Annotated in this window: 126 protein-coding genes, 10 tRNA genes, 3 rRNA genes, 4 pseudogenes and 2 riboswitches (1 of these 145 only partly in view); of the genes and pseudogenes, 126 read left to right on the top strand and 17 right to left on the bottom strand. The window is 35.8% G+C overall.

Annotated elements, in window-relative coordinates; translation table 11 throughout:
- Both ACVPPR_RS08365 and ACVPPR_RS08360 read left to right on the top strand, forming a co-directional pair.
- On the top strand, window positions 1–685 hold the 3' portion of the coding sequence (locus tag ACVPPR_RS08365) for a PTS system mannose/fructose/sorbose family transporter subunit IID (protein ID WP_462304133.1). Its footprint begins 233 nt before the window's first position; the window shows 685 of its 918 coding nt (coding positions 234–918); its start codon lies off the left edge, out of view; it ends in the stop codon at window positions 683–685.
- Window positions 686–793: 108 nt separating this feature from the next.
- Window positions 794–1,180 carry a DUF956 family protein gene (locus tag ACVPPR_RS08360; protein WP_462304132.1) on the top strand — a complete coding sequence of 129 codons (387 nt, stop codon included), beginning with the start codon at window positions 794–796 and terminating at the stop codon, window positions 1,178–1,180.
- A gap of 31 nt (window positions 1,181–1,211) precedes the next feature.
- On the opposite strand, the gene ACVPPR_RS08355 is transcribed toward ACVPPR_RS08360, so the two are convergent.
- On the bottom strand, window positions 1,212–1,739 hold the full coding sequence (locus ACVPPR_RS08355) for a hypothetical protein (protein ID WP_462304131.1): 528 nt from the start codon (window positions 1,737–1,739) through the stop codon (window positions 1,212–1,214).
- A 207-nt stretch (window positions 1,740–1,946) separates the two neighbouring features.
- Here ACVPPR_RS08355 and ACVPPR_RS08350 point away from each other — a divergent pair, with 207 nt between their 5' ends.
- The 3 genes from ACVPPR_RS08350 to ACVPPR_RS08340 all read left to right on the top strand — a co-directional run bounded on the left by ACVPPR_RS08350 (window position 1,947) and on the right by ACVPPR_RS08340 (window position 3,474).
- Window positions 1,947–2,639 (top strand): VIT1/CCC1 transporter family protein, encoded by a 693-nt coding sequence (locus ACVPPR_RS08350; RefSeq protein ID WP_462297189.1) that lies wholly within the window; start codon window positions 1,947–1,949, stop codon window positions 2,637–2,639.
- 54 nt (window positions 2,640–2,693) lie between these two features.
- The gene (locus ACVPPR_RS08345) at window positions 2,694–3,107 is read left to right on the top strand and encodes a helix-turn-helix domain-containing protein (protein ID WP_462297188.1); all 414 of its coding nucleotides are present in this window, start codon (window positions 2,694–2,696) and stop codon (window positions 3,105–3,107) included.
- Window positions 3,108–3,273: 166 nt separating this feature from the next.
- A complete protein-coding gene (locus tag ACVPPR_RS08340) occupies window positions 3,274–3,474 on the top strand; it encodes a cold-shock protein (RefSeq protein WP_112251328.1) in 201 nt (66 codons plus the stop codon).
- Between the two features lie 87 nt (window positions 3,475–3,561).
- Here the strand turns inward: ACVPPR_RS08340 and ACVPPR_RS08335 are convergent, their stop codons facing one another.
- From ACVPPR_RS08335 to ACVPPR_RS08325, 3 genes are read right to left on the bottom strand one after another with little or no spacing between them, the layout of a single operon-like run.
- Window positions 3,562–4,644 (bottom strand): LCP family glycopolymer transferase, encoded by a 1,083-nt coding sequence (locus tag ACVPPR_RS08335; RefSeq protein ID WP_462297186.1) that lies wholly within the window; start codon window positions 4,642–4,644, stop codon window positions 3,562–3,564.
- A gap of 21 nt (window positions 4,645–4,665) precedes the next feature.
- Entirely contained in the window at window positions 4,666–5,037 is a 372-nt protein-coding gene (locus ACVPPR_RS08330; RefSeq protein ID WP_462297184.1) for a DUF1634 domain-containing protein, read from the bottom strand.
- 1 nt (window position 5,038) lies between these two features.
- On the bottom strand, window positions 5,039–5,881 hold the full coding sequence (locus tag ACVPPR_RS08325) for a sulfite exporter TauE/SafE family protein (RefSeq protein WP_462297182.1): 843 nt from the start codon (window positions 5,879–5,881) through the stop codon (window positions 5,039–5,041).
- 187 nt (window positions 5,882–6,068) lie between these two features.
- Here ACVPPR_RS08325 and ACVPPR_RS08320 point away from each other — a divergent pair, with 187 nt between their 5' ends.
- From ACVPPR_RS08320 to ACVPPR_RS08195, 26 genes are all read left to right on the top strand, one after another.
- Window positions 6,069–6,701 carry a phosphatase PAP2 family protein gene (locus ACVPPR_RS08320; RefSeq protein WP_462297181.1) on the top strand — a complete coding sequence of 211 codons (633 nt, stop codon included), beginning with the start codon at window positions 6,069–6,071 and terminating at the stop codon, window positions 6,699–6,701.
- Between the two features lie 20 nt (window positions 6,702–6,721).
- Window positions 6,722–7,243: a GNAT family N-acetyltransferase gene (locus ACVPPR_RS08315; protein WP_462297179.1), complete on the top strand. Its 522-nt coding sequence runs from the start codon at window positions 6,722–6,724 to the stop codon at window positions 7,241–7,243.
- Between the two features lie 81 nt (window positions 7,244–7,324).
- Window positions 7,325–7,858: an Rrf2 family transcriptional regulator gene (locus ACVPPR_RS08310; protein ID WP_462297177.1), complete on the top strand. Its 534-nt coding sequence runs from the start codon at window positions 7,325–7,327 to the stop codon at window positions 7,856–7,858.
- Between the two features lie 137 nt (window positions 7,859–7,995).
- Entirely contained in the window at window positions 7,996–9,675 is a 1,680-nt protein-coding gene (alsS, locus tag ACVPPR_RS08305; RefSeq protein ID WP_462297176.1) for an acetolactate synthase AlsS, read from the top strand.
- A 26-nt stretch (window positions 9,676–9,701) separates the two neighbouring features.
- The gene (gene budA / locus ACVPPR_RS08300) at window positions 9,702–10,415 is read left to right on the top strand and encodes an acetolactate decarboxylase (RefSeq protein WP_462297174.1); all 714 of its coding nucleotides are present in this window, start codon (window positions 9,702–9,704) and stop codon (window positions 10,413–10,415) included.
- A gap of 43 nt (window positions 10,416–10,458) precedes the next feature.
- A riboswitch (Lysine riboswitch) is annotated at window positions 10,459–10,643 on the top strand.
- A 124-nt stretch (window positions 10,644–10,767) separates the two neighbouring features.
- The gene (locus ACVPPR_RS08295) at window positions 10,768–12,198 is read left to right on the top strand and encodes an amino acid permease (protein WP_462297172.1); all 1,431 of its coding nucleotides are present in this window, start codon (window positions 10,768–10,770) and stop codon (window positions 12,196–12,198) included.
- An 8-nt stretch (window positions 12,199–12,206) separates the two neighbouring features.
- Window positions 12,207–12,947, top strand: a complete 741-nt coding sequence (locus ACVPPR_RS08290; protein WP_462304130.1) for a M15 family metallopeptidase — start codon at window positions 12,207–12,209, stop codon at window positions 12,945–12,947.
- A gap of 277 nt (window positions 12,948–13,224) precedes the next feature.
- Window positions 13,225–14,493: a serine--tRNA ligase gene (serS, locus tag ACVPPR_RS08285; protein WP_462304129.1), complete on the top strand. Its 1,269-nt coding sequence runs from the start codon at window positions 13,225–13,227 to the stop codon at window positions 14,491–14,493.
- Window positions 14,494–15,000: 507 nt separating this feature from the next.
- Window positions 15,001–16,561, top strand: a 16S ribosomal RNA gene (locus tag ACVPPR_RS08280).
- A 78-nt stretch (window positions 16,562–16,639) separates the two neighbouring features.
- A tRNA-Ile gene (locus ACVPPR_RS08275) sits at window positions 16,640–16,714 on the top strand.
- A gap of 27 nt (window positions 16,715–16,741) precedes the next feature.
- Window positions 16,742–16,814 (top strand) — tRNA-Ala (locus tag ACVPPR_RS08270).
- 141 nt (window positions 16,815–16,955) lie between these two features.
- Window positions 16,956–19,875: ribosomal RNA gene (locus ACVPPR_RS08265) — 23S ribosomal RNA — on the top strand.
- Window positions 19,876–19,960: 85 nt separating this feature from the next.
- Window positions 19,961–20,076: ribosomal RNA gene (gene rrf, locus ACVPPR_RS08260) — 5S ribosomal RNA — on the top strand.
- The 16S, 23S and 5S rRNA genes sit together here with 10 tRNA genes alongside, the layout of an rRNA operon.
- A gap of 14 nt (window positions 20,077–20,090) precedes the next feature.
- Window positions 20,091–20,163 (top strand) — tRNA-Val (locus tag ACVPPR_RS08255).
- A 3-nt stretch (window positions 20,164–20,166) separates the two neighbouring features.
- Window positions 20,167–20,239, top strand: a tRNA-Lys gene (locus tag ACVPPR_RS08250).
- 19 nt (window positions 20,240–20,258) lie between these two features.
- Window positions 20,259–20,340 (top strand) — tRNA-Leu (locus ACVPPR_RS08245).
- A 14-nt stretch (window positions 20,341–20,354) separates the two neighbouring features.
- Window positions 20,355–20,430: transfer RNA gene (locus ACVPPR_RS08240), tRNA-Thr, on the top strand.
- Between the two features lie 15 nt (window positions 20,431–20,445).
- A tRNA-Gly gene (locus ACVPPR_RS08235) sits at window positions 20,446–20,517 on the top strand.
- An 11-nt stretch (window positions 20,518–20,528) separates the two neighbouring features.
- Window positions 20,529–20,617: transfer RNA gene (locus ACVPPR_RS08230), tRNA-Leu, on the top strand.
- A gap of 14 nt (window positions 20,618–20,631) precedes the next feature.
- Window positions 20,632–20,705 (top strand) — tRNA-Arg (locus tag ACVPPR_RS08225).
- A 6-nt stretch (window positions 20,706–20,711) separates the two neighbouring features.
- Window positions 20,712–20,785 (top strand) — tRNA-Pro (locus tag ACVPPR_RS08220).
- A 134-nt stretch (window positions 20,786–20,919) separates the two neighbouring features.
- Entirely contained in the window at window positions 20,920–21,387 is a 468-nt protein-coding gene (locus tag ACVPPR_RS08215; protein WP_462298829.1) for a CtsR family transcriptional regulator, read from the top strand.
- Between the two features lie 14 nt (window positions 21,388–21,401).
- On the top strand, window positions 21,402–23,882 hold the full coding sequence (locus ACVPPR_RS08210) for an ATP-dependent Clp protease ATP-binding subunit (RefSeq protein ID WP_462304128.1): 2,481 nt from the start codon (window positions 21,402–21,404) through the stop codon (window positions 23,880–23,882).
- Window positions 23,883–24,274: 392 nt separating this feature from the next.
- Window positions 24,275–27,865, top strand: coding sequence for a DNA-directed RNA polymerase subunit beta (gene rpoB, locus ACVPPR_RS08205; RefSeq protein WP_462298827.1), 3,591 nt, complete (start codon window positions 24,275–24,277; stop codon window positions 27,863–27,865).
- A gap of 97 nt (window positions 27,866–27,962) precedes the next feature.
- The gene (rpoC, locus tag ACVPPR_RS08200; RefSeq protein ID WP_462298826.1) at window positions 27,963–31,616 is read left to right on the top strand and encodes a DNA-directed RNA polymerase subunit beta'; all 3,654 of its coding nucleotides are present in this window, start codon (window positions 27,963–27,965) and stop codon (window positions 31,614–31,616) included.
- A gap of 143 nt (window positions 31,617–31,759) precedes the next feature.
- Window positions 31,760–31,857: riboswitch (purine riboswitch) on the top strand.
- 65 nt (window positions 31,858–31,922) lie between these two features.
- Window positions 31,923–33,248 (top strand): nucleobase:cation symporter-2 family protein, encoded by a 1,326-nt coding sequence (locus tag ACVPPR_RS08195; RefSeq protein WP_462304127.1) that lies wholly within the window; start codon window positions 31,923–31,925, stop codon window positions 33,246–33,248.
- A gap of 34 nt (window positions 33,249–33,282) precedes the next feature.
- Here ACVPPR_RS08195 and ACVPPR_RS08190 read toward each other — a convergent pair whose 3' ends face one another.
- On the bottom strand, window positions 33,283–33,975 hold the full coding sequence (locus tag ACVPPR_RS08190; RefSeq protein WP_462304126.1) for a prepilin peptidase: 693 nt from the start codon (window positions 33,973–33,975) through the stop codon (window positions 33,283–33,285).
- A gap of 253 nt (window positions 33,976–34,228) precedes the next feature.
- Between ACVPPR_RS08190 and rpsL the strand changes: the two genes are divergently transcribed.
- The 46 genes from rpsL (at window position 34,229) to deoC (ending at window position 63,527) form a co-directional block, all read left to right on the top strand.
- Window positions 34,229–34,639, top strand: a complete 411-nt coding sequence (rpsL, locus tag ACVPPR_RS08185; protein WP_057974646.1) for a 30S ribosomal protein S12 — start codon at window positions 34,229–34,231, stop codon at window positions 34,637–34,639.
- Between the two features lie 46 nt (window positions 34,640–34,685).
- Window positions 34,686–35,156: a 30S ribosomal protein S7 gene (gene rpsG / locus ACVPPR_RS08180; protein ID WP_057974645.1), complete on the top strand. Its 471-nt coding sequence runs from the start codon at window positions 34,686–34,688 to the stop codon at window positions 35,154–35,156.
- A gap of 93 nt (window positions 35,157–35,249) precedes the next feature.
- Complete coding sequence (gene fusA, locus ACVPPR_RS08175; RefSeq protein ID WP_462298823.1) at window positions 35,250–37,343, top strand: elongation factor G; 2,094 nt, start codon at window positions 35,250–35,252, stop codon at window positions 37,341–37,343.
- Between the two features lie 345 nt (window positions 37,344–37,688).
- Window positions 37,689–37,997 carry a 30S ribosomal protein S10 gene (gene rpsJ / locus ACVPPR_RS08170; RefSeq protein ID WP_057974643.1) on the top strand — a complete coding sequence of 103 codons (309 nt, stop codon included), beginning with the start codon at window positions 37,689–37,691 and terminating at the stop codon, window positions 37,995–37,997.
- 45 nt (window positions 37,998–38,042) lie between these two features.
- Entirely contained in the window at window positions 38,043–38,675 is a 633-nt protein-coding gene (gene rplC, locus ACVPPR_RS08165; RefSeq protein WP_462298822.1) for a 50S ribosomal protein L3, read from the top strand.
- 20 nt (window positions 38,676–38,695) lie between these two features.
- A complete protein-coding gene (gene rplD / locus ACVPPR_RS08160) occupies window positions 38,696–39,319 on the top strand; it encodes a 50S ribosomal protein L4 (RefSeq protein WP_462298821.1) in 624 nt (207 codons plus the stop codon).
- Window positions 39,319–39,603, top strand: a complete 285-nt coding sequence (rplW, locus tag ACVPPR_RS08155; protein ID WP_462298820.1) for a 50S ribosomal protein L23 — start codon at window positions 39,319–39,321, stop codon at window positions 39,601–39,603. Before rplD ends, rplW begins: the two co-directional genes overlap by 1 nt.
- Before the next feature lie 31 nt (window positions 39,604–39,634).
- Window positions 39,635–40,468: a 50S ribosomal protein L2 gene (rplB, locus tag ACVPPR_RS08150; protein ID WP_462298819.1), complete on the top strand. Its 834-nt coding sequence runs from the start codon at window positions 39,635–39,637 to the stop codon at window positions 40,466–40,468.
- 42 nt (window positions 40,469–40,510) lie between these two features.
- Window positions 40,511–40,792 (top strand): 30S ribosomal protein S19, encoded by a 282-nt coding sequence (rpsS, locus tag ACVPPR_RS08145; protein ID WP_462298818.1) that lies wholly within the window; start codon window positions 40,511–40,513, stop codon window positions 40,790–40,792.
- 14 nt (window positions 40,793–40,806) lie between these two features.
- Window positions 40,807–41,160 (top strand): 50S ribosomal protein L22, encoded by a 354-nt coding sequence (gene rplV / locus ACVPPR_RS08140; protein WP_462304125.1) that lies wholly within the window; start codon window positions 40,807–40,809, stop codon window positions 41,158–41,160.
- Window positions 41,161–41,173: 13 nt separating this feature from the next.
- A complete protein-coding gene (gene rpsC, locus ACVPPR_RS08135; RefSeq protein ID WP_057974636.1) occupies window positions 41,174–41,830 on the top strand; it encodes a 30S ribosomal protein S3 in 657 nt (218 codons plus the stop codon).
- A gap of 3 nt (window positions 41,831–41,833) precedes the next feature.
- Window positions 41,834–42,268, top strand: coding sequence for a 50S ribosomal protein L16 (gene rplP / locus ACVPPR_RS08130; RefSeq protein WP_462298816.1), 435 nt, complete (start codon window positions 41,834–41,836; stop codon window positions 42,266–42,268).
- Entirely contained in the window at window positions 42,258–42,452 is a 195-nt protein-coding gene (gene rpmC, locus ACVPPR_RS08125; protein ID WP_057974634.1) for a 50S ribosomal protein L29, read from the top strand. Before rplP ends, rpmC begins: the two co-directional genes overlap by 11 nt.
- Window positions 42,453–42,477: 25 nt before the next feature.
- Entirely contained in the window at window positions 42,478–42,744 is a 267-nt protein-coding gene (gene rpsQ, locus ACVPPR_RS08120; protein WP_057974633.1) for a 30S ribosomal protein S17, read from the top strand.
- Window positions 42,745–42,796: 52 nt separating this feature from the next.
- On the top strand, window positions 42,797–43,165 hold the full coding sequence (gene rplN / locus ACVPPR_RS08115) for a 50S ribosomal protein L14 (RefSeq protein WP_057974632.1): 369 nt from the start codon (window positions 42,797–42,799) through the stop codon (window positions 43,163–43,165).
- Window positions 43,166–43,197: 32 nt separating this feature from the next.
- A complete protein-coding gene (gene rplX, locus ACVPPR_RS08110; protein ID WP_462298815.1) occupies window positions 43,198–43,506 on the top strand; it encodes a 50S ribosomal protein L24 in 309 nt (102 codons plus the stop codon).
- 27 nt (window positions 43,507–43,533) lie between these two features.
- A complete protein-coding gene (rplE, locus tag ACVPPR_RS08105; protein ID WP_462298814.1) occupies window positions 43,534–44,076 on the top strand; it encodes a 50S ribosomal protein L5 in 543 nt (180 codons plus the stop codon).
- 18 nt (window positions 44,077–44,094) lie between these two features.
- Entirely contained in the window at window positions 44,095–44,280 is a 186-nt protein-coding gene (locus tag ACVPPR_RS08100) for a type Z 30S ribosomal protein S14 (protein WP_057974629.1), read from the top strand.
- A gap of 33 nt (window positions 44,281–44,313) precedes the next feature.
- Window positions 44,314–44,712, top strand: a complete 399-nt coding sequence (gene rpsH, locus ACVPPR_RS08095) for a 30S ribosomal protein S8 (RefSeq protein ID WP_057974628.1) — start codon at window positions 44,314–44,316, stop codon at window positions 44,710–44,712.
- Window positions 44,713–44,742: 30 nt separating this feature from the next.
- Window positions 44,743–45,279, top strand: coding sequence for a 50S ribosomal protein L6 (gene rplF, locus ACVPPR_RS08090; RefSeq protein WP_462298813.1), 537 nt, complete (start codon window positions 44,743–44,745; stop codon window positions 45,277–45,279).
- 53 nt (window positions 45,280–45,332) lie between these two features.
- Window positions 45,333–45,689: a 50S ribosomal protein L18 gene (gene rplR / locus ACVPPR_RS08085; protein ID WP_462298812.1), complete on the top strand. Its 357-nt coding sequence runs from the start codon at window positions 45,333–45,335 to the stop codon at window positions 45,687–45,689.
- Between the two features lie 19 nt (window positions 45,690–45,708).
- Window positions 45,709–46,209, top strand: coding sequence for a 30S ribosomal protein S5 (gene rpsE, locus ACVPPR_RS08080; protein WP_462298811.1), 501 nt, complete (start codon window positions 45,709–45,711; stop codon window positions 46,207–46,209).
- Between the two features lie 12 nt (window positions 46,210–46,221).
- A complete protein-coding gene (gene rpmD, locus ACVPPR_RS08075; protein ID WP_057974624.1) occupies window positions 46,222–46,404 on the top strand; it encodes a 50S ribosomal protein L30 in 183 nt (60 codons plus the stop codon).
- Window positions 46,405–46,449: 45 nt separating this feature from the next.
- Window positions 46,450–46,884 (top strand): 50S ribosomal protein L15, encoded by a 435-nt coding sequence (rplO, locus tag ACVPPR_RS08070; protein WP_462298810.1) that lies wholly within the window; start codon window positions 46,450–46,452, stop codon window positions 46,882–46,884.
- Window positions 46,884–48,179, top strand: a complete 1,296-nt coding sequence (secY, locus tag ACVPPR_RS08065; protein WP_462298809.1) for a preprotein translocase subunit SecY — start codon at window positions 46,884–46,886, stop codon at window positions 48,177–48,179. The genes rplO and secY overlap by 1 nt, the downstream gene beginning before the upstream one ends.
- Before the next feature lie 76 nt (window positions 48,180–48,255).
- Complete coding sequence (locus ACVPPR_RS08060) at window positions 48,256–48,918, top strand: adenylate kinase (protein WP_462298808.1); 663 nt, start codon at window positions 48,256–48,258, stop codon at window positions 48,916–48,918.
- 196 nt (window positions 48,919–49,114) lie between these two features.
- A complete protein-coding gene (gene infA, locus ACVPPR_RS08055; RefSeq protein WP_057974621.1) occupies window positions 49,115–49,333 on the top strand; it encodes a translation initiation factor IF-1 in 219 nt (72 codons plus the stop codon).
- 35 nt (window positions 49,334–49,368) lie between these two features.
- A complete protein-coding gene (gene rpmJ / locus ACVPPR_RS08050) occupies window positions 49,369–49,485 on the top strand; it encodes a 50S ribosomal protein L36 (RefSeq protein ID WP_057756760.1) in 117 nt (38 codons plus the stop codon).
- 24 nt (window positions 49,486–49,509) lie between these two features.
- Window positions 49,510–49,875 carry a 30S ribosomal protein S13 gene (gene rpsM / locus ACVPPR_RS08045; protein ID WP_057974620.1) on the top strand — a complete coding sequence of 122 codons (366 nt, stop codon included), beginning with the start codon at window positions 49,510–49,512 and terminating at the stop codon, window positions 49,873–49,875.
- 28 nt (window positions 49,876–49,903) lie between these two features.
- Window positions 49,904–50,293: a 30S ribosomal protein S11 gene (rpsK, locus tag ACVPPR_RS08040; RefSeq protein ID WP_057974619.1), complete on the top strand. Its 390-nt coding sequence runs from the start codon at window positions 49,904–49,906 to the stop codon at window positions 50,291–50,293.
- 85 nt (window positions 50,294–50,378) lie between these two features.
- Entirely contained in the window at window positions 50,379–51,317 is a 939-nt protein-coding gene (locus tag ACVPPR_RS08035; RefSeq protein WP_462298807.1) for a DNA-directed RNA polymerase subunit alpha, read from the top strand.
- Window positions 51,318–51,344: 27 nt separating this feature from the next.
- Window positions 51,345–51,725 (top strand): 50S ribosomal protein L17, encoded by a 381-nt coding sequence (rplQ, locus tag ACVPPR_RS08030; protein WP_057974617.1) that lies wholly within the window; start codon window positions 51,345–51,347, stop codon window positions 51,723–51,725.
- 257 nt (window positions 51,726–51,982) lie between these two features.
- Window positions 51,983–52,474 carry a GNAT family N-acetyltransferase gene (locus tag ACVPPR_RS08025; RefSeq protein WP_462304124.1) on the top strand — a complete coding sequence of 164 codons (492 nt, stop codon included), beginning with the start codon at window positions 51,983–51,985 and terminating at the stop codon, window positions 52,472–52,474.
- Window positions 52,475–52,586: 112 nt separating this feature from the next.
- Complete coding sequence (locus tag ACVPPR_RS08020) at window positions 52,587–53,432, top strand: energy-coupling factor ABC transporter ATP-binding protein (protein WP_462304123.1); 846 nt, start codon at window positions 52,587–52,589, stop codon at window positions 53,430–53,432.
- Window positions 53,408–54,289, top strand: coding sequence for an energy-coupling factor ABC transporter ATP-binding protein (locus tag ACVPPR_RS08015; RefSeq protein ID WP_462304122.1), 882 nt, complete (start codon window positions 53,408–53,410; stop codon window positions 54,287–54,289). The genes ACVPPR_RS08020 and ACVPPR_RS08015 overlap by 25 nt, the downstream gene beginning before the upstream one ends.
- Window positions 54,273–55,076 carry an energy-coupling factor transporter transmembrane component T family protein gene (locus tag ACVPPR_RS08010; protein WP_462304121.1) on the top strand — a complete coding sequence of 268 codons (804 nt, stop codon included), beginning with the start codon at window positions 54,273–54,275 and terminating at the stop codon, window positions 55,074–55,076. Before ACVPPR_RS08015 ends, ACVPPR_RS08010 begins: the two co-directional genes overlap by 17 nt.
- A gap of 12 nt (window positions 55,077–55,088) precedes the next feature.
- Complete coding sequence (gene truA / locus ACVPPR_RS08005; protein ID WP_462298802.1) at window positions 55,089–55,853, top strand: tRNA pseudouridine(38-40) synthase TruA; 765 nt, start codon at window positions 55,089–55,091, stop codon at window positions 55,851–55,853.
- Window positions 55,854–56,055: 202 nt separating this feature from the next.
- Complete coding sequence (gene rplM, locus ACVPPR_RS08000; protein WP_462298844.1) at window positions 56,056–56,499, top strand: 50S ribosomal protein L13; 444 nt, start codon at window positions 56,056–56,058, stop codon at window positions 56,497–56,499.
- 13 nt (window positions 56,500–56,512) lie between these two features.
- Entirely contained in the window at window positions 56,513–56,905 is a 393-nt protein-coding gene (gene rpsI / locus ACVPPR_RS07995; RefSeq protein WP_462298801.1) for a 30S ribosomal protein S9, read from the top strand.
- Window positions 56,906–57,201: 296 nt separating this feature from the next.
- Window positions 57,202–59,301 (top strand): BglG family transcription antiterminator, encoded by a 2,100-nt coding sequence (locus ACVPPR_RS07990; RefSeq protein ID WP_462304120.1) that lies wholly within the window; start codon window positions 57,202–57,204, stop codon window positions 59,299–59,301.
- Between the two features lie 2 nt (window positions 59,302–59,303).
- Window positions 59,304–59,606, top strand: coding sequence for a PTS sugar transporter subunit IIB (locus ACVPPR_RS07985; protein ID WP_462304119.1), 303 nt, complete (start codon window positions 59,304–59,306; stop codon window positions 59,604–59,606).
- 31 nt (window positions 59,607–59,637) lie between these two features.
- Window positions 59,638–60,921 carry a PTS sugar transporter subunit IIC gene (locus tag ACVPPR_RS07980; protein WP_462304118.1) on the top strand — a complete coding sequence of 428 codons (1,284 nt, stop codon included), beginning with the start codon at window positions 59,638–59,640 and terminating at the stop codon, window positions 60,919–60,921.
- Between the two features lie 24 nt (window positions 60,922–60,945).
- Entirely contained in the window at window positions 60,946–61,338 is a 393-nt protein-coding gene (locus ACVPPR_RS07975; RefSeq protein WP_462304117.1) for a hypothetical protein, read from the top strand.
- A 25-nt stretch (window positions 61,339–61,363) separates the two neighbouring features.
- Window positions 61,364–62,230: a class II fructose-bisphosphate aldolase gene (locus ACVPPR_RS07970; protein ID WP_462304116.1), complete on the top strand. Its 867-nt coding sequence runs from the start codon at window positions 61,364–61,366 to the stop codon at window positions 62,228–62,230.
- 12 nt (window positions 62,231–62,242) lie between these two features.
- Window positions 62,243–62,857 (top strand): P-loop nucleotide/nucleoside kinase family protein, encoded by a 615-nt coding sequence (locus ACVPPR_RS07965; RefSeq protein WP_462304115.1) that lies wholly within the window; start codon window positions 62,243–62,245, stop codon window positions 62,855–62,857.
- Between the two features lie 22 nt (window positions 62,858–62,879).
- Window positions 62,880–63,527: a deoxyribose-phosphate aldolase gene (gene deoC, locus ACVPPR_RS07960; RefSeq protein WP_462304114.1), complete on the top strand. Its 648-nt coding sequence runs from the start codon at window positions 62,880–62,882 to the stop codon at window positions 63,525–63,527.
- 213 nt (window positions 63,528–63,740) lie between these two features.
- Here the strand turns inward: deoC and ACVPPR_RS07955 are convergent, their stop codons facing one another.
- Window positions 63,741–64,052 (bottom strand): helix-turn-helix domain-containing protein, encoded by a 312-nt coding sequence (locus ACVPPR_RS07955; protein WP_462304113.1) that lies wholly within the window; start codon window positions 64,050–64,052, stop codon window positions 63,741–63,743.
- 256 nt (window positions 64,053–64,308) lie between these two features.
- Between ACVPPR_RS07955 and ACVPPR_RS07950 the strand changes: the two genes are divergently transcribed.
- The 17 genes from ACVPPR_RS07950 to ACVPPR_RS07870 all read left to right on the top strand — a co-directional run bounded on the left by ACVPPR_RS07950 (window position 64,309) and on the right by ACVPPR_RS07870 (window position 84,010).
- Window positions 64,309–64,851: a hypothetical protein gene (locus ACVPPR_RS07950; RefSeq protein ID WP_462304112.1), complete on the top strand. Its 543-nt coding sequence runs from the start codon at window positions 64,309–64,311 to the stop codon at window positions 64,849–64,851.
- 52 nt (window positions 64,852–64,903) lie between these two features.
- On the top strand, window positions 64,904–65,239 hold the full coding sequence (locus ACVPPR_RS07945; protein ID WP_462304111.1) for a hypothetical protein: 336 nt from the start codon (window positions 64,904–64,906) through the stop codon (window positions 65,237–65,239).
- 97 nt (window positions 65,240–65,336) lie between these two features.
- Window positions 65,337–66,830: a DUF6287 domain-containing protein gene (locus ACVPPR_RS07940; RefSeq protein ID WP_462304110.1), complete on the top strand. Its 1,494-nt coding sequence runs from the start codon at window positions 65,337–65,339 to the stop codon at window positions 66,828–66,830.
- A 135-nt stretch (window positions 66,831–66,965) separates the two neighbouring features.
- A complete protein-coding gene (locus ACVPPR_RS07935) occupies window positions 66,966–68,843 on the top strand; it encodes a glycoside hydrolase family 2 TIM barrel-domain containing protein (protein ID WP_462304109.1) in 1,878 nt (625 codons plus the stop codon).
- Window positions 68,827–69,783 (top strand): beta-galactosidase small subunit, encoded by a 957-nt coding sequence (locus tag ACVPPR_RS07930; protein ID WP_462304108.1) that lies wholly within the window; start codon window positions 68,827–68,829, stop codon window positions 69,781–69,783. The genes ACVPPR_RS07935 and ACVPPR_RS07930 overlap by 17 nt, the downstream gene beginning before the upstream one ends.
- Window positions 69,784–69,902: 119 nt before the next feature.
- Entirely contained in the window at window positions 69,903–71,639 is a 1,737-nt protein-coding gene (locus tag ACVPPR_RS07925) for a DUF2075 domain-containing protein (protein ID WP_462304107.1), read from the top strand.
- 302 nt (window positions 71,640–71,941) lie between these two features.
- Window positions 71,942–73,462, top strand: coding sequence for a ribosomal protection-like ABC-F family protein (gene abc-f / locus ACVPPR_RS07920; protein ID WP_462304106.1), 1,521 nt, complete (start codon window positions 71,942–71,944; stop codon window positions 73,460–73,462).
- A gap of 134 nt (window positions 73,463–73,596) precedes the next feature.
- A complete protein-coding gene (locus ACVPPR_RS07915; RefSeq protein ID WP_462304105.1) occupies window positions 73,597–74,583 on the top strand; it encodes a LacI family DNA-binding transcriptional regulator in 987 nt (328 codons plus the stop codon).
- A 217-nt stretch (window positions 74,584–74,800) separates the two neighbouring features.
- A complete protein-coding gene (locus ACVPPR_RS07910) occupies window positions 74,801–76,030 on the top strand; it encodes an extracellular solute-binding protein (protein WP_462304104.1) in 1,230 nt (409 codons plus the stop codon).
- 26 nt (window positions 76,031–76,056) lie between these two features.
- Window positions 76,057–77,406, top strand: coding sequence for a carbohydrate ABC transporter permease (locus ACVPPR_RS07905; RefSeq protein ID WP_462304103.1), 1,350 nt, complete (start codon window positions 76,057–76,059; stop codon window positions 77,404–77,406).
- 2 nt (window positions 77,407–77,408) lie between these two features.
- Window positions 77,409–78,239: a sugar ABC transporter permease gene (locus ACVPPR_RS07900; protein ID WP_462304102.1), complete on the top strand. Its 831-nt coding sequence runs from the start codon at window positions 77,409–77,411 to the stop codon at window positions 78,237–78,239.
- 30 nt (window positions 78,240–78,269) lie between these two features.
- Window positions 78,270–79,958, top strand: a complete 1,689-nt coding sequence (locus ACVPPR_RS07895; RefSeq protein WP_462304101.1) for an alpha-glucosidase — start codon at window positions 78,270–78,272, stop codon at window positions 79,956–79,958.
- Between the two features lie 17 nt (window positions 79,959–79,975).
- Window positions 79,976–81,079: an ABC transporter ATP-binding protein gene (locus ACVPPR_RS07890; RefSeq protein ID WP_462304100.1), complete on the top strand. Its 1,104-nt coding sequence runs from the start codon at window positions 79,976–79,978 to the stop codon at window positions 81,077–81,079.
- Between the two features lie 31 nt (window positions 81,080–81,110).
- A complete protein-coding gene (gene gtfA, locus ACVPPR_RS07885; protein WP_462304099.1) occupies window positions 81,111–82,553 on the top strand; it encodes a sucrose phosphorylase in 1,443 nt (480 codons plus the stop codon).
- A 279-nt stretch (window positions 82,554–82,832) separates the two neighbouring features.
- Window positions 82,833–82,976: a hypothetical protein gene (locus tag ACVPPR_RS07880; RefSeq protein ID WP_057974603.1), complete on the top strand. Its 144-nt coding sequence runs from the start codon at window positions 82,833–82,835 to the stop codon at window positions 82,974–82,976.
- Window positions 82,977–83,048: 72 nt separating this feature from the next.
- Complete coding sequence (locus tag ACVPPR_RS07875) at window positions 83,049–83,678, top strand: endonuclease III domain-containing protein (protein WP_462304098.1); 630 nt, start codon at window positions 83,049–83,051, stop codon at window positions 83,676–83,678.
- A gap of 62 nt (window positions 83,679–83,740) precedes the next feature.
- A complete protein-coding gene (locus ACVPPR_RS07870; RefSeq protein ID WP_462304097.1) occupies window positions 83,741–84,010 on the top strand; it encodes a hypothetical protein in 270 nt (89 codons plus the stop codon).
- A 530-nt stretch (window positions 84,011–84,540) separates the two neighbouring features.
- Here the strand turns inward: ACVPPR_RS07870 and ACVPPR_RS07865 are convergent.
- Complete coding sequence (locus tag ACVPPR_RS07865) at window positions 84,541–85,515, bottom strand: 1-phosphofructokinase family hexose kinase (protein ID WP_462304096.1); 975 nt, start codon at window positions 85,513–85,515, stop codon at window positions 84,541–84,543.
- Window positions 85,516–85,530: 15 nt separating this feature from the next.
- Window positions 85,531–86,295: a DeoR/GlpR family DNA-binding transcription regulator gene (locus tag ACVPPR_RS07860; RefSeq protein ID WP_462304095.1), complete on the bottom strand. Its 765-nt coding sequence runs from the start codon at window positions 86,293–86,295 to the stop codon at window positions 85,531–85,533.
- A 217-nt stretch (window positions 86,296–86,512) separates the two neighbouring features.
- On the opposite strand from ACVPPR_RS07860, the gene ACVPPR_RS07855 reads away from it, so the two are divergent.
- From ACVPPR_RS07855 to ACVPPR_RS07770, 18 genes and pseudogenes are all read left to right on the top strand, one after another.
- A complete protein-coding gene (locus ACVPPR_RS07855) occupies window positions 86,513–86,986 on the top strand; it encodes a PTS sugar transporter subunit IIA (protein ID WP_462304094.1) in 474 nt (157 codons plus the stop codon).
- A 24-nt stretch (window positions 86,987–87,010) separates the two neighbouring features.
- A complete protein-coding gene (locus ACVPPR_RS07850; RefSeq protein ID WP_462304093.1) occupies window positions 87,011–87,322 on the top strand; it encodes a PTS sugar transporter subunit IIB in 312 nt (103 codons plus the stop codon).
- Between the two features lie 17 nt (window positions 87,323–87,339).
- Window positions 87,340–88,692: a PTS galactitol transporter subunit IIC gene (locus ACVPPR_RS07845; protein ID WP_462304092.1), complete on the top strand. Its 1,353-nt coding sequence runs from the start codon at window positions 87,340–87,342 to the stop codon at window positions 88,690–88,692.
- 15 nt (window positions 88,693–88,707) lie between these two features.
- Window positions 88,708–88,896, top strand: a complete 189-nt coding sequence (locus ACVPPR_RS07840; protein ID WP_462304091.1) for a hypothetical protein — start codon at window positions 88,708–88,710, stop codon at window positions 88,894–88,896.
- Between the two features lie 43 nt (window positions 88,897–88,939).
- Window positions 88,940–89,767 carry a class II aldolase/adducin family protein gene (locus tag ACVPPR_RS07835; protein ID WP_462304090.1) on the top strand — a complete coding sequence of 276 codons (828 nt, stop codon included), beginning with the start codon at window positions 88,940–88,942 and terminating at the stop codon, window positions 89,765–89,767.
- A 149-nt stretch (window positions 89,768–89,916) separates the two neighbouring features.
- Complete coding sequence (locus ACVPPR_RS07830) at window positions 89,917–90,132, top strand: helix-turn-helix transcriptional regulator (RefSeq protein ID WP_462304089.1); 216 nt, start codon at window positions 89,917–89,919, stop codon at window positions 90,130–90,132.
- A gap of 1 nt (window position 90,133) precedes the next feature.
- On the top strand, window positions 90,134–90,571 hold the full coding sequence (locus ACVPPR_RS07825; protein ID WP_462304088.1) for a hypothetical protein: 438 nt from the start codon (window positions 90,134–90,136) through the stop codon (window positions 90,569–90,571).
- A 31-nt stretch (window positions 90,572–90,602) separates the two neighbouring features.
- Window positions 90,603–91,307 carry a hypothetical protein gene (locus ACVPPR_RS07820; RefSeq protein ID WP_462298785.1) on the top strand — a complete coding sequence of 235 codons (705 nt, stop codon included), beginning with the start codon at window positions 90,603–90,605 and terminating at the stop codon, window positions 91,305–91,307.
- Window positions 91,308–91,441: 134 nt separating this feature from the next.
- Entirely contained in the window at window positions 91,442–93,193 is a 1,752-nt protein-coding gene (gene recQ, locus ACVPPR_RS07815; protein WP_462304087.1) for a DNA helicase RecQ, read from the top strand.
- 20 nt (window positions 93,194–93,213) lie between these two features.
- Window positions 93,214–93,675, top strand: coding sequence for an ASCH domain-containing protein (locus ACVPPR_RS07810; RefSeq protein WP_462298783.1), 462 nt, complete (start codon window positions 93,214–93,216; stop codon window positions 93,673–93,675).
- 5 nt (window positions 93,676–93,680) lie between these two features.
- Complete coding sequence (locus ACVPPR_RS07805) at window positions 93,681–94,061, top strand: VOC family protein (protein ID WP_462304086.1); 381 nt, start codon at window positions 93,681–93,683, stop codon at window positions 94,059–94,061.
- Window positions 94,062–94,178: 117 nt separating this feature from the next.
- The gene (locus tag ACVPPR_RS07800; protein ID WP_462304085.1) at window positions 94,179–95,138 is read left to right on the top strand and encodes a Gfo/Idh/MocA family protein; all 960 of its coding nucleotides are present in this window, start codon (window positions 94,179–94,181) and stop codon (window positions 95,136–95,138) included.
- Window positions 95,139–95,160: 22 nt separating this feature from the next.
- Entirely contained in the window at window positions 95,161–95,367 is a 207-nt protein-coding gene (locus ACVPPR_RS07795) for a hypothetical protein (RefSeq protein WP_462304084.1), read from the top strand.
- An 83-nt stretch (window positions 95,368–95,450) separates the two neighbouring features.
- A pseudogene (locus ACVPPR_RS07790) lies at window positions 95,451–96,392 on the top strand (glycoside hydrolase domain-containing protein); the annotation flags it as partial.
- A 25-nt stretch (window positions 96,393–96,417) separates the two neighbouring features.
- On the top strand, window positions 96,418–96,732 hold the full coding sequence (locus ACVPPR_RS07785) for a hypothetical protein (protein ID WP_462304083.1): 315 nt from the start codon (window positions 96,418–96,420) through the stop codon (window positions 96,730–96,732).
- A gap of 53 nt (window positions 96,733–96,785) precedes the next feature.
- Window positions 96,786–97,190, top strand: coding sequence for a hypothetical protein (locus ACVPPR_RS07780; RefSeq protein WP_462304082.1), 405 nt, complete (start codon window positions 96,786–96,788; stop codon window positions 97,188–97,190).
- Between the two features lie 25 nt (window positions 97,191–97,215).
- Window positions 97,216–97,689, top strand: a complete 474-nt coding sequence (locus tag ACVPPR_RS07775; protein ID WP_462304819.1) for a DUF805 domain-containing protein — start codon at window positions 97,216–97,218, stop codon at window positions 97,687–97,689.
- Between the two features lie 244 nt (window positions 97,690–97,933).
- Window positions 97,934–98,215 carry a helix-turn-helix domain-containing protein gene (locus ACVPPR_RS07770; protein WP_462304081.1) on the top strand — a complete coding sequence of 94 codons (282 nt, stop codon included), beginning with the start codon at window positions 97,934–97,936 and terminating at the stop codon, window positions 98,213–98,215.
- Window positions 98,216–98,320: 105 nt separating this feature from the next.
- Here the strand turns inward: ACVPPR_RS07770 and ACVPPR_RS07765 are convergent, their stop codons facing one another.
- From ACVPPR_RS07765 to ACVPPR_RS07745, 5 genes are all read right to left on the bottom strand, one after another.
- Entirely contained in the window at window positions 98,321–98,533 is a 213-nt protein-coding gene (locus ACVPPR_RS07765; protein ID WP_462304818.1) for a transposase, read from the bottom strand.
- Window positions 98,534–98,570: 37 nt separating this feature from the next.
- Window positions 98,571–99,044 carry a transposase gene (locus ACVPPR_RS07760; protein ID WP_462304080.1) on the bottom strand — a complete coding sequence of 158 codons (474 nt, stop codon included), beginning with the start codon at window positions 99,042–99,044 and terminating at the stop codon, window positions 98,571–98,573.
- Window positions 98,959–99,591 carry a transposase family protein gene (locus tag ACVPPR_RS07755; RefSeq protein ID WP_462304079.1) on the bottom strand — a complete coding sequence of 211 codons (633 nt, stop codon included), beginning with the start codon at window positions 99,589–99,591 and terminating at the stop codon, window positions 98,959–98,961. Before ACVPPR_RS07755 ends, ACVPPR_RS07760 begins: the two co-directional genes overlap by 86 nt.
- Window positions 99,592–99,739: 148 nt before the next feature.
- Window positions 99,740–100,351, bottom strand: a complete 612-nt coding sequence (locus tag ACVPPR_RS07750) for a recombinase family protein (RefSeq protein WP_462304078.1) — start codon at window positions 100,349–100,351, stop codon at window positions 99,740–99,742.
- A gap of 425 nt (window positions 100,352–100,776) precedes the next feature.
- Window positions 100,777–101,352, bottom strand: coding sequence for a hypothetical protein (locus tag ACVPPR_RS07745; protein WP_462304077.1), 576 nt, complete (start codon window positions 101,350–101,352; stop codon window positions 100,777–100,779).
- A 322-nt stretch (window positions 101,353–101,674) separates the two neighbouring features.
- On the opposite strand from ACVPPR_RS07745, the gene ACVPPR_RS07740 reads away from it, so the two are divergent.
- Window positions 101,675–102,916, top strand: a complete 1,242-nt coding sequence (locus tag ACVPPR_RS07740; RefSeq protein ID WP_462304076.1) for an ISL3 family transposase — start codon at window positions 101,675–101,677, stop codon at window positions 102,914–102,916.
- An 85-nt stretch (window positions 102,917–103,001) separates the two neighbouring features.
- Here ACVPPR_RS07740 and ACVPPR_RS07735 read toward each other — a convergent pair whose 3' ends face one another.
- The 3 genes from ACVPPR_RS07735 to ACVPPR_RS07725 form a co-directional block, all read right to left on the bottom strand.
- The gene (locus tag ACVPPR_RS07735; RefSeq protein ID WP_462304075.1) at window positions 103,002–103,739 is read right to left on the bottom strand and encodes a LytR/AlgR family response regulator transcription factor; all 738 of its coding nucleotides are present in this window, start codon (window positions 103,737–103,739) and stop codon (window positions 103,002–103,004) included.
- Between the two features lie 3 nt (window positions 103,740–103,742).
- A complete protein-coding gene (locus ACVPPR_RS07730; protein ID WP_462304074.1) occupies window positions 103,743–104,981 on the bottom strand; it encodes a sensor histidine kinase in 1,239 nt (412 codons plus the stop codon).
- A 146-nt stretch (window positions 104,982–105,127) separates the two neighbouring features.
- Window positions 105,128–106,087, bottom strand: coding sequence for a ThiF family adenylyltransferase (locus ACVPPR_RS07725; RefSeq protein WP_462304073.1), 960 nt, complete (start codon window positions 106,085–106,087; stop codon window positions 105,128–105,130).
- Window positions 106,088–106,352: 265 nt separating this feature from the next.
- On the opposite strand from ACVPPR_RS07725, the gene ACVPPR_RS07720 reads away from it, so the two are divergent.
- The 9 genes and pseudogenes from ACVPPR_RS07720 (at window position 106,353) to ACVPPR_RS07680 (ending at window position 110,690) form a co-directional block, all read left to right on the top strand.
- Complete coding sequence (locus ACVPPR_RS07720) at window positions 106,353–106,928, top strand: recombinase family protein (RefSeq protein ID WP_462304072.1); 576 nt, start codon at window positions 106,353–106,355, stop codon at window positions 106,926–106,928.
- A gap of 240 nt (window positions 106,929–107,168) precedes the next feature.
- Window positions 107,169–107,432, top strand: a complete 264-nt coding sequence (locus ACVPPR_RS07715) for a hypothetical protein (RefSeq protein ID WP_462304071.1) — start codon at window positions 107,169–107,171, stop codon at window positions 107,430–107,432.
- Window positions 107,429–107,590 carry a hypothetical protein gene (locus ACVPPR_RS07710; protein ID WP_462304070.1) on the top strand — a complete coding sequence of 54 codons (162 nt, stop codon included), beginning with the start codon at window positions 107,429–107,431 and terminating at the stop codon, window positions 107,588–107,590. The genes ACVPPR_RS07715 and ACVPPR_RS07710 overlap by 4 nt, the downstream gene beginning before the upstream one ends.
- 61 nt (window positions 107,591–107,651) lie before the next feature.
- Window positions 107,652–108,497, top strand: a complete 846-nt coding sequence (locus ACVPPR_RS07705; RefSeq protein WP_462304069.1) for a nucleotidyl transferase AbiEii/AbiGii toxin family protein — start codon at window positions 107,652–107,654, stop codon at window positions 108,495–108,497.
- 176 nt (window positions 108,498–108,673) lie between these two features.
- Window positions 108,674–109,282 carry a hypothetical protein gene (locus ACVPPR_RS07700; RefSeq protein WP_462304068.1) on the top strand — a complete coding sequence of 203 codons (609 nt, stop codon included), beginning with the start codon at window positions 108,674–108,676 and terminating at the stop codon, window positions 109,280–109,282.
- An 81-nt stretch (window positions 109,283–109,363) separates the two neighbouring features.
- A pseudogene (locus ACVPPR_RS07695) lies at window positions 109,364–109,450 on the top strand (putative holin-like toxin); the annotation flags it as partial.
- 65 nt (window positions 109,451–109,515) lie between these two features.
- Window positions 109,516–109,621, top strand: a pseudogene (locus ACVPPR_RS07690) (IS5/IS1182 family transposase); the annotation flags it as partial.
- 3 nt (window positions 109,622–109,624) lie between these two features.
- Window positions 109,625–109,795, top strand: a pseudogene (locus ACVPPR_RS07685) (transposase); the annotation flags it as partial.
- A 151-nt stretch (window positions 109,796–109,946) separates the two neighbouring features.
- Window positions 109,947–110,690, top strand: a complete 744-nt coding sequence (locus tag ACVPPR_RS07680) for a DUF1003 domain-containing protein (RefSeq protein WP_462304067.1) — start codon at window positions 109,947–109,949, stop codon at window positions 110,688–110,690.
- A 611-nt stretch (window positions 110,691–111,301) separates the two neighbouring features.
- On the opposite strand, the gene ACVPPR_RS07675 is transcribed toward ACVPPR_RS07680, so the two are convergent.
- Window positions 111,302–111,535 (bottom strand): hypothetical protein, encoded by a 234-nt coding sequence (locus ACVPPR_RS07675; protein WP_462304066.1) that lies wholly within the window; start codon window positions 111,533–111,535, stop codon window positions 111,302–111,304.
- Window positions 111,536–111,807: 272 nt separating this feature from the next.
- On the opposite strand from ACVPPR_RS07675, the gene ACVPPR_RS07670 reads away from it, so the two are divergent.
- The 4 genes from ACVPPR_RS07670 to ACVPPR_RS07655 all read left to right on the top strand — a co-directional run bounded on the left by ACVPPR_RS07670 (window position 111,808) and on the right by ACVPPR_RS07655 (window position 115,237).
- Complete coding sequence (locus tag ACVPPR_RS07670; protein WP_462304065.1) at window positions 111,808–112,386, top strand: sugar O-acetyltransferase; 579 nt, start codon at window positions 111,808–111,810, stop codon at window positions 112,384–112,386.
- 219 nt (window positions 112,387–112,605) lie between these two features.
- Complete coding sequence (locus ACVPPR_RS07665) at window positions 112,606–114,180, top strand: BCCT family transporter (RefSeq protein WP_462304064.1); 1,575 nt, start codon at window positions 112,606–112,608, stop codon at window positions 114,178–114,180.
- Window positions 114,181–114,335: 155 nt separating this feature from the next.
- A complete protein-coding gene (locus tag ACVPPR_RS07660; RefSeq protein WP_462304063.1) occupies window positions 114,336–114,641 on the top strand; it encodes a rhodanese-like domain-containing protein in 306 nt (101 codons plus the stop codon).
- Window positions 114,642–114,811: 170 nt separating this feature from the next.
- The gene (locus ACVPPR_RS07655; RefSeq protein ID WP_462298759.1) at window positions 114,812–115,237 is read left to right on the top strand and encodes a MarR family winged helix-turn-helix transcriptional regulator; all 426 of its coding nucleotides are present in this window, start codon (window positions 114,812–114,814) and stop codon (window positions 115,235–115,237) included.
- Window positions 115,238–115,343: the final 106 nt, after the last annotated feature.

Below are 115,343 nucleotides of genomic sequence, written 5' to 3'. Positions count from 1 at the left end.
TACCTTAGCACTTGAAGAAGATCGTGCTAACGGTGCTGACATTGATGACGTTGCAGTTCAAGGTGTTAAAATTGGTATGATGGGTCCTTTAGCCGGTGTCGGCGATCCCGTTTTCTGGTTTACTGTTCGTCCAATGTTAGGTGCTTTAGGCGCTTCATTAGCTATTGGTGGTAATGTTCTTGGACCAATTATTTTCTTCGTTGCATGGAACCTTATCCGTATGGGATTCATGTGGTATACACAAGAATTTGGTTACAAAGCTGGTTCTAAAATTACAGAAGATCTTTCAGGTGGTTTATTAAAAGATATCACTAAAGGTGCTTCGATTTTAGGGATGTTTGTTCTTGCGGCCTTGGTTCAACGATGGGTTTCAATTACGTTCACACCAGTGGTTTCGACAGTTAAATTAGCCAAAGGTGCTTTCATTGACTGGGCTAATTTACCAAAAGGATCTGCAGGTATTCAAGAAGCCTTAACACAATATAACTTGGGTAAAGGTTTATCATTAACACCAGATAAAGTAACAACCTTACAACAAAATTTGGATCAATTAATTCCAGGTTTAGCTGGGTTATTACTTACATTCTTATGTATGTGGTTATTGAAGAAGAAAGTTTCACCAATCATTATCATTTTAGGTTTATTCGTATTTGGTATTGGTGCTCATGTTCTTCACATTCTATAAAATTAAAACTGAACTCGGGAAAATATCCCGAGTTTTTTTAATTGGTTTAATCAATTAAATCACGGTATAATTAACCAACGTCAAAACAGAAAATGGAGTCGATACGATATGGTTCAATCAATTAATACAAAAGTAGACTTAACAATAGATGCGACTGCTTTCACAGGATTAGCGGACTATGGGAAAATTATGATTGGCGATAAAGGGTTTGAATTTTACAATCAAAGTGATACCCGTAAGTATATCCAAATTCCTTGGGATGAGGTTGAACAAGTTATCGCATCTGTGATGTTTAAAGGACATTGGATTCCACGTTATGCTATTAAAACAAAAAAAAGTGGGACATTTACATTTGCCTCTAAAAAGCCTAAAACTGTGTTGCGGGCCATTCGTAACTATGTTGACCCGGCTAATATGGTTCAAGCACTTGGAATGAGTGATATTCTAAAGCGCTCAGCTAAGTCAATTTTTAGTAAAAAAGGTAAAAATAAGTAAATTAAAAGCATTCTCAGCTGAGAATGCTTTTTTAGTAGATTAAAATGTTCAAACGGAATTCTTCAAATCCATTTTCAATTTCAAGTTCATTATCTTCAAATGTGAGCTTTTTATAAGGGCCACCTGTTAAATAAGTGGCCAGCTTATAATCGGCTAGTTCTGCTATAATGTTATGCACTTGTAAGGTATCTTCTTTTGGTAGGTAGCCAAGCTTACGCATAACTGCTTGATCGTCCTCAAAATAAAGAGCAATACGACTGTTTTCGCTTAATGAGACAATATCTTCTTTTAAAGATAGGTTATCAAATGACAAATCAACAGGGTATTTCCAGACCTCAAGTTCTTCGTAATCAATAAGGAGTAGCAACTGAATGTTCTTTTCTAAATCTTCATCACGCCAGCCCTTATTAATATTTTCATTTTTAGTTATATTCTGCAGTGCAATTTTGAAATTTTGACTGTAATGCGCTAATCCTTCAATTTCAGCATCAAGGTACCAAGGATGATTACTTTTGATTTCAAAATAGGGACTAATTGGATACTTTTTTGAGTCAGACATCTGATTCACCTCTTTCGAACAACTGTTTTAATTATAGCCTATAATGGGTTGAAATGCAGTTTCTTTCGATTTCTAGTGTTAAAAGGGAAAGGTTGCGCCCAATTTAAGATAAGGCAATCAGGTTCTTTGATAGAATAACTAAAACTAACTGATAATCGTTCTCAATTGGCATATACTTAATTTATTGGAAATGGAGTGGATAAATTGATGGATAGTCGCGCAGTCAAAGTCGGAATGGCTTTATCAACTAAATTAAATATTTTAAGAGCGGGCGTTTTAGGTGCCAATGATGGCATTATCTCAGTTGCGGGGGTTATTCTGGGGATGGCAGGTGCCAGTCAAGGAAAATACTATCTTGTTTTAGCGGGATTAGCAGGCATGTTTGCAGGTGCTTTTTCAATGGCCGGTGGTGAATACGTTTCGGTCTCTGCACAAAGAGATACACAAAAATCAGTGATTGAATTAGCTGCCAAAAAATTGAAAGAAAATCGTGAACTTGAGGTTGAACGTTTAATTGATATTTATCAAGCTAAGGGTCTATCACGAGTGGTTGCAACAGACGCGGTTAATGAATTAATGGCTCAAAATGAATTAGAAAATTATTGCAAAGAAGTTAACAACATTGATGTTGGCGAGTATTTAAATCCACGACATGCGGCAATGTCATCAATGGTCTCATTTGTGGTTGGCTCATTAGTACCGTTACTCCTGATTACCTTATTGCCCACGAGATTTATGATTCCAATGACCGTTATAGGCGTTGCTTTAGCCTTGCTTTTAACGGGTGCAACGAGTGGCATATTAGGGCATAACAATATTCGACATGCAATGTTAAGAAACGTCGTTGTAGGGTTAATTACGATGGTTGTGACCTATTATGTGGGTGGTTTATTTGGGTAAAAGCCGACATTTTTTTTGAAAAAGAGGTATGCTTAACTAAAAGAGGTGTTGTTTATGTTTCCGGAAAGGCTGAAAGCATTGCGCAGAGGTAGTGGATTAACATTGACGCAATTAGCTGTTGGGTTGAATCAATCGCAAAAATCGACGCAGAATTTGAATTCTGGCCCACAAATTGGGAGTTGGGAGCGTGGTATTAATACGCCTTCATATTTGGAAGTTAGAAAATTAGCTGATTTTTTTCACGTTTCAATTGATTTTTTAGTAGGTCAAACGAGTAATGAAATGGTTGATCTTGAAGATTTATTCGCACGGACGGCAACACTCTCATATCGCGATAAAGTTTTGTCAGGAAATGACCGTTACGAAGTCATGCAACTGATACAGGGCTATTTAATGGGCAAATATCAACCACGTCATTTGAAAGAAAATGATGATTTAGCCTTACCACTTGAAGATGAAAATAATTAAGGATAAGTGGTGTTTTTGAATTTATTTTTGTAATTGGACGTGATATAATTTAGGTGGCTTCTCGAATCAAATGAAGTTGGTGAGTGTCTTCGGAAACGATACCAACTGGGACGATTCGAGAGTCATAAATAAAACGTGTCAAATAGGCACAAGGAGGATTTTATTCATGGAACAAGGTACAGTAAAGTGGTTTAACGCAGATAAAGGTTTTGGTTTTATTACTCGCGAAGATGGTAGCGATGTATTCGTACATTTCTCAGCAATCCAAGGCGACGGTTTTAAAACATTAGACGAAGGTCAAAAAGTAACTTTTGACGTTGAAGATAGTGACCGTGGACCCCAAGCAGTAAACGTAAACAAAGACTAATTTAAAAAAATGAACTGTTTACCGTTTTGGTGAGTTGTTTTTTATATGAAAAAGGGTCGTCAATTAATTGACGACCCTTTTTTTGTATTAGTTACGAGTTGTGTTGATTTTTTGATCTTTTAATAATGTATTTCCAGTTTCTGCATGGACTAAATCAAGTGAAGCTCGTAATTTATCAGTGATGCGTTGTTTTTCAGTTTCATTGGCGACTTCAAAAGATTCGCCGTTAATCATTGTGCCAGTCCCTTGTAAATGATCAGATTTAGAATGATGTGTGGCTTTGCGATAATTTGTACCCAAAACAGCGAGATCATTGAATGTTAAATCTGTTTTCATTTGAGATGACATTGTGTCTAGGAACTTTTCGCTTAATAAGTTTTGGAGCTTGGTACTCTTTAAGGCAACAGCCATGATAATTTGACGTTGACGCGTTTGACGACCGTAATCCCCTAAAGGATCTTCGTGACGCATACGGGCATAGGCAAGGGCTTGTTTACCATTGACGTGAGTTTTAACGCCTTTTTTGAAACTTGCCTTATCATAGGTAAAAGTCAATGGGGACTTCACATCCACACCATCCACAGCATCAACCAATGATTCTAAACCACCCATGTTGATTGTTGCGTAGAAATCAATTGGTACGTTCAAGAACTTTTCAACAGTTTTAACGGAAGTTGCGATACCGCCGTAAGCATAAGCTGAATTTAATTTGCTTGGAAAGTTTGATTCATAACCTGAGACAGCAACTTCAGCATCTCGTGGTAAACTCACTAAAGTCATGGAACTTGTTTTAGGATTAAGTGTAGCGACAATTAAGGTATCCGTTCTACCACCGCTATTAGAACGTCCCACGGCACCATCATCGGAACCTAAAAGTAAGATTGAAATAGGGCGGCCTTTTTTTAAGACGTCTGAAACGTTTCTAGCTTTAGTAATTTGGGCTGATGTGTAAACTTTGTCAGCTGCATTTTTAGCATTTGCGTATTTTTTGTAGGCATAAATACCACCGAAAATGACAAGAATCAAAATAATGAGCCAAATTAAACGGCGACGACGAGGATTTTTATGATTGCTTTTTCTTTCACGTTTTGGCAATGGCGCTTGATCATTTGCGCGTAGATGTGGTTGTTCAGTTTGAGACCTTTGGTATTCTTCTCGACGACTTGACATGAAAATGTTCCCCTTTATTAATTAGTGTTCGCCAATGAAAAAGCTAGCGATTAAAATAACTAAAACAATAACAGTAATCCTAACGTATAAATAATCTTTTTCTTTATAGAATGCATAAATTGAAATGACAACTCGGAGAATTGGCGTCAATATTAAACAAAATAGGCCAAGCATCATAATTGCGTAAGGTTTCAAAGCGCCAATTCCTGAAAAAATGGCAGAAAAAGAAGTTGGAAAAGTATTGCCGGGATAGCCAGTTGAACCGGTAACTAATGATAAGATAAGTCCGATAATCATGATAGTTGCGGAAACGAAGACCCCGATTCTTAATATCTGACCAATCATTAATTCAATTTTAGCCATTTCAGCTGATGTGGTATTGTGTTCAGTCATATTAGATAGACACCCCGAATCCTTTTAGAATCATTTGAGCACTGACATAGATTAGAACAGGTACGAAAATTAAACGAATTATTTTTGCGGGTAAATATTGCATGACACGTGAGCCAATTGATGAGCCAACCAAAATACCCAGGGCTAATGGAACCGCGATATCCGGTCTGATTGAGCCGTTGAAGAAGTAGACAGTAGCACTGGCAGCAGCGGTAACACCCATCATTAAGTTACTTGTGGAACTTGAGGGTTTTAATGGCATTTTCATTGCAGTATCCATTGCCATAACTTTGAAAATACCAGAGCCAATTCCTAATAAGCCACTAGCAACACCGGCGCCAAGCATAATTGCCATACCGCCTGGTACATTTTCGACTTGATAATCAACTTGCTTTTTAAGCTGCTTATCATAGTAAGAACTGTTCAATTTGAATTTTGTTGATAAACGATCTGGTTCAGCTGATTTTAAAACTTCTTCACCAACAAAAATCTTTTTGATCATATTGTAAACGGAAAGCAGTAAGAAAGCGCCAAATAAGATGAAAAGTACTGAGGTGTTAAAGACACCTGATAACATGGCGCCACCAACGGCACCAATTGTTGTTGCGATTTCTAAAAACATGGCAACTCGTAGATTTAAAACGTCATCTTTTAAAAAAGCAATTGTGGCACCTGAACTTGTTGCAATAACAGCAATAATACTGGCACCAATTGCGTATTTAATATCTAAACCCATCATTAAAGTTAAAACGGGAGTGACAATGATTCCGCCGCCTAACCCTAAGATGGATCCTAATGCCCCAGCGACAAGACCAGCGACAAGCATGAGTAGTAGCGTATTCATTATTTATTTCCAACCCTTTTCTTAATTTATAAAGATGTCTTATTTTACCACAAACTTATTTAAAAGTGAGTGTCCGGTTGATTTCTGAATAAATATTTAAACTTTGTCATTTTCGACTTTAATTGAATTAGGAAATATGATAAATTGTGAGAATGAAATAGACGGTCATTAAGGAGTTGGCATAGAGATGATTAATCAGAAAAAGAAGCTTATTTGGCTAGCGATTGGATGTGGTGGCCTATTCCTTATACTGACCTGGTTAGTGCTGAACCAAAGTGCTGTCCTTCATTATATTGATAATAGTGTGGTAGCAGTGGTCAGATTTCAACCAACAGTGCAGTTACAGAAAATCATGTGGGCAATCAGTTGGCTAAGCAGTCCGACGCTGATTTTTATGTATTCGGTCATTTTAATTGTTACTTTAGGTGGGCTACGTGGCTTTTTACCTGCTATTTGGGCTGGGATGACAATGTTAAGTGGCGCTTTGCTGGTTAAATTAATTAAAAATAGTGTCCAGAGACCGCGGCCAATGGGGCATGGGTCCATCGGTGGATTCAGTTTTCCGAGCGGACACACATTTGGTGTGGCGCTATTTTGTTTAACGGTCACGAGTATTATGGCATTAGAATTTAAATCCAGTCGACATAGGTTACTTAATTGTTTATTAGTGTTATGGGTCATCATGATTGCCATTTCAAGAATCTATCTGCGAGCACATTTCCCAACAGATACTGTGGGATCAGTTCTTTTAGCAACAACTTGGATTGTGATTGCACGGAGTATTTATCCTTTTCTAAATCATCTAAAGAAATCTGAATAATTTAAATCGAGGCTAAAAAAATGAATCAATATGAAACGAACCGATTAATTGTACGTCCATTACGTGATTCGGATGTCGATGATATCTATGAATATACTCAGTTGGCTCATGTGGGGCAACTGGCTGGTTTTGTACCAGTGAGCTCACTAGTTGAAGCGAGTCTCTTTATTGCAACGTTGCAAAAACAAGGGATTTTTGCAATAGAACTTAAGGATACGCAAAAAGTGGTCGGCAATATTGGCTTGTATGAAGTGATTGATGAGAATCAAGAATCAAGTCTGACAGTAAAAGAAATCGGTTATGCCTTGAATCCTGCTTTCCAAAATCAAGGACTAATGACGGAAGCCGTTCAAGGATTATTGTTAGTTGCTCGTGAGCTACCTTTGAAACGCGTGATTGGTGTTACGACTGCCGAAAACGAGGCTTCTATCAAAGTTTTAAAACGGTCACAATTTCAATTTATTGAAAAAAGAGAAGTGCCATTTCTGTTTAGCCCAACTAAGTTAATTAGCGAAATGGTATATGCAATTGATTTAAAATAAAGGAGTACCAATTATTAGCGACATATGGTATCCTTAATGCGTTGTAACATAACTATTTGAAAATCAATTGAGGTGGCTAATATGCAATTAACAAAAGGATTTGAACAAGCAGCTTGCATTATTTCTTTGTTAGCGACACAGAACAGGGGCGTTCCAATTTCGTCGGAAGTAATTAATGTCCGACTTGGTGGTTCACAAACATATCTACGCAAAATTATGCGTAAGTTAGTTGTTGCAGGCCTTGTAAAATCTGTTTCGGGTAATAATGGTGGGTTTACATTAGCAAGGGATGCGAAAGACATCAATTTGTTAGAAATTGTGGTGGCTACTGAAGGTAAGATTGAAACCTATCCGAACTTTGGGTTCATCGGTCGCGTGTTCCGTGAATTTAAACCAGATACAGAAAAAGCAACCGTTGTGATTAATAATGTTTTTGCCGAAGCAGACAAACGCTGGTCTAATTATTTAGAATCACAAACAGTCTATCAACTTATTTCCGCAACGTTTGGCGAAACTGAAATTCCGTTGATTAATTGGAATGAAGAAGATATCGGTGGCCAACGTAAATTAATTATTCAAAAAATTGTCGCAAATGTGACAGGAAATCATAAATAATTGGGTCGTTATTAACCGTAATGGGTGAGATAACGCCTTTTTTTGTATAAACTTACAATTTGTAAGTTAAAAATATAGTTATTTTTTTATGAAAATGCTATCATGAACAGTAGTCAAACAAATTCGGAGGGAACATAATGTCAGATAAAAAATATTACGGCGCAGACGCCATTGTAGATAGTTTAATTAACCATGATGTGAAATATGTATTTGGAATTCCTGGTGCAAAGATTGATCGTGTTTTTGAAAAATTAGAACACCCAACAAATCCTAAATCACCCCAATTAATTATTACGCGTCATGAACAAAATGCCGCTTTTATGGCTGCTGGTGTTGGTCGTATTACAGGTAAACCGGGGGTTGTTTTAACAACTTCTGGTCCTGGTGCAAGTAATTTGGCAACTGGGGTTGTGACTGCTACAGCAGAAGGCGATCCTGTTCTTGCTATTTCTGGCCAAGTTAAACGATCAGATTTAACGAGATTAACGCATCAAAGCATGAATAATACAGCTTTATTTGAACCTATTACAAAATATAGTGCAGAAGTGCAAGAACCTGAGAATATTTCAGAAGTGATTGCTAATGCCTATCAAGAAGCAGAAGCAGCCAAACAAGGTGCAAGTTTCGTTAGTGTGCCACAAGATGTAACAGATTCAGAAGTGAAGACAAAAGTCATTCAACCAATGATGGCTCCTAAATTAGGACCAGCTAGTCCAGTTGAAAGTACGTTATTGGCGCAAGAAATTAAAACTGCAAAATTACCTGTGTTACTTGTGGGTATGCGCGCTTCATCACCTGAAGTGACGCAGGCTATTCGCAACTTAGTTGAAGCAACACACTTACCTGTTGTCGAAACATTCCAAGCTGCTGGTGTGATTTCACGAGAATTAGTTGGTGATTTCTTTGGCCGTGTGGGCTTATTCAGAAACCAACCTGGTGATCAATTACTAAAGAAAAGTGACTTAGTGATTACGATTGGTTATGATCCCATTGAATATGAACCACGTAACTGGAATGCTGAAAGTACAGCCAATATTGTCGTTGTCGATGATATGCGTTCAGAAATCGATCATAATTTCCAACCTAAAAAAGAGTTAGTCGGCGATATTGCACAAACACTTGAATTTTTATTGCCTTACATGAAAGGGTATCAAATGGCTACTGAATCACGTGACTATTTGGATGAATTGCAAGAAAAATTACAAGCCAGAGATGAAGCACCTGTCGTGACAAACGAAACGTTGGTCAATCATCCACTCAGCATTATTCAAGAATTACAAAAACGTGTTTCAGATGAAATGACCGTGACTGTTGATGTGGGAAGTTTCTATATTTGGATTGCACGCCATTTCAGAAGTTATGAACCTCGTCATTTACTATTTAGTAATGGTATGCAAACGTTAGGTGTCGCATTACCTTGGGCGATTTCTGCAGCATTAGTTCGACCAAATACACAAATTGTGTCTATTTCTGGGGATGGTGGTTTCTTATTCTCAGCGCAGGACTTGGAAACAGCCGTTCGATTGAATTTGAATATTGTCCACATTATCTGGAATGATGGCCACTATGACATGGTTAAATTTCAAGAAGAAATGAAATATGGTAAATCTGCTGGGGTTAACTTTGGTCCGGTTGATTTTGTAAAATATGCTGAAAGTTTTGGTGCAAAGGGTCTGCGTGTTGAAAAAGCGCAAGACTTAGCTAAGACGTTAGATGAAGCATTTGCAACTGATGGTCCAGTGATTGTTGATGTACCAGTTGATTACAAAGATAACAAAGAATTAGGCCAATCAATTTTAATGGATCAATTATACTAGAATAATTGCGAAAGGAGTTTAGCCAAATGCAAGATAAAAATACAGTTTATCAACACGGTACTTTAGCAGCATTAATTGAAGGATTGTATGAAGGAACGCTGCCGGTTAAAACGTTATTGAAACATGGCAATTATGGTATCGGAACGGTTGGTGATTTGGACGGTGAAATGATTGTGATAGATGGGAAAGCATTTCAAATCACATCAGAAGGTCAGATCAATCAACTTACTGATGACGTTCTCGTGCCGTTTGCGACAGTACATTTTAATCAGCCAGAGGTGGCTATTCAATTTGAAAATGTGGCAGGTAACGTCTTAGAAGAACAATTGCTAGAATTATATCCTTATCAAAACTTATTTTTTAGCATTGTCATTAAAGGAACGTTTAGCAAAATGCATACGCGTTCGGTAGCTAAGCAAAGTAAACCCTACCCAGAATTGACTACTGTAACAGACAAACAAGCAGAATTTAGTGAAGAAAAAATTAACGGCACAATTGTTGGTTATTTCACGCCTAGTTTGTTCCAAGGAATTGGTGCAGCAGGGTTCCATCTTCATTTTTTATCTGATAAAAAAGAGATGGGTGGACATATTTTGGATTATCATTTGGAAAATGGAACAGTTGAGTTGCAACCATTTAGTTCAATTGAACAACACCTACCAATTGAAAATGAAGATTTCTTAAAGAATGAAATGAATGTTAAAAAATTACAGGACGCAATTAATTTAGCTGAAAACTAGATTTGACTTGCAAAGTTTCAGTGAATTGATTATAGTAGGACTTATCGAAAGAAGAGGATGCAGTTCTCATCATTATGTTTAATGAAGCAATTAAGTGCTGAAGAATTAAACAGAAAGGGTGAACTGCCGAAGCAGAAGCTAACTTAACTTTAGCAACCGCTGGGCTTTGGCTTAACAGGTCAGGGACTGTCGTGGTCACTAAAAAGGCTACGGGGCGCTTATAACGATTTGACTGAGTCTATTAATCTGAGTCTTTTTGTATAACGCGTAATAGTGTTGTGCAAAAAGGCTCTTTTCTTTTCTCAATTTTAAAAATCACGAGTGCTCCTCTATAATATAGGGGGGATTTCAAATGGCAGAACAAGAAGGTATGCACCGAGAACTAAAAACAAGGCATTTATCAATGATTGCCTTAGGTGGAAGTATTGGAACAGGATTATTTGTTGCGAGTGGCTCAGCAATTTCAAAGGCAGGTCCAGGTGGTGCGTTGCTAGCTTATGTTGGAATTGGCATTATGGTCTATTTCTTAATGACTAGCTTAGGTGAAATGGCAACCTATTTACCAGTATCAGGTTCATTTGCCGTTTATTCAACACGCTTTGTTGATCCTGCAATGGGATTTGCAATGGGTTGGAATTATTGGTTTAACTGGGCCATTACATTGGCCGTCGATATTAGTACAGCCGCATTGGTTATGCAATTTTGGCTACCAAATGTTCCGGGCTGGATTTTTAGTACGATTTCGTTAGTCATTATTTTCGCAATTAATGCGCTGTCTGTTAAATCATTTGGTGAAACGGAATATTGGTTATCTATTATCAAAGTGGTAACAGTGATTGTTTTCCTAATTGTCGGTGTTTTAACGATATTTGGTATTTTAGGTGGACACGCAACTGGACTTGAAAATTTCACAATGAAAAAAGCGCCATTCGTTGGTGGTATTCCAATGATTTTGAGTGTGTTCGTTGTTGCTGGATTTTCTTTCCAAGGAACTGAGTTAATCGGAATCACAGCTGGTGAGTCAGAAACGCCTGAAAAAAGTATTCCAAAGGCAATTAAACAGGTCTTTTGGCGAATTCTTTTATTCTATATTTTTGCTATTTTTATCATTGCAGCGATTATTCCTTATACGAGTCCAGATTTATTAGGGTCAAGTGCTTCAGATATTTCAATTAGTCCGTTTACATTAGTGTTCCAAAGAGCCGGGTTGGCTTCGGCAGCAAGTGTGATGAATGCAGTTATCTTAACATCAGTGCTTTCAGCTGCCAATTCAGGGATGTATGCATCAACTCGGATGCTACATTCGCTTGCGCAACAAGGTTATGCACCAAAAAAATTCAAGAAAACAAATAGTCGTGGAATTCCAATGGCAGCATTGTTGGGAACAACATTTATTGGGTTACTCACATTTTTGGCAAGCATTTTTGGATCAAGAGTCTACGTGTTCTTGCTGAGTGCCAGTGGGTTAACTGGGTTTATTGCTTGGTTAGGAATCGCAATTTCACATTATAGATTTAGAAAAGCATTCAAGGCGCAAGGACATGACGTGTCGGAATTGAAATACTCTGCAAAATGGTTCCCGGTCGGTCCAATTCTAGCATTTGTACTTTGTATTTTGGTTATTCTTGGACAAGATATTCAGTCGTTCAAGAATTTTGACTGGGAAGCTATTTCAGTCAGTTACATGAGTATTCCATTGTTCGTTATTTTGTACACATATTATAAAATACGTTATAAAACCAAATTAATTCCGTTGAAAGATGTTAATTTATCAAAGAAATGAGGCACATTTTGACTAAGAAAAAATGGATGATGACAGCATTGGCTATGTGTGTGTTGTTATTAGGTGCGTGTGGTAAGAAAGAAAATTCGGCACCCAGTCATCAAGAAGTGAAAGTTACCAAAAAGAGTTACAAAAGCGACTTACCTAAAAATGTGAAAGCTAGTGATTGGAATTTAGTCTTGGTTAATTCTGATCATAAATTAACAAAAGAGCTGGGATTTACACAGGTAATAGACGGTAATGTTGTTGTAAATAAAAAAATAGAGAATGCATTGAATGAATTTGCGGCGGCAGCTAGTGCAGCTGGTTATAAGGCATCCTTAGTTTCTGGATACAGGTCAATCAGTTATCAAAAAGAAGTCTATTCAGATTCAATTAAAAGTTATGAAAAAGCAGGGAAATCGGTTACTGAAGCTAAAAAATTAACAAAAGAGTATGTAGCAGCACCGGGATCAAGTGAACATCATACCGGTTTGGCAGTCGATATAATGTCATCAAATTGGTATGCCAAACATGGTGATTTAGATAATAGCAGCGCAAAAGATAAAGGCCAAAAATGGTTAATAAATCATGCGGTAGACTATGGTTTTATTTTGAGATTCCCAAAAGATAAAGAAAAATCAACAAAAATTGATTATGAAACATGGCATTTCCGTTATGTAGGAAAAGCGAATGCCAAGTATATGGTTAAGCATAATCTCTCATTGGAAGAGTACGTCGCTTTGCTTAATGAAAAGGGTAAGAATTAAACTTGCAATTCAATGAAGCAACGATTATTATTAAGATAATAAATAAACACGGAAAACGTTATAAGTAGGCACTTAAGAGACGTAATGGTGGTGAGAATTACGAAGCTGAAAATCCGGCGTGAACAAGTGGGTGGGTAATGCCACACGGGAGACCGTTATCAATTTGAGTGTGACAAATGTTTATTTGTCGAACTTGGGTGGTACCGCGAAAATAAGCCTTTCGTCCCAATTAGTGGATGAGTGGGCTTTTTTTATACAAAAAAAGGAGGAATAGAACATGTTAGATATTAAAATGATTCGTCAAAATGTCGATGAAGTGAAGGAACAATTAGGTAATCGTGGGGTAAAACCGGAGTTTATTGATGAAATGGTTGGAAAAGATCGTAAACGTAGAGATATCATTGTTCAAACAGAAACATTGAAGAAACAAAGAAATGATGTGTCACAAGCCATTGCACAATTAAAACGTAATAAAGAAAATGCCGATACTCAAATTGAAGAAATGAAAAAAGTTGGGGATGCCATTAAAGCATTTGATGACCAATTAAAAACTTTAGATGAAGCTGTTACAGATATGGCATCACGCTTGCCTAATATGCCAAACAAAACGATTCCAGTTGGACCTGATGAAGAATCAAACGTTGAATTGAGAAAAGTCGGAACGCCAAGAACTTTTGATTTCGAACCAAAAGCACATTGGGAAATCGGTGAAAACTTAGATATTTTAGATTTTGAACGTGGCGCTAAAGTATCAGGTAGCCGTTTCTTATACTACAAAGGTTGGGGGGCTCGTTTAGAGCGTGCATTATATAATTTTATGCTTGATGAGCATGCTATTGACGGGTATACAGAAATTATTCCGCCTTACCTTGTGAATGATGAGTCAATGTATGGAACAGGACAATTCCCTAAATTTAAGGAAGATGTTTTCCAGATTACAAATGAAAATCTAACATTGATCCCAACGGCAGAAGTACCGCTCACTAATTACTATAGAGATGAAGTTATTCCAGCAGAAAAATTACCAGTTTATTTCACGGCTCTTTCACCATCATTTAGATCTGAAGCAGGAAGTGCTGGGAGAGATACACGTGGACTAATTAGATTGCACCAATTTAACAAAGTTGAAATGGTAAAATATACTAAACCAGAAGACTCATATGCGGAACTAGAAAAAATGACAAGTGATGCAGGACGAATCATGGAAAAATTAGGCTTACCCTATCATGTGATTACTTTATCAACTGGAGACATGGGATTTTCAGCAGCAATGACACATGATTTAGAAGTTTGGTTACCTGCACAAAATATGTACCGTGAAATTTCAAGTTGTTCTAATACTGAGGCATTCCAAGCACGCAGAGCACACATTCAATATAGGGATGATAATGGAAAACTACAGTTTGTTCATACATTGAATGGATCAGGGCTAGCAGTTGGTCGTACATTGGCAGCAGTTCTTGAAAATTATCAGAATGAAGATGGATCAGTTACAGTTCCGGAAGTTCTTCGACCATATATGGGTGGATTAGCTATTATTAAATAAGATTTTATCAAAACTGTTGTTGAAGAATTATATGAAGGTGTTGTCATTTTATGGCAATGCTTTTTTAGTGTTCTAAATTTTCAAAATGATGTATATTACTAGTTGATAATGTTTTATTAAGACATAATAATGTAAGTAACAACAGATATTTATAATGCATTAATGATGAGACAGATACTTTTTGTATAATTAAAACTAAGTAAATTTAATTATTTTAATTTATATGCAATGAAGTATTGACACGGTGTATACCAGATGGTATATTAATAAAGCTGATTGATACGGCGAGATGAAATGAATATTTATTCAAAATAAATCTTGACAAATCATGACGTGGTTGATATGATATAAAAGTTGTCAAAAGCAACCAAGTAGATCTTTGAAAACTGAACAAATTTTCGACAAATCAAATGTGTAGGGTCTCTTAACTAAGAGTTAAGAGCAAACATTTGCGAAGTCAATTCGCTAGTTTTAAAAAGCAACAAAACAATAAGAGCAATCAAATTTTTATATGAGAGTTTGATCCTGGCTCAGGATGAACGCTGGCGGCGTGCCTAATACATGCAAGTCGAACGCAATATCTTCACCGAGTGCTTGCACTCACCGAAGGTATTGAGTGGCGAACGGGTGAGTAACACGTGGGTAACCTGCCCAAAAGAGGGGGATAACACTTGGAAACAGGTGCTAATACCGCATAATTTGTTAAACCGCATGGTTTGATAATGAAAGACGGCGTAAGCTGTCACTTTTGGATGGACCCGCGGCGTATTAGCTAGTTGGTGAGGTAAAGGCCCACCAAGGCAATGATACGTAGCCGACCTGAGAGGGTGATCGGCCACATTGGGACTGAGACACGGCCCAAACTCCTACGGGAGGCAGCAGTAGGGAATCTTCCACAATGGACGAAAGTCTGATGGAGCAACGCCGCGTGAGTGAAGAAGGTTTTCGGATCGTAAAGCTCTGTTGTTAGAGAAGAATGTAGGTAAGAGTAACTGTTTACCTAGTGACGGTATCTAACCAGAAAGCCACGGCTAACTACGTGCCAGCAGCCGCGGTAATACGTAGGTGGCAAGCGTTATCCGGATTTATTGGGCGTAAAGCGAACGCAGGCGGTTTTTTAAGTCTGATGTGAAAGCCTTCGGCTCAACCGAAGAAATGCATTGGAAACTGGATAACTTGAGTGCAGAAGAGGAGAGTGGAACACCATGTGTAGCGGTGAAATGCGTAGATATATGGTAGAACACCAGTGGCGAAAGCGGCTCTCTGGTCTGTAACTGACGCTGAGGTTCGAAAGCATGGGTAGCAAACAGGATTAGATACCCTGGTAGTCCATGCCGTAAACGATGAGTGCTAAGTGTTGGAGGGTTTCCGCCCTTCAGTGCTGCAGCTAACGCATTAAGCACTCCGCCTGGGGAGTACGACCGCAAGGTTGAAACTCAAAGGAATTGACGGGGGCCCGCACAAGCGGTGGAGCATGTGGTTTAATTCGAAGCAACGCGAAGAACCTTACCAGGTCTTGACATCTTCTGACAAACCTAGAGATAGGCCGTTCCCTTCGGGGACAGAATGACAGGTGGTGCATGGTTGTCGTCAGCTCGTGTCGTGAGATGTTGGGTTAAGTCCCGCAACGAGCGCAACCCTTATTATTAGTTGCCAGCATTAAGTTGGGCACTCTAATGAGACTGCCGGTGACAAACCGGAGGAAGGTGGGGATGACGTCAAATCATCATGCCCCTTATGACCTGGGCTACACACGTGCTACAATGGACGGTACAACGAGTTGCGAGACCGCGAGGTTAAGCTAATCTCTTAAAGCCGTTCTCAGTTCGGATTGTAGGCTGCAACTCGCCTACATGAAGTTGGAATCGCTAGTAATCGCGGATCAGAATGCCGCGGTGAATACGTTCCCGGGCCTTGTACACACCGCCCGTCACACCATGAGAGTTTGTAACACCCAAAGCCGGTGAGGTAACCTTTTAGGAGCCAGCCGTCTAAGGTGGGACAGATGATTAGGGTGAAGTCGTAACAAGGTAGCCGTAGGAGAACCTGCGGCTGGATCACCTCCTTTCTAAGGAATATTACGGAAACCTACACACTTGTCGAAAATTTGTTTAGTTTTGAGAGATTCACTCTCAAAAGCGTTTACGGGCCTATAGCTCAGCTGGTTTAGAGCGCACGCCTGATAAGCGTGAGGTCGATGGTTCGAGTCCATTTAGGCCCATTTACCAATTAATAAAATACCCATTATGGGGCCTTAGCTCAGCTGGGAGAGCGCCTGCCTTGCACGCAGGAGGTCATCGGTTCGATCCCGTTAGGCTCCATTGACAATTTTAATTGTCGAATTTGTTCTTTGAAAACTAGATAATATTTATTAAATTTTTAAGCAATAAGCCGAGAAACACCGCGTTTTATTAGTTAAGAACGTAGTTCTTAACAAAACCACTTTGCTTTATGTAAAGTTAGGTTAAGTTATCAAGGGCGCATGGTGAATGCCTTGGCACTAGGAGCCGATGAAGGACGGGACTAACACCGATATGCTTCGGGGAGCTGTAAGTAAGCTTTGATCCGGAGATTTCCGAATGGGGGAACCCAGCAGTTTTAATCGACTGTTACTATTAACTGAATACATAGGTTATATAGAGGTAAACGCAGGGAACTGAAACATCTAATTACCTGCAGGAATAGAAAGAAAAATCGATTCCCTAAGTAGCGGCGAGCGAACAGGGAAGAGCCCAAACCAAGAAGCTTGCTTCTTGGGGTTGTAGGACTGCTCATTTGAGTTACCAAAGATTTTTATAGCAGAAGAGTCTGGGAAGACTCGCCGTAGAGGGTGATAGCCCCGTACGCTAAATGAAAATCTCTCAGAGCAGTATCCTGAGTACGGCGGAACACGAGAAATTCCGTCGGAATCCGGGAGGACCATCTCCCAAGGCTAAATACTCCCTAGTGACCGATAGTGAACCAGTACCGTGAGGGAAAGGTGAAAAGCACCCCGGAAGGGGAGTGAAATAGTTCCTGAAACCATGTGCCTACAAATAGTTAGAGCCCGTTAATGGGTGATAGCGTGCCTTTTGTAGAATGAACCGGCGAGTTACGTTTGCTTGCGAGGTTAAGTTGATAAGACGGAGCCGTAGCGAAAGCGAGTCTGAATAGGGCGCCATAGTAAGTAGACGTAGACCCGAAACCAAGTGACCTACCCATGTCCAGGTTGAAGGTGCGGTAAAACGCACTGGAGGACCGAACTCATGTATGTTGAAAAATGCTGAGATGAGGTGTGGGTAGCGGAGAAATTCCAAACGAACTTGGAGATAGCTGGTTCTCTCCGAAATAGCTTTAGGGCTAGCCTCGGAATTAAGAATCATGGAGGTAGAGCCACTGTTTGGACTAGGGGCCCATCTAGGGTTACTGAATTCAGATAAACTCCGAATGCCATTGATTTATATCCGGGAGTCAGACTGCGAGTGATAAGATCCGTAGTCGAAAGGGAAACAGCCCAGACCACCAATTAAGGTCCCAAAATACATGTTAAGTGGAAAAGGATGTGGAATTGCATAGACAACTAGGATGTTGGCTCAGAAGCAGCCACCATTTAAAGAGTGCGTAATAGCTCACTAGTCGAGTGATTCTGCGCCGAAAATGTACCGGGGCTAAACATGTTACCGAAATTGTGGATGGAACCCATTAGGGTTCCGTGGTAGGAGAGCGTTCTAAGGGCAACGAAGCTAGACCGTAAGGACTAGTGGAGCGCTTAGAAGTGAGAATGCCGGTATGAGTAGCGAAAGACAGGTGAGAATCCTGTCCACCGAATGACTAAGGTTTCCTGGGGAAGGCTCGTCCTCCCAGGGTTAGTCGGGACCTAAGTCGAGGCCGAGAGGCGTAGACGATGGATAACAGGTTGAGATTCCTGTACTAGTTATATTTGTTTGAACGATGGAGGGACGCAGCAGGCTAAGAAAGCGCACTGATGGATATGTGCGTCCAAGCAACAAGTTTGAAGTTGAGTTAAATGCTTAACTTTAAGGACAAGTTGTGATGGGGAGCGAAATTAAGTAGCGAAGTAACTGATGTCACACTGCCAAGAAAAGCTTCTAGTTAGAATATAACTACCCGTACCGCAAACCGACACAGGTAGTCGAGGAGAGTATCCTAAGGTGTGCGAGAGAACTCTCGTTAAGGAACTCGGCAAAATGACCCCGTAACTTCGGGAGAAGGGGTGCTGACCGAAAGGTCAGCCGCAGTGAATAGGCCCAAACGACTGTTTATCAAAAACACAGGTTTCTGCAAAATCGTAAGATGACGTATAGGGGCTGACGCCTGCCCGGTGCTGGAAGGTTAAGAGGATGAGTTAGCTTCGGCGAAGCCCAGAATTGAAGCCCCAGTAAACGGCGGCCGTAACTATAACGGTCCTAAGGTAGCGAAATTCCTTGTCGGGTAAGTTCCGACCCGCACGAAAGGCGTAACGATTTGGGCACTGTCTCAACGAGAGACTCGGTGAAATTATAATACCCGTGAAGATGCGGGTTACCCGCGACAGGACGGAAAGACCCCATGGAGCTTTACTGTAGCTTGATATTGAGTGTTTGTATAACTTGTACAGGATAGGTAGGAGCCGTAGAGACCGGAACGCTAGTTTCGGAGGAGGCATTGGTGGGATACTACCCTCGTTGTATGAACACTCTAACCCTCGCCACTAATCGTGGTGGGAGACAGTGTCAGGTGGGCAGTTTGACTGGGGCGGTCGCCTCCTAAAAGGTAACGGAGGCGCCCAAAGGTTCCCTCAGAATGGTTGGAAATCATTCGCAGAGTGTAAAGGCACAAGGGAGCTTGACTGCGAGACTTACAGGTCGAGCAGGGACGAAAGTCGGGCTTAGTGATCCGGTGGTTCCGTATGGAAGGGCCATCGCTCAACGGATAAAAGCTACCCTGGGGATAACAGGCTTATCTCCCCCAAGAGTCCACATCGACGGGGAGGTTTGGCACCTCGATGTCGGCTCATCGCATCCTGGGGCTGTAGTCGGTCCCAAGGGTTGGGCTGTTCGCCCATTAAAGCGGTACGCGAGCTGGGTTCAGAACGTCGTGAGACAGTTCGGTCCCTATCCGTCGCGGGCGTAGGAAATTTGAGAGGAGCTGTCCTTAGTACGAGAGGACCGGGATGGACATACCTCTGGTGTACCAGTTGTTCTGCCAAGGGCATCGCTGGGTAGCTATGTATGGATGAGATAAACGCTGAAAGCATCTAAGTGTGAAGCTCACCTCGAGATTAGATTTCCCATTCCTTTATGGAAGTAAGACCCCTGAAAGATTATCAGGTAGATAGGTTGGAAGTGGAAGTACAGTGATGTATGGAGCGGACCAATACTAATCGGTCGAGGACTTAACCACAAAGTGATGTGTATCGGTGTACGGCTTAAAAATCAATGATAAATATTAGCTAGTTTTGAGAGAATAAGTTTTCTCAAAAAAAGAGTGTGGTGGCGATAGCAAGAAGGATACACCTGTTCCCATGTCGAACACAGAAGTTAAGCTTCTTAGCGCCAAGAGTAGTTGGGGGTCGCCCCCTGCGAGGGTAGGACGTTGCCATGCTTTTTTTATTATTTGGAGGTTTAGCTCAGTTGGGAGAGCGTCTGCCTTACAAGCAGAGGGTCACAGGTTCAAGCCCTGTAACCTCCATTTGAGCCGTTAGCTCAGTTGGTAGAGCATCTGACTTTTAATCAGAGGGTCGACAGTTCGAGCCTGTCACGGCTCATTTTCAATTCCACATTTTTGCGGGTGTGGCGGAATTGGCAGACGCACTAGATTTAGGATCTAGCGTCGTAAGACGTGGGGGTTCAAGTCCCTTCACCCGCATCATTTTCAATTATGCCGACTTAGCTCAGTTGGTAGAGCACCTGATTTGTAATCAGGGGGTCGGGCGTTCGAATCGTCTAGTCGGCACCATTTTTTAATTTTTTTGCGGAAGTAGCTCAGTGGTAGAGCATCACCTTGCCAAGGTGGGGGTCGCGGGTTCGAATCCCGTCTTCCGCTTTTCAATAAATGCCGGGGTGGCGGAACTGGCAGACGCACAGGACTTAAAATCCTGCGGTGAGTGATCACCGTACCGGTTCGATTCCGGTCCTCGGCACCATTTATTGTTTTAATGCACCCATAGCGCAACTGGATAGAGTGTCTGACTACGAATCAGAAGGTTGTAGGTTCGACTCCTACTGGGTGCATATTTTCGGGAAATGGCTCAGCTTGGTAGAGCACCTGGTTTGGGACCAGGGGGTCGCAGGTTCGAATCCTGTTTTCCCGACTAATTTAAAAAAGGAATTTAAACGTAATGTTTAAATTCCTTTTTTTGTTGACCCAAGGCAAATGACTTTCATTTTTGATTTATATTTCGTATAATTAAAGTCAACATTAGTCAAACTATTTGAGGTGATGAATATGCGGGGTCAGAACATTTCTGATGTGATTGAAAAGTATTTTAAAAAAATCCTTTCGGAAGAAAAAGAAATAGTTATTAAGCGTTCCGAAGTGGCTGAATTATTTAATTGTGTGCCATCACAAATAAATTATGTTATAAATACTCGATTTACTATTCAAAATGGGTATGTGGTTGAAAGTAAACGTGGTGGCGGTGGATATATTCGGATAGAAAAAGTAAATCTTTTTGCAGATCAAGAATTTATTCAAACACTAGAAAATTTAATTGGCACGAATGTATCTCAGCAAGAAGGATATGATATTATCCAAAGTTTATATGATGAAAAAACGCTAACAAAAAAGGAATCTAATTTAATCTTGGCTACAATAAAAAAAGATGTTTTTCTTGGAATAGATACAAAATTGGAAAATATGATGCGGGCTAAGATGCTAATTAATTTAATTAATCGCTTACGATATGAAGAGTAGAAAGAGGTAATAATATGGACAATTTATTTACTCCGAGTGCAAAAGAAGTTCTTATTCGAGCACAGGAATCGGCTAAGCACTATCGTCAGCAGGCGGTTGGTACTGAACATTTACTTTTAGCTTTATCTGAAGTACAAAATGGTGTTGCAGATAAAGTGTTGAAACAATTCAATATTGATCCAGAAGATATAATGGAAGAAATTGAAAGATTTACTGGCTATGGATCATTGAGATTAACAAAAAATGATACCTATTTACCCTATTCACCAAAGGCAAAAATGATTTTATCAATTGCTAACGATGAAGCAAAAAATTTAAATGCAAATAAGGTGGGGACGGAACATCTTTTATTGGCATTAACAAGTAATAATGAAATATTATCTTCAAGAATAATGAGTAGTTTGAGTGCTGATATTAAACAAGTACGCAAGCTTATCTTCCGTCAGCTTGGTGTTAGTGAAGTTCAAATAAGGCAAAAAAATCGTGGAAATAAAGAAAATGTCGTACAAGGAACGCCTACTTTAGATGAATTAGCACGTGATTTAACGAAAATGGCGCGTGATAAGCAAATTGATCCTGTGATTGGTCGAGATTCTGAAGTTAAAAGATTGACTCAGGTATTAAGTCGTCGAACTAAAAATAATCCAGTGTTGATTGGTGAACCAGGTGTTGGTAAAACAGCGATTGCTGAGGGGTTTGCCCAACGATTAATTGACGGAAATGTTCCTGAAGATATGGTTGGTAAACGATTAATGATGCTTGATATGGGATCTTTAGTTGCTGGGACAAAATATCGTGGTGAATTTGAAGATCGTTTGAAGAAGATATTAAAAGAAATTTACACAACTAAAGATGTTATTTTATTCATTGATGAACTACATACACTAATTGGTGCTGGTGGTGCTGAAGGTGCGATAGATGCATCTAATATTTTGAAACCAGCATTAGCTCGTGGTGAAGTTCAAGTAATCGGTGCAACTACATTAGATGAATATCAAAAATATATTGAATCTGATGCTGCTTTGGAACGTCGATTTGCGACGATAACAATCAAAGAACCAACTGAAGAGCAAACTGTTGCTATTTTAAAAGGACTTCGACCTAAGTATGAGGCCCATCATCATGTGCAAATTACTGATGGCGCGATTGAAGCAGCTGTTGAACTAGGGAATAGATATATTACAGATCGTTTCCTACCTGATAAAGCAATTGATTTAATGGATGAAGCAGCAGCACAAGTTCGGATTGAACGTCCAAATACGAAGTCAAAATTAAGTAAAAAGCAAGATCAACTTGATGAGTTACGTCATCAAAAAGATGAAGCTGTAAGTCAACAAGATTTTGAATTAGCAGCGGGTATTCGTACAAAAGAAATGCGTGTTAAAAAACAAGTTGAAGACTTGGAAGCTGAAAAAGCTGCTGCTGTTGAATCTAAGACAGAACATTATGATTTAAAAGTAACGAGTGAAGAGGTGGCAAACATTGTTTCTGATTGGACAGGTGTTCCACTTCAACAATTGAATAAGAGCGAAAGTGAACGCTTGATGCATCTTGAAGATGTCTTGCACGAACGTGTCATTGGACAAAATGAAGCTGTTAGTTCAATTTCAAAGGCTATTCGTCGTGCTAGAAGTGGCTTGAAGAATCCAGCCAGACCAATTGGCTCGTTTATGTTCCTTGGACCAACTGGTGTTGGTAAAACTGAATTGGCTAAGGCACTCGCTGAAGCAATGTTTGGTTCTGAAGAGGCAATGATTCGAGTAGATATGTCGGAATACATGGAAAAATACAGTACAAGTCGTTTGATTGGTTCACCACCAGGTTATGTTGGTTATGATGAAGGCGGACAATTAACTGAAAAAGTTCGTCAAACACCTTATTCTGTTGTCCTTTTGGATGAAGTTGAAAAAGCACATCCTGATGTTTTTAATATTTTACTTCAAGTTTTAGATGATGGGTATTTGACGGATTCTAAAGGACGCCGTATTGATTTCAGGAATACAATCATTATTATGACATCTAACTTAGGTGCAACTGCTATTCGCGATGAAAAATTTGTTGGCTTTGGTGTTAAAACTGAGCAAGACGAATATAAAGCAATGTCTGGGAAAATTCGAGCGGCTTTGAAAAAATCATTCCGTCCTGAATTTTTGAACCGAATTGATGAATCAATTATATTCCATTCATTAACTAAAGATGAATTGCATGAAATTGTGAAATTAATGACTAAAGAAGTTCTTGATCGTTTGAAAGATCAGGGAATTAAGGTTAAAATTTCATCTGCAGCTATTGATGTTATTGCTAAAGCTGGTTTTGATCCAGAGTATGGTGCTCGACCAATTCGTCGTGCGCTACAAACGGAAGTTGAGGATCGATTAAGTGAAGCACTTCTTTCTGGTCAAATAAAAGATAATGATAATGTCACGATTGGTGCAACAAAAGGTGTTATTAAAGTGACAATTAAAGAACCAAAAGTTAAAGCAGCAGTAAAATAGATTTAAAAGTGTGACTATATAATGTAGTCACACTTTTTTTAAGCATTAAAATATGAAAATTTGATTATTCAACCTATAATTGAAGTATTGGATAAAGAACTTACATTGTAGTTGTTATCAAATTTAGTAAGCATGAACTATTGACTTCTAAGCCAATAGCGTATATGCTAATTAAATGTATAATACTGTGAATTTTTATAGCTGATTACGATCTATTGTCCGTAAGAAGCCTTATAGAGAGACAAAAATGGTTATTGTTTAAAAAATAAATAAACTATTTTTGTTTTTTCTTTTGCCAAAAAAACCGATTTTTTCGTCTAGTATGCATTTTGTAATCAAAATGTAATATAAAATCATCGGACTTTGGCAGGTTTACAGAATAAATTTGAGAGGTGACTAATTTGGCTGGACATTTAGTAAACTACGGTAAACACAGTACACGTAGAAGCTACGCACGTATCAAAGAAGTTTTAGATTTACCTAATTTAATCGAAATCCAAAGTGATTCTTACCAATGGTTCTTGGATGAAGGTCTTCGTGAAATGTTTGAAGATATCATGCCAATTGACGATTTTGCTGGTAATTTGTCATTAGAATTTGTTGATTACCAATTATTAGAACCTAAATACACTGTAGATGAAGCACGCGCACATGACGCAAATTATTCAGCGCCATTACATGTCACATTACGTTTAACTAACCATGAAACTGGCGAAATTAAATCACAAGATGTTTTCTTTGGTGATTTCCCATTAATGACAGAGCAAGGCACATTTATTATTAATGGTGCCGAACGAGTTATCGTTTCTCAATTAGTTCGTTCACCAGGTGTTTATTACAATGGTTCATTAGACAAAAATGGTCGTGAAACATACGGCACAACTGTTATTCCTAACCGTGGTGCATGGTTAGAATATGAATCAGATGCTAAAAACATTTCATACGTACGTATTGATCGTACACGTAAAATTCCATTAACTGAATTGGTTCGTGCCTTAGGATTTGGTTCTGATGATGAAATTATTGAAATGTTGGGTAATAATGATAGCTTAATGCTAACACTTGAAAAAGATGTTCATAAAAATACGGATGATTCACGTGTTGAAGAATCTTTAAAAGATGTTTATGAACGTCTACGTCCCGGCGAACCTAAAACTGCTGATAGTTCACGTAGTTTATTGACGGCACGTTTCTTTGATCCAAAACGTTACGACTTGGCTCCAGTTGGTCGTTACAAGATCAACAAGAAACTAAGCTTAAAAACACGTTTATTGAACCAAACATTAGCTGAAACATTGGCTGATCCAGATACTGGTGAAGTCCTTGCACAAAAAGACACTGTCATTGATAAACAAGTTATGGAAACGTTAGCCCCTTATCTTGACCGTTCAGATTTCAAGACGGTTACTTATCATCCAGCAGAAGATGGTGTTGTTACTGAACCAATGGTCCTTCAAATTGTTAAAGTTTACTCTCAAGTAGACCCAGAACGCGAAATGCCAATGATTGGTAACGGTAATATTGACTTACAATACAAGCATATTGTACCCGCTGATATTATTGCTTCAATGAACTACTTCTTTAACTTGAAAGAAAACATCGGTTCTGTGGATGATATTGATCATTTAGGTAACCGTCGTATTCGTTCAGTTGGTGAATTATTACAAAACCAATTTAGAATTGGGTTATCACGTATGGAACGTGTTGTACGTGAACGTATGTCAATTCAAGATACAACAACTGTTACACCACAACAATTAATTAATATTCGTCCTGTTGTGGCTTCAATTAAAGAATTCTTTGGTTCATCTCAATTGTCACAATTCATGGATCAAACCAATCCACTTGGTGAATTGACGCATAAACGTCGTCTTTCTGCCTTAGGACCTGGTGGTTTGACTCGTGATCGTGCCGGATATGAAGTTCGTGATGTTCATTACACGCATTACGGTCGTATGTGTCCAATTGAAACGCCTGAAGGCCCTAATATTGGGTTAATTAATAGTTTATCAAGCTACGCACGTGTTAACCGTTATGGTTTCATTGAAACACCATACCGTCGTGTGAGTTGGGAATCACATCAAGTAACTGATAAAATTGATTACTTGACTGCTGATGAAGAAGATAACTATGTTATTGCACAGGCTAATTCACCATTAAATGAAGATGATTCATTTGTGAATAATCTTGTTATGGCTCGTAATCGTTCAGAAAATGTCGAGATTAATATCGATAAAGTCGATTACATGGATGTTTCACCTAAACAAGTTGTGGCCGTTGCTACAGCATGTATTCCTTTCTTGGAAAATGATGATTCTAACCGTGCCTTAATGGGTGCTAACATGCAACGTCAAGCTGTTCCTTTAGTTAATCCCCATTCACCACTTGTTGGTACAGGGATTGAATATAAAGCAGCTCATGATTCTGGTGTGGCTTTAATCAATAAAAATGAAGGTACTGTTGAATACGTTGATGCACGTGAAATTCGTGTTCGTCGTGAAGATGGCGCTTTAGATAAATACAAATTAATGAAATTCCGTCGTTCAAATGGTGGTAAAAACTACAACCAACGTCCAATTGTTCGTGTGAATGATCATGTTGATGCTGATGAAATTTTAGCTGATGGTCCTTCAATGGAAAATGGGGAATTAGCTTTAGGTCAAAACCCATTAGTTGCCTTTATGACTTGGAATGGTTATAACTTTGAAGATGCTGTTATCATTAACGAACGTCTTGTTCGTGATGATGTGTATACATCAATTCATATTGAAGAATTCGAATCAGAAGCGCGTGATACAAAATTAGGACCTGAAGAAATTACTCGTGAAATTCCTAATGTTGGTGAAGATTCATTAAAAGATCTTGATGAATTTGGTATCGTTCGTATTGGTGCTGAAGTTAACGATGGTGATATCTTAGTTGGTAAAGTAACGCCTAAAGGGGTTACTGAATTATCTGCTGAAGAACGTTTATTACATGCTATCTTTGGAGAAAAGGCTCGTGAAGTACGTGATACTTCATTGAAAGTTCCTCATGGTGGTGGTGGTATTGTTCAAGATGTTAAAATCTTTACGCGTGAAGCAGGGGATGAATTAAGTCCTGGTGTTAACATGATGGTTCGTATTTACATCGCACAAAAACGTAAGTTACGTGTTGGTGATAAGATGGCTGGACGTCATGGTAACAAAGGGGTTGTGTCAATCGTTGTTCCTTCTGAAGATATGCCTTACATGCCAGATGGTACACCAGTTGATATTCTCTTGAATCCCATGGGTGTTCCTTCTCGTATGAACATTGGCCAAGTTTTAGATCTTCATTTAGGTATGGCTGCTCGTAAATTAGGTATTCATGTTGCAACACCTGTTTTTGATGGTGCTCGTGATTCAGATATCTGGGATGTCTTTAAAGAAGCTGGAATTTCAGAAGATGGTAAGACAATCTTATACGATGGACGTACTGGTGATGCATTTGATAAACGTGTTTCTGTAGGGGTTATGTACTACATGAAACTTGCCCACATGGTTGATGATAAAATTCATGCTCGTTCAATCGGACCATACTCATTAGTAACGCAACAACCATTAGGTGGTAAAGCACAATTTGGTGGACAACGTTTTGGTGAAATGGAAGTTTGGGCACTTGAAGCTTATGGTGCTGCTTATACGTTACAAGAAATTTTAACGTACAAATCTGATGATGTTGTGGGTCGTGTGAAAACATACGAAGCAATTGTCAAAGGTGAACCAATTCCTAAACCAGGTGTTCCTGAATCATTCCGTGTTCTTGTTAAAGAATTACAGTCATTAGGATTAGATATGAAAGTACTTGATGCTAAGAAGGCTGAAATTGAATTACGCGATATGGATGATGACGATGATGATATCGTTAATGTGGATGCGTTAAGCAAATTAGCTAATGAACAAAAAGAGAAAAAAGCTAAAGAAGAAGCCAGCAAAATGGCTGCTGAAATGAATAAAGAATAATTTTGGCTTAGTTACTGAACTTGAATTTGTGTTGATGAAGCTAATTTTCAATTTGAAAAAGGTCAACACACTATAAAACTAAAGGGAGGTCGGTCCTTTGATCGATGTCAATAAATTTGATAGCATGCAAATTGGCTTAGCGTCTTCTGATAAGATTAGAAGCTGGTCATATGGTGAAGTTAAAAAGCCTGAAACAATCAATTACCGTACATTAAAACCTGAAAAAGACGGACTATTCGATGAACGTATTTTCGGACCAACAAAAGATTGGGAATGTGCCTGTGGTAAATACAAACGTATTCGCTATAAAGGTATCGTTTGTGATCGTTGTGGGGTTGAAGTTACGCGTTCTAAAGTACGTCGCGAACGTATGGGACATATCGAATTAGCTGCACCAGTTACACATATCTGGTACTTTAAAGGAATCCCAAGTCGTATGGGTCTTGTCTTAGACATGAGTCCTCGTGCTTTGGAAGAAGTTATTTACTTTGCTTCTTATGTTGTTACTGAACCAGGTAACACACCTCTTGAAAAGAAACAGTTATTAACAGAACGTGAATATCGTGAAAAACGTGAAGAATACGGAACTGAATTCGAAGCTGGAATGGGTGCTGATGCTATTCGTCATTTATTACGCGATGTTGATCTTGCTGGCGAATCTGAAGCATTAAAAGAAGAATTGAAAGATGCTACTGGTCAAAAGAGAACACGTGCCGTTCGTCGTTTGGATATTTTGGAAGCATTCCTACTTTCTGAAAATGAACCTTCATGGATGGTTATGGATGCTGTTCCTATTATTCCACCTGATTTACGTCCAATGGTTCAATTAGAAGGTGGCCGTTTTGCCACTTCTGATTTGAATGATTTGTACAGACGGGTTATTAACCGAAATAACCGACTAAAACGTTTATTAGATTTGAATGCGCCTGGTATCATTGTTCAAAATGAAAAACGTATGTTACAAGAAGCTGTTGATGCATTGATTGATAATGGTCGTCGTGGCCGTCCAGTTACTGGGCCAGGTAACCGACCATTGAAATCTCTTTCACATATGTTGAAAGGTAAACAAGGACGTTTCCGTCAGAATTTACTTGGAAAACGTGTTGATTATTCAGGCCGTTCAGTTATTGCTGTTGGACCAACGTTACAAATGAATCAATGTGGTATTCCTCGTGAGATGGCTTTGGAATTATTCAAACCATTTATGATGAAAGAACTTGTTAAACGCGAAATGGCATCAAATATTAAAAATGCTAAACGTAAACTTGATCGTCGCGATGAAGATATCTGGGATGTTTTAGAAGAAGTTATTGTTGAACACCCAGTTTTACTTAACCGTGCACCAACACTTCATCGTCTTGGTATTCAAGCTTTCGAACCCATTTTAGTTGATGGTAAAGCAATTCGTCTTCATCCTTTGGCTTGTGAAGCTTACAATGCCGATTTTGATGGCGATCAAATGGCTATCCATGTACCTTTATCTGATGAAGCACAAGCAGAAGCACGTTTGCTTATGTTAGCTGCTCATCATATCTTGGCACCTAAAGATGGTAAACCAGTTGTAACACCTTCTCAAGATATGGTTTTAGGTAACTACTACCTTACTATGGAAGAAGCTGGACGCGAAGGCGAAGGCATGATCTTTAAAGATGCTAACGAAGCTGTAATGGCTTACCGTAATGGCTATGTTCATTTACACACTCGTATTGGATTACAAACAGCAACATTAGCTGCTGAAGGTAAACCATTTACTGATTGGCAAAAAGAACGCATTATGGTAACAACTGTTGGTAAAGCAATCTTTAATGAAATCTTACCTAAAGAATTTGCCTACATTAATGAACCTAAGACTGATAACTTAATTAATAAAACAGCTGATAAATATTTCGTTGAACCTGGCGAAAATGTTGGTGATGTTATTAAAGCGCAAGAAATTATTTTACCTTTCAAAAAAGGGTTCTTGAGTGATATCATTTCTGAAGTTTACAAACGATTTAAAGTAACTGAAACTTCTAAGATGTTAGATCGTCTTAAAAACTTAGGTTACGATCAATCAACTCATGCTGGTATTACAGTTGGTATTTCTGATGTAACTGATTTGAAGGAAAAACCTGCAATTATTGAAGAAGCACATAAACAAGTTGCTTTGGTTGCAAAACAATTCCGTCGCGGTTTGATTACAGAAGATGAACGCTATGAACGCGTTATCGCCATCTGGACACAAGCAAAAGATGATATTCAACAAAAACTAATGGAAACATTGGGCACACAAAATCCTATTCAAATGATGAGTGATTCTGGCGCCCGTGGTAATATCTCTAACTTTACTCAATTAGCTGGTATGCGTGGTTTGATGGCAGCTCCTAATGGTAAAACAATGGAATTACCTATTATTTCTAACTTCCGTGAAGGTTTGTCTGTGTTGGAAATGTTTATTTCAACTCATGGGGCTCGTAAAGGGATGACTGATACGGCCTTGAAGACTGCCGATTCTGGATACTTGACTCGTCGACTTGTTGATGTTGCGCAAGATGTTATTATTCGTGAAAAAGATTGTTTCACTGATCGTGGCTTAGATGTATCAGCTATCAAAGAAGGAAATGAAATGATCGAACCATTGTATGACCGTATTTTAGGTCGTTACGCAATGAAGACCGTTAAAAATCCTGAAACTGGTGATGTGATCGTCACTGCAAACGAAATGATTGAAGAAAGCAAAGCGCAAGCAATTATCGCTGCTGGAATCGAACAAGTAACTATCCGCTCAGCATTTACATGTAACACAAAGCATGGGGTTTGTGAACATTGTTATGGTCGTAATATGGCTACTGGGGATCAAGTTGAAGTTGGTGAAGCAGTTGGTACTGTTGCTGCTCAATCAATCGGTGAACCCGGAACTCAATTAACAATGCGTACTTTCCATACTGGTGGGGTTGCCGGAGATGATATTACACAAGGATTACCTCGTGTTCAAGAAATCTTCGAAGCACGTAATCCTAAAGGTCGTGCTGAAATTACAGAAGTAACTGGTGTGATTGAAGCTATTGAAGAAAATCCTGCTGAACGTACTAAAGAAGTTACGGTTAAGGGTGAAACTGATACACGAACATATAGTTTACCTTATACTGCTGTTCTTAAAGTTGCCGAAGGCGATAAAATTCATCGTGGAGAAGCACTAACAGTTGGGTCAATTGATCCTAAACAATTAATTCAAGTTCGTGATGTTCTTTCAACGGAGAACTACATTCTTCGTGAAGTTCAAAAAGTATACCGTATGCAAGGGGTAGAAATCTCTGATAAGCATGTGGAGGTTATGTCCCGTCAAATGTTACGTAAGGTTCGCGTTATGGATCCCGGTGACACAGACGTCTTGCCAGGTACTTTATTGGATATCATGGATCTTAAAGAAGATAACTACAAGACATTGATTAAGGGTGGCATTCCAGCTACATCACGTCCTGTCTTGCTTGGTATCACTAAAGCATCTCTTGAAACAAACAGTTTCTTATCAGCTGCATCATTCCAAGAAACAACTCGTGTTCTTACGGATGCTGCTATTCGCGGTAAGAATGATCCATTAATTGGTTTGAAAGAAAATGTTATTATTGGTAAGATTATTCCTGCCGGTACTGGTATGCCAGATTACCGTCAAATCAAACCAAAAGAAACAGGTTCAATTTCAGCTAATGTTTATTCAATCTCAGATATTGAGAAACGAATGAAAGAAGAAGAAGCTGGCGTGAACGACTAGCGTTAAAGCTAAAAAAGAACAATTCTTATTAATTTAAGAATTGTTCTTTTTTTTGCGTTTTATAAACGAACAATAAACGCTTCCATTCAAATGATGTACGTAAACTATTGTATGGATAAATGGACTGTGTTAATATTGTCATACAATAAAAAATACCAATCACCTATATAATGTCATGATATGGATGCTAGTTTCTACCCGGAGCCGTAAATTCCGGACTATATGTGAACTAAATCGAGCACGTATTGGGCATGAAATCCATAGAAAATCTGACTTATTAGTGTGAAGGATAATGTGGAGGATCGAATGAAAAATAGCACGGAATTAGAAAATAGTAGTTTGGACGAATCTAACTTATCGAATTTTAAAGCAGCAATTTTAGGGTTACAGCATTTATTAGCCATGTATTCAGGCGACATTTTAGTGCCATTATTAGTTGGGGCTGCACTTGGTTTTAGTACAAAACAAATTACTTATTTAGTTTCGATGGATATTTTCATGTGTGGGATTGCAACATTGTTACAATTGAAACGCACACGTTTCACAGGGATTGGCTTACCCGTAGTACTTGGATGTGCGATTGAATATGTCGCACCACTGAGTGCTGTGGGTAAACATTTTGGCTTGGGAACGATGTATGGGGCGATTATTGCTGCCGGAATTTTTATTTTCCTAATTGCTGGATTTTTTGCAAATATTAGAAAGTTTTTCCCGCCAGTAGTTACAGGATCGTTAATTACATTGATTGGATTAACGTTAATCCCAGTTGCTTTTACTAATATGGGTGGTGGGGATGCAGCTGCCAAATCGTTTGGTAGCATTCCTAATCTGATAGTTGCGGGTGTTACGATTGCCGTCATCTTGATCTTAAATATTTGGGGACGTGGTTTCATTCAACAAGTTGGTATCTTAATTGGTATTTTAGTTGGTGTGATAGTTGCTTCTTTTATGGGTAAAGTAACGTTAGATCCAGTGAGTCAAGCAAATTGGTTCCAATTACCACATATCTTTATGTTTGCTGCACCAAAATTTGAATGGTCATCAATTGTGACGATGATTTTAGCGGCTTTGACAACAATGATTGAATCAACAGGTGTATTCTTTGCTTTAGGAGATATTATTGGTCAACCTATTAAAAAAGATGATTTGAAAAAAGGGTATCGTGCTGAAGGCATTGCTGCTATTTTAGGCGGTATTTTCAATACGTTCCCATACTCAACTTTTTCACAAAATGTGGGTATCGTTCAATTATCAGGTATTAAAACAAAAAAACCGGTTTATTTCTCAGCATTCTTTTTAATCGTTTTAGGACTTTTACCTAAAATAGGTGCAGCCGCCACTGTTATTCCTGCTTCTGTTTTGGGTGGTGCTATGTTGGTAATGTTTGGTATGGTTGGTGCGCAAGGCATTAAAATGTTGCGTGAAGTTGAGGGCAGTAACAGCAATTTATTGATTATTGGTATTTCAGTCAGCTTGGGTCTTGGTGTCACGGTGCAACCTGCATTACTTCAAGCGTTACCATTAACAGTTCAAACTATTTTGGGTAACGGACTTGTTGTAGGTAGTTTATCAGCGGTTATCTTAAATATTTTATTTAATTATGGTCATTTAAATGATGCCATTGAGGACTAATTGAAAAGGCTGAGCAAATTTGCTCAGCCTTTTTTTATATGAGGAAAGATAGGATAATGGTGAGATAGGTACCTAGTGTTAGATGTGGGACAAAGGCGAAAGCTTGATGGCGAGTTTGCTTTGCACAAAGGAAATAAATGAGTGAACTGATGCAAGCACTAAGCGTAACGATTAGACAAAACTGAACACCCAATGTTAGTTGAATAACGAGTAGTAAAATAAAATCACCAAGTCCAAGCTTTTGTTGAAAACATAAAATAAATAGAAATAGACTGAAAAATAAAATAGTGATTAAGGCATCTGGAAAACCGAGTAATAGATAATGCCAAGTGATAAGTAAAATGCCGCCACCAATAGTTAAACGACTAGAAATAAGACGGTTGGTGAAGTCCATAACTGATAAAAAGGTTAAATAAAACAAAAAAGTGACAATTAGTAAAAAATTTGGTAAAGGTAGTTGAATAAAAGTGACAGGGAGCATAAATGCTAAGCTGCATTCGAAAATAAATGAGTAAGCCGGGAATCGGCCCTTGCAGAATCGACAACATCCGTGTAATCTGAGATAAGTGTAGATGGGGATAAGGTCACGCCAAAGAATCTCGGCACCACAATAATCGCACATTGACCTTTGACCTAACTGACTTTGATTCAATGCACAACGTGTTGCAATACAGGTGATGAATGAACCTAAGCAAGCGCCTAATAGAAATAGGTAACTAATTAACATAATTAAAATCCTCCTATATTAAAAAGTACGCTTTTTAGCATAAATACCATTGACGAAAATTAAATACCATGCTATTCTATGTAAGGTGCTTTTTGTGAGCAGTTAATTCATCTACATAGTTGAGATTCTGTCTAACAGTAGCGCATTATAAGCCAGACGTCTAGGACGTTATTTTTTATTATTAAAAAATGAACCACCTGGATGTGTGGACTTAAAAACAATTAACCTATAATAAGGAAGGAGGAAACTTTAGATGCCAACAATTAATCAATTAGTTCGTAAAGGTCGTAATTCTAAAGGTTCAAAATCTGGTGCACCCGCATTAAACTTCGGGTATAACAGTTACAAAAAAGTTCAAACAGATAATCCTGCACCACAAAAACGTGGGGTTGCTACTCGTGTCGGAACAATGACACCTAAGAAACCTAACTCTGCTTTACGTAAATATGCACGTGTGCGTTTATCTAACTTGCTTGAAGTTACAGCATACATTCCTGGTATTGGACATAACTTACAAGAACATAGTGTTGTTCTTATTCGTGGTGGCCGTGTAAAAGATTTACCTGGGGTACGTTACCATGTTATCCGTGGTGCTCTTGATACAGCCGGTGTTGCTGATCGTAAACAAAGTCGTTCAAAATACGGCGCAAAGAGACCTAAGTAATAATAAGTTATTCTAATAAAAAATAGAATCTAAGGAGGTTATTTAGATGCCAAGAAAAGGCCCAGCTCCAAAACGAGAAGTATTGCCTGATCCAATTTACAATTCTAAATTAGTAACACGTTTAATCAACCGTTTAATGTTAGATGGTCGTCGTGGTACTGCATCAAAGATCTTGTATGATGCATTCGAAATGATTAAAGAACAAACAGGAAACGAACCTAATGAAGTTTTTGATGAAGCTATGAAAAACATCATGCCTGTACTTGAAGTTAAAGCTCGCCGTGTCGGTGGTTCTAACTACCAAGTGCCAATTGAAGTTCGCCCTGATCGTCGTTCAACTTTAGGTTTACGTTGGTTAGTAAGTTACGCACGTTTACGTGGGGAACATACTATGCCAGAACGTTTAGCTAAAGAAATCATGGATGCAGCTAACAATACTGGTGCATCAGTTAAGAAACGTGAAGATACACATAAAATGGCTGACGCTAATAAAGCATTCGCACATTACCGCTGGTAATTTTATAAAAGGATGGCTATTATATGATTTTGATAATCGATATAGTAGTCATTTTTTTGAATATATTTTAGAATCGGAAGGAGATCCTACAAAATGGCAAACAAACGCGAATTTCCACTAGAAAAAACGCGTAATATTGGGATTGTTGCTCATATTGATGCTGGTAAGACAACAACTACTGAACGTATTTTGTACTACACTGGTAAAATCCATAAAATTGGTGAAACTCATGAAGGAGCTTCACAAATGGATTGGATGGAACAAGAACAAGAACGTGGTATTACAATCACATCAGCTGCTACAACAGCTGAATGGAAAGGTCATCGTATTAACATCATCGATACTCCAGGACATGTGGATTTCACTATTGAAGTTGAACGTTCACTTCGTGTCTTAGATGGAGCCGTTGTTGTTTTAGATGGTCAATCTGGTGTTGAACCACAAACTGAAAATGTTTGGCGTCAAGCAACAACATATTCAGTTCCTCGTATCGTATTCATCAATAAGATGGATAAAATGGGTGCTAACTTTGATTATTCAGTAGGTACAATCAAAGATCGTCTTCAAGTAAATGCTGTTCCTATCCAAATGCCAATTGGCGCTGAAGATGATTTTGAAGGTGTTATTGATTTAATCGAAATGAAAGCCGATTTATATGATAACGATGATTTAGGAGCTACATGGGAAAGTATTGATGTTCCTGAAGAATATTTAGAAGAAGCTACAAAACGTCGTGAAGCTTTAGTTGAATCTGTTGCTGATGTTGATGAAAAGCTTATGGAAAAATATCTTGATGGGGTTGAAATTACTAAAGATGAAATCAAAGCTGCTATTCGTAAAGCAACATTGAACCTTGAAATGTACCCAGTTCTTGCTGGCTCAGCATTTAAAAACAAGGGTGTTCAAATGATGTTGGATGCTGTTAATGATTTCTTACCATCTCCTTTAGATGTTAAACCTTATAATGCAACAGATCCTAAAACAGATGAAGAAGTTGAAATTACAGCTGGCGATGATAAAGATTTTGCTGCTTTGGCCTTTAAAATTGCAACAGATCCATTCGTTGGTCGTTTAACATTCTTCCGTGTTTACTCAGGTACATTACAAGCTGGTTCTTATGTTTTGAATTCTACTAAAGACACGCGTGAACGTGTTGGTCGTATTCTTCAAATGCATTCAAATCACCGTAATGAAATTCCTGAAGTATTCTCAGGTGATATTGCTGCTGCTATTGGTTTGAAAAATACAACAACTGGTGATTCATTAACGGATGAAAAACACCCATTAATTCTTGAATCAATGGAATTCCCTGAACCAGTTATCCAAGTATCTATCGAACCAAAAACAAAAGCTGATCAAGATAAGATGGATATCGGTTTGCAAAAACTTGCTGAAGAAGATCCTTCATTCAAGGCAGAAACTAACCCTGAAACTGGTGAAACTTTAATCGCTGGTATGGGTGAATTGCATTTGGATATCATCGTTGATCGTATGAGACGTGAATTTAACGTTGAAGCTACTGTTGGTGAACCACAAGTTGCCTACCGTGAAACATTTACAAAAACTGTTTCTGCACAAGGTAAATTTGTTCGTCAATCTGGTGGTAAAGGTCAATATGGTGATGTTACTGTTGAATTCTCACCTAATGTAGAAGGTGGCGGTTTTGCATTCGAAGACGCTATCGTCGGTGGGGTTGTTCCTCGTGAATATATCCCTTCAGTTGAACAAGGTTTGAGAGAAGCTATGCAAAATGGTGTTCTTGCAGGTTACCCACTTATCGATGTTAAAGCTAAATTGTATGATGGATCATACCATGATGTCGATTCTAACGAATCAGCATTTAAGGTAGCTGCCTCAATGTCATTGAGAAATGCTGCTAAGAGTGCTGGTGCTGTCATCCTTGAACCAATGATGAAAGTTGAAGTTGTTGCTCCAGAAGATTACTTAGGTGATGTTATGGGACACGTAACTGCTCGTCGTGGACGTGTTGAAGGTATGGAAGCTCGCGGAAATGCACAAGTTGTTAATGCAATGGTTCCTCTTTCAGGAATGTTTGGTTACGCAACTACTTTACGTTCTTCTACACAAGGTCGTGGTACATTCACAATGACATTTGATCATTATGAAGCTGTACCAAAAGCAATCCAAGAAGAAATTATGAAGAAAAATGGAACATCTGCTGATTAGTCAGTTGTTTTAAACTTTTTAAAAGAAGTTATCGTTTAACGGTAACTTCTTTTTTTGTGTTAAAATAACAGTTGAAAATAAAAAGAGTTTTAAAAAAAGTAAATTATGATTAAACAATGAGAAAGTTTGAAAAAAAGCAAGAAAGCACTTGCCATAGGGCTTTATCTTTAGTAATATAGATAAGTACCCAAAAACAGATGGCGTAGTTCGCCCTGTGACAGGGTTTCATAGAATGAGCTAAGATGTGCAAGATTGCGACACGCCCGGCAGCTTTGCCACGCAAGGCGTGCCGGTCACTTGCACGGAGCTAGTCTTATTTTTAAAATAGACGAAGGAGGGAACAAAATGGCAAAACAAAAAATTCGTATTCGCCTAAAAGCTTACGAACACCGTATTTTAGATCAATCTGCTGACAAGATTGTTGAAACTGCAAAAAGAACAGGGGCAACAATTTCTGGACCAATTCCATTGCCAACAGAACGTACATTATACACAGTTTTACGTTCACCACATAAGCATAAAGATTCACGTGAACAATTCGAAATGCTTACACATAAACGTTTGATTGATATCGTTAACCCAACACCTAAGACAGTTGATTCATTGATGAAACTTGACTTACCTAGTGGCGTTGATATTGAAATCAAGTTATAAAACCGAGCTACAAAAATAAATTATAAACATATTGGAGGTGTACTTATGACTACAAAAGGAATCTTAGGAAAAAAAGTAGGTATGACACAAGTTTTTACTGATAATGGTGAATTGGTACCAGTTACAGTTATTGAATCTACACCAAACGTTGTTTTACAATTGAAAACAATTGAAAACGATGGTTATGAAGCAATTCAATTAGGCTACCAAGACATGCGTGAAGTATTAACAAACAAACCTGCTAAAGGTCATGCAGCAAAAGCAAATACTACTCCTAAGCGCTTCGTTCGTGAAATTAACGATGTCGTGCTTAGTGAATATAAAGTAGGCGACGAAATCAAGGTTGATACTTTCTCAGCTGGAGACGTCGTTAACGTCACAGGTACGTCTAAGGGACATGGTTTCCAAGGAAATATCAAACGTTGGGGACAATCACGAGGTCCTATGACTCATGGTTCACGTTACCATCGTCGTCCTGGTTCAATGGGTGCCGTTATTAACCGTGTATTTAAAGGTAAGAGATTACCTGGTCGCATGGGTGGCAAGCGCGTAACTGTCCAAAACTTGGAAATTATTCGTGTTGACGTTGATAGCAATGTTATCTTGATTAAAGGTAACGTGCCAGGCGCAAACAAATCAGTAGTAACAATTAAAAACGTCATTAAAGACGCTAAATAACAGGAAGGAGGAATTTCAAAATGCCAACAGTCGCATTATTAAAACAAGATGGTACTAAAAATGGTGAAGTTGAATTAAACGATGCTATTTTTGGAATCGAACCTAACGACAATGTCATTTTTGACGCCGTAATCATGCAACGTGCATCTTTACGTCAAGGAACTCATTCAGTTAAAAACAAAAGTGCAGTTTCAGGTGGTGGTAGAAAACCATGGCGCCAAAAAGGAACAGGTCGTGCTCGTCAAGGATCTATCCGTAGCCCACAATGGCGTGGTGGTGGTGTCGTATTTGGCCCTACTCCTCGTTCATATAGTTACAAATTACCTAAAAAAGTTCGTCGTTTAGCTCTTAAATCAGTACTTTCACAAAAAGTATTAGATGGTAGCGTGGTTATGGTCGATGCACTTAGCTTCGAACAACCAAAAACAAAAACTTTTAAAGAAGTTTTAAGTAACTTAGATATTAATAAAAAAGTATTAATAGTTCTTGAACCTGGCAATGATTTCGTTGCTTTAGCAGCTCGTAACTTACCAAACGTTACAGTAGTAGAAGCTAAAGGTGTTAACGTTCTTGACGTTATCAACAACGACAAATTAGTCATGACTCAAGCAGCTCTTTCTCAAGTAGAGGAGGCTCTTTCATAATGGAATCAAGAAATGTTATCTTACGCCCAGTCATCACCGAAGCAGCAATGGACAGAATGGCTGATAAGGTTTACACATTTGATGTTGATACTCGTGCAACTAAAATTGAAGTTAAAAAAGCTATCGAAGATATTTTTAGCGTCAAAGTTGTTAAAGTAAATATCATGAATGTTAAAGGTAAGTTGAAACGTCAAGGTCGCTATGCTGGTTATACTAAAAAACGTCGTAAAGCAATCGTTACTTTAACTGCCGATTCAAAAGAAATTCAATTATTCGAAGAATAATCTAAATTTTTGTAAATAGGAGGAAAACAACGTGGGAATTAAAAAATTCAAACCAACCACTAACGGCCGTCGTAATATGACTGGTTCTGATTTTTCAGAAATTACTAAATCAACTCCTGAAAAATCATTACTAGAATCAAAAAGCAGAACTGCTGGCCGTAACAACTATGGTCGCATTACTGTTCGTCACCGTGGTGGTGGTCATAAACGTCAATACCGTTTGGTCGATTTCAAACGTGTTAAAGACAATGTAACAGCAACTGTTAAAGCAATTGAATATGATCCAAACCGTTCAGCTAATATTGCATTAATTCAATATACTGATGGTATCAAATCATACATTATTGCTCCTAAAGGATTAGAAGTTGGCATGATGGTTCAATCTGGTAAAGAAGCAGATATCAAGGTTGGTAACGCATTAGCTCTTCAAGATATCCCAGTTGGTACAATTATCCATAATGTCGAATTGAAACCAGGTAAGGGTGGACAACTTGCTCGTTCAGCCGGTGCTTCAGCACAATTACTTGGTAAAGAAGGCAAATACGTTCTTGTTCGTTTGACATCAGGCGAAGTTCGCATGATCTTATCAACATGTCGCGCATCTATCGGTGCTGTTGGTAACGAACAACATGAATTAATCAAAATTGGTAAAGCTGGTCGTGCTCGTTGGGCTGGTAAACGTCCTACAGTTCGTGGATCAGTTATGAATCCTAACGATCATCCTCATGGTGGTGGTGAAGGTAAAGCACCAATTGGTCGTCCATCACCTATGTCTCCTTGGGGTCAAAAGACGATGGGTTACAAAACACGTTCAAAGAAAAACCAATCAGACAAATTTATCGTACGTGGACGCAACAAGAAATAATTTGCTTGTTGCTTAAGCTATATTCCGGAAGGAGGATTCACATTGAGTCGTAGTCTAAAAAAGGGACCATTCGTCGATGAACATTTGATGAAAAAGGTCGAAGCACAAACTGATCAAGAAAAGAAAACAGTTATCAAGACATGGTCACGTCGTTCAACAATCTTCCCTAACTTTATTGGTCTAACTATCGCTGTATATGATGGACGCAAACACGTTCCAGTTTTTATGCAAGAAGATATGGTTGGTCATAAGTTGGGTGAATTTGTTCCAACACGTACTTTCCGTGGTCACGGATCTGACGATAAGAAAACTGCAGTTAAATAAAGGAGGTTATACACATGGCTGAACAAGTAACATCAGCAAAAGCAACCGCCAAAACTGTTCGTATTCCAGCGCGTAAAGCTCGCTTGGTAATCGATCTTATCAGAGGTAAAAGTGTTGCTGAAGCTATCGGTATCTTGAGATTTACTCCAAGAGCCGGAAGCCCAATTATTGAAAAAGTATTACTTTCTGCTGTAGCTAATGCAGAAAATAATTTTGATTTAGATGGTGAAAACTTGGTTATTACTGATATCTTTGCTAACGAAGGACCAACGTTAAAACGTTTCCGTCCCCGTGCTAAGGGATCAGCATCACCAATCAACAAACGTACGAGTCACATTACAGTAGTTGTATCTGAAGCTACAAAATAAGGAGGGATAACGCGTGGGTCAAAAAATAAATCCAACGGGATTACGTGTAGGTATCATTCGTGATTGGGATTCAAAATGGTATGCAGAAAAAGATTTTGCAAACTACCTTCATGAAGATTTACACATCCGTAAATACATTCAAGAAAAATTAACCGACGCTTCTGTCTCTATCGTTGAAATCGAACGCGCTGCAAAACGTGTTAACGTTTCAATCCATACTGCTAAACCCGGTATGGTTATCGGTAAAGGTGGAGCTGAAGTTGAAAAACTTCGTAAAGAATTAAATGATTTAACAGGTAAACGTGTGCATATCAACATTGTTGAAATCAAACGTCCTGATTTAGATGCTCAATTAGTCGGCGAAAACGTTGCGGAACAATTAGAAAACCGTGTCGCATTCCGTCGTGCTGTTAAACAAGCTATGCAACGTACAATGCGCTCTGGTGCTAAAGGTATCAAAGTTCAAGTTGCTGGTCGTCTTAACGGAGCAGATATGTCTCGTGTCGAAAGTTACTCAGATGGTACCGTTCCATTACATACCTTAAGAGCAGACATTGACTATGCTTGGGTTGAAGCAATGACCACTTATGGTAAATTAGGCGTTAAAGTCTGGATCTACCGTGGTGAAATCTTACCAGCTAAGAAAAACGCTGTGAAAGGAGGGAAATAACCTATGTTAGTACCTAAACGTACAAAATTCCGTCGTGAATTCCGTGGTAAAATGCGTGGGGAAGCTAAAGGTGGCAAAGAAGTCGCTTTTGGAGATTACGGTTTGCAGGCTCTTGAATCATCATGGATCACTAACCGTCAAATCGAAGCTGCCCGTGTCGCAATTAACCGTCATATGAAACGTGGTGGGAAAGTATGGATTAAAATTTTCCCTCATAAATCATATACTGCAAAAGCAATTGGTGTTCGAATGGGTTCTGGTAAAGGTGCTCCTGAAGGATGGGTAGCTCCAGTTAAACGTGGAAAGATCATGTTTGAAGTTGCCGGTGTTACTGAAGAAGTTGCTCGCGAAGCTTTACGCTTAGCATCAAACAAACTTCCAGTGAGAACTAAAATTGTAAAACGTGAGGAAGTAGGTGGCGAATCACATGAAGGCTAAGGAAATTAATGAATTAACCACTGCTGAAATGATTACCAAAGAACAAGAATTTAAAGATGAATTGTTTAACTTACGCTTCCAATTAGCTACCGGTCAATTAGAAAATACCGCACGCTTAAGTGAAGTTCGTAAAACAATTGCTCGTATCAAAACGGCATTACGCCAACAAGAATTAAACAAGTAGATTACGAAAGGGAGGCCATTTACGCATGAGTGAAACTCGTAACCAACGTAAAGTCTATCAAGGACGTGTTGTATCCGACAAAATGGATAAAACGATTAGTGTTCTTATCGAAACATACAAGACACACAAAACCTACGGTAAACGTGTGACTTATTCTAAAAAATTCTATGCACATGATGAAAACAACGAAGCAAAAATCGGCGATATTGTTCAAATTATGGAAACTCGTCCATTGTCAGCAACTAAGAGATTCCGTTTATTAGATATCGTTGAAAAAGCAGTTATTGCTTAAGCATAATTGCCATTCGTATTTCTAATTTGCTATTGAAAGGAGGACACTTACTGTGATACAAACAGAAAGTCGTTTAAAAATTGCCGACAATTCAGGCGCAAAGGAAATCTTAACTATTAAAGTTTTAGGTGGATCAAAGCGTAGAACTGCTAATATCGGTGACGTTATTGTTGCTACTGTTAAACATGCAACACCAGGTGGTGTTGTCAAAAAAGGTGAAGTTGTTAAAGCTGTAATCGTACGTACAAAATCAGGTGCTCATCGCGCTGACGGTTCATACATCAAATTTGATGAAAATGCTGCCGTTATCATCCAAGATGACAAAAGCCCTAAAGGTACACGTATCTTTGGACCTGTTGCACGTGAATTACGTGATAACAATTTCATGAAGATTGTTTCTTTAGCACCCGAAGTATTATAAGAAATCCATCGGAAAACAAGGAGGTGCGCTAAATGTTCGTCAAAACTGGTGATAAAGTTCAATTAATTGCAGGTAAAGATAAAGGTAAACAAGGTACTGTTACTAAAGTTTTCCTTAAACAAGACCGTGTGATTGTTGAAGGTATCAATATTGTAAAAAAACATCAAAAACCTAGCAACTCGAATCCACAAGGTGGCATCGTGGATATGGCAGCACCAATTCACGTTTCAAACGTGATGCTTGTCGACCCTTCTACAAACGAACCAACTCGTGTTGGCTTTAAAGTTGTAGATGGCAAGAAAGTTAGAGTTTCTAAAAAATCAGGTGAAACTGTTAAGTAGACCTATTGAAAGGAGGACACTTTCTTCATGACTAACCGTTTAAAAGAAAAGTTCACTAATGAAATTACACCATCTATGATGGAAAAATTTAACTACACATCAATTATGCAAACACCTCAAGTTGATAAAATTGTTATCAACATGGGTGTAGGTGATGCTGTTACAAATGCTAAGAATTTAGATAAAGCAGTTGAAGAATTAGCTTTGATCGCTGGTCAAAAACCTTTGGTTACAAAAGCTAAAAAATCAATCGCTGGCTTCCGTTTACGTGAAGGTATGCCAATCGGTGCTAAAGTTACTTTACGTGGCGAACGCATGTACGATTTCTTAGACAAATTAGTATCAGTTTCATTACCTCGTGTGCGTGATTTCCGTGGTGTTAGCAATAAAGCCTTTGATGGCCGTGGTAACTATACTTTAGGTGTTCGCGAACAATTAATTTTCCCAGAAATCGATTTCGATGATGTGGATAAAGTTCGTGGAATGGATATCGTTATTGTTACAACTGCTAATACTGATGAGGAATCAAAAGAATTACTCACACAATTAGGTATGCCGTTTTCTAAATAATAAGGAGGTTACAAAGCTTTGGCTAAAAAATCATTAATTGCAAAGAACAAACGTCCAGCAAAATTCTCTACACAAGCTTATACACGTTGCGAACGTTGTGGTCGTCCACATTCTGTTTATCGTAAATTTAAATTATGCCGTATTTGTCTTCGTGACCTTGCTCACAAAGGCCAAATTCCTGGTATGAAAAAAGCTAGCTGGTAAATCTAAAAGACAAGTTAAAGGAGGGTAAACTCAATGGTCATGACTGATCCGATCGCAGACTTTTTAACTCGTATCCGTAATGCAAATATGGTACGGCATGAGTCTTTAGAAGTGCCTGCTTCAAAAATCAAACGTGATATCGCTGAAATCCTTAAAAATGAAGGTTTCGTACGTGATATCGAATACATCGATGATGACAAACAAGGAATTATCCGTGTATTTTTAAAATTTGGAAAAGACAATGAACGTGTAATCTCTGGTATCAAACGTATTTCAAAACCAGGATTACGTACGTACGTTCAAGCTGATGCAGTTCCTAAAGTATTAAATGGTTTAGGAATTGCAGTTATCTCAACATCAGAAGGTGTGATGACAGATAAAGATGCACGCGCCAAACAAATTGGTGGCGAAGTCTTAGCATACATCTGGTAATCAATTAATTCGTAAGGAGGTGTCACTCGCGTGAGTCGTATAGGTTATAAAGAAATCGTTCTTCCTGCTGGTGTAGAAGTTACACAAGAAGGTCAAATGGTTACAGTAAAAGGCCCCAAAGGTGAATTAACTCGTAAGTTTTCTAATGCAATTACAATGCATGTTGAAGGCCTTTCAGTTAAATTTACTCGTGAAAGTGACGATAAAAGCACTCGTGCCTTACATGGTACAATGCGTGCCAACGTAAACAACATGGTTCTTGGTGTTACAGAAGGTTTCAAAAAAGAACTTGAGTTGATTGGTGTTGGTTATCGTGCACAATTACAAGGGAAAAAATTAGTATTAAATGTTGGTTATTCACATCAAGTGGATTTTGAAGAACGTGCAAACTTAAAAGTTGAAGTTCCTGCAAATACAAGTATCATTATTTCAGGTATCAGTAAACAAGAAGTTGGCGATCTTGCCGCAGAAATTCGTGCCGTTCGTCCTCCAGAACCTTATAAAGGTAAAGGAATTCGGTACGTTGGCGAACATGTTCGTCGTAAAGAAGGTAAAACAGGTAAATAATGCTGCTTAGCATTACTTACTTTGTTTTTGAATAAAATCAAGAGGTGAAAATTGTGATTACAAAACCAGATAGAAATAAAACACGTTCAAAGCGTCATTTACGTGTTCGTGGTAAGATTTCTGGAACTGCAGAGTGCCCACGCTTAAACGTATTCCGTTCAAATAACCACATCTACGCTCAAGTAATTGATGACGTAGCGGGTGTAACGCTAGCAAGTGCCTCAACAATTGATAGTGAAGTAACAGGCGATAGCAAAGTAGCAAAAGCTACTGCTGTTGGCGCATTAGTTGCTAAACGTGCTAATGACAAAGGTATCAAAGCTGTTGTTTTTGATCGTGGCGGATACTTATACCATGGACGCGTTGCTGCTTTAGCTGAAGCAGCTCGTGAAAATGGATTAGAATTCTAAGAAAGGGAGGAAATAGTTTATGACTTTCATTGATCCAACTCATTTAGATTTAGAAGATCGTGTTGTTGCGATTAACCGTGTTACTAAAGTTGTAAAAGGTGGACGTCGTCTACGTTTTGCTGCATTAGTTATCGTCGGTGATCACAATGGTCATGTAGGCTTCGGTACAGGTAAAGCTCAAGAAGTTCCTGAAGCAATCCGTAAAGCAGTTGAAGATGCTAAAAAGAACTTGATTGACGTACCTATGGTCGGTACGACACTTCCTCACGAAGTTCTCGGTCAATACAGTGGTGGACGCATTATGCTTAAACCAGCTGTTGAAGGTTCTGGAGTTGCTGCTGGTGGTTCAGTTCGTGCCGTTATGGAACTTGCTGGAGTATCAGATGTAACAAGTAAATCATTAGGTTCAAATACACCAATCAACGTTGTTCGCGCAACAATGGCTGGTTTAAAGAAAATGAAGAGTGCTGAAGAAGTTGCTGCATTACGTGGCGTTTCTATTCAACACTTAGCTGATTAGGAGGACTAAAACATGACAGATTTGAAAATTACATTAAAACGCAGTGTCATTGGACGTCCTCAAAATCAACGCGAAATCGTTAAAGCTTTCGGTTTACACCGTATTAGCAGCTCTGTTATTCGTCCTAACGACGCAGTAACACGAGGCGTTATCGCAAAGATTTCTCATTTAGTGGACGTTGAAGAAGTAAAATAATATCAACATCTTGTTTGAAGTTTAAAATAAGGAGGTGCCAACCCTATGAAATTACATGAATTAAAACCTAGTGAAGGTTCTCGCTCAATACGTAACCGTGTCGGACGTGGAACATCTTCTGGTAATGGTAAAACTTCTGGCCGTGGTCAAAAAGGTCAAAAAGCCCGTAGTAAAGTACGTTTAGGTTTTGAAGGTGGACAAATGCCTTTATTCCGTCGTATGCCAAAACGTGGATTTAACAACTTCAACCGTAAAGAATATGCAGTTGTCAATTTAGATAGCTTAAACAAATTCGAAAACGGTGCTGAAGTAACACCAGCTTTACTTGTTGAATCAGGTATTGTTAAGAACGAAAAATCAGGAATTAAAATTTTAGCTTCCGGCGAACTTAATAAGAAATTAACTGTTAAAGCAGGTAAATTCTCAGCTGCTGCTAAAGAAGCTATTGAAGCTGCCGGTGGTCAAACAGAGGTGATCTAATGCTTAAAGTGATGAAAAATGCATTAGCTGTGAAAGAAATCCGTCAAAAGATTTTTTTCACTTTATGTGTTTTAATTGTCTTTCGCTTAGGTACTTTTATAACAGTTCCTGGAATTAACCATGCTGCAATTGCTAGTGCAACAAGTAGTAACTTAGTTAGTCTTCTTAACACATTTAGTGGTGGTGGATTAACTAACTACTCAATTTTCGCAATGGGGGTTTCACCCTACATTACTGCTCAAATTGTTATTCAATTACTACAAATGGACATTGTTCCTCGTTTTGTAGAATGGAGTAAACAAGGTGAAGTTGGTCGTCGTAAATTGAATCAAGCTACGCGTTACCTAACAATTGTTTTGGCGTTTGTTCAATCTGTAGGTATTACTGCAGGTTTAGACTCATTGAGTAGTTTAGGCTTGGTTAATAATCCAAGTACGGAAACATATGTTGTCTTGGGTGTTATTTTAACAGCTGGAACAATGTTTACGACTTGGTTAGGTGATATGATTACTGAACGAGGTATTGGAAATGGTGTTTCCATGTTAATCATGGCAGGTATTGTTTCTCGTATTCCGGGTGGTATTAAACAGATTTTTAATGAACAAATTTTCCAAGCTGATAAAGGTGATCTTTGGGGGGGCATCTTGTTCATAGTTATCTTGTTCGTTGCAATCTTTGCAATTGTAACTTTTGTAACATATGTTCAACAAGCTAACTACAAGATTCCAATTCAATACACAAGACGTGTAGCTGGTGCGACAGATAATTCTTATCTGCCACTTAAAGTGAACGTTGCGGGTGTTATCCCCGTTATTTTTGCGAGTTCGTTCATTGCAACTCCTCAAACTGTGCTTTTGGCATTCCAAAGCTCACAGGGTGATACGACTTGGTACCAAGTACTGAGTCAAGTTTTTAACATGCAAACAACGTATGGTGCCATTCTATATACTGTATTGATTGTCTTGTTCACATTCTTCTACGCTTTCGTCCAGGTAAATCCTGAGAAACTCTCAGAGAACTTACAAAAACAAGGAAGTTATATTCCAAGTGTTTGGCCTGGTAAAGCAACAGAAAAATATGTTTCAAAATTATTGATGCGATTAAGTACGGTTGGTTCATTGTTCTTAGGATTTGTTGCTTTAATTCCATTATTAGCATCGAGTTTGTTTGGATTAGATGAATCAGTTGGTTTAGGTGGTACTAGTCTGTTAATTGTTGTTGGGGTTGCACTTGAAACCATTCGTCAATTAGAGGGTATGATGATGAAACGTAAGTATGTTGGATTCATTAGATAATCGATAAAATACAAATTTTAAACTGAGGATTAGGTTAGGCTGATGCCTAGCCATTTCTCATATTAGGAGGATATTCATGACGAAAATGAACCTGATGTTAATGGGTTTACCTGGTGCAGGTAAAGGAACACAAGCTGAAAAGATTGTCGACGTTTTCCACATCGCTCATATCTCTACGGGAGACATCTTCCGTGCAGCAATGAAAAATGAAACACCAATGGGACTTGAAGCTAAAAAGTATATTGATCGCGGTGATCTTGTTCCTGATGAAGTCACAAATGGCATTGTCAAAGAACGATTAGCCGAAGATGATATTCAAGACGGCTACATGCTCGATGGTTTTCCAAGAAATATGGCGCAAGCTGTTGCCTTGGACGAAATTGGCAAAGACCTTGGGAAACCTCTTAATGCAGTCATTGACATTCATGTCGATCCTGAATCACTAATTGAACGTTTAACTGGTCGTTACATTTGTCGTAATTGTGGTGCTACTTATCATAAAATCTTCAACCCTACAAAGGTTGAAGGAACTTGTGATCGTTGTGGTCATCATGAATTTTATCAACGTGAAGATGACAAGCTTGAAACGGTTAAGAACCGTTTAGAAGTTAACATCAAAATGAATACACCATTATTAGATTTTTATGAACAACGTCATCTATTGTATACAGTAGATGGTAACCGTGATATTGAAGATGTATTTGCAGATATTGAAACGATTTTAAACAATCTTAAATAATCTTAGTATTCCGCTGCAAAGTAATTGTGCCGGAGTGGCTAACTTGCATCTGAGATAGCGGTATGATAGAATAATTCCGGTTTATCTTTTCAGGAGGATATTTGCAATAATATCTTGATAAGAACGGGTGAGAGTATCTAATTCTCACCATTTTTACATGTAAAGTTAAAACACGATTTTAAGGAGGTACATTTACGTGGCGAAAGAAGAAGTAATTGAGATTGAGGGTACGGTCCGTGAAACGTTACCCAATGCGACTTTTCGAGTAGTACTTGAAAATGATCATGAAATTTTAGCTCATGTCTCAGGTAAAATCCGTAAGAACTATATTCGTATTTTACCCGGTGATAAAGTGACGGTTGAAATGTCTCCTTACGATTTAAGTAAGGGTCGTATTACTTATCGCTTTAAATAGATTGTACTTCAAAAACTTTTAGGAGGTATAATTCAATGAAAGTAAGACCATCAGTAAAACCAATGTGTGAACATTGTAAAGTTATCAAGCGCAAAGGTCGAGTTATGATCATTTGCAGCGCAAATCCAAAACATAAACAACGTCAAGGATAATAAAAATTAGGAGGTGTAATTGTTATGGCTCGTATTGCAGGTATTGATATTCCACGTGATAAAAGAATCGTGGTAGCATTAACTTACATTTATGGAATCGGTAATACAACTGCTGCTAAGATCTTGGTAGAAGCAGAAGTATCAGAAGATATTAGAACTCGTGATTTAACAACTGACCAAGAGGATGCAATCCGTAAAGTTGTTGATCAATTCAAAATTGAGGGTGACTTACGTCGCGAAATCAGTTTGAATATTAAACGTCTCCAAGAAATTGGAACGTACCGAGGCATGCGTCATCGTCGTGGTTTACCAGTTCGTGGACAAAACACGAAAAACAACGCTCGTACACGTAAAGGCCCAGCTACATCAATTGCAGGCCGCAAGAAATAATTATTAGATTAAGGAGGTAATACTATTTATGGCAACTAAGAAAGTTTCTCGCAAACGCCGTGTTAAAAAACATATTGAAGCCGGTGTTGCACATATTCATTCTACTTTTAACAATACACTTGTTATGATTACTGATGTTAACGGTAACGCCGTTGCATGGTCATCAGCTGGTGCATTAGGTTTTAGAGGTAGTCGTAAATCTACACCATTCGCAGCACAAATGGCAGCAGAAGCTGCAGCTAAAGGCTCAATGGAAAACGGTATGAAAACCGTTGAAGTAGCTGTTAAAGGCCCTGGTTCTGGCCGTGAAGCCGCAATTCGTGCTTTACAAACAACTGGTCTTGAAGTAACTGCAATTCGCGATGTTACTCCAGTGCCTCATAATGGATGTCGTCCTCCAAAACGCCGTCGTGTTTAACGTGGATTAATATTCATTACGGAGTTGAACTTCATAATGTTTTCACTAGATTACACGTTACGTTTTGAAAGGGGTAAAGATAAGAATGATTGAATTTGAAAAACCAAATATTCATAAGATAGATGAAAGTCCTAACTATGGTAAATTTGTTGTAGAACCACTTGAACGCGGTTATGGTACGACATTAGGTAATTCACTTCGTCGGATTCTACTATCTTCCTTACCAGGCGCATCTATTACTAATATTCAAATTGATGGTGTTTTACATGAGTTTTCAACTATTGAAGGCGTATTGGAAGATGTTACTCAAATTATTTTGAATATTAAGAAAGTTGCTTTGAAGTTAGCTGCTGATGAAGACCAAGCCATCGAAATTGATGTGAAGGGTCCCGCAGAAGTTACTGCCGGTGATATCATTGGAAACAGTGATGTTGAAGTATTGAATCCCGACTTGTACATTTGTACAGTCGCAGAAGGTGCATCTTTTCATGTTCGCATGAACGCTAGCAACGGTCGTGGATACGTATCTGCTGATCAAAACAAAGCGGAAGATATGCCAATTGGCGTATTACCAATTGACTCCATTTATACCCCAATCGAACGTGTGAACTACCAAGTAGAAAAAACACGTGTTGGTCAAAAAGATGATTATGACAAATTGACACTTGATGTTTGGACGAACGGTTCAATTACACCAAGCGAAGCCATTAGTTTGTCGGCTAAAATTTTAACTGAGCATTTGACTTTATTTGTTGATTTAACCGACGAAGCAAAGAACACTGAAATTATGGTTGAAAAAGAAGAAACCCATAAAGAAAAAATGCTCGAAATGACGATTGAAGAACTCGATTTATCGGTTCGTTCATATAATTGTTTGAAACGTGCTGGTATCAACACGGTTCAAGAATTAACGAATAAATCTGAAGCCGACATGATGAAGGTCCGTAACTTAGGCCGTAAATCATTGGAAGAAGTCAAAGCTAAATTAGCTGCGCTTGATTTATCATTACGTCATGATGACTAATATTATATAGAGGGAGGGAACCTATTCATGAGTTACCGCAAATTAGGACGTACAAGTTCTCAACGTAAAGCAATGTTACGTGATTTAACAACAAGTCTTATTATCAACGAACGAATTGTGACTACTGAAGCTCGCGCTAAAGAAGTACGCAAATCTGCCGATAAAATGATTTCTTTAGGTAAACGTGGTGATTTGGCTTCACGTCGTCGTGCTGCTGCTTTCGTAAGAAACACAGTTGCTGACGTGAAAGAAGATGGTGACGATGTCACTGTTCAATCAGCATTACAAAAATTATTTTCTGATGTAGCTCCTCGTTACGCTGAACGTAATGGTGGATACACTAGAACTATGAAGACAATGCCTCGTCGTGGCGATGCCGCACAAATGGTTATTATTGAATTAGTATAATTCGTTACTAGATAATTTTTCACTTTGATTGATGATTAAAAACAAACGTTATGATGATGGAGCAATCTTAGTCTAGTTTGAAGGTTTTTCACATTTGTGAATTGCCGGTCATCCTTCATAGTGATTTTTTATTTTCTAATGAGATTGTTAAAAGGGTTCAGAACGCATTCAAACAATGTGTTCTGAACCCTTTTTTTATGGATTGAAATCTAGTATGATAACTATTATTCTTAATTCATACTTAGGAGGAAATGGTTATGACTGGGGATACAATTAGAATTGTTCATTATGAGAGACAATATTTATCTGAAATCATCGCTTTATTTAATCAAACGATTCAAGATGTAAATCGACAATATTATTCTCAGTTAGAAATCAATGAATGGAAACAATCTCATCCTAATCTCGACGAGTGGCATAAGCGGTTGAAGCAGTCCTACACGTTAGTTGCCATCAAAGAGTCAAAAGTCGTTGGATTTGGCAACAGTGAAGTAACAGGGCACATTGATATGTTGTACGTTATGAGTCGAATGATTAAGCACCATATTGGTACGTTGTTATTAGAGGGATTAACCAGTTATCAAAGAAATGAGTTACAACTAGCTGAACAAACGGTGGATGCTTCAATTACCGCAGTCTCCTTTTTTGAAAAACAAGGATTTAAAAGTCAAAACAAACAGCATCATTATCGACATGAACAAGATTTAATTAATTATCACATGTCGAGATTAATTAGTCCTTTAAAATGAGAGCTATAGATAAAATAACCATGCTAATAAAAGTATAAACAGACTAAGATAATTTTTGCCTGTGATATAATTTAAACCGTAATCTATTTTGCGAAGTGTGAGGACAGAGATAATGACTGAAGTAATTAAAGTTGAGCATTTAAATTATCAATATGAAACACAAAAAGAGACGAATGAAATGGCCCTTAAAGATGTGTCCTTTACGATTAATAAAGGAGACTGGGTCGCTATCATTGGTCATAATGGTAGTGGAAAAAGTACGTTATCAAAAAATATCAATGGACTACTCGCACCGCAATCAGGTGAAATCACAGTTGCTGGACTTGTTTTATCAACAGAAACAGTTTGGGATATTCGTCGTAAAATTGGCATTGTTTTTCAAAATCCGGATAATCAATTCGTTGGGGCGACTGTCGAGGACGATGTTGCGTTCGGTTTAGAAAATAATGGGATTGAGCGTTCAGACATGCAGATCCGAGTCAAAGATGCCCTTGAACGTGTGGATATGTGGGAATTTGCCGCTAAAGAACCTGCGAGACTCTCTGGTGGACAGAAACAACGGGTCGCAATCGCTGGAATTGTCGCTCTAAGACCAGAAGTCATCATCTTGGATGAATCAACCAGTATGCTGGATCCAGAAGGCCGTGATGAAGTTTTGAGCCTAATTCACCAACTCAAAGATGAGCGGGGGTTAACTATCATTTCAATCACACATGATATTAATGAAGCAGCGAGTGCTGACAAAATCATGGTGATGGATGAAGGCCAGCTCGTAAAACAGGGGACTCCTGCCGAAATTTTCGCACTTGGCGAGCAATTAGTCGATATGGGCTTGGATGTTCCTTATCCAGAACGGTTAAAAGTCGCACTTAAAAAACGTCATTTTGAAGTTCCAGATGATTATATGACAGAGGAAGGTATGGTGGATTGGTTATGGCAATTAAATTCAACGAAGTAGCCTTCACCTATCAAAAAGGGACCCCTTTTGAAAGTCGAGCCTTGCATGACATTAATCTTGATATTAAAGAAGGATCGTTTACGGCAATTGTCGGGCATACCGGTTCTGGTAAGTCGACATTACTACAACATCTAAATGGGTTATTGAAGCCAACTGAAGGGGAAATTCAAATTGGCGAACAAGTGATTACGCCAGAAACATCTAACAAAGCATTGAATGATTTGCGTAAACAAGTTGGGATCGTTTTTCAATTTCCAGAAGCACAACTCTTTGAAGAAACGGTCATTAAAGATGTGGCATTCGCGCCTAAAAATTTTGGCAAAACGGAAGTAGAAGCGGAGGCAATCGCCGCAAAAATGTTAGCATTAGTTGGCTTGCCAGAAAGTATCTATCAACAGTCACCGTTTGACCTCTCAGGCGGACAAATGCGTCGGGTAGCGATAGCTGGAATTTTGGCTATGGAGCCTAAGATCCTTGTTTTGGACGAACCAACGGCAGGTTTGGATCCCAGAGGCCGTGTTGATATGATGGCGATGTTCGAAAAACTGCATCGTGAACAGAAACTCACTGTTATTTTAGTGACGCATCAAATGGATGATGTGGCGAATTATGCAGATCATGCGATTATTATGTCGAAAGGCACAATTATCAAATCAGGGACGCCGCAAGATGTTTTTGCGGATCCAGATTTCTTATTAAATAATCATTTAAATGTGCCAACAACAACGCTGTTTTCTAAAAAACTAATTCAAAAAGGGTTTAAATTTAGTCATATGCCTTTAACAGAAGCTGAATTAGCCGACGACCTTGTCTCATTACTGAATCAGCAGAATGGAGGCCATGACGCTAATGAATAAATTGATTTTTGGACGTTACATAGCGGGTGATTCACTTGTTCATCGATTGGATCCTCGAGCTAAATTAGTCTTAAGTTTTTATTTTGTCGGGATTATTTTTATGGCGAATAATTGGCAAAGTTTCTCGATGCTTTTGGCCTTTATACTTGGCTGTATCATGGCCTCAAAAATTAACATGAGTTTCTTTTTGAAGGGTGTTCGCCCGCTCATTTGGTTGATTATTTTTACCGTTGCTTTGCAGATGTTATTCTCAAGTGGTGGACAAATGTATTGGCATTGGGGGATTTTTAAAATTTCAGAGTTTGGTGTCACAAATGGGTTATATATTTTTTGTCGCTTTATTTTAATCATTTTCATGTCAACGTTATTGACTTTATCAACGGCACCCCTTCAATTAGCGGATGCGATTGAATCGCTGTTGAAGCCACTCAAAGTCATTAAATTTCCAGTCTATGAAATTGCCTTAATGTTATCAATTGCCTTACGATTTGTCCCCACATTGATGGATGAAACGGAAAAAATTATGAATGCGCAACGTGCTCGAGGGGTGAACTTTGGACAAGGTTCATTAATCAAACAAATGCAGTCAATTATTCCATTATTAATTCCATTATTTGTCAGTTCGTTCAATCGTGCCGAAGATTTAGCAATAGCTATGGAATCGCGTGGTTATCAAGGTGGTGAAGGTCGAACGAAGTACCGTATTCTCAAATGGCGGACGACTGATACCATGGCATTTGTCTTATTTGCTATCGTCACCGTCGCATTAGTCTACCTCAAAAATTAAGGATGAATAAATATGTCAGTACGTTATAAAATTACCGTCGCTTATGATGGCGCAGCTTTTGCCGGGTTTCAACGTCAACCGAACCAACGGACCGTTGAAGCTGTATTGGAAAAAGCAGTCACCATTATGAGTAAGTCAGAGGTTCCCGTTAGAATCTATGGGTCAGGCCGGACGGATGCCGGAGTTCATGCGTTAGGACAAGTTTTTCATTTTGACTTCATGCATGAAATTCCAGAAACTAGTATGGTACGAGCGTTGAATAGCTTATTGCCGCTAGATGTTCAGGTAAAAAAAGCAGAGCTAGTTAGTGATGATTTTCATTCACGTTTTAGTACACATGGAAAACGATATATGTATCGTGTGTCACAAGGTGAGTTCACTGATCCTTTTAAACGTTTCTATACAGGACATTATAAATATAAAATTGATCTTGCCAAAATTGAAGAAGCGTTGCCAGATTTAGTTGGTGAACATGATTTTTCTAGTTTTGTGGCGGCTGGTAGCCAGGTGACCAATCATGTTCGGACCATTTATGAGGCAACCGTGAGAGAAGATAAAGAAAATCATGAAATTATTTTTGAATTTTATGGTAATGGTTTTCTTTACAATATGGTGCGGATTTTAGTCGCAACACTCCTAGAAATAGGGAACGGTCGGCGTCCGGTCCATGATATTTTACGATTGTATGACGTTAAGGATCGACAACAAGCTCGAGAAACGGCTCCAGCCAGTGGATTATATTTAAAAAAGGTTTATTATCCGGACGAATTAGGGTAAACTAGTAGTTATTGACAATATGAATACTAAGGCAATTTTAAATCTGAAAAGGTGTTATTTATTTGTGGGATGTCCATAAATTAGATTGACAAATTGACTTTTAATAGTTAATATTATAAATGGTATTGTTTGCCCCACTGATAGGCCCCGGAAACTTATTTGAGTGTCAAACAAACAACATGAAAAAACGGAGGAAACAATCGTGCGTACAACTTATTTAGCAAAAAAAGGCGAAATAGAACGTAAATGGTATGTTATTGATGCAACTGATATTTCTTTAGGTCGCTTATCAACTGTCGTTGCTTCTATCTTACGCGGTAAAAACAAACCAACATTCACACCTAATGTGGATACTGGTGATAACGTTATTGTTATCAATGCAGAAAAGGTTGGTTTAACTGGTCGTAAAGCGGACAGAAAATTATACCAACATCATACAGATCATCCAGGTGGTTTAAAGACTCGTACTGCTGGTGATTTCCGTGCCAACGATCCTGAAAAATTAATTGCTTTCTCTGTTAAAGGTATGCTTCCAAAAGGTACTCTTGGTAAAGAACAAGCATTGAAATTACATGTATATCGTGGTGCAGAACATGATCAACAAGCACAACAACCAGAAACTTTAGATATTACAAACTTAATTTAAGGAGGCAATTGAAATGGCTCAAGTCGTATATTCAGGAACAGGTCGTCGTAAAAACTCAGTAGCTCGTGTACGTTTAGTACCAGGTACTGGTAAAATTACTATTAACAACAAAGCAATTGAAGATTACATTCCATTTGCTAACTTACGTGAAGTTGTCTTACAACCATTTAACGCTACAGAAACATTAGGTAGTTATGATGTTTTAGTTAACGCTAATGGTGGTGGCTTCTCAGGTCAAGCTGGCGCAGTTCGCCATGGTATTGCTCGCGCATTACTTACAGTAGATCCAGATTTCCGTCCCGCTCTTAAATCTGCAGGATTACTTACACGTGATCCTCGTATGAAAGAACGTAAGAAACCAGGTCTTAAGAAAGCTCGTAAAGCAAGCCAATTCTCAAAACGTTAATATATTCGTATATCAAATTTTGGAACACTTCACAATGTATATTGTGGGGTGTTTTTTTTTGCAGATATTTAATGTGAATGAAAGATCTATTGTATTAACTTTTTAATTAAAGTAATTGAATATGATATCATGCAGTGTTGTTGAGTTGCTTTATCAATATTAGAAAATAATGGGGTATATTTAATTTCTTTAAAAAGGGTAAAGAAAGAAGCGTAGTCTTTTCTAAGAAATAGATAAAGAAGTTCTACTTTTAAAAATGTAAACGGTTACTTATTATATGAGTGTGGGGTGAGGAAATGCGTGAAAGATTAAACAGTATTCTAAATAGATTGATAAGTAGTAAATCCGAATCAATTAATGATTTGTCTATACAGTTTGAGGTTACACCTAGAACTATTCGTAATGAAATGCATGAAATTAACGATATGCTGGCCAGCAATCAGTTTTCAACATTTCAAATTAGTAAAGGAATTATTTATAATCACTTATCAGAAAATCAACAAAAAAAGTTAACTCAGGAAGGCATGGCAGTCACAGAGGGTCAACGATATTTAACGCCACAGCAACGAATTTTATACTTATTAATTGAAATTTTAGCATCGAGAGACCCCATATTTATTATTGATATACAAGAACAGTTAGAAATCAGTAAAAGTACAATGGACGGCGATATGCGTGATGTAAGGATGCTGTTGCAGACTTATAATTTACGATTGGTTACAAATCTTAAAAGTGGTGCGAGCATAGTTGGTAATGAGCGTACCATTCGTATGATGTTTTGCGATTTAATTATACGACAAGTAGAGAGAGGCATTCTTTTTGAAGGTGAAGTGTTTGAACGTAATAATTTGGTGGACAAGTTAACGGCTACTTTTACGCGTAAGGATATGCAGTTTATTAATCAAGAAATAATGAGTCTTTTTGCCACAGGAAATTTAGCCAATAATATTAGTTATCGATATCAAGCAAGTATTTTAACATTAATTTGGGTAATTCGTATTCAAAATAAGCATGTTATTAGTGAGGATTTGAATTCAGAAAATGTTAAATTAAAAATGAAACAATCTCAATATATTAATGAACTGATTACTTACTTTAATTTAGAAATTGATTTGAATTCTGAAATCCGATATATGGCTTTTATAATTAGTAGTTTTGATAAAAATGAGGATATGGTACTTGACAATTGGATGAAAGCACAAGTAATAAGTGTTTCATTAATTGAATCAATGGAAGAAACTTTAGGATTACCTTTTTCAAAAAGTGAGAGTTTGTTTGAAGATGTCTACTATCATATTTCAAGTTTATTAGTTCGTTATGGGCAACATCTCAATGTTTTTAATCCATTAAAAACAATGATTAAGCAAAGTTATCCTGAAATTTATACGGCAGTTTGTGACTATACGCTATCTCTTAGGGACAGATATAATTTAAATTTATCTGATGATGAGAATGGATATTTAGCAATGTATTTTTCTGTAGCACAAGTTGAAATTAAAAAAAATCCCGATTTTAAATATCGAACTGCAGTTGTATGTAACTATGGTATGGCAACAGGAAAGTTATTAGCTGCGAAGTTGGAGGAAAGATTTGATATTGACGTTATTGCTGTTTTAAGTTCAGTAGATATTAATATTTTAAAAAAATTGCGAGTTGATTTAGTTTTTAAAACGGTTGATATTGATATTGAAGATATACCAAATATGAAAGTAAATCCAATTCCATCGGATAAGGAGTTAGAAAGTGTGACTCAGTTTTTATCAGATCATGCCGAATTATCAAGATACGAAGGAGCATCGATTGACCCAACCAAGTTATTTAACGGTATTTTAGCAGAACTTAAAGGAAACAATATAGATGTTAGTAAAGACTTAGTATTTCAGTTGCAAAGAGTTTTTTACACGCATCATTTAAACATTAACGAAAGAGAGGTACAACCGATGTTGAAAGATATTGTTAGCGATGATCAAATCCAACTGAATAAAGAAGTGCCAAATTGGCAGGAAGCAATTAAAGTTTCAGCTCAACCACTAATTGAGCAAAATTTTATTTCTGATAAGTATGTCGAAGCAATGATTAGTTCAGTTAAAGAATATGGTCCTTATATTGTAATTGGACCATCAATAGCTTTGGCACATGCACGACCTGAGGATGGTGCAAATAAACTCGGTGTTTCAATTACGACTTTGAAAAATCCTGTTAATTTTGGGAGTCCTGAAAACGATCCTGTTAGTATTGTTTTTTGCTTAGCTGCTATTGATAATTATTCGCACTTAAATGTGATGAAAGCAATAGTACAACTAATTAATGATCCTAAAAAGGTTGAAAAATTAAAAAAACAAACTAAATTAAAACAATTTAAAAAATTACTTTTTAATGAAAGAGAGGAAATTTAATAATGAGTAAAAAATTAAAAATATATTTCATTTGTGGAGCAGGATTAGGGAGTTCATTGGCCTGTCAAATGGTTGCCGAAGATGTACTTAATGAATTAAATTTGGATGAGTCGTTAGAGCATGAAGCAATTTCGTCAACTCCAGGTATTCGAACGGATATTATTGTATCAGCAGAAAATTTTAAAACACAATTTGAAAAATATGATTTGGATCCAGCAATTAAAATGGTTTATTTACATAATATTGTTGATGCCAAAGAAATTGAAATGAAATTAGTACCCGTAATTAATGAATTGTCTTATTAACTACGATTAAGAATAGAGGAGGTCATTTGGTATGAATGTAATCAATTTTATTATTAATAACATTTTGACTCAAGCAGCGATAACGATTGCTTTGATTGCAATGTTAGGGTTGCTGTTGCAACGAAAATCTGTTGGTTCTGTATTGACAGGGACGTTTAAGACTTTGTTAGGATTTCAAGTATTATCTGCAGGGTCTGCCATTATTGTTGGAAGTCTGACTTATTTTGGCAAAAATTTTCAACATGCTTTTCATCTTAATGGTGTAGTTCCTAGTATTGAAGCACTTAATGGGCAAGCAATGAATACGCTTGGCTTGGGAAATGAAATTGCTTTTACATTTTTAGGAATCTTCATTGTCAATATTTTAATTGCACGCTTTTCGCCTTTTAAATATATTTTCTTAACAGGACAAGCGTTACTATGGATGGCAACAATGAATGTTGTCGGTGGTAAAATTGCAGGATTAAACAGTGTTTGGACAGTTGTTTTAGGAAGTATTATTGGTGGGACTTTTGCAGTTGCGATGCCAGCAGTTGCCCAACCATTTGTTCGTAAAATTACTGGCAATGATTCAATTGCACTTGGTCATTTTTGTACGATTGGTTATTTGGTTGAGGCAGGGACAGCATATGTCTTTGGTGAACGTGGTGAAAACAAACATTCAGTAGAGGATATGAAATTACCTAAATCAATGGAATTTTTACAAGATACGTACTTATCGATTGCAGTGATTATGGTGCCACTCTATATGATTACGGCTGCTTTTGCGGGACCTAAGTGGGCAGGAACAGAAAATATGAACTACATTATGAATGCCTTTATGCAAGGAATTCAGTTTGTTGTTGGTGTATTCGTTTTACTAGCAGGTGTCCGGTTATTGTTAGGAGAAATTGTTCCAGCTTTTCGTGGGATAGCAATGAAACTAGTTCCTAACGCGAAACCAGCACTTGATTGCCCAGTACTTTTCCCGTATGCACCTAATTCAGTTATTCTTGGATTTATTACAACGACGATTGGTACGGTTATTGGGATGTTCTTAATGCCAGTGTTTGGATTAGCAGTTATTTTACCAGGAATGTTAACTAATTTTTTTGCAGGTGGTACAGCTGGAATTTTCGGAAATGTTGTTGGTGGACGTCGAGGGGCTATCATTGGTGGTGTTGTTCATGGACTATTTATAACCTTATTACCAGCGTTACTTGTGACTGCGCTAACTACATTAGGATTCGTAAATGCTTCGGCAACTGATTCAGATACGATTACTTCTGCACTAATGTATGTTTGGATTTTAGGACCAATTCTCAAAGCAGTTTAATTAACTAATGAGAGGTGATTAATAATGTTTGGAAATTTATTTAAAGAAAAAAAGCATACTGAGCAATCTATCGCGTTAGAACTGAGTCTAGAAGATAAAGTAGCATTACAACAAGAAAATGAAAAAATAAATGCAGCAATATTATCTGGAAAAAATCAGGCGACAATTGAGCATTATAATCAACTGGGAGAAAATCAAATTAAGTTAGGTGAAATTGATGACGCAATAAATTCTTTTGAACAGAGTTTAAAAATAAAGGAAAGTTTTGGTGTTGCGTATAATAACTTACTTAATTTATATGAAGATAAGCGAAAAGGTGCGGCCCAGAAAAAGGATAACGAGGCTATTCAAAAATGGATTACAAAAACGGATAGTTTACTTGCTTTGTCAAAAAGAGTTATGAAATCAAACTTTTAATTTAAGAAAAGGGGAATAATATATTATGTATAAAAATTTAAAAAACGTTTTAGCTGAGGCACAGAGAGTTAACTACACTGTTGGGGCATTTAATGCACATAATTTAGAAATGGTACCTGATATGATTCGAGCTGCAAAGGATGCAGGTTCACCAATCATCATTCAAACTAGTGTTTCAACTGCACAGTATGTAGGGATGGAGAATTTTGTTGCAGTTTGCAAATCAATGGCTAATAATCTTCTAGTTGATGTTGTTTTACATTTAGATCACGCTAAATCTTTTGACGATATTAAAGAGGCTATTGATGCAGGTTATTCTTCAGTTATGTTTGATGGTTCTGCTTTACCACTTAGAGAAAATATTGAAAAGGCTTTACGTGTTGTTGATTATGCTCATGCACGGGATGTTTCAGTTGAGTGTGAGATTGGAACAATAGGAGGTACAGAGGAGGGGATAACTGTGGCAGAAGGTGTCTATACTGATCCTAAACAAGCAGTGACCTTTTTGACGGAAGTTGATGTAGATGCTTTAGCAGTTGGTGTAGGAACTCATCATGGTCAATTTGAATCTAAAACAAAATTAAATTTCCCATTAATTGAAGAATTACATTCACTGATTGAAAAACCATTAGTTATTCACGGAGGAACTGGGGTAGATGAAGCTGATTATATCCGTTTGACAGAAAATGGTATTCGTAAATTTAACGTAGGAACAGAATTACTGGTAGGGTGGACACGTGCAGCAAAAGAACAATTTGAAGAAACTGAATTGAATAGTTCTTTACGTAATAATATTATGCCTTGTAATCAAGTTGTTTATAATATTGTTAATCATAAAGTTGGGCTCTTTTTAAATAAAAAGAATATTGAACTTGTTGGTATAAACCATTAAGGAGTGATTGGGATGTCTAATACAAATCATTTAATTTTATTAGCAGGAGCCCCAGGAACTGGTAAAACCTATACTGAGACGATTATTAAAAATTCGATTATAGGATTTACGACGATACCTTTAGATTTAATTAAAGAACATATTTACGATGAAGTTGGATTTGATAATTCTGCTGAAAAAAGAGAATTAGATGACATTGCATATTTACGATTCTATCAATCAATCGATTATTTAATGTGTAAAAATAAAGCAATCATCGCAGACTATCCTTTTAGTTATTTACAAAAAGATGAACTCAAAAAATTGAGTCAGCGTTATCAGTATAAAATAATAACAGTTAGACTTGAAGCAGACATTCGAACACTCTATGAACGTTCTGTTAAGCGAGATTTAGAGGGACCAAGGCATCTAGGATTAAAAATGAATCATTATCATTTAGGAAATTCAGTTGATGTGGATCAGGTTGATGGCTTATCGAGTTTCGAGGTGTTTAAAAATCGATCGAATGAACGTGGTTATCAAACTTTTTCTCTAGGAGAATTAATTACACTAGATGTTACTGATTATGACAAAATAGATTATGATTTATTTTTAAATCATTTACGGCATATGATGGGTAAAATTTAATAGATTGTAAAAGAGGTGCAAAATGGAAGTTGCAGAATATATTGACCATACTCTGTTAAAAGCTGATGCAAATCAAGATGGCGTAATGCAAGTAATTAGTGAGGCTAAAGATAATCATTTTGCTACAGTAATGGTTAATCCTTATTGGGTTTCTTATGCTGCTAGATTACTGAAGACGTCTGATGTAAGAATTGCGACTGTTATTGGGTTTCCTTTGGGGGCAAACAAGACAAAAGTTAAAGTTTTTGAAGCAGAATGCGCTATTAAAGATGGTGCACAGGAAATTGACATGGTACAGAATATTGGTGAATTAAAAGCAAAAAATTACGATATAGTAATTGCAGATATTAAGGCAGTTGTAGAAAAAGCACATGCTAACAAGGTATTAGTGAAGGTGATTATTGAGACTGCATTACTCAGTGATGAAGAAATTGTGATAGCTAGTAGGTTAGTAGCACAAGCAGGTGCTGATTTTGTAAAAACGTCCACTGGATTTTCAACACGTGGAGCAAGTATTCATGACATTAAAATGATGAATGAAACAATTGGAAATCAAATTAAAATTAAAGCATCAGGAGGTATTCATACATTAGAGGAAGCGAAAGTGATGATTATGGCAGGGGCTTCTAGAATTGGAACCAGTTCAGGAGTAACTATTAATGGGCAGTAGCTCCTTAATAAGCAATATCTAAACTGATAAATCAAATTAATAGCTTAGTTAAACGGTTTCACCTTAAATTTGGGTGAAATCGTTTTTTTATCGCTTTCATAACATAATTAGCTTTTATACTGGGGTATTAAGTTAGCTAAAAAAACTCCATAACTGTAAAAGGAAGAATATAGGTTTCCTTTTACAGTTATGGAGAGCTTATCTCACCTTTTTCTAGTGCTTATCAATAATTTCATTGGAACGCTCAATCAAAGAAACAAATTGCAATATACTTACCATCTGCTCGTCAGTTAATCCGCCCATTTTAAATGGTAAATCGTCAGATATTCCAAGTAAGTAGTCAGCTGATGTATCTAATATATCGCAAATTTTCACAAGGGTTTCAATTGATGGGTAAGATAATCCTTGTTCATATGCAGAGATGGTCCCTTTACTAACATTTAGGCGTATTGCTAAATCAAGTTGTGTAAGTCGTTTAGATTTACGTATTGCTTTTAATTTTTCTCCAAAAAAATCTATAGTCATTCGTTATCACCTCGATTAAGAGTATCAAAAATAAATGATATATTTGACTATACTAAATGCATGTAATGCTGGTATTTTTATTGATTTATGATATTATTAACAGTATAAAATATTAGTTTTATCAGTATTTTAGTAAAAGGGGGAGAGAGTGAATACTTTTTTGAGAGTTAATTTTTAAGATATTTATGAGCACTAAGCAAGAATATAATTGGAGGAACGGGATATTATGGACAGAACCGAGACATTAGACTATTTATTGGAAAAAAGAAGAGTACTGGCACCAGTTGCGGTAGCTTTAGAAAAGAGAGATACAGAGCTAGTTGAGTCAGAAAAAGCTAAATTAAGTTTAAGAAAAACAATAATTGGGTTGTGGATAGTATGTGGATTGATGATAATAACGGGCAACATAGCAGGGGGATTCTTTGTGGGAATAGTTGCAGTAGCTGTTATGGTATTTAAAAATAACTTTTGGGTAAAGCCTGCTATTGAAGAATTAGAAACAGCAAATAAAAAACTAAGTCAAGAGAGAAATAATGAAGACTATATTAATGGAAAGGATGGGTTTCCAGAAAAATTTTATACATATACAGATGCGTTTCGACTATGGAAATTAATTAATGAAGGTCGGGCAGAATCACTAAAGGAGTCATATAATTTATTGGAAACACAGCATTTTCATGAAGATCAACTATCAATTCAAGAAGAAATGAGATCTTTACAAGAAGATACCGCTGCTTCTGCAAAAATGGCTGCAATAGCATCTACGGTATCAGCAGTTAATACAACATTTAAAAAATAAATATTTATTTTTTAAATGTTAGAAAAAGAAAAATTGGATCATAGGGAGAAAAATGAAAAAGAAAATAATTATGGCATTTATGGTTTTATTAGGAATGGTTACTCTTTCGGCATGCGGATTTAATCAGTTGAATGGGGATTATACAGCAAAAATAAATTATGTATTTTCTCAAGAAGATGATACATTTACTTTTGAGGATGATAATGTCAAAGAAGTAATAAATGGGAAGGTAGAAAATAGAGGAACATATAAAATTTCGGATAATGAAATTGAAATGGACATGGGAACACGGGAGTTAATGGCAAAAATATCAGATGATAAAAATTCTTTTGTTATTATTAATTCTGATTCTTATGGAAATTCAAAATTTACTAAAGAAGAAAAATAAATTATATTACTAGACCGAATGTCAATAGTCAAAGGACGTTTGGTTTTTTAGTGTAATTTTATTATGATAAAAATAAATTAATTTAGGGGTAATATAATTGAAAAATAAAAAGATTATATGGTTGATAGCAATCATAGTGATAGTTGTTTTAGGTGGATCATATTACTTATATAATAAGCAAAAAGGGAATGACTTAGAACTAACCAAACAATTAAAAGGAATAGATAAAAAGAAAATTGCTTTTAATAAAGAAAAAAATGAGAGTAAACAATTCAAAGATTTAGAAAAACTTATCAAAGAGGCAGATGAATATAAAGCAGGAACAAAAAAGAATAAAAAAGTAATAAAACGGTATGATGATTCTATCTATCAAGCTAGAAAATTGTTGATAGATAAAAATGAAAAAAGTTTTGAAGATAGTAAGATAACAAATATTGCTGAAGCAACAACTAGAGATATTACGATAAAGGAGAACGCATTAAAGGTACTTTCTAAAAGAGTCGAAATACAAGATTTGACTGTTTATAATAAAAAAACGCTTAAAAAAGTTAAATCAAAGATTAGTCAGTTAAAGAAAACATATGATAAAAAAGTTAATACGTTAAATCAGTCAAAAGAACAAGTAAAAGAACAAGAATCTGTAAAACCCAAGGCTACCAGTCCATCGATGAATTTATCACAGATTCAGCAAGGAGATTATACGAGTTTATTGGGTAATTGGGAAGAAGTAGCAATATCTACTAACCATCAGAATGGAGAAGGGTCTACTTGGTCTGCCGGAGTGGGTGAAAAACTTTCAGTTAAAGCTAGCGAAATTATTGATGGGTCGGTAATGAAATTACAGGGAAATACATTAATAGATAATAATAGTAACGTAGCTTTGAAATTTAAAGAACAAAACGGCTATTTAACAGCAGATTCCGATGATCAAATGGCTACAATATTATGGAATGTTTCTTTTTATCCTAAAGGTGTAGCAATGGCTAATACTGGAGATAGTGCCCCTACTTCTATTGATAATTCAAAGGATCGAGTTGTTATCTGGACAAGTAACAATAGTTACCAACAGGTTTTTGAAAAAAATAAAGAGAGCGCTACTACTACTAAAACAAGTATGAAGACTAGTTCTACAGATACAGCCAAAATGGATACTAATAAAATTGAAGCCGGTAATTATTCAAGTATCAAGGGAACCTGGAAAAATAAACGTGGTCATACAATTAATGTGACCGATAATGTTATGAAATTTACAGATATTACTGGTTTTAATCAAGCCGGAAATATAAAACATTTAACAGTAAATATTCCTGAGTATAATTTAGCAAACGGGAAACCAGAATTAGCAGGGCTCTACAAAAGTGGTGATGAAACAAAATACAAAAAAGAATTGAAAGCAACTATGACGGATGAAGTGTTACAGTTAAAAGGAGTAGTTGATCGATCGGGTTTAAATATTTTATTTTTACCATCAGGAAAAATGGGCGACTTATTAGCAGGAAGTATTGATAAAGATAAAATTGTAGCAGTTTCATCACAAGAGGTATTATCTGCACGAGTCGCTGAGTCAGATGTTTATTATAAAGTTAATTAAAATTTAGTTACTTTAATAATCTTTAATTTTTAGTCGATACAACTATGTGTCGGCTTTTTTGTGCTTTGACATTAAGAGTTTAAGTGATTATACTTTTCAATGAAAGCGTTTTAAAATGAATTTGGAGGCTATATAATGATACCAAAAATTGAATGGCTAGATACACCAACGGTTTTTCGAGTTGGTCAGTTACCAGCACATAGTGATCATCGATACTACGCAAATGAATCAGAATTAGCACTTCAAAACAGTTCTTTTGAACAATCTTTGAATGGGACGTGGCAATTCAGCTATAGTCCCAATGCAGCGAGTCGTCTGAAAACGTTTTATCAAACGGATTTTGATGCGAGTCAATTTGATTCAATCAAGGTGCCACAACATATTGAATTGGCAGGTTATGATCAACTGCATTATATTAATACGATGTATCCGTGGGAAGGGCATGAATACCGACGTCCTGCGTTTTCAGAGTTTAATCAGGATCATTATACCGGAATGTTTAGTGAAGCTGCGTATAATCCAGTGGGGTCTTATTTGAAACATTTTGATTTAGCATCAGCACTTCAAAATCAACGCGTTATCTTACGTTTTTCAGGAGTCGAACAGGCAATGTATGTCTGGTTAAACGGTCATTTTTTAGGTTATGCAGAAGATAGTTTCACGCCATCAGAATTCGATTTAACCCCTTATTTAAAAGTAAAAGATAACTGTTTGGCGGTTGAAGTTCATAAACGAAGTTCTGCAGCTTTCATTGAAGACCAAGATTTCTTCCGTTTCTTCGGGATTTTTCGTGATGTCACCTTATTAGCGCAACCAGTGACTCACTTAGATGATTTATGGGTCATTCCTGATTATGATGTTGAACATCAAACTGGGGAATTAGCGTTACAACTTCACTTTAATGGACCGAAACAACGGGTAAAGGTGACTTTTAAAGACCATGAAACAATTTTATTTAGTGATGAATTGGTGAGTGATTCAACTGTTAAACACCATTATGATTTAGACAAAATCGTGACGGCTTGGCAGAATGAACGGCCTTACTTATACACTTTACAATTAGAAGTTTTAACGTCTGATGGACAATTAATCGAAATCGTTCAGCAACCCGTTGGTTTCCGTAAAATTGAGATTAAGAACCGCGTGATGTTATTAAATGGTGAACGTTTGATTATTAATGGTGTTAATCGACACGAATGGAATCCCGAAATGGGACGGACGATTTCAGATGCTGATGAAGCATGGGATGTGGCCTGCATGCAACGCAATAATATCAATGCAGTCCGGACATCGCATTATCCAGATCGGTTATCTTTTTATAATCGTTGTGATGAAGCTGGTATTTATATGATGGCTGAAACAAACTTAGAATCACACGGATCTTGGCAGAAGATGGGAGCAATCGAACCGTCTTGGAATGTACCAGGATCAGTTGATGAGTGGGAGCCAGCAGTTTTAGACCGTGCTAAAAGTAATTTTGAACTCTTTAAAAATCATCCCTCAGTTCTATTTTGGTCATTGGGTAACGAATCATATGCTGGGGATGTCTTGGCGAAGATGAATGACTATTATAAACAACGAGATTCAATCCGTTTAGTTCACTATGAAGGTGTTTTCCGTGCGCCTGAATACAAGGATGTTATTTCGGATGTTGAAAGTCGGATGTATGCGAAGCCAACAGAAATTAAAGACTATTTAGATAATGACCCACAAAAACCGTTTATTTTATGTGAATATATGCATGATATGGGCAATTCACTAGGTGGGATGAAATCATATATAGATTTGTTGCAACAATATGAGTCTTATCAAGGTGGCTTTATCTGGGACTTTATTGATCAGGCTTTATTGGTTAAAGATTCTGTGACAGGTCAATCTGAATTGCGTTACGGTGGCGATTTTGATGACCGACCATCGGATTATGAATTTTCAGGTGACGGACTTGTTTTTGCAACACGAGATGAAAAGCCAGCCATGCAGGAGGTTAAATACTATTATGGAACAGACAAATAAACAGTTAGCTGTGATTTACGGGGATGTGACACTTGGCTTAAAGGGAGAGAACTTTCATTATATTTTCTCGTATCAAACGGGTGGTCCTGAATCATTTAGAATCCAAGGCAAAGAATGGCTTTACCGCTCACCCAAACCAACTTTTTGGCGAGCAACAACTGATAATGATCGTGGCAGTCAGTTTCCATTGGAATCAGGGATGTGGCTGGCGGCAGATCAATTTATTAAATGTGAATCGGTTACTGTGGCGATTAACAATCAGCCGATTAAGTTGCCGCTTGCCCCGGAAAATAATCGATATACTGATCACGAGGTTGCAGAAAAAGTCGCAGTGAGTTACACCTACAAGACAATTACTGTACCGCAGACTCAAGTGGTTGTGACGTATACAATTGAGCCATCTGGTAAAATGAATGTCGCAGTCGCCTACCAAAGACAAGCCGAGTTACCATCATTACCTGTTTTTGGCTTACGATTTATCATGCCAACACCAGCAACTCGTTTTACTTATCAGGGGCTGTCAGGTGAAACGTATCCAGATCGAATGGCGGGTGGTATTCCAGGCCAATATGAAGTCCAAGGGTTGCCTGTGACGCCGTATTTGGTGCCACAAGATTGTGGGATGCATATGCAAACGGATTGGGTGACAGTTTATCGACAGGCTGTATTAGATAATCGTGTTCAGCAGGTACCTGAAACTGGACTAAAATTTAGCGCGATTGATCAGCCAATTGCGTTTTCATGCTTGCCATACACGGCTGAGGAGTTGGAGAATGCGACCCATCATAGCGAATTACCAGCAGCACACCGAACAGTCCTATCGATTTTTGGTGCCGTTCGAGGTGTGGGTGGGATTGATAGTTGGGGTAGTGATGTTGAAGCTGATTATCAAATTGATGCTGCGAAGGATATTGCCTATCAGTTTGATATTGAATTTTAGTGAGTTATGTATAGTAATATTTTAAGACACCATCTATTTGAAGGTGTCTTTTTTTGTTTATATAATAACAATGGTATAATTTATTTAGAATATAAACTTATAAAGTGAGGCCGGTGTATATGGACAAAACGGAACCCATTATTGAAGAAATAGCATATGATAAATCTGATTTAAAAAAATTTAATGAAAATTTAAAAAAAGAAAATAATCTGAAAGAAAAGTATCTTTTGAAGTATCCAACGGTGTATATAATTAATAATCAAAAAAATGAAAAATATACCGTCTATGTTGGCGAAACAACTGATATTGTTAGACGGACTGAAGAGCATCTCCTAGAAAGTAGAGATGGAAATCAATGGAATGAATTTTTAAAATCTGATGAAGCTAAGATGTTTATAATTGGGCATGAGCATTTTAATAAATCATTAACACTTGATATAGAAAATAGATTAATGCAATATTTAGCTAGCGCAAATAGCATCACTAATGTATATAACAAACGAATAAATCAGCAAAATGAATACTATAAATCAGAAGAACTGGATTCCATTTTCTCGACAATATGGGAAAAACTTAAAACAAGAAATGATAAATTATTTCCAACGGAAAATTCAATACGTAATTCAGCAATCTTTAAGGCCTCTCCGTTTCATAAGTTAACGGAAGAACAATTAAGAATTAAAGATAATATCATGTTAAAGATTGTAGAGGCGATAACAAGAGATAAAAAAGGCCAACTAATTTTAGTGAGTGGGGAGGCCGGAGCTGGAAAAACAGTGTTAATGAGTAGTTTATTTTATGAACTAAATCAGACGGCAAAAGAAAAAAATCATGTTATTTTCAAAGAAGATAAAAATTTCTTATTAGTTAATCATGACCAGCAGTTAAAGGTATATAAACAAATCGCTGGAAAATTAAATATGGATGAAAAAAATTTGGTAAATAAACCTACTACATTTATAAATAATCATGATACGGATAATATAGCAGATGTCGTGATAGTTGATGAAGCGCATCTTTTATGGACTCAAGGAAAACAATCTTATCGAGGAAAAAATCAATTAAAAGACCTTTTAGATAGGGCTCGAGTAGTGGTGGCTGTTTTTGATGAAAATCAAATTCTATCAACGGAACAGTATTGGGAAAATGATGAACTCTATTCATTGAAAGAAAATGCTATTCATGAAAATAATTATATGTTTTTATATAATCAAATGCGGATAAATGCAGATCAAATAACAGTTGATTGGATTCGTAAGTTAGTTGATACGCAAAAAGTTAATCCGATTAAAAAAGATACCAAAGGATATGATTTAAAGATTTTTGATGATCCTCAAAAAATGTATGATGAGATAAAGGTGAAATCAAAAGATAACAGTATAGGAATTTCGAGAATGCTGGCTACTTTTGATTGGCCGTATATTAATAAGAAAAATAATCCAAATCATTATATGGTGACAATAGGTAAATTTTCACTTCCGTGGAATTTACAATTACCCGAGAGTAAAGAACAAAGAAAAACAAATAAATTACTATCTTGGGCAGAACAAGAACAGACAATTGGTGAGATAGGGTCGACGTTTACTATACAAGGTTTTGATTTGAATTATGCGGGAGTTATTATTGGTCCATCCGTTAAATATAGAAATGGTAAAATTATCTTTGATAAGGATGCGAGTGAAAATAAAAAAGTAACGAGAAGAAGAACGCTTAAAAGTGGAAAAAAAGAGTATTTTTCAGATGTTTTATTAAAGAATGAGCTAAATGTTCTTTTGACACGTGGCGTGAATGGACTCTATATCTATGCCGTAGATGATGAATTAAGGCAAGCGTTGATAGACGCACAAAGAGGATAGATAAGATTTCATGAAGTAAGATTTTTAGTAATCATTAGTAATATAATAAAAATTTGCCTTGAATCGACCACTATGATAATCTATAATCAATCAATAAACAGGGAGTGTGAAGAGCATTGAAAATTTCAAATCGTTAATCGAATAACTGTCGGCTACGCATGGCGAAGTGTGCCTATTTATGCATGTTGACTATTCAAACGGTTTGCAATTTCAATTCTTTTTCACATCTTAAAGAGTCATTTTTTTGATGCGTCATGATTGAAGAGCATATAACTGTATGCTCTTTTTTTTGTGGACTCAATTTGAATAGGTTAACGGTCGACCTCACAAGAAATGGGGTAATTACCATAGGAACAATACAAATTGAACAATTAAGTTTTCAATATGATGGACAAGTAACACCAATTTTTAAAAATGTTGATTTACAGTTAGATGCGAGCTGGAAGTTAGGTCTAATTGGTAGAAATGGTCGTGGAAAAACGACTTTATTTAAACTTTTACAGAATCAACTGCAGTATCAAGGTAGGATTAGGACTGACCTAGAATTTCAGTATTTTCCGCAATCTATCGCAAGACCTGAAGAAGCCGTTTGGTTGGTGATTAAAAGCATCACGGATTTAGAAGATTATGATCAATGGAAGTTTTTGATTGAAATGGATAAACTTGGGTTGCCCGAAAGTCTTCTGACAGACTCATTTAATCAATTAAGTCCAGGGCAACAAACCAAGCTATTATTAGCTAGTTTATTTGTTGGTGGAGGGAAATTTCAATTAATTGATGAACCGACCAATCATCTAGATGACACTGGGCGACAGGTGATTGCTGAGTATCTTAGGCATAAATCAAGATTTATTGTGATTAGTCATGATCGACATTTTTTAAATTCCGTGATTGACCATGTCATCTCTATCGACCGAGCTAAAATAAGTCAGTTTAAAGGGAATTATAAGACATGGGATGAAGAAAATACGTCGCGTAATAATTGGGAATTTAATGAAAAAGAGAAATTACAACGTGATATTAAACGTTTAGAAGGTGCCTCTCGGAAAAAAACAGGCTGGGCTAATCAGACGGAAGCCAAAGTATCTGGTGCGACTGACCGTGGCTTTATCAGTCACAAGTCTGCAAAATCAATGAAGCGGGCATTGAGTATCAAAAAACGCGCTAATAAAGCAGTCGATGAGAAAAAAACATTACTTAAAAATATTGATGTGGCGGAACCTTTAACGTTAAATTTTGAAAGAATAGTGTCAGAAAAGACGTTACTAGAAGTAATCAATTTTTCAGCCATGCGGAATCAAATGCGAGTTAACGAGCCAGTTAATTTTAAAGTAAAAACTGCAGATCGAGTGATTATTCAAGGTAAGAATGGGTCTGGTAAATCAAGTGCGATTGCCGCAATTTTAGATCATTTAGATTACCAAGGGCAATGTAGCTTGGCATCCCCTTTAAAAGTCAGTTGGTTACCACAGAATTTTGCAGGGTTAGCTGGTTCTTTACAAGCATTTGCGGCAGAGAAGGCTGTTTCTTATTCTTTGATGTTGGATATGTTAAGAAAATTAGGTTTTGAACGTGACGAGTTTGTGAAAGACATCAGTCAAATGAGTATGGGGCAAAAGCGGAAAGTAGCGCTAAGTCGTTCACTGGTTGAACCAGCAAATTTGTATATTTGGGATGAACCGTTGAATTATTTAGACGTCATTACACGCCAACAAATTCAAAATGTCATTATGACATTTCAACCGCCAATGCTAATGATTGATCACGATAAAGAATTTGTCGAAGCTGTTGGGACACAATTTATTGAGATTGAAGGTAGCTAATTAAGATGTGAAAGACATTGATATATAAAGGATATTGATATATGATTCTAATATATGTTAGCTTTATGAAGTATTTATTTGTATTAAAATAATAATCAGGAATTCATGTTGTTAAATTCCAAGGAGAAAAAATAATGTCGAATATTAATGACGTGGCACGTCAAAGTGGTTATTCAATCAAAACTATTTCAAGAGCTATTAATGATCCACAACACGTATCAGAAAAAGCAAAACGAAAAATTTTTGACGTTATGAAAAAATTAGATTATTATCCTAATTCAATAGCGCAACAATTACGAGGTAAGGGAACGAAACTAATAGGCGTGATCGTTTCTTATATTACTAATCCATTTTTTTCATATTTAGTTGATGCAATTGAAAAGTATGCAGCTAATAATGATTATCAAATCATCGTTTTACAAACGCTTGATTCTGCAGATCATCAAGAAAAATTTATTGAAATGTTAAAAAAGAGACAACTAGATGGATTAATTATTGCCTCAATTGAAGATGTTAATGATGATATTAAACGATTTGTTCAGCAGGGAAAAATTGTTCTTTGTAATCGGTATGTTGCTGATAAGACAATTCCATCAATTCATATTGATGAAAAAAAAGCGACTTATGATGCAATTAGCTATTTACTAAAAAAAGGTTATAAAAAAATTGTTTATTGTACTGGTGGGGTTAATGATAAAACGGATCAAAGATTTAATGGTTATCTTCAAGCACTTGAAGAGTACAGTGTGCCATTCAATAAAAAATTTCATTTAGAAGATCGTTGGAGTATTTCCGATGGTAGGGAATTAGTGAATGATTTTATGATGTTACCAACAAATAATCGCCCAGATGCCATATTTGCTAATGGGGACGAATTGGCGGCAGGAATCTTGAGTCAATGTAATATGCTAAGTATAAAAGTACCTGATGAATTAGCAATTGTAGGGTTTGATGATCAGCCGATGTCAACAGTTCTAACACCACAATTGACGACGGTTCGTCAACCGATTAAAGAAATGGGTGAACATGCAGCAGCTGTATTAATTGCGAACTTAAAAGGTAGTGACCAACCAGCAGCGATAAAATTAAAAACTTCATTAATTATTCGAGGAACAGCTTAAAAGGCTGTTTTTTTTAATTGATTTATTTATTTAAAATATCATTTGACTTCAGAAAAAATAAATGATAAAATTTCGTTGTCAATGAAAGCGTTTTATTTTATAACAAAAAGACAACGAAGGACATTTTTGCTTTTTCTGCGATTATTTAAAGTAACAATCGTTATAAAGGTAACAAGGTAGTGCTAATCATACAAATAAGTTGTAGGGAGTGTAGTTGATGAAAAAAAGTTTGAGTTTAGTTAGTATGTTAATTTTATTTTTAGTCATGCTGTCAGGATGTTCTAATGATGGAAAAGTTGGGACAGGTAGTAAGGAAAATCCAATTGAACTAAAATTATGGGTCGATTTAAATCAAGCTAAAGGATATCAAAAAATAGTTGATCAATATATTAAGGAGAATTCGGATAGACATATCCAGATTAAAATAATTGAATCAGAATCTGGAAAAGCACTTGAAAATTTAAGTAAGGATCCGGAATCTGCAGCAGATGTATTTGTTATTCCACATGATCAATTAGGTCAATTAGTTGATTCAGGGATGGTTTATAAGAGTGAAAAATTTGCAAAGCAGGAAAAAAAGGCTAATTCAGCGCAATCTATTGCTGCTGGAACTTATAAAAATCAATTGTATGGCTATCCAGCAAGTGTAGAATCAATGTTCTTATACTATGATAAATCAGTTTTTTCTAAAAATGATATTCAATCTTTTGAAGGAATGATGGCTAAAAGTAAGGTTGGATTAAATCTGTCAGAGGCCGGTGCTGATTTCAGGATTGCGCCATGGTTCATTGCTAATGGTGCTCAATTATTTGGAAAAAATGGTGAAGACTTAAAGAAAATGACGTACAACTCAAAAGATGGGGTTGATGTTTTAAAATATATCGCTAACCTAAGAAAAAATAAAAATGTTGTATCAGTTAACGCAGACGAACTTGATTCATTAAAGTCGGGTAAAATACATGCCTTATTCAGTGGTGTTTATAATGCGGAAGCAATAAAAGAAATATTAGGGAAAAATTTTGGAACTGCAGTTTATCCAACAGCTAATTTTGGAGATGGGAATGTTAATTTAAAAGCATTTTTAAGTGTTAGACAATTTGTTGTTAATGCAGATACAAAACAACCATTAGAGTCTATGAAATTAGCTAAGTATATTACGAATAAGCAATCACAATTAAAGTTATCTGAATCGTTGGGGACAATTCCAAGTAACAAGATAGCTCAAAGTTCTAAAATAGTTTTAAGTGATCCTGTTAAAACAACCGTAATTGATATGTCACAAAGTGATCATTCAGTATTAACACCAAAAATTTCACAAATGTCTAATTTTTGGATACCAATAAATGCAATTATCAATGATGCATATAATGGGAAAATACCTGAAAATAAGATGCAATCTAAATTAGATCAGTTAGTTAAAGAAGCTTCCAGTGATAGTCTTAAATAGATTGATAGACAAAGGAGAAACTAAAAATGTTAGAAGAAAACATAACACATAAAGGTATTTTTGAAATTCTAAATACTGGAAGCATGATAACGAAACTATCGGGAATCGTATTTGGACTTGGTAATTTAGCTCATAAACAAATTGTTAAAGGACTTATTTTTCTCATAAGCGAATTAGTATTCATTTATTTCATGATTACCAGTGGAATAAAGGTACTAGGCGGATTAGTAAATTTAGGTATTCGAGCACAGACATGGAAGTTTGATAAAAAGTTGGGATTTTCAATTAAAGTAAACGGTGATAACTCAATGCTCATGTTAATCAATGGATTATGTGTATTGATGTTGTGTGTTGCCATGTTTATTATTTGGCGTCAAAGCATAAAAAGTGCAGATAAGGTTGCTCAATTAAAAAAGAACGGAAATAAGGTACCTAATATCGCAGAAGATATTTACTCGTTATTCGATAGTCGATTCCATATCACACTGATGACGATTCCTGTAATAGAAGTTATTGCTTTTACATTATTACCTCTTATTTATATGATTTCATTAGCTTTCACTAGTTACGATCATAATCATTTACCCCCAAGAAATTTATTTCACTGGGTTGGATTTAATAATTTTTCTGCCATATTTAGTGGTAAGATATCGGGAACCTTTTTTCCAGTCCTCGGGTGGACATTAATTTGGGCAATTGCAGCAACCGCAACGACCTTCTTTTTTGGCGTATTACTTGCCCTATTTATTAATTCAAAAGGAATTGTTAATAAGAAATTTTATCGTACAGTATTTGTTATAACAATGGCAGTGCCAGCATTTGTTTCACTATTAGTTTGGCAAAATCTATTACATATATCAGGACCTTTGAATACAATGTTAATCAATATGGGATGGATTAATACACCAATTCCATTTTTAACGGATTCATTGTTAGCTAAGATATCTGTTATTGGTGTCAATATGTGGATAGGTATCCCAGTTACCATGTTAGTCGCAACTGGGGTCATTGTTAACTTACCAGAGGATCAAATTGAAGCAGCTAAGATTGATGGAGCTAATTCATTTCAAATTTTTAGAAATATTACTTTTCCACAAATTATGTTAATTATGGCACCAAGTATTATTCAACAATTTATCGGAAATATAAATAATTTCAATGTTATCTATTTATTAACAGGGGGATTACCATCAAATAGTAATTTTTACAGTGCGGGAAACACAGATTTATTAGTTACGTGGCTATATAAATTAACCGTTAATCGTGCGGATTACAATTTAGCATCCGTAATTGGAATTATCACATTTATCCTTAGTGCTGTTTTCTCACTAATTGCATACACAAAGACAAATTCATATCAAAAAGAAGGTAACTAGACATGAAAAAGAAGTATATTGTAAAAAATGTTGGACTCTTTATTCTTGCAGTCGTTTGGTTATTTCCAGTTTTTTGGTTAATCCTAACTTCTTTCCGAGCAGATAGCGGCCAATTTGTTTCTTATATTTTTCCAAAACACTATACGTTAGATAATTATAAATATATTTTAAGTGGAGATATTAATTTTCCATTTATAAAATGGTTTGAAAACACATTGATTGTCTCGATTGCATCATGTTTGCTTTCAACGTTTATCACAGTTTCTATGGCATATGCCTTATCGAGATTACGATTTAAAATGAAAAAACCTGTAATGAAAATAGCATTAGTTCTAAATATGTTTCCTGCATTTATGAGCATGATTGCTGTTTATTATATTTTAAAAGCATTAGATATGACACAAACTTTAACAGCGCTTGTATTAATATACTCTTCATCAGCAGCGTTAACATTTTATATTGCTAAGGGATTTTTTGATACTATCCCTTATTCGTTAGATGAGTCAGCAATGATTGATGGAGCAACAAAAGCACAAATATTTACGAAAATTACGTTACCAATGGCTAAGCCAATCATTGTTTATACAGCGTTGATGGCTTTTACAACACCATGGATGGATTTTATTTTTGCCAAGGTTATTATGGGCGATAGAGTTGATAAGTATACGGTAGCAATAGGATTATATTCAATGCTAAATATAAATACAGCTAACTCCTTATATACTGCTTTTGCAGCGGGATGCATAATTGTCGCCGTACCAATTACGATATTATTCATATTCTTACAAAAATATTATGTTGAAGGAATGACTGGTGGGGCGGTTAAAGGATAAAACTTAAATTAGTATGAGGGAGAGAAATTTATGAAGCAAAATGAATGGTGGAAAGAATCAGTTGTTTATCAGATCTATCCTAAGAGCTTTAAAGATAGTAATAAAGATGGAATGGGTGATTTAAAAGGAATTATTGAAAAAATTCCGTATTTATCAAAACTAGGGGTTAATTTGGTTTGGCTAAGTCCTATCTATAAATCACCTATGGATGATGGTGGGTATGATATTTCAGATTATTACTCAATAGATCCAATGTTTGGAACAAATGAAGATATGGATGAACTAGTTAAGGTAGCTAAAAATCATGGAATTAAACTATTAATGGACTTGGTAATTAATCATACTTCTGATGAACATGAATGGTTTAAGGAAGCATTAAAAAATCCAGCAAGTAAATATAGAAATTATTATATCTTTAAAGAAGGAATAGAAGGGAATCCGCCTAATAATTGGCGTTCATATTTTGGAGGATCTGCTTGGGAAAAAGTACCTAATGAACCAAATATGTATTTTTTACATGCATTTTCAAAAAAACAACCAGATTTAAACTGGGAAAATAGTGCTGTTCGTAATGAATGTATAGATATGATTAATTGGTGGTTAGATAAAGGATTTGGTGGATTTAGAATTGATGCAATATTAAATCTTAAAAAGAATATGCAATATGGTCAATTTGAGGCAGATGGTGAAGATGGTTTAGCATTTATTGGTAAATGGATCTTAAATCAGCCAGGAATTGAAGATTGGTTAAAAGAGATAGACGAAAAAACTTTTAAAAAGCATAATAGTTTCACTATTGCTGAAGCCGATGTAGCAGATGAATTATTACCCAACTTTATTGGTGATACGGGGGTATTTCGATCAACATTTGATTTTTCATATACGGATATTGATACACCGGAAACTGGCGAATGGTATTTACTTCATGACTGGACGATTGATGAATTTAAAAAGAATCTCTTTCATCATCAATTAGTTACTCAAAAAATAGGTTGGGGAGCGCAATACTTAGAAAATCATGATCAACCACGATCAATTAATAAGTATTTACCAGAATCAGACCGGAATGATACTACCAAAAAAATGTTAGCAACTTTATTTATGATGTTGCATGGAACCCCCTTTATATATCAAGGCCAAGAAATAGGAATGGAAAATATCCATATGGATTCTATGGATGATTATGATGATATTGCAACTCATGAGGTATATGCACGTGCCCTTTTAGCAGGTCAAAGTGAAGAAGAGGCTTTCGGTGCAATGTATAGGCGTTCACGCGATAATTCAAGAACACCTATGCAATGGAATAGAAATAATAATGCTGGTTTTTCTGATGCAGATAATACTTGGTTAAAGGTTAATCCGAATTATCAGAAGATAAACGTTATGGATGAAGGTGAAAATCTCAATTCAGTATTAAATTTCTATAAAAAGTTAATTGAACTTAGACGTAAAGAATCAAAGTATAAAGAAGTTATTATCAACGGTGAATTTGTATTAACTGATTATACAGAAGAAAATCTAATCGCATATCGTCGTGTTTTAGAAGTAAAAGAATTATTAGTTTTAATTAATTTTGATAATCATGATTTAAAAATAAAAGTAGACGAAAAATTTCAAAATACTTTAATTAATAATTTTAAAAATATTAATAAAGATAGCAATGGAGACATTATTTTACAACCTTATCAAAGTGTTGTATTAAGTAGTTTTTCTTAAATGAGAGGAAGATAGACATGCCAGAAATGAAATTGAAGCATATTGTTAAACAATATCCTAATAATCCTAATCCATCAGTGCCTGATTTTAATTTAGAGATAAAAGATAAAGAATTTATTGTGTTTGTTGGACCATCAGGATGTGGAAAATCAACAACATTAAGAATGATTGCAGGGTTAGAAGATATAACTAGTGGCGAATTTCTAATAGACGGGAAAATAGTTAATGATTTAGCCCCTAAGGATCGCGATATTGCCATGGTTTTCCAAAATTACGCGTTATATCCACATATGTCTGTTTTTGAAAATATGGCTTTTGGACTTAAATTAAGAAAGTATGAAAAAAGTGATATTAAAAAACGTGTTACACATGTTGCAGATATTTTAGGGTTGTCTGAATACTTAGAACGTAAACCGGCGGCATTATCAGGTGGTCAACGACAACGTGTTGCAATGGGCCGGGCGATTGTTAGGGATGCAAAATTATTTTTGATGGATGAACCTCTATCTAATTTGGATGCAAAATTACGTGTTCAAATGAGAGCAGAAATTGCTAAAATTCATCAAAACTCAGGTGCTACTACGATATATGTAACTCATGATCAAACCGAAGCGATGACGCTAGCAGATAGAATTGTTATTATGAACGCTGGCCGTATACAGCAAGTGGGAACGCCTAAAGAATTATATAATAAACCTAATAATATGTTTGTAGCAGGCTTTATGGGTAGTCCTGCAATGAATTTCTTTGAAGTAACTTTAAAAGATGGCCGACTAAAAAATTTAAACGGAATTGATTTAGAAGTTCCAACTGGGCAAAATAAGCTATTAGTCTCTAAAGGATATGAAAATAAAACACTTGTTTTTGGAATTAGGCCGGAAGATATTTCAACTCAACCAATAGAACTTTCGGCATATGCAGGAAGTCACGTATTCGCTAAAATTACTGTCTCAGAGTTATTAGGTAATGAGTCAATGCTATACCTAAATGCAGGGGACGATGAATTTGTTGCTAAATCAGACGCATCAGACGATTATCGACCTGGAACAGAGATTGAGATGGCATTTAATATGGGAAAAGGGTTATTTTTTGATAAAGAAACGGAAGAAGTAATTCGATAATTCCTTTCAAATTAATTGTAGGAGGTAAGTTATGGCAATTGAAAACAAGTCTATCTTAATCACATATGCAGATAGTATGGGCGGAGACATGAAAGCACTTCATCAGGTTTTGAATAATGAATTAAAAGGGGCAATAGGAGGGGTGCATTTATTACCTTTCTTTCCATCAACGGGTGATCGAGGATTTGCACCATCTGATTATACAAAGGTTGATTCTAAATTTGGTGATTGGTCCGATGTAGAATCTATCGGAGAAGATTATTATTTGATGTTTGATTTTATGATTAATCATATTTCAAGAGAGTCAGATTTTTTTCAAGATTTTAAAGCTAAAGGGCCAGATTCGGAATATGCTGATATGTTTATTAGATATGATAAATTTTGGCCAAAGGATCGACCAACACAAGCTGATATTGATCTAATTTATAAGAGAAAAGATAGAGCGCCTTTTCAAACAGTTGAATTTGAAAATGGTGGTAGTGAACAAGTTTGGAATACATTTGGTGAAGAACAAATTGATCTAAATGTGAATTCAGAAATTACGATGAATTTTATTCGGAAGACTTTAAAGGATCTTATGGATCATGGGGCAGATATCATTCGATTAGATGCATTTGCTTATGCAATAAAAAAACTTGATACAAATGATTTCTTTATTGAACCTGATATTTGGGATTTATTAAATAAATTAAAAAAAGTAACAGATGAAAAAGAAGCAATTATTTTACCAGAAATTCACGAACATTATTCTATTCAACATAAAATAGCTAAACAAGACTATTTTATATATGATTTTGCTTTACCAATGGTTTTATTGAATGCTTTATATAGTGGTAAAGTCAACCAGCTTGCGAAGTGGCTTAAAATGTCTCCAATGAAACAATTTACGACATTGGACACACATGATGGAATTGGTGTAGTTGATGCACGTGATATTTTAAATCCTGATGAAATTGAATTTACATCTAACCATTTATATGAAGTAGGCGCGAATGTTAAAAAAATATATTCATCCGAAGCATATAATAATTTAGATATCTATCAAATTAATTCTACATATTATTCTGCCTTAGGGAATGATGATGCAAGCTATTTACTAGCACGTGCAATACAAATATTTGCCCCAGGAATTCCGCAAGTATATTATGTAGGATTGCTAGCAGGTGAAAATGATTTAGAATTGTTAGAAGCTTCGAAGGATGGTAGAAATATTAATAGACATTATTATAAACTACCTGAAATTAAGGAGACAGTTAAACGGCCAGTTGTAAAATCGTTGCTGGCATTACTAAAATTTAGAAATGAGTTTAAAGGGTTTGATTTAGAGGGAACGGTTGAAGTACAAATACCTAACGAAAATGAAATTATTATTACTCGTAGTGACGCAACTAAGTCTAATACTGCCAAATTGGTTGCTAATTTGAATACAAAACAGTTTACTTTATTCCGTAATGATGATGAATTTAAAGTTTAATAGCATGGAAAAAGAGCATATTAACGTATGCTCTTTTTTAGTAGAACTAAATTTTACTGAGGTTCAAATGTTTGCGTCTATTGATATAAAGTGAGTCGTAATGATATAATGTTAAAAGCATAGCTATTTTAATCGGGCACTGATTAGTAAATTATACAGGATTAAAATAGACACAGGTTGATGATTAAGAAATCAACTGTATTTGAAGGCATTTATTCAGTATATGAATCTTTAACTTTGAAAAAAATTGTTAATTAATAGAGCGAGGAGGAAACACTGATGGCTGATAAAGCAAAGACAGACAGAGAAAAAATGTTAGAAATTATTAAAAAGAAACAAACTGATGGTGGTAACTTTAACAAAAAAGCAACTGCTCGCAATGATCGTACTAAGATGCGTAAGGGTCCTAAGATATTTAAATAAAAGGATAATAGTAAGGGCATTTCCTGTTAGTAGGGGATGTCCTTTTGTTGTAAATTCAGCAAGGAGACGGTAATGAAAACAGATAAAGACATTATAAAAGTGCTTAATCGTTTGGCAGACCACTATGGACCACAAAATTGGTGGTTAAACGAAAATCCAATTTCAGACTGGGTAACGATGATTCTCATTCAACAATCAACGGGTGTGAACGTTGAAAAAGCAATGAATAAATTAGCCGGTTATTTAACCGTTGAAAAGCTGCAAGCGATGGACATCGAAGACTTACAAGAACGCATTCGGTCAGCGGGATTCTACAAACAAAAAAGTACTTATATTAAAAACTTAATCAATTGGTTTGCTGAACATGACGCTAATTTTGACTCTTTTAAAAAGGTAACAACACTAGATTTACGTAAGGAACTCTTAGCGATTAAGGGGATTGGTCCGGAAACAGCGGATGATATTTTATTGTATACGTTCGGCAGGAATGTCTTTATTGCGGATCAATATGCCATGCGTTTATTTGGCCGCATAGGTTTTGGCGAATATAAAACCTATGCAAAAATGCAGGCAGATTTTTCAAGTGCCGCTGAAAAAGTACCACTTAACTTATGTCGTGAATGGCATGCAGTGATTGATGAACATGGAAAAGCATTCCGCAAAGATAAGGATTTGGATGAAAGCTGGCTCATTGCGGAATGATAGATTAAGGCTTCTATGGTATTAAAGTGGGTGTTCAAATTAAACGACTTGGAGGAATTAACATGGCTTATTTATATTCACTGATTATTGGAATTATTTTTGCAAATGGAATTCCGCATTTTATTAAAGGCATTACGGCGCAACAATGGGATGTTCCTTGGAAAAAGCCAGCTAGTGCGCCAACAAATATTGTATGGTCTATAATCAATTGGTTAATCGCTGTCGTTATTTTTTCATTAACGATGCCAACATTAACGACCACTCATTTTGCACTATTTTTTATTGGTATGGGAATAACTGGTTATTTGTTAGCGAATCATTGGTCAAAATAAATGGCTATTAAATTATTTATAGTAAAGAACTTGAAGTGAGCCTTTAATATCCGTGGTAAAATCCCCTCCAGATAGACAAGTTTTGTTCTTTGACTTGTCTATCTGGAGGGGATTTTTTGAATTCGAACAAAACTGATATTTAGTGGAAGAAAATTAAATAATCTGGAAAAGTTAGAGATAGCTCAGTGAATTATTGAAAACGAGTGATATTATCATGAAGCTATTGGCAACATGATAAAAATTTTAAACTGAATCAAATCATTAAAATTTAGAATAAGTGTTTGTAAAAGCTTGTATAATCATCGAATCGTAGCATGGACTATTGGAAATTTTGAAACTGATTTTATTATGTATCTACTAAAAAAATGATTTAATAAATCAATTAAGACATGGCTTGGTATGATTATGAATGACATCAAAATACAATAAAAGACTAAGCTCACATGGAAGAATTGAGTTTAGTCTTTAGATGGAAATTTAAATATTTTGGTTTTTAACTTACTCACTTTACAAGAGTATGCCAGTTTATTTTAGTTTAATTGTTTATAATTTACTTGGGTGCACAGTTTTTTAACAGAATTAATATCAATCATCCCTGATTGAACATGCAAGGCATTATCAGCACCACAACTCATTGAGTATCTTATGGTATCTAAATTATCTAAATTATTTAAATTATTACATAAGCCATATAAAGCGCCAGCTAATGATGCATCTCCTGATCCAGTTGCATTCACTGCATTAATTTCTGGCGGAGTAATTTGATAGATGGTGTCACCAAAACGGGCATAAGCTTTTTTGTGACCATTGCTAACAATTAGATTGGCAACGTTTGGCATACTTTGTCTCATAAGTTGGTCTGTAATGTCGTCTTCGTTGTGTATTTGTATATTTAATAGTTCATTTAATTCATCTAAATTCGGTTTGATAAATTCTAGTGGAACACCGCTGTTGATAGATAATTTAAATGGTTCACCAGATGAATCAACAATCAGTTTAATATTTGGTCGTAATTGATTAATATTGATTAATATTTTGCTGTACGTATCAACTGGATAGTCATTGGGTAGGCTACCAGCCAAGATGAGATAATCTGTTTCGCCAGCAATATGATTCTTATCAAACATATCAATAAGTTTGTCTGTCCACGTAAAGGTTTGTTCTGATGTGTTATCAATATTATAAGTTTCGTTGATATTTGTTTGTTTGTGGCCATCATCGACAATAATGCAGTTGCGGGTTTCATTGGGGGTTTTACGATAACTAGTTTCAATTTTATTTTTATTCATATCAGCATGAATAATATTACCGTTTAGACCGCCAATATACCCGGTAGCAATTAGTGATTTTTGATTACCAAGGGCACTTAACACACGAGCTACATTGTTGCCTTTTCCTCCTGCACTTTTAACAATACTAGTTGGTCGATTAACATTACCAATTTTAAAATTAGATATTTGATAGTAAGTATCAACTGATGGATTAAGACTCAAAGTAATAATCATTGTAACCCTCACTTTCTAAATGAATGAAATACGGTTATTATACCCTGCCAGTGTTTCTTCAGGGATGCTTTTGGTATTAGTCATAATGGCACTGAATTGGTCTAGGGTAGCAAAAGTATGTGTGTCTAAATGATTGAATTTTGAATCATCCATTGCTAAAATTTTGAGCTTTGATTGATCTAAGACTGCTTTTTGAATTGTTCCTTCTTCTATGGTCGATGTTGATACCTCTTGACCGGATACACCATTAGTTGTTAAAAATGCGATATCAAAATTAATATTTTGAAGTGAGTTAATAGCCATTTGTCCAATAAATTCTGACGTATTCTCATGGAAATGACCTCCAGTTAATAGAACGTCCAGATTACGCGTTAATAGTTTTTGAAATAATAAGAAGTTATTGGTGACGTAAGTTGCTTGTTCAGGCAAGGTAGGAGCAGCTGCATAGGTAGTTGTGCCAGCACTCAAATATACCATAATATGCTTATCCATAGTTTGAATGTTTTCATATACGTAATCGCTAATTTTGGCGCCAATTTCTTTTTTTTCAGTAGAGTGTAATTGTAGTTTTAGTGAGCTAGGTTGTTCATTCATCGGTTTGGTTAAGCTTTTAGCGCCACCATATACGCGTTTTAATAGATGCAAGGAATCTAATTTTGTAACATCACGACGAATAGTCATATCTGCTACGCCAATTCGTTCAGCTAGCGCTTTAATGGTCATGAACCCATATTCGTTGACTAATTGTTGGATTTTAGTTTGCCGCTGTTCTTGTAACATAATCAGTACTTCCTTTCTAATGAAGCATATCATTTACTTTGAATTATAACACTCTCACTATAAATGTCCAACTTTGTTCATATATATATTTAAGCTATTAATAGTTAAAATAAAGTGACTATTAGCTATTGACAAGTTAATTGCAAACGGTTACACTGAGCTTGTAATAAACAAAGTCAAACAAACGAACAAGTGTGAACAAGAAAGGGTGATATTTATGACAGTAGAATCATTATTTAATCATAATTGGGTAGCATTAAATGTTAAAGCTGATTCTGAAAATGAACTTTTTGACATTATTGGTAAAAAGGCTAACGAGTTATTTCTAGCATATCCGGGTTATTGTGTGGGGTTACAAGAAAGAGAATCTAGTTATCCAACAGGGTTAGATATTGATGGATTTAACATTGCTTTACCACATGTTGATACTAAATATATCAAACAACCTTTTGTATTTTTAGTCACTACCCTTAAACCATTAATGGTTAGAGCAATGGTTACAGAAGAATTTATGTTAACTAATACTTTCTTTTTTCTAGGTATTAAAGATGGACATGAACAAGTGGGTTTGCTATCTGGAATTCTTAATGCACTGCAAGAAAAATCAGTTATTAAAGCTTATCAAGATGCTGTTGAATTACAAGATCCAGAAGAGTTAGTTAATATTATGCAACATGCATTACAAAAATAGAGTGTTACGAAAGGAAGGTTCATTATGAAAAAAGTTTTAGTATGTTGTGGCAGTGGGGTAGCAACAAGTGTTCAAACAGTTGAAAAATTAAAAGAACAATTAGATGATGCTGGTATTGCTAATGTGGAAGTTTATGAAAAGCCAATGTTAGCAGCTGTTCCAGAAGTTGAAAGCAATGATGATATTTTAGTTTATATCGGAATGGCTAAGGCGGATGAAGAGCTTCAAGAACTATTAAATAAAAAGAATATTCTAAGCTTGCAGGGGTTACCTTGGTTGACTGGTATGGGGTTGGATGAAGCATTTCAAAAAATTGCTGTTAAATTGAACGAATAGAGATGGAGGATACTGTTATGAACAATATAGTTCAAGCAATCTTAGCGCCTGGAGCACAGGTATTTGTACCAGTTTTGATTTTAATTTTAGGTCTTATCTTCAGAATGAAGTTTTCTAAGGCATTACAATCAGCTTTGAACTTATCTATTGGATTCGTTGGGATGTCAATGGTCATTGGTTACTTAGTTGATTTAATAACTCCAGTATCTAAAGCACTTGCAAAGAATACAGGTATTAACCTGCCAGCAATTGATGTTGGTTGGACAGGAGCTGCTGCTGTTAGTTGGGGCTGGTCATGGGCGTTCTCGTTTTTTGCATTAACTATTGGTGTTAACTTTATCATGTTATTACTTAAATGGACTAAAACGATTAATGCGGATATGTGGAATGTTTGGGGAAAAGTTTTAACAGGTTATATGGTCTACATCATTTCAGGTAGCTTAATATATGCTTTTGTTGTTGCTGGAATTCAAATTATCATCGAATTAAAGCTAGGAGACGTATGGCAACCACGGATTCAAAGGATGATTGGTGCACCTAGTGTTACAGTTACTCATATTGAATCATTTACTGCTGTTATTATGTACCCGGTCAATCGGTTAATGGACTTTATTCCATTTTTAAATAAAGAGATGGATGCTAACGCTTTAAAAAAGAAAATTGGTATCTTGTCAGAACCAGCTATGATGGGACTGATTATCGGTATTTTCTTGGGCTTTGGAAGTGCTTATGATGTTGGCAAAACTTTAAATCTTGCAACTTCAATGGCTGCTGTTATGGCATTATTCCCAGTTGTTGCTAAATTTTTCCAAAATTCACTAACACCATTTGGTAATGCAATGAGTGAATTTATGAAGACTAAATTTAAAAATCGTGAATTTTATATTGGGCTCGATTGGCCTATCTTAGGTTCATCACCTGAATTATGGGTAACAGCTATCATTGGTGTCCCAATCTTCATTCTTTGGGCGCTTGTATTACCTGGTAATACTGTTCTACCATTTGGTGGAGTTATTAACTACTGTATTGCCGTCGGTGGTTTGTTATTAACACAAGGGAATCTACCACGAATGATTATCTTAGATATTATCTATACACCACTATTTCTATATGGCGCAACTCTATTAGCTCCTATTTTAACAAAATTAGGTCGTATTACTGGAGCTGTTAAAATTCCTACTGGTTCGCAAATTACTTGGTCATCAATTGAGGCTCCTGATTTTCGAATTTTATTCGCTTATGCTGGGCAAGGTGATGTTTGGGCAATTGGTGGATGTGTTATATTGATGGCGTTAGCTGTACATGTATATCGTATGGTTGTTAAAAAAGATATTAAAGATGGGTTGGTTTTTAAAGAGAGTGTGAAGTAAAAAGGAGTATCAGCCATGAAAATAAATAAATATGATTGGACAGTCGTTATTGTGATAGCAATTGGTGCAATGTATTTGGCGTCTAAATATCATCAACCATTGTTGGGACTGATTTCACTTGTTTTAGCTATTTTAGTTCGTCATTATGGTTGGGATACATTGTTTAAAGATGGCGATGATAGAAAGAAGAAAAGATCGTCGTGAATCATAGCAAGCACACAAAAAAACTAAAAGGGGATAATAAATTATGTTAGCAGATGGACGTATGGTATTTGAATCAGAACGTGAAGATTTGGCAGAGGTTGTTCAATTAGTATTTGATCGTGATGATACAAATGTAGCGGGCGGAAATATTTCTTTCATTGCAGTTGATGAAGATGGTTCTTTAGGTGAAAAAGGCAAACGTTACATTATTATGACGCCAACCATGATGTCAGAAGCATACTTAGGAAGATTATCAGCTTCTCAGATTTTAGTAGTCGACCCTACTGCTGGAGAAATTATTGATGTACCGACTGGTCGAACGTTAGGTATCAAGGTTGATGGTGTTGGCGATTTGACACGTGAAATTAATATGCATCAGGCTATTTATTTAGCAAATCCTGATATTAAGTGTGTATTCCATGCACATTCAAAAGAACAACTATTTTGGGCAACTTCTGGGTTACCATTACCAAACTTAACTGAAGCAACTCAAAAGGTTAGAAACGTTGAAGTGCTGAAATTTCGTCCAAATTGTTCTGAAGATTTAGCAGAAATTGTTTCAGGTAAAATTCGTGAAATTGGTGATGATGCATTAACGCATGAGTATCTTTTGAATAGTCATGGTGTGCTCATTACTACCGGTGGCAAAGATATGAATGGATCGACTGCTTTGCATAAGGCACTATCTATTGATGATACGATGGAATGGAATGCCAGTATTGCTTATAAACAAACTGTATTACAAGCTGTTGGTGTTATGGATGGTTATTATTCTAAGGGAGTAAAAATTGGAACACTGGATGATTTGAAAGCTGGTAAGGCCATATATAATCCTCATGCAGACAAAGAATTAGAAATAATGCAGCCTTAAAATTGAATGGCAACTTGGCCTCTAAGTAAACAATTTTTGTTTTTAAATTGTTTACTTAGAGGTTCTTTTTTGATTGACTTTAAAAAGTAATCGTCGTAATATGAAGTTGACTTCACATGAAGTTCATTTCATATCAAGAGGTGTTAATAATGCAAAATAAAGTTAAAGAGTATCGAACAGAACGTGAGCTAACGCAAGAACAGTTAGCTGAAAAAGTTCAAGTTTCCAGTCGAACGATTATTTCACTTGAAAAAGGGAAATATAAACCATCCATTATGTTAGCGTATCGTTTAAGTGTGTTGTTTGATTGTCAGATTGAAGACTTATTTCAATTAAAGGAAAACTTAGCATTGGAGGAGAGTTAAGATGAAAATTTATAGTTATCGACATTTTTTTGTGGGATTATTTTTTCTGGTTATGGGTGTTGGGTCCGTTTGGACAATCAATCTAAATTTTAAAGACACATTTGATTGGTTAGAGTTAGGAAAATCACTTTTTTACATCATTATTGCATTTGGAGTTGCAGTGGAAGAATTTTATAGTGCTTTTTTTAAAAAAGGGTTAAAAAAAGCTCAGTTAGAGGAAGAAGATGAACGAAATCAGTATATTAAACAATCTTTGAATGCGATGATTGGGAAAATTGCGTATAATATGATTTGGGGTTTATCAATCATTTTTGTTATTTTGTGGGCCATTTTTAAAATTAATACGTTAATGTGGTTAGCAATTGTTTTTTCAATGCTGTTCACAACATTGATGTTCATTTCGATTGGACTAGCGTTTTACTATGAAAAAAAGTTTTAATAATCTGAATAGATAATAGGTGAGATTTGACATGAGAAATAATATATTAATTTTTATTGGTTTTTTATTAGTCCTTTTTCTTGGTATTTTAGGATTTAAGACGTTGATTGAAGTTAAAGATACACAGCCAGTTGAATGGGCAGAAGTCTTACAGATTCAACCAGCTGGAAGTCTTGAATTAACAAAGAAACATAAGATTAATGCGGGAACAAATGGGCTACCTGTTCAAGCTAAAAAAGTGGTTGGTGGGGCGGCAATATTGCCACATAAAAGCTATTATGTTCCCGCTGATTGGACTGTTGGCAAAGGGTCAAAGAATACAGCCAATACGCGAATTTTGTTTCATTTGAAAAAGACTAATTTAGGAAAATCTAGTGTCCAAATAAATACAGCGGATGCTTATTCTGGTGGCGTGATACCTGCGACGGTACCTGTCAAAGTAGGGGTAATTCAAGATGCCCTACAGAAAAATCGTGGGACCTTTAAGAAAACGTCGACTGTCAGAATTGGGCAAAATAGTTGGTACTTAAGTGTTATTCTTGAGCCTAAAACGAATTCGATTGACTATATTTATTATCGAATTGAAGATACAGAGAGTGTCACTGATTCGACGATTGTAGTCGATTACAGTGCCAAGCTCAGGGCAGCACAACGAAATCCTGAGATGCTGAAAATTAATTTAAGCCGGGTTGAAGCAGTGATTAATACATTTTCTAAAACATCGGTGGCATCTTGATTTATTAACAAATCCGTTCCAACTAAGGTGCCTCTCAACTTGAGAAGGCATCTTTTTCATATCTCCAAAATAACCTATGCTATAATTTAGTTAGAGAGAATCATCGAGGAAAATGAGCAGAGAGAAAGGACCCTATGAATCCACAATCAGTTTTAAAAGAAAAATTTGGTTATGATAATTTTCGTCAAGGTCAACAAGAAGTTATTGATGGCATTTTGGCCGGCGAAGACGTCTTAGCCATTATGCCGACGGGTGGCGGGAAGTCACTATGTTACCAAATTCCGGCACTTATCTTAGATGGTTTAACGTTAGTTGTTTCACCATTAATTTCATTAATGAAGGATCAGGTTGATGCTTTAAATGAAAATGGGATTCCGGCAACATTTATTAATAGTACGTTAGATTATATGGAAGTTCGTGAACGCTTCAATCAAGCAGCACGTGGTGACGTTAAATTGCTGTATGTCTCACCAGAACGATTAGATTCTAATGATTTTATGGCAGAGTTATCACAGTTGAAGATTGATCTCGTCGCAATTGATGAAGCGCATTGTATTTCACAATGGGGGCATGATTTTCGACCTAGCTATTTACGTTTGACGGAAACGATTCAGCGACTAAGTTCAAATCCGACGATTATCGCACTAACGGCTACGGCAACAACACAGGTAGCCGCTGATATTATGCAACGTTTAGCAATCACGCATGAAGTTAAAACGGGATTTTCACGTGAGAATTTAGCTTTTCAAGTTGTTAAAAATCAAAATAGTGATCGTTTTTTACTTGATTATTTAAAAGCGCAGAAGCAACAATCTGGTATTATTTATGCCAGTACGCGTAAAGAAGTGGAACGGTTAACGAAATTAATTAAAAAAGCTAAAATTAAAGTAGCAATGTATCATGGCGGTATGAAGGAAGACGAACGCCGTCAGAATCAGGAAGATTTCCTGTATGATCGGGTTCAAGTTATGGTTGCGACGAATGCTTTTGGGATGGGGATTGATAAGAGTAATGTCCGGTTTGTTATCCATGACCAAATTCCGGGTAGTTTGGAAGCTTACTACCAAGAAGCGGGGCGTGCCGGACGTGATGGGTTACCCAGTGAAGCCATTTTACTTTTTAATTTAAAAGATGTTCAAATTCAACATTTTTTCATTGATCAATCTGAAATGGATGACGTTAATAAAAAACATGAATATTTGAAATTACAAGAAATGACGCAATATGCGAATACGCAACAATGTTTACAACAAACAATTGTCAACTATTTTGGCGATGAAGCGCCAGAGTGTGGCCGTTGCAGTAATTGTTTAGACACACGAGAGGCGCAGGATATTTCGATCGATGCGCAGAAAGTATTATCATGTGTTAAACGAATGGGTGAACATTTTGGTAAAGGGTTAGTTGCGCAAGTTTTGACTGGTTCAAAAGTGCAAAAGGTCATGCAATTTAGATTCGATGAATTACCAACTTATGGGCTAATGAAAGACCAATCACAAAAAGAAGTTTCCGGGTTAATTGACTACTTGGTTGCATCAGGTTTCTTACAAGCTTCAAGCGGGCAATATCCAGTTTTACAGCTTGCGGTAGATGGTGTTGGGGTTTTGAAAGGTGAAACTAAAGTTACCCGTAAAATGGCCGTTAAAGTTAAGCAGACATTACCAGAAGATAATGAGTTATTTGAAGAGTTAAGACAATTACGACGAGAACTGGCAGAAGAACAAGGTGTCCCACCATTTGTTATTTTCTCGGATAAAACGTTGTATTCAATGTGCGAGATCATGCCAGAAACGTTAACAGACATGTTAGATGTTAAAGGTGTTGGTGAAAGTAAGTTGGAAAAATATGGCGAGTTATTCTTAGATATTTTAAACGCAGAAGATTAAATTCTTGAAGGAGAGTTCACATGACAATTTATGATTATTGGCAAGCATTCAAAAAAGCAAACAAGATTGAACATGACAATTATGATGCCTGGGCATTTGGCAATACAAAAAAGCAATCGTTGGAACTAGGACAATTAGTTTTAGATGGTCTTAAAACGGCAACGTCATCAGCTTATGGACTATATTTTGATGAAGAGCCATTGCCTAAAGTTGGCGATTATAACGTGATTGTGGATTATAAAGATAATCCAATGGCGATTACGAAAACGACTAAAGTTTACGTTACACCATTTAACGAAGTTACTGAAGAACATGCTTTCCTTGAAGGCGAAGATGACCGAACTTTGGCTTACTGGCGCAGCATTCATGAACCTTTTTTTGAAGAAGATTTAGAAAGTGTTCACAAGAAATTTGATGAAAAAACGCCTGTTTTATGTGAAGAGTTTGAATTAGTTTTCCCAATTGAAACGCCGGAGGCATAAAATGAATGAAAATTGAACATATTGGCTTATGGGTGAAGAATCTAGAAGGAATGCGTGATTTTTATGTTACGCATTTTCAAGCAACTTTTGGTGAACGTTACGATAATGTGACCAAAGGTTTTTCATCCTATTTTATGCGTTTTCCGGATGGTCAAGAGCGGCTGGAAATTATGACGAGAATGGATATTACAAAGCAGTATCCTGCTGGATTTGGTTATGCTCATTTGGCATTTTCTGTCGGGAGTCACGCAATGGTTGACCAGCTAGTTGCTGATTTGAAAACGGCTGGGGTTAATGTTATTAGTGGGCCTCGGACAACGGGTGATGGCTATTATGAAGCTGTTATTTTGGATCCCGAAGGAAATCAGATTGAGATTGTGGGTTAAGTAATGACATTCACTTTGTTGAGTGTTATTTTTTTGCTTAAAATTAAGGTTGGCGCCTAGTAGGTTAGTCATTTATAATGAAATTTGAAAACGTTTAAAAAGAAATGAGGGATGATAATGAATTTTGGCATAATTGGCTACGGAAATATCGCAAAGCGATTTTTTAGAAGTATTCAATATACGCAAAATGGCCAAGTGACGGCTATTGGTTCGAAGTCATTAGATAACGATGTCGTGTTTAAAGCAGAGAATCCAAAGATAAGCGTTTATGATTCTTACCAAGCTGTTTTAGAGGATGACACGATTGATGGCGTTTATATTGCGTTACCTCATATTTTGCACAAAGAGTGGTCATTAAAGGCGTTAGCGCTGAAAATACCAGTTTTATGTGAAAAACCGGCTGTATTAACAACAGTGGATATGAAAGAGATTGAAATGGCGTCAATTGAAAATCAAACCTTATTCGTTGAGGCATTCAAAACCAAATTTAACGTCGGAATGACACATTTAAAAGAAGACCTAGTGCTAATTGGCCCCATTCAAACGGTATCTGCAAACTTTTGTTCCAACGCAATTCCAACACAAAAAGAAACCTCGTATTTATTACAAAAAGGGCAGGGTGGCGCATTAAATGATATTGGGACTTATCCAATTGGCTTTGTATTAGATATTTTAGGTGCTTCTATTTTGAAGATTGAACCCACGATAGCAATGAAAAATGGAATTGATGAAAGTTTCTCGGCAACCCTCTATTTTGAAAATGGGAGTCAAGCATTTATTGAGGGCGCAATTAATGAAGCTAAAGAACGCGTAGCTATTATTACTGGAAAGCAAGGGCGTATCACGATTCCAATGTATAATAGAATTCAAGATTATATGATTGAATTAAATCAAGGGCAAGCGATTGAACGTGAGTATTCTATTGTTGGGGATGATATGACACTTGAAATTCAGGGCTTTATCGATTTAGTTGAAGCAGGAGCCAGTGTTTGTGACAGACATAGTTTACAGGATACGTTTGATATTATTCAGGTGATTGAGGAGATTAGGGCTGAGAGTGGAGCTGTTGAGCTTTAGGTAGGTTTGCTGAGGAACTTGTATGATGGAAATTCCAAATAATAGAGATGACTTATTGACAATTCCTGAAGGCAAAACGTTTGATCGTAAAAGTTCGAAGTATGCTCTTAATAAATTAGCTAATATATTAAATGTATTTGTAGATGGTGTCTCTGTAGCCTTGGGTATACGAGATGAAAAGTTTGAGGGGATTAATTTTTTAGCGTCAAAGAAACAAAATAATTTTTAACAAAAATGCTCCGAGTTGCCTGTTTTTGTTAAAGTAGTATACTAATTTTGTAATCTAATAAACTTTAAGGGACGTGATTTTCGATGGAAAAACAAGTTCGTGATGCAAAGGTTTTAGAAGTACAAAAATGGTTAAATACAACGTATAGTTCTGTAGCTGGTTATGAAAAAGTAACTGAAAATGGGAATACTGGTTGGGGTACGATTTATAGTTTAAGAGAAGGACTTCAACATGAATTAGGACTTTCGCCAGTTGCGGAGGGATTTGGTGAACAAACCGAAGCCGCATTAAAGCCAATTATTAGTTCATTAAAAGTTGGGTACAAGGGAAATATTGCTAAATTAATTCAAGGTGCATTTTGGTGTAAAGGAATAAACCCTGTAGATTTTAATACAACCTTTAGTGCTGATACATCGGCAGCCGTTGTTTTACTGCAAATAGATGCAGGATTATCTGGAAATGGTATTGTTACAGTTGAATTTATGAAAGCATTATTTGATATGATGGCATTTTCATTAGTTGAAAATGGTGATACTCATATTCGAACAATGCAACAAGAATTAAATCATGATTATACAGCTTACTTTGGTATATTACCTTGTGATGGAATCTACCAAAGAGACACGAACACTGCTTTAATTTACGCTCTTCAAGCAGAAGAAGGTATGGATACTGATACGGCCAATGGCGCTTATGGACCCGCAACAATTGCTGCAACACCCACAGTTAATTCAGGTGAAACTGGGAAAATAGTTCGATTAATTCAGTGGGGACTTTATGTTAATGGATTTAATCAAAAGGCTGAATTTAATAGCTCATTCGATACTTATACCGCAACAGAAGTAGAAGTATTTAGAAAATTTATGATGCTAACACCTTATTCAAGTACAGCTGATTTAACTGTTATTAAAGGTTTATTAACAAGTAATGGGAATACGAGTCGTGATTCTATTGCATTTGATACGGCAACGCAATTATCATTAGCCGAAATTAAAGCCTTAAAAGCAGTAGATTTTACCATCGTTGGGTCGATATCTAATAGGTTTTCCGATGCCTGAGGATTGGGATTTTGACCAATTTACTGAGTACACACAAGGTGGGGTTGATATTGATCAAGTCGCTTCTTCTGAAAAAGATCTTGGATGTAAAACGTTCGATACAAGTAAGAGTGAACGTTTTGATGATAAAGTTAAGCAATTAATTAAAACTAATTCAACGTTTAGTCCAATGGCTGATGTAGAGTTTGAAATAGATAAAACCTATAGTTATTTTGCGCCAGGCATGGATATTTGGATTACGACCACAAGTAAATGGGAAGCAAAAACAGAAAAAATTTATTGTTTACTATTAAGAATGGGAAAATAGAAGACACTTTTGGATCATCTGTACTAAATCCATCTAGTCCATTTTATAATCCTTTGGAATTAATAGAGGTAGAACAAGCAGTCAATAAAACGTCTAAGCAATTAGTAAATGGAACAATCGTCTACGGAATAGCGACACGTACTGAAGAACCGAACCAAATTGGACTTAAAATAACGTATAATTTCACGATAGAGAATGGTGGAGTATCAGAAGAGGTATCAGCGACATTTGAATTATATTATAAACAAGTTGCGGGTGAGCCTTATCCGGTAGACTCTTATAATAAGCTTTGGAATTACATTGAAGATGAGGCATTCGACTTTGCGGGCGAATTAAATAAATTTGCGATGAATATGGGTAAGGTAGTCATAGTTATTGTCCCAATAGGAGAAGCAATACTAACATATTTAACGGATTCTTTTGGAGAACTTGTAACTAGTGTACCAATAATACCCTAATAGGTTAATTATGGAGGATAGTTAAATTTTTTTAATAAAAACGTATATAAATTTTTTTAAACATTATTTTGATTTTCGTGGAAAAAGTACAAGAATAGAATTTTGGATTTTATTTATTACTACTAATTGTATAAATTCAATATTAGAGATATACATTTATGGTAGTAATTATGCTTTTAAGTCATTCGTAATGAGCTTGGTAATGGCACCAAGACAAAATATATTAATAATACCATCTGTAAAATCATATTTGGTATTATTAATATTAGGTTTATATGAGTTGGCAATGTTAATACCGATGATTTCAATAGCTTTTCGACGGGCTAATGATGCTGGTATTCAAAAGAGATGGTATGTATTAATTTTAATAGGAAAGCTTTTAATATATTTTATTATTATTAAAGGTATGATTAATCAAATTGTTTATATTGTGACTTTTATGACGCTTTCTTTGATTCAGTTATACGTACTAATTAAACCGTCTAAAGAACTTGGTTAATATCTATATGGAATTTTGGTATGTAGAAGATATATATGATTTATTGAGAGAAAAAAATTTCACTGGAATTTGGAGTGCCCTAATAAAGTTGGACTTAAAAATCTAACTTTATTGGGGTGTTTTTTATGACAAAATATGACATAGATTTTAAATCTAAAATGGTGAGCTTATACTTAAGTTCATCTTATAGTTACAAAACTCTATCGGATGAATTTAATGTTTCGGCACAAAATATTGGGTTTGCTTGGTTGAAGAACATGGGTATATTGGGTTGCACCATGTATCACGACAGCATCAACCTATTAAATTTAAATTAGAAGTCATTAAATATGCATTAAATACAGGATTAGGACCTAATAAAATTGCTTCTCATTTTTTAATATCTCCTTCAACTTTTCAAAGATGGTTCAATATTTATCAAAAACACGGTATAGTTGGCTTAAAAGCATTAGAAAAGAGACAGACCATCATGATAAATAAAAAAAGAAGTATAAAATTGAAGACAATAATAAAAATAAAAAAATAGAAGAACTTGAAAACGAACTTCAGTTAGTAAAAATGGAACGTGATATCTTAAAAAAATTGGCTCTTTGTCAACTGTTGTTGGTAAATGATATTATGAAGGTTCTAATCACTTAGTGATTAGGCCTTTTTTTGTATGGATCTTAAGGGTATAAAATATTCTAATACGAAATCTATGGAAGTTTCTGAAGCCGAAGCTAGCGCGTTTAATTATTTTAATTTTATTGTTTGTGCCTTCTAAAAGACCATTTGAATATTGATAATCAAAGATGTTTTTAATTTCGGAATGATGTAAAAATAACGTTTCAATACTTTTTGTCATTTCTTCAGAACAGCCTTCAGTATTGTTAAGTGCCAAATCATAGCCAATTTTTTAGGTGAATAGACGATCTTATTTGGTTCATGAGTTCATATGATTTTTTTAATTCAGGGTGTAGCGTTAATAAATGGTCAATGACATCTATTTCTGTTGTTAAGTATGGAAAATAGGTCCATTTTTTAAAATTCTTGTAATCCAGACTCTTGGAAGGTTTTAGTAATAGTTTCCAGTAACGTTTAAGTGCTTTGTAGTCCTGAGATGATGTTGGAAGTTCCTTCATCAGTCTAATTCTTGTCTTAGTGAATCCACGATTCACTGAATTTATAATATGAAATTTATCAATAACAACAAGTGCATTAGGGAAGACTTCTTTGGCCAATTTAGGATAAGTATAATTCATATCAGTTACGATAATTTTCACATTTTTTCTAGCTGCAGCTGAATAACGATAAAAATAACGTTGAATCTGATAGAGGCGTCGAAAAGATAAAAGATAAAAGATCAATGAATTCATGATTACTAGCATCCATGAATTCAAAACTCATAGCATCTGTAGCTGATTTAGTACTCTTGACTTCGTCAAGAAGTAATACCTGAGGTAAAAACTTGTAATTAGGTTTGAAATCTCGTTCAGAGCTCATTAAAATACGACCTACAAAGGAATCAGAAGTCGAAATTTCATCAGCAATGTGAGTTAAAGAAACGGGTTCTGCCAATTTAGTTAAACAGAGTTTCCTAGAAGTATTGGAAATCGTACAGTTCTTAGGAATTGCACTAGTTTGGGCTAAAAAGTATGATTGACACTCATTACATTTAAAATATCTGTGTTTGAGTGATAGGATAATACTTTTTCCTAGTACCTTAGGATAACGAATGGTTGTTTGGCGCCAACCATACTTGATTATCTGACCTTCCTGCTTAATACCGCAGTTGGGACAAGCCTTTGGCTGGTAATCGAGAATACCGTTAAACCTAGTAATACCATCATTTGATGTGTCATAATCAATAATCGTTAGATTATTGTCTTCTATTCCAAGCCAAAATTTAGTATGATTAGACATGCGGAGATTCCTTCTTTCTTATTAGTTTTTCTGTGGTAGGTGAAATGGATAGTGGAACCAGGATGAACCCGTACCCAAAAGTCTTATGGCTTTTGGTTTTTTTTGTTATTATACAAAAAAACTGTCATCAGTAATAGAATAAAATCTATTACCAACAACAGATATTGTAGACCTTATTTTTTTGTAGTGACTCCAATTCAATCTGTTGCTTAATCCTAAAGAGGGTCGCTTTAGAAGTATTAAAAGCTTCAGTGGTTTCTTTAATAGAATGGTTTTGATAATATTCATAAATTGCCATTTCATGTGGGCCAATCTTTCGTTTAGGGCGACCTTCTTTAAACTTAGAATTGTGTTTCTTGGAATATTCTTTACCTGCATGGGTTCGTTCGACAATCATAGCACGTTCCATCTCGGCGACTGATAACAGAGTTCGAACAATCATTTTGCCCATTGGTGTATTTTCGATAGTCCCTAGATTGAGAACTTTAATACTAATATTTTGATCTAGTAATGGTTCAATAATATTTAAGGCTTCACGCGTATTTCGAGCGAACCGATCAAGCTTGGTAATGACTAAAGTATCACCACTAGAAATTGTGTTTAATAGTAGATCAAAAGTAGGTCGATGAGTGGTTGTGCCAGTAAATTTTTCAGAATAGATATTTTGAGGATCAACCCCAGCAACGACTAATTGAGAAATTTGTTCTTCTAAATTTTGACTTGAAGTTGAAACCCGAGCGTAACCATAAATATTAAGCATAAATATCACCCTTTTATGAGACTAAGAATGTGAGACCTTGTAAATCCCAATATAACACACTTTTAAATAAGTCTCAAAAACTGTTCAGTTTATGGAACAACAAACTTAAGATGAAATATACGTAGTAAACAATCTGTTTAAAAGTTATTGATAAGAATAAAAAAATAAGATAATTTACAGTATTGTAAATTATCTTATTTTTATGTTTATTGAATTATCTTAGTGGTTAATTAAACACCACCATGTTGGATCGATAGTATCTGTAGTTGAAATGATTTCGAAGTTCATGAGTATTCACCACCTTATAATAAGAAATATTTACGATAGTATTTTAGTGATTGATTAAGCACCACCACGTTGGATCGACAGTATCTGTAGTTGAAATGATTTTGAAGTTCATGAGTATTTACCACCTTATAAATAAGCTATTTTGATGCTGTGATATTCCCGCCATTTGTTTTAATTGTTAGTGTATTCTTTGAGATTGAATCTTGCGATTTGTTGGTAAATTTATTTTCTCCACCATTAGTATCAAAATTACGCTTAAAGTTTGTACTATTGATATTTTTTATCTGAATATTTCCGCCATTCGTTACAATAGAAATATCTTTGCTCTTATGGTTGCTACTTGGAATTGAAATATTAATGGTATGCTGTTCATCTGTATGTTTGTTGATGAATGAATTCTCTTTGTTATCAATAAAATCAAAGACTAAATTCTTACCTTTTTTTTGTTCCTGTCTATTTCTCTGCAGAGCTGCTGGGCTAAAATATCCATTCAATTTAATGTTCGGTTGAGAATCATTGGTAAAAGTTAGATTAACGTCGTTTCCATCAGAATATAGTTTCACAACTTTCGTTGAATTGTTGGCAGATACTTCGGTATGGTAATAAGATAACTTACTTTTGTTTTGATACATGTAAATGCCTGTTCCGATACAAATGCACAACACGATAATCAGTGATCCGATTATGATATTCCTTTTTTTATTTTTCTTCATTTATTTTCATCTCCTATGAACACTAGTATACGTTCATTTTTATTTTCGCTAGACAGATTTTCTTAAGTGGTAAAATATTCTCTTAAATGGTAAAAATATAATATAAACGCCATGTTAGTTACATTTACAAATAAAAAATGGCAGCCACTACTAATTAGGTAGTAGGCTGCCATTTTTTATGAGTTATTTTATTTGGCTCTACAATATTTGTTGTTGGTGATAGAAAATCTATCACTGGCGGCAATTTTTTTATATAATAATACAAAAAAGGGAACTTCGTTTCCTTTAATGGCCAGCCAGCCCAAAAGAAAGAGGTCCCCTCATGATTAATCATACTAAAGTTTTACTTGGAATAGAAGACCCAAATATTATAATTGATAATAATTTAGCTATTCAGTCTAATTCTGATAGTACTATTTTTATTTATGGTACTTTAAATTATCGTCCTAAAGCTTGCCAAAAATGTGGCGTTATCAATACCAATCAGATTATTAATTATGGTTGGCGAACTGTTTCGGTTCGCTTACCTCGTTCATTTGAACGGACTATTATTCTTAAATTACGCAAACAAAATTTTCACTGTAAAACATGCCATGGTTACTTTTTGGCACAAACAACGCTCACAACAAAACATTGTTCCATTTCACTTAACTGCCGTAAAGCATGTATTGAAAAATTAAAAGAAACGAGTTCTATGACCCATATCGCAAAAGAACTCGCTACTTCGACTAACTACGTTAGTCGTGTGCTTGCTTTAACCAAACATGATTTCAAAGTGAATTTAAATTATTTACCAGAAGTTCTTCTTTTCGATGAGATTAAAACAACAAAAGATGCCTTAAGCTTTGAATATATGGATGCCAAAACTCACGAATTAATTGATTTAATCGAGGCACGAACCATCTATCAGATTACCAAACACTTTAATCGTTATGTTAAAACTGCACGTGATAACGTCAAAATAATTGTGACAGATATGAATTATACCTATCCTAAACTAGCTGAAACGTTGTTTCCTAATGCCATTGTTGTATATGATCGATTTCATATTGTTCAATCTATGACTAGAGCTTTCAATCAAACTAGAATTCAAGTTATGAAAAAACTTACAGTAAGTTCCCAATCCTACAAACAATTAAAACGATATTGGAAATTGTTATTAAAACCAATGAGCCAATTAAATTATAAGAATTTTCGTCATTGGTCTTACTTCAAAGAATGGCAAACTGAAACAGATCTAATTCAAAATCTACTAGCTATTGATCCAATCTTAGCTAATACCTATGATTGTCTTCAAAATAGCTTAACTGCCATCCGTAATAAAGATTGGTCAAAACTTAATTATCAGTTAACTAACGCCAAAGGCGTTTCAGAACAATTTCAAAAGGTAACTGTATCACTCATGAAACAACCAGATTATTTAAAAAATGCGCTACGATATCCCTATTCTAACGGTCCTTTAGAAGGACTTAACAATAAACTAAAAGTAATTAAGCGCAATGCTTATGGGTTTAAAAATTTTAGCCAGTATCGTTTACGTATTTTGAGTACAATTAAATTTTAAGCAAAAAAAGAAACCTGTTATCAAATAACAGATTTCTCAATGACAATTTCACCAACAACAGTTGACAAAGAGCCTTTTATTTAAACTAGATTGCTGCTAAACCATCTAAAACTGTTTTTAATTTACGTCTGGAAAGGTAACAAGTAGAGCCATTCTTTAAAATAATTAAATTATTTTTTTTATCAACATAATCAATATAATCCAGATTAACAATGAAAGATCGATGGCAGCGGATAAAGTTTTGTGGGAGTTTCTTTTGAACTTCTTTCAAATCACCATTAAAGTTAATACGTTTATCTATACTATGGACTATTATTTTATGAGGACTAGTGACTTCAAAAAATGTGATTTTTTCTTCATCTATAAATAATAGTTTATCTTCAGATGTAACATTAAAAATTTTTTTATGGGTTGTATCGGTACCAAGTTGTTTTTTTATTGTTTCAAAACAAGCAGCAATTTCTTGACTTATTTTGAGTGGATCATCTTTAAGTATGTACTCAAGTGCAGCTACTTTGTAGTGAAAGGTTTGGAAAGCCATCTCTGCATGAGTTGTTATAAAGATAATATATCCGTTGCTATCCAGTTTTCTAATTTCTTGAGCCAAACTGAAGCCATTTAAATCAGGGTTATTTAAATCGATATCAAAAAAATATATACCTATTGTAATATTATTGGTTACTGCTTGAATAATCTCGGTAGGATCGGCTGTTGATTTTGCTATGGACATATCAAAGTCTTCAATTATTATTTTCTTCTTAATAATATTTTCAATATTTTTTCTTTGATTATCATTGTCTTCACAAATATATATAGGAATCAATGGCTAGGCTTCTTTCAATATAATGATTTTTTGAGTGAGAATCATGTTTTCTATTGTAGTTTCTAATGACATATTTGGAGCCTCGTTAATAATTCGTTCAACCTCAGATAGACCTATCCCACGGTGTGCTCCTTTAGTACTGTATCCTTTAGTACTGTATCCTTTAGTAAATATTGTATCAATATTAATATTTTGAGAAACAGTATTCTTTATAAAAAAGGTTATCTTATTCTTTTCACTAAATATAACTACATCTACAACTTTACTAGGATTACTTCTTTTAGAAGTTTCTTCTAAGGCGTTATCTAGTAATATACCAATGCATCTATTAAAATCAAATAAATTAATGGGTAAATCAGTAACTGGATTGACGATTTCTATGTTTATTGAAATACCTAATGTATCGGCTTTAGTAATTTTCAAAGAAAGTAAACCTTTTAATTCAATTATTTTCATATTTGTTAGTGATTTTAACTGAAAAGATTTCTTGTTTTGTTCGGAGTTAATATGTTCAATCTCTTTATAATAATATTTTTTCAAACCGGCCATATCATTATCTTCGATATACCCCGATAAACTTCCATAAATATTTATAAAATCATGTCTGAATTGACGTTGTGTATTTTCCAATTCTTCAAGAGAGCTCAAATATTCTTTTAGTTGATTGTTAATGATTTTTTCATAACGTAGTTTCTCTAGTGTTTTATTACGATAGATCCATGAAATAATAAAAATGATACAGGTAATTGTGATAATGAGCATTAATAATGCACTGTTAGTAATTAGCGAATTTGATCTATTATTTGAGAGGTTATCCGATTTTATTATTGTTATAAAGAAAATAATTATCATACTTAGCATCAAACTACTTATTTTTAAGCTATCGTGATTTTTTAGCAAACCGGAATCTAGTTTATATTGTCGATAAAGATAGGAGATTCCCCGTGAAGTACTAAGCGAGAATAATATCGGATTAATGGTATTTATGCAAATCCAAAAAAAATTACTTTCTTGCGTTATATAGGATAATCCCATTATTTTAAAGAGCAGCAATTCACTTAACTGTATTCCTAGTGCAAGTAGTAAGAAGACAAATAGAACAGCAGGGAGCTGTTCTATTGAGTGCTTCCTGATAAAAAAATATAAAGTCGCAACCAACATTTCGATACTAATCAAATAAATTAGTATTATATTTGCACCAATCAGACTAATAGACCAAATTACTATTGCTTGTATAAACATTGTAATTAAACCGACTATAAGGCTGTCTTTTTTTGTAATACTGCCTGGTAAAGATTGCAGACAAATTAGATAGCCTATGGTATATGTTAAAAGAATAAACAGCACAATTATCACTCCGTTCTTTTAAAGTATACCATGTAATTATGTTATAAAAATACATACTTATCATTGAATAGATCAGCTATAAAGGTTTCCTGCTCTGGAAGACGGACAATATCGTTAAAAATAATCTTAGGAATAATGTAGGCACTCAAGAATCCATTGAATATAGATCCAGAGTTTTCGCTTATATAAGTATCTAAATTCGTAGCGTTCTTTTCACTAAGAGCACGTTTTAATAATTTTTGGTAATTACTTTTTGTGATCAGAGTGTCACTGTGTAATAAAAATGAATAACCACCATATGTCATTTTTAATTTAGGATAATCCAAGAAAATATTATTTAGTATTTCTTCTTGAAGATTGAAGTCATCTGCACAATTTATGAAAAAATCTATATTTTCGAAATCTACATCTTTTTTTAATTGTGCATAGCTATTGATGCTCTGCGTAATTATCTTAACAGAAATATTTGAATCGAAATATTTCTGTTGTTGTACAATTGCTTTATATGTTCCACAATCCTCTTTTGAATAGTTTTGTGCAGCTATATTTTTTTCTTCTACAGTATCGCCATCAATCAGAACAAAATTTTCAAATCCTAATTTTGTGAGCACTTCCAATAGATAGCTTCCACCGGTACCAACTCCTAGGATTAATATGTTTTTTTTCTTAACTGTACTTTTATACTCAGGAAAGGTTTGACCGGGTATACAATCGACAAAATTTTTAAGTCGTAGTTCTAAATTACTTATTTTTTTTGAGCTATAAACCCATTTCTGTTTCATAAAAAATAAGAGGATTTCTTTAAATTCATTATCTGAAAGAGACCCGTTTAGTGATCGTAACTCATTTTCTGGAACTGGATTAGCTAAACTTTTAATGAAACTAAATATTTTTTTTGAACTTGAAGTTTTAAGTTCTTTTTCAAGTTTTGGATTACCTTTATACATAAATAAGCGATCTTCATAGTCTAAGTACCAGCCAATTTTCTTTAAATAATACATAATATACACCCCTTTTGGGAATATTATGACACAACTATTAAGGGGAAAGTAGTTTTGTCTTAAGTGGTAGATATCCTTCTTAAAAGGTTCAACAAAATTCATAATGATAAATTGCTGTGAAAGGGTTCGATTTTAATATATTCAACATAAGTTATACTAGACAAGAGATGAAAAAAGAATTGATGGACTTATATTCTAATCTTTCTGAATAAAATCATTAACAAAACAGGTTTCATGCACTGTTGTGAAAATGAAGGTAAATTATATGAAATTTGGTTATGCTCGAGTATCAACTTTAGCTCAATCGTTAGACGATCAAATCAATCAGTTGTTAAATCTTGGAATCTCTTCAGATAATATTTATTCAGATAAATTTACGGGAAAAACAACTAATCGACCTGAATTAAATAAATTATTGGATCAGTTACGTAGTGGTGACGAATTAGCTGTTATCAAACTGGATCGGCTTGCTCGTAATGCAAAAGAGGGCCTTGAATTAATTGACGAATTAAATAATAGGGGCGTTAGTGTTAATATAAAGAATATGGGTGTCTTTACTGCTGATGATTCTGCGATTACTAAAATGATGAAAACAATGTTCCTGGCGTTTGCTGAGTTTGAACGAGCACAAATTGTTGAACGAATGCAAATTGGTAAAGATTATGCTAAATTGACTGATCCAAATTTTAAAGAGGGAAGACCAAAAAAGGTACTAGGAATACGTGAACGAAATGTCCTGGAGTTTAGAAAGACACATTCCATTAAAGAAACTGCCCAGCAGTTTGGTATTTCTACTTTTTCTGTAAAAAAATGGCAGCGAATCGAACGAGGGTTAGAGTAGATTTATCTGGCAGATAAGTGGAAAGACAATAGCCTTTCTATAGGGTATCATTAATAAGATAAAGTCCGTTTTTTAACTCACTGTGTATTATAATTTGAGTAGAAAGCGGACTTTATAAATTTGGGGTGAAATAAATGAAGCAACAAGATAAAATATTTGAATATTTAAATAAAAATGGCGGACAGATCACAGCAAAAGGTGCTAATTCAATGGGGAGTATCATCTAGAATACTGCGAAATATGTATGCTCACGGGCAACTCGAAAGATTGGCGCCAGGTGTTTATATCGATCCGCTTGAGTTTGGCGATGATATTGCTGCACTCCAATATAAACTCTCAAAAGGTGTTTTCTTCAAGGATACAGTATTATTTCTTTATGGAATGATTGATCGAACGCCCTGTACCTATGAGATGAACTTCCCTTTACCATATGCGTATAGTACTAAAAATGATGCGCCGATAAAAATTTATCGACAAAAAAAGAACTTTACAAAATTGGTATGACGACAACTAAAACTTCTGGTGGACATATGGTTAGCGTTTATGATGTTGAACGTACCTTGTGTGATATTATTCGAACACGAGATAGATCCGATGCTGAAACAATTAAACAAGCAATGAATAGTTACGCCCATCAGAAAAAAATTTTTTTCATCAATTAATGGAGTACGCACGAATATTCAAAGTAGAGGATGAAATCAGAAAATATATGGGGGTTTTACTATGAAACTTGCATTTGTTGATAAGAAGCAATTTTTGGCTAAAATCAAAAAGTTGGCAAAAGAAAGAAATATAACGCCACAGATTATGCTACAGGAGATCGTTTTGGATGACCTGATTGATCAAATTTCCAATTCTCGATACAAAGATAATCTTGTACTAAAGGGAGGCTTTCTAATTGCATCGCTAATTGGTACTAATACTCGCTCTACACGTGATATTGATACATCGATTAGTGGCTTACCCGTCACAGAAGATAAAATGAAAAATGTGTTTCAAGAAATTTGTAATATTGAATTACCAGAAGACATAATCAAACTATCAATTGTGAAAATTGATGAAATTAGAGAAGAAGATAGGTATTCTGGATATCGTATTCATATTTGTGCTCAAATTTATGCCACGCGAGTTGACGTTAAAATTGATGTATCAACTGGATATGTAATCACTGAACGTGCTATTAAGTATGGGCATAAAATGATACTTGAAAATCGGACTGTTCAAATTATGGCGTATACAGTGGAGACCGTCATAGCTGAAAAGTTGGAAACAATCGTTAGCCGTGCTGACGCAAATACAAGATTGAAGGACTTTTACGATTTATATCTATTTGATCATCAAGATAAGACCGTGATTAGGTTTGATGTGTTAAATAAGGCGATACAAGCAACCTCAGAAAAGCGAGAAATAACTGAACAATTAGGTAATTATATTTCAGTATTAACAGACCAACATTTTCAAAAATTGTGGCTTGATTACCAAAAACCTAATGAATATGCACACGGAATTAAATTTGGAGATACATGTGACGCGGTAATTGATCTAGCCCTGAAATCTGGTCTAAAGTAATATATATAAATTCGCTTTAGTAAGTGATAGAATATTTTTTTGTGGATTGAAGAGAGGTATGATGCATGCAGTTTTTTAATAGTATTGTTAAGTAGAGGAGATTTTAGTGAGTAAAAATGCGGTTATACTTCAGTATTTAAGGAAGTCAAAAATGGGAAATAAGTATATGGCGGGTTATGTTAATTTTATACTTAGAAGAGTCACAAGTGATAATCCAAATAGTAAAATTGAGATATTTAATAAGGGGTGCTTGTTGGTCCGCAAAATATTCGACAGCTAAGGAATTAGTAGATAAGGTTTTCAAAGGCATACATTTTAAATCTAAGAGTTTTATTCATGTACAAAATCATTATATAAGTTCTTCAATCGATAATACATATGATGCACTTATCGATCATTATATAAGCGAGACAACTACTACTTCAATAATAAAAGACGATAAGCAGTTTGGCCACGCTAAGGAAATTTTAATAAAATGTGACGGTGAAAGTATTTTTTACATGGTTGGATCATCAAATTTTTCAAAGAATACGTATATCATGAGAGACAGAGGTGTTAACCAAACCGATATGGCATTTATAAAAAATACTAAATGTACTGGGAAATTACTGGGTACCATTTTTACCAATAATGATGGTAACAGACTGATGATAGAAGACTTTAAAAGCAATGAAAATTTCAGTGGTGAAGAAAGCAGTGAAAGTGAGTATATTAGAGCACAATTAAATGAGTCAGTTATCTTTCCATATATTGGGCCAGAGAATTTATTTCCTAGTGATGAGTAGAAAAGTGAAAAGATGGTGGCTATTCTTGAGGGAGGTGATGCTTATGAAAATAAGTGGTCAATCTAGGAAAGGAAATGCCTTTTGTCGGTATTTAATGCACTGCAGTTAATGCTAGGATTTGGAACATTTATTGTTTCCTTCTTAGGATTGGTTGTCGTCATTGTAAAATTGGGACAAAAAAATAACCATGGTCGACTAAGCCAGGAATGGCCGAAGAGTCTATTATTGAAGCTTGTTTAAAAAATTGTCTCTGAATTCCGAAATAAACAAGCTCGGTCAGCGAAAATAACCTTTATTATAATTGATGCACAAAGAGTCAAGAATACCGATACGGCAGAACATAAGCGCAATGAATTGCAAAAGTTTGAAGACTTGCCACAACGTTGGATTATAGAGCAATCATTAAGCTGGCTGGATAGGTGTCGACGACTATGGGGAAATTGTGAACGACAACTTAATACCAGTCTACAGATGATTATATTAGCGTTTCTTACTTTATTGATCCAAAGATAATAGACAGCTATAACAAGACTGTGTTTTGCCACAAGGGACTTCCATGGATTGACAACAAGTGGTCTATTTTTATTGTAGTCAATCTAGGGAAATGCTAAATCTGGTATGAGCATCTAGTCGATTATATGAAAATCAGAAGGAGTTTTTAATCATGACTAGTCAAAAGAAATGTATAGTAGACAATCAAATTTTTTCACCCGAAGATGGTATGGAGATTTGCGAACTGAATCCTACTATCCAAAATTTAATTCTAAAAGATTATCCTAAATTAAGTGAACACGATCTTATTTGTAACGTGCATCTAGTCGATTATCGGCTAAAATATGCAAACGCCATCATTTCTAAGGGAGTTAAACGAAACCGAAAATCTAACGAACGACTAACAGAAATAATGAAATCCGACGCTTACAAGGTAATTGATATTAGCCAAAAGCTAGAATCAAAACAAACTTTTGGTCAAAAACTTGCAGATAATGTAGCCAAATTTGGGGGCAGTTGGCCATTTATTATTATTTTTGTCTTCTTTTTGATTTTTTGGATTATTATCAATACTACTCATTTATTTGGTAAAGATTTTGATCCCTATCCGTTTATTCTACTTAACTTATTTTTAAGTATGCTAGCAGCTATGCAAGCCCCTTTAATTATGATGAGCCAGAATCGGTCCGCTGAATATGATCGTTTACAGGCCAATAACGACTACCATATTAATCAGAAATCAGAAAATGAAATTCGAGAAGTTCATTCAAAACTCGATCACCTCCTTCAAGAAGAAAATACCAGCTTTCTGGAGATTCAAAAAATGCAGTTAGAAATGCTAGGAGATATTCAGAAACACATTACCGAACAATCAAAAATTATTACTGAACTCAGTCAAGAAAGTCATAAAGCATAACTTAAATGGCAAATCATGGGCTCTTTTATCATTCTTTTGTTTCGTCAACACTATTTGACATAGAGCCAAAAATAATCGTCTCATTATCTTTGGCGAGATAAACGATTATTATTAATTAAAATTTGGTCACCGTCTTAAACGGGTTTTATGTAAGGAGTCCTGTTAGCGCAGGGCTTCTTTTTCATATGTTTAGCATTTTTCTTTACAGTGTATGTTGGGTTCGGAAATACTAATTGCTCCTGTGTCAAATATCTGGACAAAAATATTGTTGAAATTTAACTAACTTTTGAAAATATTTGTTGATAAATTAATTGGTTCAATTGACTTAAATTTTTGTTGGTAAACCCATTCTCTTTTTAAAAGTGAATGAAATCCTTCAATATATGGATGACCTTTTAATGATTATGAAGGTTCAATCCCGTTTGATTTCAGACAGGATTCAAACAACTGACTTGTATATTGGCTTCCCATATCACTATGAATTATTGCAACATTTGGACAAGTCCTCAGGGTTTTGACAACAGGTTTAGTCGCTAATTAAGACGTTATGTAATTTTTAGATTACTGCCAAGCATTTAAATGACTCACTTCTTTGTTGCACTTCAAAATGATTAGGCTTTACGGTAATTAGTTGGAATAAAGCAGTTCTTAGCTGTGAGTGTTGTTTGTGCTAAAAAATAGCCATTACATGACTTACAGTTGAAATATTGTTTACGTAATTTAAGAATAATTGTTTGTTCGGATGAACTAGGGAAGTGAACTGAAATGGTCCGCCAACCATAATTAATAATTTGATTGGTATTGATAGCACCGCATTTTTCGCAAACTTCAGGCCGATAATTCAAAGTCCCATGAATAAGGCGCGTGTTATTAGCATCAGAGTCAACGATTATTGGGGAATCAGAACCCAACAACAGATGTTATAAATTTTTTTGTTTGGGTATTAGGACTACTTGTAATAGTAACAAAATGAGTTTGTTCAAATTTTTTTATTTAATGTTTGAAATGTCGGCTTATACGTGTCATAGTACCAATCTTAGTTCATGTTAGAAAAGCCATTGTAGCTGATTTTAAAAGTAATTTTAACAAATCATGTCATAAGTGGTATTCTTATAACATGATAAAAAATGAGAGAGAAAAAATGTCAGATGGTGAACCGTATGAGCAGTTGGACCCGGAACTAGTTGAACGACGAAAACTAATTCGGCGAGAACTGCTGACAATCAACCAACTTGACGATAATGAACAACAGAATAAAAAGATTAAAGCGTTATTAGCTGATTCCGGTGAAGACTTTTGGGCCGAAACGGGAATCGAATTTGATTATGGATTTAATATTCATATCGGAAATCACTTTTATGCGAACTACCATTTAACGATGTTGGACACGTGTCCAATCACGATTGGTGATCATTGTTACATTGGTCCAGACGTTGGCTTTTACACACCAGTGCACCCATTATCTGCAAAATTACGTGACGCAGATGTTGAAATGGGTAAACCAATTACGATTGGGAATAGTGTCTGGATGGGTGGACACGTCACGATTTTACCAGGGGTTACTCTGGGTAGTCGGGTCGTGGTTGGCGCCGGTTCAGTGGTCACAAAGTCGTTTGGTGATGATCTCGTAATTGCGGGTAATCCGGCACGAATCATTCGTTACCTAGATGATAATGGAGATGTCAGTCCAGGTTAATGATTCGATAGAATATTAATTGACGTTATGAGTATTTGTATAAGATGGCAAAGCTAACAAGCACGCTGTGCAGATATCCCTAGTGGAGAAACTGTATCAGTGTGTTTTTTTTTGTGCAATAAATTGGGATTTGTTGAATGAGTACGCTAGTTAACTAGATCGTACTTTAAAATTTAGGAGGAAATTTTTATTTTAGAAAAACAAAATATCGACAAGAAAATGTTTGTGCCAACCGTGGCACTATTTATTTTGGTATCAGCTGGGTTATTACTCGGTGGGTCAGGTCTGAAGTCGACGTTAAGTGCAACAATGGATGTGATTACTGCACATCTGAGTTGGGCTTATCTTGGCATATATATTATTAATTTTATTTTCTTTATGTATATTGCATTGAGTCACTACGGAAAAATTAGACTGGGTAAAAAAGGTGAGAGTCCCGCATACAGTGATTTTAAATGGGGAAGTATGGTATTTGCAACTGCCATTGATGCCAGTATTTTAATGCTTAGCATGGTCGATCCACTTCGTTATGTGCAACAACCTTTGTTTGGTGCCAAGGCGATGTCTCCTGCTAATTATCAAAATGCTCACATGTTGGGACAGTTTGATTGGGGGCCAATGGCGTGGATGATGTTTGCGTCTTCGGCCGTGATTATTTCATACGTCATGTATGTTAAAAATGTAAAAGTCATGTGTGTTAGTGATGTGATTCCTATGTTAAAGGGTGATCAACCTTATAAAAAAGTATTACGAAAAGTGGTTGATTTTCTTGTCGTAATTGGTATTATGGGTGGCGTTGGCTCGTCAGTCGGAATGGAAATACCCGTATTATCGAGAATTATTTCAACGATAACAGGTGTTCAAGATACCATACTTTTGAAATTAGCTTTATTTGTTGTTTTATTTTCTATCTTTACATTAACAATGTTTAAAGGAATTAAAGGTGGGATTGATCGGTTGAGTTCGGCCCATATTTGGACCGCAATTGGTTTCTTGTTGATTGTCTTGTTAGTCGGACCAACCATGTACATTTTGAAATCAGAAGGTAACAGTCTTATGTTGATGGTGACACGATTTGTTTCAATGAGTACAGGGACTGCTTCAGGATTAGGGCATGCAGTTGATCCTGTTAAATCAGAAACGATTTTCTATTGGGGCTGGTGGTTAACCTTTATGCCATTTATGGGCTTGTTCATTGCTAGAATTTCACGTGGCCGAACGATTCGTCAAGTGATTCTAGGAATGTTGGCCTATGGTGCTTTAGGTTGTATGAGTTTCTACGCTATCTTAGGTGGCTATTCACTTTATCTTCAACAAAGTGGCGCTGTTGATTTAATTCACACATTGAATACGTACGGTCAAGCTGCAGCGATTGCGCAAGTGATTACAACCTTGCCATTTAAATATGTGATGTTGGTAATTTATGCGATTTCATGTTTTATTTTCTTAGCAACGACAATATCATCGTCTGCATATATTGTGTCATCGTTTACCAGCACAAAGCTCAGTTCATCACAACAACCAAGTCTAGTTAACCGTTTAGTGTGGATGGCAATCTTTATGTTATTCTCATTTGGTATTGTCTTCGTTGGTGGATTTAAAACGATTCAGTCCATTTGTTTGATGGCTGGGTTCCCAATAATCTTTGTGTCATTATTACTGATTATTTCAACATGGCAATATTTATCTAAAGATCATTCAACTGAAAGTGCTCGGACTTCGTTAAAAATTTTAAAAAAAGCAAAGAAAAATTTAATCACACGACAACACATCATTCATGATAGTATGCATTAATAAATAAAGTTCAATTAGGTTACGCTGAATAATGGCGTGGCCTTTTTTTGATCGTGAATAGTCTCTAAGAAGCATAAAAATAGCGTCAAAGGTGCAATTAGGAAGCTTCTATGACATAATCAAAAATAATTATTAAATAAAAGAGGTAATCAAAAATGAACTTTGAAGATGATATTCCAACAATCACAACGACAGAACTCGAAGCATTGTTACCAGATAAGCCACAAATCATTGATGTGCGTGAAGATTTTGAATTTGCGGAAGGGCATATTCCCGGCGCAATAAATGTGCCTTTAGATGAAATTGATCAATATGAGTTAGAGGGTCAAGCTTATATCATTTGTCGCTCGGGACGTCGAAGTGCGCAGGCTGCAGATATTTTATTTGAAAAAGGTAAAGATGTTGTTGATGTCTATGGCGGAATGCTTAGTTGGCAAGGGTCAACGGTCACAGGGAGTTAAACGTTTTCACTGATTTTATATTTTTAAGAAAAGAGGGGAACATATTACTTGTATATGTCCCCCCTTTTAATCTATAATAAGTGAAATGAGCATTTAGGTATTAGAAATTGATAATTGTTTTTAATTTTGTTTTGGGTGAGAACTAAGTGCATATAACTAGGAGGATAAAAATGATTGAGTTAAGCGGAACTTTCAACAAATTAAATCAGTTATTGAGCTTGTATGGGAAGCAAGATGGGCTTATGAATATTAAGCAATTAGGGACAATTGATACTTATTATTTAAACGCAATCGAGCAGTTGAAGAGCCCAACAATTGGGCGTGTGTCAACGTTATTGAATCAGTCGACACCAAATACGAATTACCATTTGAAGAAATTAATTACGTTAGGGTTAGTGACGAAGAAAGCGGACATTTCAGACAAACGGGTCATTCATTTGTTTGTGACAGATAAATATAAAGAGTTAACGACCGTCAATAGTGATTTTTGGAATCAATTGGAAAGTAAATTAGAGACACAAGTGACTGGTAAAGATCTAGCGACTTTTAGACGAGTTTTGAAAGAAACAATTAGTCAGATTGAAGCAATGGAATAAATTTAGGAAATTAAATTTTTTTTGAATAAAATGACGTACTTAATTAATAAGCGTACGTTATAGTTGAATGGATTGACACTTAGTAAGGACGATAAATGCATCGTTC

This window comes from Dellaglioa sp. L3N (assembly GCF_054941095.1).
This window is presented reverse-complemented; position numbering and strand designations above follow the sequence as displayed.

Coding starts and splice junctions, on each gene's coding strand:
- ACVPPR_RS07970 (WP_462304116.1), top strand. CDS start 61,364: ATGTATAAAAATTTAAAAAACGTTTTAGCTGAGGCACAGAGAGTTAAC.
- ACVPPR_RS08335 (WP_462297186.1), bottom strand. CDS start 4,644: ATGTCAAGTCGTCGAGAAGAATACCAAAGGTCTCAAACTGAACAACCA.
- ACVPPR_RS07745 (WP_462304077.1), bottom strand. CDS start 101,352: ATGAAGAAAAATAAAAAAAGGAATATCATAATCGGATCACTGATTATC.
- ACVPPR_RS07895 (WP_462304101.1), top strand. CDS start 78,270: ATGAAGCAAAATGAATGGTGGAAAGAATCAGTTGTTTATCAGATCTAT.
- rpsJ (WP_057974643.1), top strand. CDS start 37,689: ATGGCAAAACAAAAAATTCGTATTCGCCTAAAAGCTTACGAACACCGT.
- ACVPPR_RS07945 (WP_462304111.1), top strand. CDS start 64,904: ATGAAAAAGAAAATAATTATGGCATTTATGGTTTTATTAGGAATGGTT.
- ACVPPR_RS08025 (WP_462304124.1), top strand. CDS start 51,983: ATGACTGGGGATACAATTAGAATTGTTCATTATGAGAGACAATATTTA.
- ACVPPR_RS07990 (WP_462304120.1), top strand. CDS start 57,202: ATGCGTGAAAGATTAAACAGTATTCTAAATAGATTGATAAGTAGTAAA.
- ACVPPR_RS07955 (WP_462304113.1), bottom strand. CDS start 64,052: ATGACTATAGATTTTTTTGGAGAAAAATTAAAAGCAATACGTAAATCT.
- ACVPPR_RS07660 (WP_462304063.1), top strand. CDS start 114,336: ATGAACTTTGAAGATGATATTCCAACAATCACAACGACAGAACTCGAA.
- ACVPPR_RS07925 (WP_462304107.1), top strand. CDS start 69,903: ATGGACAAAACGGAACCCATTATTGAAGAAATAGCATATGATAAATCT.
- ACVPPR_RS08295 (WP_462297172.1), top strand. CDS start 10,768: ATGGCAGAACAAGAAGGTATGCACCGAGAACTAAAAACAAGGCATTTA.
- rpsE (WP_462298811.1), top strand. CDS start 45,709: ATGACTTTCATTGATCCAACTCATTTAGATTTAGAAGATCGTGTTGTT.
- ACVPPR_RS07840 (WP_462304091.1), top strand. CDS start 88,708: ATGAAAATAAATAAATATGATTGGACAGTCGTTATTGTGATAGCAATT.
- ACVPPR_RS07825 (WP_462304088.1), top strand. CDS start 90,134: ATGAAAATTTATAGTTATCGACATTTTTTTGTGGGATTATTTTTTCTG.
- ACVPPR_RS07800 (WP_462304085.1), top strand. CDS start 94,179: ATGAATTTTGGCATAATTGGCTACGGAAATATCGCAAAGCGATTTTTT.
- ACVPPR_RS07750 (WP_462304078.1), bottom strand. CDS start 100,351: ATGCTTAATATTTATGGTTACGCTCGGGTTTCAACTTCAAGTCAAAAT.
- ACVPPR_RS07965 (WP_462304115.1), top strand. CDS start 62,243: ATGTCTAATACAAATCATTTAATTTTATTAGCAGGAGCCCCAGGAACT.
- rplV (WP_462304125.1), top strand. CDS start 40,807: ATGGCTGAACAAGTAACATCAGCAAAAGCAACCGCCAAAACTGTTCGT.
- ACVPPR_RS07935 (WP_462304109.1), top strand. CDS start 66,966: ATGATACCAAAAATTGAATGGCTAGATACACCAACGGTTTTTCGAGTT.
- ACVPPR_RS07880 (WP_057974603.1), top strand. CDS start 82,833: ATGGCTGATAAAGCAAAGACAGACAGAGAAAAAATGTTAGAAATTATT.
- rpsM (WP_057974620.1), top strand. CDS start 49,510: ATGGCTCGTATTGCAGGTATTGATATTCCACGTGATAAAAGAATCGTG.
- ACVPPR_RS08355 (WP_462304131.1), bottom strand. CDS start 1,739: ATGTCTGACTCAAAAAAGTATCCAATTAGTCCCTATTTTGAAATCAAA.
- ACVPPR_RS07985 (WP_462304119.1), top strand. CDS start 59,304: ATGAGTAAAAAATTAAAAATATATTTCATTTGTGGAGCAGGATTAGGG.
- rpmJ (WP_057756760.1), top strand. CDS start 49,369: ATGAAAGTAAGACCATCAGTAAAACCAATGTGTGAACATTGTAAAGTT.
- ACVPPR_RS07755 (WP_462304079.1), bottom strand. CDS start 99,591: ATGTCTAATCATACTAAATTTTGGCTTGGAATAGAAGACAATAATCTA.
- ACVPPR_RS07680 (WP_462304067.1), top strand. CDS start 109,947: ATGACTAGTCAAAAGAAATGTATAGTAGACAATCAAATTTTTTCACCC.
- rplD (WP_462298821.1), top strand. CDS start 38,696: ATGCCAACAGTCGCATTATTAAAACAAGATGGTACTAAAAATGGTGAA.
- rpmC (WP_057974634.1), top strand. CDS start 42,258: ATGAAGGCTAAGGAAATTAATGAATTAACCACTGCTGAAATGATTACC.
- rpmD (WP_057974624.1), top strand. CDS start 46,222: ATGACAGATTTGAAAATTACATTAAAACGCAGTGTCATTGGACGTCCT.
- ACVPPR_RS07655 (WP_462298759.1), top strand. CDS start 114,812: ATGATTGAGTTAAGCGGAACTTTCAACAAATTAAATCAGTTATTGAGC.
- ACVPPR_RS07870 (WP_462304097.1), top strand. CDS start 83,741: ATGGCTTATTTATATTCACTGATTATTGGAATTATTTTTGCAAATGGA.
- ACVPPR_RS07905 (WP_462304103.1), top strand. CDS start 76,057: ATGTTAGAAGAAAACATAACACATAAAGGTATTTTTGAAATTCTAAAT.
- deoC (WP_462304114.1), top strand. CDS start 62,880: ATGGAAGTTGCAGAATATATTGACCATACTCTGTTAAAAGCTGATGCA.
- rpsK (WP_057974619.1), top strand. CDS start 49,904: ATGGCAACTAAGAAAGTTTCTCGCAAACGCCGTGTTAAAAAACATATT.
- ACVPPR_RS08325 (WP_462297182.1), bottom strand. CDS start 5,881: ATGAATACGCTACTACTCATGCTTGTCGCTGGTCTTGTCGCTGGGGCA.
- rplX (WP_462298815.1), top strand. CDS start 43,198: ATGTTCGTCAAAACTGGTGATAAAGTTCAATTAATTGCAGGTAAAGAT.
- ACVPPR_RS07875 (WP_462304098.1), top strand. CDS start 83,049: ATGAAAACAGATAAAGACATTATAAAAGTGCTTAATCGTTTGGCAGAC.
- ACVPPR_RS08020 (WP_462304123.1), top strand. CDS start 52,587: ATGACTGAAGTAATTAAAGTTGAGCATTTAAATTATCAATATGAAACA.
- ACVPPR_RS07855 (WP_462304094.1), top strand. CDS start 86,513: ATGACAGTAGAATCATTATTTAATCATAATTGGGTAGCATTAAATGTT.
- ACVPPR_RS07910 (WP_462304104.1), top strand. CDS start 74,801: ATGAAAAAAAGTTTGAGTTTAGTTAGTATGTTAATTTTATTTTTAGTC.
- ACVPPR_RS07930 (WP_462304108.1), top strand. CDS start 68,827: ATGGAACAGACAAATAAACAGTTAGCTGTGATTTACGGGGATGTGACA.
- ACVPPR_RS08195 (WP_462304127.1), top strand. CDS start 31,923: ATGAAAAATAGCACGGAATTAGAAAATAGTAGTTTGGACGAATCTAAC.
- ACVPPR_RS08015 (WP_462304122.1), top strand. CDS start 53,408: ATGGCAATTAAATTCAACGAAGTAGCCTTCACCTATCAAAAAGGGACC.
- secY (WP_462298809.1), top strand. CDS start 46,884: ATGCTTAAAGTGATGAAAAATGCATTAGCTGTGAAAGAAATCCGTCAA.
- ACVPPR_RS07705 (WP_462304069.1), top strand. CDS start 107,652: ATGAAACTTGCATTTGTTGATAAGAAGCAATTTTTGGCTAAAATCAAA.
- ACVPPR_RS07715 (WP_462304071.1), top strand. CDS start 107,169: ATGTATGCTCACGGGCAACTCGAAAGATTGGCGCCAGGTGTTTATATC.
- ACVPPR_RS08345 (WP_462297188.1), top strand. CDS start 2,694: ATGTTTCCGGAAAGGCTGAAAGCATTGCGCAGAGGTAGTGGATTAACA.
- ACVPPR_RS07785 (WP_462304083.1), top strand. CDS start 96,418: ATGCCTGAGGATTGGGATTTTGACCAATTTACTGAGTACACACAAGGT.
- gtfA (WP_462304099.1), top strand. CDS start 81,111: ATGGCAATTGAAAACAAGTCTATCTTAATCACATATGCAGATAGTATG.
- ACVPPR_RS07820 (WP_462298785.1), top strand. CDS start 90,603: ATGAGAAATAATATATTAATTTTTATTGGTTTTTTATTAGTCCTTTTT.
- ACVPPR_RS07700 (WP_462304068.1), top strand. CDS start 108,674: ATGTTAATTTTATACTTAGAAGAGTCACAAGTGATAATCCAAATAGTA.
- alsS (WP_462297176.1), top strand. CDS start 7,996: ATGTCAGATAAAAAATATTACGGCGCAGACGCCATTGTAGATAGTTTA.
- ACVPPR_RS08215 (WP_462298829.1), top strand. CDS start 20,920: ATGCGGGGTCAGAACATTTCTGATGTGATTGAAAAGTATTTTAAAAAA.
- ACVPPR_RS08340 (WP_112251328.1), top strand. CDS start 3,274: ATGGAACAAGGTACAGTAAAGTGGTTTAACGCAGATAAAGGTTTTGGT.
- ACVPPR_RS08210 (WP_462304128.1), top strand. CDS start 21,402: ATGGACAATTTATTTACTCCGAGTGCAAAAGAAGTTCTTATTCGAGCA.
- ACVPPR_RS07720 (WP_462304072.1), top strand. CDS start 106,353: ATGAAATTTGGTTATGCTCGAGTATCAACTTTAGCTCAATCGTTAGAC.
- ACVPPR_RS07795 (WP_462304084.1), top strand. CDS start 95,161: ATGATGGAAATTCCAAATAATAGAGATGACTTATTGACAATTCCTGAA.
- ACVPPR_RS07850 (WP_462304093.1), top strand. CDS start 87,011: ATGAAAAAAGTTTTAGTATGTTGTGGCAGTGGGGTAGCAACAAGTGTT.
- ACVPPR_RS07670 (WP_462304065.1), top strand. CDS start 111,808: ATGATAAAAAATGAGAGAGAAAAAATGTCAGATGGTGAACCGTATGAG.
- rpsI (WP_462298801.1), top strand. CDS start 56,513: ATGGCTCAAGTCGTATATTCAGGAACAGGTCGTCGTAAAAACTCAGTA.
- ACVPPR_RS07890 (WP_462304100.1), top strand. CDS start 79,976: ATGCCAGAAATGAAATTGAAGCATATTGTTAAACAATATCCTAATAAT.
- ACVPPR_RS07805 (WP_462304086.1), top strand. CDS start 93,681: ATGAAAATTGAACATATTGGCTTATGGGTGAAGAATCTAGAAGGAATG.
- serS (WP_462304129.1), top strand. CDS start 13,225: ATGTTAGATATTAAAATGATTCGTCAAAATGTCGATGAAGTGAAGGAA.
- rplP (WP_462298816.1), top strand. CDS start 41,834: ATGTTAGTACCTAAACGTACAAAATTCCGTCGTGAATTCCGTGGTAAA.
- rplE (WP_462298814.1), top strand. CDS start 43,534: ATGACTAACCGTTTAAAAGAAAAGTTCACTAATGAAATTACACCATCT.
- ACVPPR_RS07865 (WP_462304096.1), bottom strand. CDS start 85,515: ATGATTATTACTTTGAGTCTTAATCCATCAGTTGATACTTACTATCAA.
- truA (WP_462298802.1), top strand. CDS start 55,089: ATGTCAGTACGTTATAAAATTACCGTCGCTTATGATGGCGCAGCTTTT.
- rplW (WP_462298820.1), top strand. CDS start 39,319: ATGGAATCAAGAAATGTTATCTTACGCCCAGTCATCACCGAAGCAGCA.
- ACVPPR_RS08190 (WP_462304126.1), bottom strand. CDS start 33,975: ATGTTAATTAGTTACCTATTTCTATTAGGCGCTTGCTTAGGTTCATTC.
- ACVPPR_RS07860 (WP_462304095.1), bottom strand. CDS start 86,295: ATGTTACAAGAACAGCGGCAAACTAAAATCCAACAATTAGTCAACGAA.
- ACVPPR_RS07915 (WP_462304105.1), top strand. CDS start 73,597: ATGTCGAATATTAATGACGTGGCACGTCAAAGTGGTTATTCAATCAAA.
- ACVPPR_RS07730 (WP_462304074.1), bottom strand. CDS start 104,981: ATGTTTATACAAGCAATAGTAATTTGGTCTATTAGTCTGATTGGTGCA.
- ACVPPR_RS07845 (WP_462304092.1), top strand. CDS start 87,340: ATGAACAATATAGTTCAAGCAATCTTAGCGCCTGGAGCACAGGTATTT.
- fusA (WP_462298823.1), top strand. CDS start 35,250: ATGGCAAACAAACGCGAATTTCCACTAGAAAAAACGCGTAATATTGGG.
- rpsG (WP_057974645.1), top strand. CDS start 34,686: ATGCCAAGAAAAGGCCCAGCTCCAAAACGAGAAGTATTGCCTGATCCA.
- ACVPPR_RS07980 (WP_462304118.1), top strand. CDS start 59,638: ATGAATGTAATCAATTTTATTATTAATAACATTTTGACTCAAGCAGCG.
- rpsQ (WP_057974633.1), top strand. CDS start 42,478: ATGAGTGAAACTCGTAACCAACGTAAAGTCTATCAAGGACGTGTTGTA.
- ACVPPR_RS07900 (WP_462304102.1), top strand. CDS start 77,409: ATGAAAAAGAAGTATATTGTAAAAAATGTTGGACTCTTTATTCTTGCA.
- ACVPPR_RS08035 (WP_462298807.1), top strand. CDS start 50,379: ATGATTGAATTTGAAAAACCAAATATTCATAAGATAGATGAAAGTCCT.
- ACVPPR_RS07725 (WP_462304073.1), bottom strand. CDS start 106,087: ATGTATTATTTAAAGAAAATTGGCTGGTACTTAGACTATGAAGATCGC.
- ACVPPR_RS07810 (WP_462298783.1), top strand. CDS start 93,214: ATGACAATTTATGATTATTGGCAAGCATTCAAAAAAGCAAACAAGATT.
- rplO (WP_462298810.1), top strand. CDS start 46,450: ATGAAATTACATGAATTAAAACCTAGTGAAGGTTCTCGCTCAATACGT.
- ACVPPR_RS07665 (WP_462304064.1), top strand. CDS start 112,606: ATGTTTGTGCCAACCGTGGCACTATTTATTTTGGTATCAGCTGGGTTA.
- ACVPPR_RS08310 (WP_462297177.1), top strand. CDS start 7,325: ATGCAATTAACAAAAGGATTTGAACAAGCAGCTTGCATTATTTCTTTG.
- ACVPPR_RS08315 (WP_462297179.1), top strand. CDS start 6,722: ATGAATCAATATGAAACGAACCGATTAATTGTACGTCCATTACGTGAT.
- rpsH (WP_057974628.1), top strand. CDS start 44,314: ATGGTCATGACTGATCCGATCGCAGACTTTTTAACTCGTATCCGTAAT.
- ACVPPR_RS08320 (WP_462297181.1), top strand. CDS start 6,069: ATGATTAATCAGAAAAAGAAGCTTATTTGGCTAGCGATTGGATGTGGT.
- rpsL (WP_057974646.1), top strand. CDS start 34,229: ATGCCAACAATTAATCAATTAGTTCGTAAAGGTCGTAATTCTAAAGGT.
- rplC (WP_462298822.1), top strand. CDS start 38,043: ATGACTACAAAAGGAATCTTAGGAAAAAAAGTAGGTATGACACAAGTT.
- recQ (WP_462304087.1), top strand. CDS start 91,442: ATGAATCCACAATCAGTTTTAAAAGAAAAATTTGGTTATGATAATTTT.
- ACVPPR_RS08010 (WP_462304121.1), top strand. CDS start 54,273: ATGACGCTAATGAATAAATTGATTTTTGGACGTTACATAGCGGGTGAT.
- ACVPPR_RS07830 (WP_462304089.1), top strand. CDS start 89,917: ATGCAAAATAAAGTTAAAGAGTATCGAACAGAACGTGAGCTAACGCAA.
- ACVPPR_RS07765 (WP_462304818.1), bottom strand. CDS start 98,533: ATGACAAAAAGTATTGAAACGTTATTTTTACATCATTCCGAAATTAAA.
- ACVPPR_RS08360 (WP_462304132.1), top strand. CDS start 794: ATGGTTCAATCAATTAATACAAAAGTAGACTTAACAATAGATGCGACT.
- ACVPPR_RS07710 (WP_462304070.1), top strand. CDS start 107,429: ATGACGACAACTAAAACTTCTGGTGGACATATGGTTAGCGTTTATGAT.
- ACVPPR_RS07835 (WP_462304090.1), top strand. CDS start 88,940: ATGTTAGCAGATGGACGTATGGTATTTGAATCAGAACGTGAAGATTTG.
- ACVPPR_RS07975 (WP_462304117.1), top strand. CDS start 60,946: ATGTTTGGAAATTTATTTAAAGAAAAAAAGCATACTGAGCAATCTATC.
- ACVPPR_RS08330 (WP_462297184.1), bottom strand. CDS start 5,037: ATGACTGAACACAATACCACATCAGCTGAAATGGCTAAAATTGAATTA.
- rplQ (WP_057974617.1), top strand. CDS start 51,345: ATGAGTTACCGCAAATTAGGACGTACAAGTTCTCAACGTAAAGCAATG.
- budA (WP_462297174.1), top strand. CDS start 9,702: ATGCAAGATAAAAATACAGTTTATCAACACGGTACTTTAGCAGCATTA.
- ACVPPR_RS08350 (WP_462297189.1), top strand. CDS start 1,947: ATGGATAGTCGCGCAGTCAAAGTCGGAATGGCTTTATCAACTAAATTA.
- ACVPPR_RS07740 (WP_462304076.1), top strand. CDS start 101,675: ATGATTAATCATACTAAAGTTTTACTTGGAATAGAAGACCCAAATATT.
- ACVPPR_RS08060 (WP_462298808.1), top strand. CDS start 48,256: ATGACGAAAATGAACCTGATGTTAATGGGTTTACCTGGTGCAGGTAAA.
- ACVPPR_RS07760 (WP_462304080.1), bottom strand. CDS start 99,044: ATGAATTCATTGATCTTTTATCTTTTATCTTTTCGACGCCTCTATCAG.